Below are 111,810 nucleotides of genomic sequence, written 5' to 3' on the forward strand. Positions count from 1 at the left end.
GGTATTAAACAGCAGATTGTATTTAAAGCAGGAAATTGAAGATGTACTCTATGATGCAAAATTTAAGATACCCGAATTGACTCGGCCAAATTTTAACAAGCTACTTGATGAGTCGTTCAGTGAAAAAGGATGGCAATCTCAGCCGACCGTATTCAGTGATACGGCTGACCCATCTGCCAAAATGGATTTTTTAAAGGACAGGGTAGGTATAGAAGTTGAGTTCGGGCACTCCTCCTTTTTGGGGATTGATCTGCTTAAATTTCAGGTTGCATCTTATTCTGGCTTAGACAAAATTGATGTTGCTGTTTACATTGTCACGACTCGTTCTTTTCAGAAGAGAATGAAGAATGAAGTAAACTTAAAATGGGACGGTAGCCTTAATTTTGAAAAGGTCATTAGATATCTTCCGCATTTTAAAAGTGCAATTCAGGTGCCGATATATGTGATCGGTATCGATATGTAGCCTCAACACTAGCGATTATTACCTTTAAAACTCTTTTGCTACGGCTCCGTATAAAAAGCCCGGACGGCTGGCACCGCCCGGGCTTTTCTTTTTTTCAATACCAACTCTTAAGCGAGCTTACTCCACGATCTCCATGTCGAAGACCAGGGTCTGGCCGGCCAGGGGGTGGTTGGCGTCCACGGTGACCGCCTCGTCGCTCATGCCGGTCACGCGGACCATGACCTCGCCGCCGGGAGTGACCGCCTTGAACATGTCGCCCAGCTTGACCTCGGGCGGGAAATGCTCTTTGGGCACCTCCTGCACCGCCTCGGCGTGGTGCTCGCCGTAGCCGTCTTCCGGAGCCACGGTCACGGTCTTCTTGTCGCCCACTTCCATGCCGATCACCGCGTTGGACACGCCCGGGATGAGCTGGTCGCTGCCCGCCTCGAACTCCAGGGGCTCCTTGCCTTCGCTGCTGTCCACGGCGGTGCCGTCTTCCAGTTTGGCGGTGTAATGCATCCGTACCTTGTCGCCGGCGCTTATGGCCATGGCTTGCCTGCTCCTTATATCCCGGATAAGTCGTTGGCGAGCCCGCTCGGCTCCAGGATCAAAAACGGCGGGACCGTAATGGATTGGGGCAACCCTATCAACTATGCTCCCACAAAACCACCCCCCAACCAAATTATGGGCCGTTGGTTTGACCCGCGCGGGGCCGTGTCCTACCATGGCCGGAACGACCCGGCGAGGGAGGCATCTTGATGGATCGGCGTTTGTTGCGGACAACCGGCCTTTGCGGCCTGGGCGTGGCGGCCCTTATTGCGATGCTGTTCTGGCTGGTGGACCGGCCGGTGGATCTGGCCTGCCGCGATTTGGCCGGGGGCGGGCTGCACCAGGCGGCCACCTATCTGAGCCTGCTGGCGGACCACGATTTTTTCAATGTGTGGCTGTTCTGCGGCTTGGTGCTGGGCGGGGTCCTGGCCCTGGGGCGCGGGCTCACGCCCGGGGTGCGCGGCCTGCTCTACGTGTGCCTGGCCGTGGCGGCAACCATGCTCATCGGCGAGACCCTTAAGTGGTTCTTCGGCCGCCATAGGCCGGTGATGCTCTTCGAAAAGGGGCTCTACGGCTTTTCCTGGTTCGCGACCAAGGGCTGGGGGCATTCCTTCCCCTCGGGGCACAACTTTCGCATCTTCGCGGCTCTGACCGCCCTGGGCATGCTCTGGCCCAAGGCGCGTTGGCCGTTGCTCACCCTGGCCGTCCTGGTGGGCGTCTCGCGGGTCATCGTGACCCGGCATTATCCCAGCGACATCGTGGCCGGGGCATTCCTGGGCATCGTGGGCGCGGTGTGGGCCTGGCGCATAGGCCAGGCCTGGTGGGCCGGGCAACAGGCCGGGGAGTAAGGCCAGCCCCTTCCAGATCAGCGCGGTGCGGCCAGGGTGGTGTCCAGCCAGTCCAGGATGCGCTGGTTGGACACGGCCACGGCCCCCATCTGGCAGTGGGGGGTGGCGTCTTGTGCGGCGGTGAACTCCATCAGGGTCTTGGGGCAGGTCATGGCCTCGTAAAGGCGCTTCTGATCGTCATAGGACATGAAGTGATCGCCGTGGCTGGCGATGACCAGGCTGGTGGCGCGGATGCGCGCGGCCTGGGCCGGGGTGAGCTGGTAACGGGCAAACTGCTCCATGAACTCCAGGGGCGTTTTAACCCCCATGACAAACATGCCATTGCCCGCCAGCCAACGCCAGCCGATGGACTGGGCCATGCGCTCACGCATGATGCGGTTGGCGATGGCCGGATCGGAGCGCATCTGCTTCCATTGCTCGGCACTGGGACGCCGGCCGGCCATCATGTCCATGACCCCGGGGTTGGCCACCAGGGCGGCCAGACGGGGCTCATAGGCCGCGGCCCGGGCCACCAGGTAGCCGCCCATGGACAGGCCCATGAGGGCCAGGCGCCGGGGGTCCACCTCCGGCCGCGCCAGGGCCCAGTCCACCACCGGGGTCACCACCTTTTCCCAGTCCGGCCGGAAGGCCAGGCCCTGGGCCCGGATCACGCCGCCCTGGCCCGGCCCCTCGAAGATGAGCACGTTGTATCCCCGGGGCAGGGCGAAGAAGGCCGCCTCGAAGTAGAGCTCTTCGCCGGTGCCGTCAAAGCCGGTCTGCACGATCAGGGTCTTGCGGGGCTTGCCCGAGGCATCGGGCCGCAGGAAGTAGCCGGGCAGGGTGGTGTGCTCATAGGGGATGGCCACCACCTCCACCGGGTGGTCCATGAGCTTGGCCGCCTGGCGAAAGGTGTCGCGGCCCAGGCGCCAGGAAGTGCGGATGCGCGGGTCCTGGGGATGGTCGTGTAAAAAGAAGTCCGCCGGGCGGTAGTAGGCGCTGGCCCGGAGCAGGGCCTCGCGGGCCGAGACCCGGTGGCCCGAGGCCAGGCTGGCCAGGCCCAAGGCGCGGGTGCGCTGGGCCAGGTCGAACCAGGCCTGGTACCAGGAGTCGCCGTCCCCGGGCTGGATGCGCCGGGCCGCGGCCAGGGCCTCGTTCAAGTCCGCGCCGCCGGACAGGGCATAGCCCAGCACGCGGCGCAGCTCAAAGTCATAGGTCTGGTCGCTGAACACCACCGGGGCCGGGGTGGCGGTCCGGGGCGGGGCGGCTTGGGCCGTGGCGGCGGCCAGGCAGAGGCACAGGCACAAGGCCAGGCGCAGGCATAAGGGCATGAGGCTACTCCGGGTTGATGCTGCCCGGAATTATCTCACGTCGCCAGGGGCCGGTCAAAAGGGGCTATTTCTGGCAGCTGGGGCAGAAATGGGTGGAGCGGCCGGCCACCACGATGCGCTCGATGGGCGCGCCGCAGTTGGGGCAGGGCTGGCCGCCCCGCTTGTACACCCTATGTGCGTGCTGAAAGGTGCCGGGCCGTCCATGGGCGTCCACGAAGTTGCTCACCGAGGAGCCGCCCCGGGCCAGGGCCTCCTTCAGGATAATTTGCAGATGCTCGTGCAGATGGCAGAGCTGCTCGTCGCTCAGGTCGCAGGGGCGCGACAGGGGGTGCAGCCCGGCCCGGTGCAGAGACTCGTCCGCGTAGATGTTGCCCACCCCGGCCAGGACGCGCTGGTCCAGAAGCAGGCTCTTGAGCTTGCCGCCCCGGCCGCCCAGGCGCTCCAGGAACACCGCCTGCTCCATGCCCAGGGCGTCGGGGCCCATGTTGGCCAGGGGGCCGGCCAGGAGCGATTCGCGGTCCGGGCACCAGGCCATGAAGCCGAACTGGCGGGGGTCGCGGAAGTAGAGGTTGGGGCCCTCGTCCTCGAAGCTCACCGTGACGTGCACGTGCTTGACCGGCGGCTTGGCCTCGGCCAGGATCACCTGCCCGGTCATGCCCAGATGGATGGCCCAGACTCCGTAGTTGTCCATGCGAAGCATGAGCAGTTTGCCGTGGCGCTCCAGGCCGGTGATGCGGTGCCCCCGGATGCCGGCGGAGAGCTCCTTGGGGGTGGGGCGCACCAGCTTGGGCAGGCCCACCCGGAGGGTCTTGGGGGTGCGCTCCAGCAGGCCGGGGGCCAGGGTGCGGCGAACGCTTTCTACTTCAGGTAGTTCAGGCATGAAATAGTAATAATTCCCTTTGGGGCGCTTGGCAAGGGCTATCCTTGCGAAATATGGCCGCCAACCCCATTATTTTGTGGTTGACTATAATTACCTAACTATATAGAGTGGTTCCATAGGCTGGTGGGCCAGCGCAATGCATATTTTTTCAACCGGGAGCCCGTTTCGTGCCCAATTACGAAAAAATGAAGGAGGCTTGTCCCAACCTCAAGGCCAATTTGTCTGAATGTACGTGCTCTTACAGCGCGTGCGACAAGACGGGCCTTTGCTGTCAGTGCGTGGCCTATCATCGCCGTATGCGCCAGATACCGGGTTGTTTCTTCACCCCCGATGGAGAGCGCAGCTACGACCGGTCCTATGCCAAATTCCGCAGCGATTGCTGCTGAGTCCGCGGCCGTGCCCGGCCGTATCCCCCCCCAATCCCGTCACGGGTTGCAGGACGCGGTTGACCTGTTGGCCAACCTGACCGAGGCGTCCACGGTGGCCCTGTTCCTGCGCGACCCCGGGGGCGAGCGCCTCCATGCCGCGGCCTGGCACACCCTGGCCCGCTCCTTCCGCTCCGACGACCCGGTGGAGGTAGGCGAGGGTCTGGTGGGCTGGGTGGCCAAGCACAAGCGGCCGGTGGACGTGGACCGCTACCAGCAGAGCTCCAGCGCCACGGGGCTCTACTATGACGACGAGGGCATTCGGGCCTTTTTGGGCGTGCCGGTGGGTGACTGGGGGGTTCTGGTGGTGGACACCAAGAACCGCCAGGTCTTCGGCGAACGCGAAAAGAAGATCATCCGGGACTTCGGGGTGTTCATGGGTCAGATGGTGGCCCAGCAGGAGACCTGCGCCCGGGAGGCGCTCTACGGACGCATCCTGGATTTGCTCTATGACATTGAAAACGCCTCGCTGAGCTTCGCGGGCCGCCGCCAGCTCTACGACGAGGTGCTGGACGCGGGACGCCGCTTCACCGGTCTGGCCATGGGCTTTTTGTGCCTATTGCATCCGGGCCGCAAGCAGTTCTGGGTGGAGGCGGTGCAGGGCCCCAGCGTGGCGACCCTCAGGGGCCGCTCCTTCCCGGTGAGCCAGGGCCTGGTGGGCTGGATCATGCGCGAGGCGCGGCCTTTGTCGCACCTGCGGATGCGCCCCGGCCAGGGCAAGAGCTACCTCATCGCGCCCGACGAGCCGTTGAGGGGGTACAATGCCTTCTTGGGGGTGCCGCTTTTGGCCTGGCGCAGGCTGGTGGGGGTGTGGGCCTTTGCCGGGCAGACCGAGCGTATAATCGACGAAGAAGAGGAGAGGGCGCTGCAGCTAGCGGGCCACCGGGTGGCCGCCACCTTGGAACATTACCGGCTGGCGTCCTTTTAGAAGATAGCCCCGGCCCCTCCGGGGCGGGCGGAAAAAAGGCAGGTACGCATTGCTTAGTAAACTTTTGGGGTTGTTCGCCAAGGATTTGGCCATGGACCTGGGCACGGCCAACACCTTGATCTTTATCAAGGGCCAGGGCGTGGTGCTCAACGAGCCATCGGTGGTGGCGCTCAAGCGCGACACCGGCAAGCCCCTGGCCGTGGGCCACGAGGCCAAGCAGTACCTGGGGCGCACCAACCCCTCCATCATCGCGGCCCGCCCCCTCAAGGACGGAGTGATCGCGGACTTCGACATGACCCGCATCATGATCCGCGAGTTCATCCTCAAGGTGAAGTCGGCCACCGGGTTCATGAAGCCGCGCATGCTCATCGGGGTGCCCAGCGGGGTGACCCAGGTGGAGAAGCGGGCGGTGATCGAGAGCGCGGAACAGGCCGGGGCGCGCGACATCTACCTCATTGAGGAGCCCATGGCCGCAGCCATCGGGGCCGGGCTGCCCATCGACCTGCCCCAAGGCTGCATGGTGGTGGACATCGGCGGCGGCACCACCGAGGTGGCGGTGATCAGCCTTTACTCCACCGCCTACGCCGAATCGGTGCGCGTGGCCGGCGATGAGGCCAACGAATCCATCATTCGTTACGTTCAGAAGAAATATCAGGTCCAGATTGGCGAAAACACCGCCGAGCAGGTAAAGATATCTATCGGATCGGCTTTTCCCTTGGCCCAGCCCTTGTCCATGGAGGTCAGCGGCAAGGACCTGGTGGAAGGCATTCCGCGCACCATAACCCTGAGCGACGAGGAGGTGCGCGAGGCCATGGCCGAGCCGGTGGAGGTCATCCTGGAGAGCGTCAAGCGAGCCTTTGAAAAGACGCCTCCGGAGCTGGCCGCCGACGTGGCCGACCAGGGCATCATGCTTGCCGGCGGCGGGGCCCTCATCAGGGGCCTGGACGATTTGATCCGGCACGAGATGAAGCTCAAGGTCAACGTGGCCGAAGATCCCTTGACTTGTGTGGCAATGGGTGCTGGAATCGCCCTGCACAACGTGAAAGAGTATCGGCGGGTTTTCATCAACTGATTCGGCGAGGACTGATTTGGCCCGACTCCTGATCCTGGAGGAACTGGAAGATCGCATTGATTGTTTCGGTGAGTTCGACCGCGACGATCACGTCTGCCTGGCCCACTGCGGTCTAAGCTTCGAGTGCGCCGCCGCTAGAGAGAGATACCAGGCCTTGCAGCGGCACGACGAGTCCCTGGAGAACCTGGGCTGCCCGCATAGCGCCTAGTCCCGGCCTCGGGGCCGGCGCGGCGACAGCCCGGCTTCCCTGAGGACCGCCTCCTTGCCCCGCCCGCTGGGACGCGGGCGCGGCAAGGGCACCACATTCCTCCCCACATCATCGCGCACCCAGGAAGCCCGCTGCTTGCGGCGGCGCACCACCAGGCCCACGCCCGCGATCAGGGCGATGAGCCCCCAGAGCACCCCCCCGGCGGTGAGTGCCGAGATCCAGGAAAAACGCGAGCCCATGTCCTCGCGGAACTTGTCTTCCAGCCCGGCCAGGCTGTGGCCCGTGGCCCGTTGCAGGGCGGCGGTGAGCGGCCGCCCCTGAGAGAGCGAGCGCACCACCTCGCGCAAGGCCTTGTCGCCGTATTGGTTGAGCAGCCAGCCCACCAGGTAGTAGCTCTGGGCATAGGCCAAGGAGGCGCGCTCGGCCGAGGGCGGGAAGCGGTGGCTGATCTCGGCCAGGGGCAATAGGCCCTGGCCCAGCACCGCCTGGGTCATGGCCGCGGCCAGCTCCCAGCCACCCTCGCCCGAGAGCTGCATGGCCAGGCCTTCCTCCAGCCACAGGGGAGCGGGACGGCCCCTTAGGCCCGAGGCCAGGTAGAGGTGGGCCATCTCGTGCAGGAGCACCTCGCGGAAACCCAAGGCGGTGGCCAGTTGGCCGGGTGAGCGCAGGAGGATGAAGTTTCGGCGGGGGACGGCCAGGCCCGCGGCCCAGTTGGGGCCGCCCAACTCGGCCGCCCGGCGGGCGAAGGCCTTGCGGGTGGGGGCCACCTCGATGGTCAGCTCGCTGGGCGCGGCCCCGGTCCAGGCGGCCAAACGGGGGGCGGCGGCAACGGCCTCGGCGCGCACATGGGCGGCCAGCTCGGGGGAAGGGGCGATGACCGTAATTTCGGGCGCGGCGGCCCAGACGGGCAGGGCCAGCAGCAGGAAAACCAGCGCCAGCAGATAGCGCCTCACAAGCCCAGGCGCTCCTTGAGCTCGGCCTCGCTGAGCCCGCTGACCTCCACCCGCTTGCTGCGCGAGCGCTCCCCGGCCACCACGGCCACCTTGCCCTTGGCCAGGCCCAGGGTCTTGGCCAAAAGCTTGACCAGGGCCCGGTTGGCCGCGCCCTCCACCGGCGGGGCGGTGAGGCGCACCTTAAGGGCGCCGGCCTCCACTCCGGCCAGCTCGTTGCGCGAGGCGCGGGGGGCCACCTTGACAGCGAGGCTCAGGCCGCCGGCGGTTTTGCTGATCAACGGCACGGGAGAATCAGGAAGAGGGGCTCCGAAGGATCTTGATCTTGTCCTCCAGCTCGGCCAGGTCGCGGTCGCGGTCGGTCTCCACCTCCAGAAGCTTGAGGTGGGCCTCGACCAGGGAGCGCAAACGGACCTCGAACTGGGCCCGCTGGCGTTTGAGCTCGGAGATGTCGTCGTGTATCTGGGCCAGGCGGTTGTGAGCCTGGTTGAGGATCTTCTCGGCCTGAAGCTCGGCCTCGGCCACGATGAACTTGGCCTCCTTTTCGGAGTTGGCCTTCATATCCTCGGCGAGCTGGCGGGTCTGGGCCAGGTTGTCCTCCAGGGTCTTCTCGCGGACGCGGTAATCCTTGAGCTCCTCGCTGACATCGCTCAGCTTGCGGCTGGTGTCGTCGACTTCCCGGTGCAGGCCGTCGATGTAGTCGGCCAGCTTGTTGACAAAGTTCTCCACCTCGGTGGCGTCGTAGCCACGGAAGCGGCGGGGAAACTCTTTGTCTCTAAGGTCCTGGACGTCCATATAGGCACCTGCCTTGTGGGGTCACATAAGAACAACCACTGATTCTAATTACCGGGAACTGCGGGAAAAGTCAAGTGTTATTCAAGCTCTAACCCTATAGCTCTCCTTGGGAAACCAGCTCGGCCAGCATCAGATCGCGCATGCGGAACTTCTGTATCTTGCCCAGGGGGGTCATGGGAAAGCTCTCCACGAAACGAACCCAGGCGGGCAGGTGGTTGTCCGGCAGCTTGGCGCGCAGATGGGCGATGACCGCCTCCTGGTCCAGCTCGGCGGCGCGCTCCAGTTTGATCCAAACCGCCACCTCCTCGCCCAACTCGGGGTGGGGCACCCCAAAGGCCTGAACCGTGTTCACCGCCGGATGGGCGAAGAGCACCTCCTCGATGCGGGCCGGGAACACGATGCGTCCGGCCTTGCGGATCACCTCTTTGAGGCGGCCCGAGATGCTCAGATAGCCCTGGGCGTCCAGGCTGCCCAGGTCGCCGGTGTGCAGCCAGCCGTCCTGGTCCACGGCCTGGGCGGTCTCGGCGGGCATGTCGAAGTAGCCCAGCATCACGTAGCCCCGGGTGCATATCTCGCCCACCTCGCCGGCCGGGAGGCTATCGCCGCTCACCGGGTCCACGATCTTGACCTCCGCGCCGGGCACCGCGCGGCCCACGGTGGATACGCGCAGCTCCAGGGGGTCGTCAGGGCGGCTGGTGGATATCCATGAGCTGGCCTCGGTCTGGCCGTAGCCGATGAGGATGTCCTTGACCCCCATCTCGTTCGCCACCCGGTGCATCACCTCGATGGGGCACTGGGCCCCGCCCATGATGCCGGTGCGCAGCCCGCCGCCGGTGGCGGCCTGATAGGCCGGGTCGTCCAGCATGGCGATGAAAGAGGTGGGCGGGCCGTACAGGGCGGTGCATTTTTCGGCCACCACCGCCTGGAGGGTGGCCCCCGGTTCGGGCAGGCGGGAGGGGAAGACCAAAGTGGCCCGCTGGATGATGCCCGCCAGGGCGATGCAGATGCAGCCGAACATGTGGCACAGGGGCACGGACACGGCCAAACGGTCGGCGCTGGTCAGGGCCTGGTTACGCCCCCCGGCCAGGGAGGTCATGATCAGGCCGTGATGAGGGCTCAGCACTCCCTTGGGGCGGCCGGTGGTGCCAGAGGTGTAGAGCAGGGTGGCCGCGTCTTCGGGCCGCACCGCGCCCATGCGCGCGAAAAGCTCCGCGTCGGGCACCGCGCGGCCTCGCTCCAGGGCCTCATTCCAGGCGAGGGCCCCGGCCGGGGCCTCGCCGCCCAGGACGATTACCCGCTTGAGCTCGGGAAGCTGGGCGCAGGACAGGCCATCCGGGGCGGGTTGCAACACCTCCGGGCAGAGCGAGGCCAGGGCGTCCAGGTATTCGCGGCCCGCCAGGCCCGGCACCAGCACCAGGGCGGCGCAGCGGGACTGGCCCAGCTGGTAGGCCAGCTCCTCGGCCCCGAAGCCGGTGTCCACGCTGGAGAGCACCACCCCGGCCTTGGCCGCGCCGTACATGACCATGAGCCACTCCGGCTGGTTGGGGGCCCACAGGGCCAGGCGCTGACCGGGCAGCAGGCCCAGGGCGATGAAGGCCTTGGCCAGGCCGTCGCTGATGCGGTCGAAGTCGCCGTAGGTATGGCGGGCCCCGCTGGGCAGGTCCACCAGGGCCTCGTGGTCCCCCTGGCTGGCGGCCACCTGCTTGAGCACCCCTCCCAAGGTCAAGCTGACCTCAGCGGCCATATCTCCCCCTTTTCAGCTTCAGCGCATGATCAATCCCGCCACATCTTCTTGAGGTCGCGGGCCATCTCCTCCGGGCTCAGGAAGCAAACCGTCTCGTCGTGCAGCTTCTCGAAGTAGTTGATCTCGTCGATGCCCATGGGCGGAATCTGCACCCGGCTGACCAGGCGCAGCATCAGCGGCAGGCCGGCCCCGGGCTTGAGCGAGGTGTGCAGGGCCATGTTGTGCGAGTTCACGCCCTTGGCCTGGAAGTACTTGAGCACCCGGCAGATGCCCCGGGCCACGCCCTCCACCTGCTTTGGCGTGAAGTCCATGAGCCCCTTGCCGCCGGGCGACAGGGCCATTAGATCATAGATGGCCCGGGGCGCGAAAGGCGTGAGCCAGGCCAGGGGACCCACCTTGCCCACCCAGCGTTCCTTGTTGGCCTGCTCGGTCTCCACATAGGCGGCCATCATGTCCTGGCCGTGGCGCTTGGCAAAGCTCCGCGCCTTCTTCAGGAGCATCTCCTCGAAGTGGGTGGCCCGGGTGGAGGATACGATCTGGAAGTGGGGGTGAATCTGGCCCCCGCCCGCGGGCATCATGTAGTTCCAGTTCACCGAGCCGTAGGAATCCTCCGGGGCCAGGCGGGCAAAGGCCTCCCGGGCCAGGAGCAGGCCGTCGGCGATCTGGGACACCGTGAACTGCTTGGGCAGGACGTGATGCTTTTTGGTCAGGCGGATGACGTAGGTGTGGGCTCCGTAGGGGAAGGCGTTGGGGAAGCACACCGCCTCGCCCCGGGTGAGGAAGCCCTCGGGCACCACCTCGGGCAAAAAGCGCGCGCCCATCTTCTCCAGGTTGCCCGGGCAGAAGGGGCACACCCGGCCCTGGTCCCGCTCCAAAAACAGGGAGTGGTCCAGCTTGCCCAGGGACTTGAAACGGAAGGAGAGGATGCGGCTGCGGTAGCCGGTGAGCGGGTCGAAGCGCAGGTCGACCGACACCTCGGTGGGCTTGAAATCGTCAAAGGGGCTCAGGAATGCGGTCTTGCGGGGCTTACTGACGAACTTGAAGGACATGAGCTTGCTCCTGGTTGAGGCGCTATCCCAATGCCCGGCGCACCAGCTCCAAAAGCTGGCTGGGCCTAAAGGGCTTGGCCAGGCGGGGGTAGCCGAAATCTTCGATCTCCTGCATCAGCCCGTTCTGGATGGAGCGGGTGCCGAAGAAGCCGGAGATGAAGATCACCTTAAGGCCGGGGTCGCGCTCCCTAAGGGTGCGCACCATCTCCACCCCGTCCATTATGGGCATGAGTATGTCGCTGATCACCAGCTCGGGCCGGAAGGTGAGGTGGGTGCGCAGCCCGGCCAGGCCGTCGGGCGCGGTGGCCACGTGGTAGCCTTCCAGGGCCAACAGATCGGCCAGGTTCTGAGCCAGGCCCTCCTCGTCCTCCACCACCATGACGCGCGGGTGGCCGGTGCGGGGCCGGGCGGCGCTTTTGAGAAAATCGCACAGCTCGCGGTCGCTGGTCATATCCAACCGCTCCTTGACGGCGTTGAGGCGGCGCTGGCCTTCCTCGGCGGCCTGTTTGTTCTGCTGGTGCAGGTCCGGGTGATAGACCTTGGAGAGCAGGCGGTAGGAGGAGCGCACGTAGCGCGCCGCCGCCTCGGGCCCCAGCTCCTCGGTGATTTGCAGGGCCTTGTCCAGCACGCCCAGATATTTCAGGTCCACCTCGAGCTGAGTCATGACAGCCGGTCCATGGCTAGGAACAAAAAGTAGGCAATGGAGATGAAGCCGTTGACCGTGAAAAAGGCCATGGGGATGTTGGCCTGTTTTATGGCCACCAGGGTCTGCTCCACCACCAGGGCCAGGCACACGATGAGCGCCCCGGCCAGATACCAGGGGCCCAGATCGAACAGGGGCCACAGGAGCAGGAAGCCCAGCCCGGCCAGGGCGTGCATGGCCCGGCTTACCCATAGGGCGTTTTTCAGGCCCAGGTGGGCGGGCAAAGACTTGAGCGCGTGCTCGCGGTCAAAGGCGATGTCCTGGCAGGCGTAGATCACGTCGAAGCCGGCCACCCACAGGGTGACCGCCCCGGCCAGCAGCAGGGCCCGCCAGTCCCAGGCGCCGGTCACCGCGATCCAGGCGCCCAGGGGGGCCAGGGCCGTGGCCACGCCCAGCCAGAGGTGGCACAGCCAGGTGTAGCGCTTGGTGAAGCTGTAGCCCAGCACCCAGGCCAGGGCCACGGGCGAGAGCTTGAGGCACAGCGGGTTGAGCATCCACGCGGCCAGGACCAACAGGCCGCAGGCCAGGGCCAGCCAGGCCCAGGCCAGGGCGATGCTCACCTTGCCGGTGACCAGGGGGCGTCCGGCGGTGCGCGGGTTCAGGGCGTCCCAGCGGCGGTCGGCGATGCGGTTCATGATCATGGCCGCGCTGCGGGCGGCCACCAGGGCCACCACCACCCAGAACACCACGCCAAAAGTGACCGGCCGCACCGAGGCGGCCAGCACCAGGGCGCTGAGGGCAAAGGGGAACAGGAATACGGTGTGGCTGAATTTGACCAGCTCGCCGAAGTCCCGGAGCCGTGCGCCCAAAGCCGAGGCGGGCATCATTTCTCCGGGGGCAACAGGCCCCAGCCCTGGAGCTGCTTGAGCGCCGCCTGCTGCACCGAGGGGGTCATCTCGATGCGGTCTGGCCAGGGGCGGGTGAAGCCCTCGCCGGGCAGCTTCTTGGTGCCGTCGATGCCCATCTTGGAGTGCAGGAAAGGCAGCTGGGCCGCATGGTCCAGGGCGTCGGCCGGGCCCCGGGTGAAGAGCACGTCGCGCTGGGGGTCGATGTGGTTGAGCGCCTCCCACCAGGCGCGCTGCGGATCCTGCACATCCACGTCGCCGTCCACTACCACGATGAGCTTGGCGAACATCATCTGCCCTTGTCCCCACAGGGCGTTCATCACCTTGTAGGCCTGGCCGGGGTGCTTCTTGTCGATGGCCACGAACACCAGGTTGTGGAACACCCCTTCGGCGGGCATGTGATAGTCCACCACCTCGGGCAGCACCGTCTGGATGAGCGGCAGGAACAGGCGCTCGGTGGCCATGCCCAGGTAGTAGTCCTCCATGGGCGGGATGCCCACGATGGTGGTGGGATAGAGGAAGTCCTTGCGATGGGTGATGGTGGTGATGTGGAACACCGGGTATTCGTCGGCCAGGGAGTAATAGCCGGTGTGGTCGCCGAAGGGGCCTTCGGTGCGCAGCGCCTCGGCCGGGTCCACGTAGCCTTCCAGGATCACCTCGGCCTGGGCCGGGACCATGAGATCGCTGGTCTGGGCCTTGACCACCTCCAGGGGGCGGCGCATCAAGAAGCCCGTAAACATGTACTCGGGCAGGTTTTCGGGCAGGGGCGCGCAGGCCGCGTAGGTGGAGGCCGGCGGCCCGCCGATGGCCACGGCCACGGGCAATTTTTGCCCCAGCTCCCGAGCCCGGTCATAGTGAGCCGCGCCGCCCTTGTGGCGGTGCCAGTGCATGCCCGTGGTGTGCGCGTCGAAGCGCTGGAGGCGGTACATGCCCACGTTGTGCTTGCCGGTGTCGGGATCGGCGGTGATGACCTGGGGCAGGGTGATGAAGGGCCCGGCGTCGTCGGGCCAGCAGGTGAGGATGGGCAACAGATCCAGGCTGGCGTCTTCGCCGCTGAGCACCACCTCCTGGCAGGGGGCCTCCTTCACTTGCTTGGGCGCGAAGGCCTTGAGCTCCTTGAGCTTGGGCAACACGCTCATCAGCTTGGCCACCAGGCCGCCTTGGGGCAGCTCCAGCTCCAACAGGCCCCGTAGGCGCGAGGCGATCTCTTCCAGGTCCTCCACCCCCAGGGCCAGGGCCATGCGGCGGCGCGAGCCGAAGAGGTTGATGCCCAGGGGGCAAGAGGCGTCCTTGACCTTTTCAAAAAGCAGGGCCGGTCCCGTGGCCTTCATCACCGGGTCGGCCAGGGCGGTGACCTCCAGGTAGGGGTCCACTTCCTCGCTGATGCGTTTGAGCTCGCCCCGCTTTTCCAGGTCGTCCAGGAACTGCCGCATGTTGTTGGGCGCCTGCATGGCCGCCTCCCGCCTGAGTGTAAGTGCAATATAGCCCAGGGGGCGGGCCTAGGCAAACCTGGCAGGCTTGGCCAGACGGCGAGTCAGCCCAATCTTCGGCGGATCTCGCTGGCCTCGATATATAGCCGAATAAAGCAATAGCCGTCATCGCGAGGCGCGGCGGCTAAATCTGTTGGTTCTGATGAAGCTGCTTAGCTTAAAAGTGAAGAATAGGCCAGCCGCGCTCTTTAGCTTTGACGCGCAAGCCGTGGTCCGGGTTGACCGCGTGGGGGTGGCCCACCATGGAGAGCAGGGGGTAGTCCGAGTGGTGGTCGCCGTAGGCATAGGAGCTTTTCAGGTCGATGCCGTGGGTGCGGCACAGCTCGCGCACCAGGCGGGCCTTTTCCTGGCCATAGGGGCGCTGCCCGTCCAGCTCGCCGGAGAACATGCCTCCCTTGACCTCCAGCCTGGCGGCCAAGGCCAGGTCCGCGTCCAGCTCCTCTTTCAACTGGTCGGCCAGGGGCTCCAAGGTGCCGGACAAGAGCACCACCAAATGGCCCTGGGCCCTATGGTTGGCCACCTGGCGGCGGCCCTGGTCGCTGATGCGGGGCATGATCTCGTCGCGGAAGCACTCGGCGGCCAGGCGCTCCAACTCGCCGGGGTCCTTGCCCTGGAGATGGGCCTTGTTTTGGGCCGGGTGGTCGTGGCCCAGGCCCTTGGCCCAGTAGATCAGATAGCGGGCCAGGTCCGGGGCGCGCAGATAACGCCGCCGGATGAGAAAAGGCACGAACACCTTTTCCATGGAGGTGGGCACCACCAGAGTGCGGTCCACGTCGAATATGGCGGCGGGCTGACCCATCAAGCCGCGTCCTACTCCTTGGGAGAGGGCGGGGACTGCTCCATGATGCCGCGAATATCCAGCAGCACCGGAACGCCCCGCACGATGCAAAGGAACACGGACAAATATACCAGAATGGGAGTAAGCCAGAAGAACAAAGACATTTGGCTCACCGCCTCGGGACCCAGGGCGGTGAGCGCCTGGCACAGGGCGAGGCCGCCGAAGGCCAGGCCCTTGGCCAGGCCGTAGAACCCGCGCATGAAGCGCCCGGCCACCAGGAATTTGCCCAGGGGCGAGCTCATCATGCCGAAGGCGCTGTAGCCCTTGACCAGGGCGAACTCCCGGAGGCCGTCCACCAGGAAGCTGCGGATGATGAACACCAGGCCCACCCACAGGGGCACCGCGCCCAGGTGCACGAACACGATCCACAGGACGTTTTCCACCACCCGGTCCACCGCGATGTCCAAGACGCTGCCCAGGTCGGTGACCTCGTCCTTGAAGCGGGCCACGTAGCCGTCCAGCCAGTCCATGAGGTAGAGCACGGGCAGCAGGAACAGGGCCATAAAGGAGGGCGTGGCCCCGGGCAAATAGAGCAGGATCACCACCAGGATGAGCAGGGGCAGGCGCAGCAGGGTGATCAGGTTGGCCGTGGACATCATCAAGGGCATTAGAACGCCGCTTCCGTGGCAAAGAGGGGGTACGAGTTTAAGGAGAGTCTAGGGCGGGGCGCTCCGGCTGTCAACGAGGCGCGCGGGCCTAATCCCCCACCAGATGGTCCAGGAAGTGATCGCCGAAATACCACTGCACCAGGCACAGGGCCATTACCGCGAGGTTGACCAGGCCGTGGAACAGGGACAGGCCTTTGGCTCCGCCTGGGTGGCGCTCCAAATAGAGCCCCAGGATGAGGCCGAGCAGGGCCAGGATGATGACCACCACCCCCAGCCAGGCGTGGACCCCGGACACCAGCCAGCCGTGGAACATCCAGCGGACCATGATCATGCCGCCCAGGGAACCCAGGATGATGCCCACCAGGGACGCCTTGCCCAGCAGCATGTGGCGCTTGCGCGAAAAAGGCACTTGCTGGCCCAGGTGCAACGAGCGCAGGCGTTTAAGGCCCAGCCAGGCGGCGTAGAGCCCCACCAGGGTGAAGCACACCTGCCAGGCGGGGTGGAAGTATATGAAATTCATGGGGTTCATATGCGTGTCCTAGGGAAAGTGGTGCACCATAATGTAGTCGTTGTCCGCCAGCACCGAGTGGCAGCGGATGCAGTGGTTCAGCTTGCCCGAGGCCAGCACCTCGCCGTCCGAGGCGTAGCGGGCCCAGAACCAGTCCCCGGCCTTGGGGTTGTAGCCCTTGGCCTTGTACATCACCACCAGTCCCTTGAGCTTGCCCGCCGCGCTTTCCACCGTCTTGACCTCGATGGTGCCGTGGGCCACCGGTGGCTTGCTCGAATCCAGGCCCGCCTGGTTCACGAACACCCGGTTCAGGGGGCCGTGGGGCGAGCGGGCCCGCTGCACGCCCTGGTAATCGGACCAGGAACCCCAGGTGGTGTAGGGCGAGGCCTTGGTGATGTGCAGCCACAGGGCCTTGGCCTCGGGCGGGGGCGCTGAGGGTTCGCCGCCGGCGGCCAGGGCCATGCCCAGCAGGAGCGCCCCGGCCAACAGGCCCATGAGCATGATTTTCAAAGCCATCTCGCCAGCCTCCTTGCGGACCCAAAGGGCCGATGCCTAGTTCCCAGAATGCATTAGCCCGGCCGGGGCGGTCAAGGCCGCCCAAGTGCTTGGGCCGCTCGGCCGGTATGTGTACAATAAATTAGAAAGCCGAATGATCCCGGCCTAACCGCCCAACCCGCAAGGAGAGTTGTCATGTCCAAGAGGAAATACATGGTTCATGCCGAGTGCCCCGCCTGCGCCTGCGGCGACGTCAGCTTCCTGGGCCCGGAAAAGCTCCGCGAGAAGTTCATCGGCGACGAGGCCGAGATCGAGATCACCTGCCCGGCCTGCGGCCACAAGCACAAGAGCAAGGTGGAGGAGGTCAAGGAAGAGGAGTAAGCCTCTTGGCCCCGCTCGGCGGGCCGCGCCCCGGCCCGCCGCCTATCTGATCCCCACGCCTCAGCAAAGCGAGCGCTCATGGCCAACCGCCTGGCCCAGGAAAAAAGCCCCTATCTTTTGCAGCACGCGGACAACCCGGTTCACTGGCAGCCCTGGGACGAGGCCGCCCTGGCCCAGGCCAAGGCCGAGGACAAACCGATCTTCCTGTCCATCGGCTACGCCACCTGCCACTGGTGCCATGTCATGGCCCACGAGTCCTTCGAGGACCCCGAGGTGGCCGCGCTGCTCAACCGCGACTACGTGGCCATCAAGGTGGACCGCGAGGAGCGGCCCGACCTGGACGGGGTGTACATGGCCGTGTGCCAGACCCTCACCGGCCGGGGGGGCTGGCCGCTGAGCGTGTGGCTCACCCCGGAGGGCAAGCCTTTCTACGCGGGCACCTACTTCCCCAAGACCACCCGCCAGGGCATGCCCGGCTTCATCCAGGTATTGCAGGAGCTCTCGCGCCGCTGGAAGAGCCCGGAGCGGGCCAAGATGCTAGGCGCCTCCGAGCAGATCATCGCGGCGCTCAAGGGCCAGGCCGGAGCCGCGCCCGGCGAGCTGGGCGAGGCCACCCTGGCCCAGGCGGCCGAGGGCCTGGGCTCCATCTACGACCCCAAGCACGGCGGCTTCGGCAACGCGCCCAAGTTCCCCAGCCCGCACCACCTAACCTTCCTGTTGCGTTGGCACCAGCGCTCACCCGGCGGCAAGGCGCTGAGCATGGTGCAGACCACCCTGGACCACATGTGGCGGGGCGGCATCTTCGACCAGGTGGGCCTGGGCTTCCACCGCTACTCCGTGGACGCCCAGTGGCTGGTGCCCCATTTCGAGAAGATGCTCTACGACCAGGCGCTCATGGCCATGGCCTTGTGCGAGGCCCACCAGCTCACCGGCGAGGAAGGCTTCGCCACCGCGGCCCGCGAGGTGTTCGCCTATGTGCTGCGCGATATGACCTCGCCCGAGGGGGGCTTCTTTTCGGCCGAGGACGCGGACAGCGAGGGCGAGGAAGGCCTGTTCTACGTGTGGACCCCCGAGCAGGTGCGCCAGGCCGTCGGCCCCGAGCTGGGCGGTCTGTTCTGCCGGGCCTACAACGTGACCGAAGGCGGCAACTTTGAGCACGGCCTGTCCATACCGCACCTGACCCGTTCCCTGGAGGAGCTGGCCGAGGCCGAGGGCCTGGCCCCCGGCGAGCTGGCCGCCAAGCTGGACCAGGCGCGGGAGCTGCTCTTCCAGGTGCGCGAGAAGCGGGTCCACCCGCTCAAGGACGACAAGGTCATCACCTCGTGGAACGGCCTGATGATCGCGGCCCTGGCCCTGGGCGCGCGGGCCCTGAACGAGCCGCGCTATCTGGAGGCGGCCGAGCGCGCGGCGGAGTTCATCGAGGCCGAGCTGCGCGATGAAAACGGCCGCCTGGCCCGGCGCTGGCGGGAGGGCCACCTCACCGGACAGGGATATCTGGACGACTACGCCTTTTATCTCTGGGGGCTCATCGAGCTTCACCAGAGCGGGCTAAAGACCCGCCATTTGGAGCGGGCCCTGGAGCTGTCCGACCTGACCCACCGCCTGTTCGAGGACGCGGAGCAGGGCGGCTATTTCTACACCCCCGAGGGCGGCGAGGAACTGATCTTCCGCGACAAGGAGATCTACGACGGCGCGCTGCCCTCGGGCAACTCGGCCATGGCCTACAACCTGCTGCGCCTGGGCCGCCTGGTGGGCTCGGTGGAGCTGGAGCAGCGGGCCGAGGGCATATTTGCGGCCTTCGCCGGGATGGTGTCCCGCCAGCCCCTGGCCTACACCCACCTGATGAACGCCCTGGACTTTTCCCTGAGCCCGGGCCAGGAAGTGGTGGTGGTGGGCAAGCGCGGCGATGCGGCCACCGAGGCGCTCATCGCCAAGGCAGTGGGCGGCTTCGCGCCCCATCGGGTGGTGCTGTTCAAGGACGCCGGGGCCGAGGGGGCGCGGGTGGGGGCTTTGGCTCCCTATGCCCTGGAAATGGAGCAGGTGGGCACCGGAGCCACGGCCTTTGTCTGCACCGGCCACGCCTGCCAGAGCCCGGTCAACGACCCGGCTGACATGGTTTTGGATTAAAGAGTATGGCCAGACCCCGCAAACCCCGTTCCTGCGGCTGCACCTTTTGCGGCTCGGCCTATCACCCGGCCGGGGTGCCGGTGCACAGCATCGAACAGATCAGCCTGTTCCCCGACGAGCTGGAGGCGCTCCGGCTCTGCGACATGGAGGGCCTGACCCAGCAGGAGGCGGGCAAGCGCATGGGCATCAGCCGGGGCACGGTGCAGCGCCTGGTCAAGGAGGCTAGGGCCAAGGTGGCCCGCGCCCTGGTGGAGGGCGCGGCCTTGGTCTTCACCCAGCAGGACAGCGAGTTCCCGCAAATCAAAAGCTAATGCGTTTACGCCCCTAGGCTTCGGCCTTGAGAGGGCGCACCAGCAGGATCAGCCCGGCCGAGGCCAGCATGAAGCCGCCCAGATAGCCGAACACCAGGCCGAAGTCTCCCCCGCTCAAATCCAGCAGATGCCCGGCCAGCCAGGGGCCCAGGGCCCCGGCCACGAAGCCGTAGGCGGTGAACACCAGTCCGAAGATCGCCCCGAAGTGCTCCAGCCCGAAGCAGTCGGCGGTCAGGGGCACGCTGACCGAGAACAGGGTGCCAAAGGCGAAGCCGATCACCGCGGCCAATCCGGCCCAGACGGGCAGTCCGCTGAACTGGTTCAAGAGGAAAAAAGCGATCCCGGCCGCCAAAAAGGTCGCGGCCATGGTCAGGTTGCGCCCCAGGTGGTCCGACACCCAGCCGCTGAGCAGACGGCTGAAGCCGTTGGTCAGATTGAAGCAGGTCAGAATGATCACCGCGCCGGCCAGGTCCAGGCCTCGGGAAAGGCCGAAGGTGGTGGACAGGGTGATCATGGCGATGCCCGCCGCCCCGCCCAAGGCCCAGGTGAGCCAAAGGGCCCAGAAAGACATGCTGCGCACCGCCTGCCCCACTCCGGGGGAAGGCCCGGTCCCGCCGGGGCCGCTAGCCGGGAGAGGCGCGGCGGGGAAGCGCAGCAGGGGAGCCAGGGCCAGCCCTCCGGCCAACACCACCCCGGCCACGGCCAGGCATAGCCGGGCCGAACCGGCCTCGGCCAGGGCCCAGGTGAACAGGGGGGCGGTCACCGCGCCGCCCAGGCCGAAGACCATGCTCACCAGCCCGGCGGCCAAGCCCTTGTTGGCCGCGAACCAGCGCTGGGCCACCGACAAGGCGGGAATGATCACGCAGCCGCCGTACATGCCGTTGGCCAGGGCCCAGATATATACCTCGGTCATGCCCTGGGCCCAGATCAGCAGGAGGTTGGACCCCGCGCCCAGGAGCGAGCCCAGGACCACCACCCGGCCGGGGCCCCAGCGCTCCTGCCAGCGCCCGGCCAGATAGGTGATCAAGGCCACCCCGGCCAGCATGAAAAAGATGATCTGGCCTATCTGGGCCCGGCTGGCCCCAAAGGCCTCCTGCCAATGGGAGGCCATGACCCCGGGAAAGCCGAAGGCCAGGGCCCCGGGCATGAAGATGGCCAGGCAGCTGGCCACCAGGGAGCGGTATTTGGTCTCGCGCTTGATCAGGCTCTCCCCGCCGGGCCCGCGCGGCCCGGGCGTTTTTTAGCGGCCCAGCGCCTCCCGGAACAACTTGAGCATGGCCGCCGCCTGGGGATGGGCGAACAGCGGCGAGGAAGCCAGGGGCGCGGCCAGCTTCTGGAAGGAAGCCCGGTCCGGCTTGTCGCACAGGTTCATGCCCGCCTTTGTCAGGTCCGCCAGATAGCCGGCCACCCGGCTGCGGTTGTCGTCACGCTGCCAGGCCGCCGCCTGGCTCATGCACCGGGCCACCAGCTTGCGGTCCGCCTCGGGCAGGCCGCGGAACCAGGCCGGGTTGGCCGCGCAGATGTGAGCCGAGTAAACATGGCGGGTCAGGCTGAGATACTTCTGCACCTTGTCCAGGCGATAGTTCCATATCACGCTCAGCGGATTCTCCTGGCCGTCCACCTTGCCCGAGGCCAACAGGCCGGTGATGGGCCAGGGGTGGGGCACGGCCACCGCGCCCAGGGCGTTCCACAGGGCGGTCTGGGCCTCGGACTCCATCACCCGGATGCGCAGGCCCTTCAGGTCGGCCGCGCTCTTCACGGCCCGCTTGTTGTTGGTCAGGTTGCGGAAGCCGTTCTCCGCGAAGGCCAGGCCCTGGAAGCCCACGGCGTCCAGGGAGGCCAGGAACTTCTTGCCCGCCGGACCCTGCAACACCTGGTCTACCTGGGCGAAGTTTTCGAACAGGAAGGGATACTCCACCGCCCGCACCTGGGGGGCCATCTGGTCGAAGGGCCCGGTGGTGACCACGCAGAGCTCCAGGCCGCCGGCCTTGAGCTGTTGGAGGATCTGGGTCTCGTCGCCCATGGCCCCGGAGTGGAAGTAGCGCACCTGGAAGCGGCCGGGCGCGGCCTGCTCCAGCAGGGCCATGAACTTTTCGGCGCAGAGGTTCTGGGCCGAGCCGGGCTTGGTAACCACGGCCAGGCGCAGGGGCGCGGCCAGGGCGGCCCCGGCAAACAGCGTTAGGCACAGGGCCAGCATAGCGGTGATGATCTTGCTTTTCATGTTCAATGCCTCCCTAGGGTGGGGAATCATATTACGCCGGGAGGCGGCGGGACAGGAAGGGGGTTCCCGGAAAATTCACCCCGGCGGGGCGGGCTAGGAGGCGGCGCCGGCCACGGTGAGGGCGCCGGGCAATATCTCCACGCTGAAGGGGGAGCCGGTCACCGGCTCGCCGTCGGCCCACAGCTCCATGGGCCGGTCGAAGCTCAGCTCGATCTTGCTGGAGCGCAAGAAGCTGACCTCGGCCACGCGCCCGTGCTTGCCCGGCAGGGCCAGGGGCAGCACGGCCATTACCTTGAGCAGGCTCAGCGGGGTGACCAGGCAGATGTCCAAGAGGCCGTCGTCGGGCACGGCGTGGGGGGTCACCCGGATGTTGTTGCCGTAGGAGGGGGTGTTGCCCAGGGCCACCAGGAACAGGGGGCCGTGGTATTCGCCGTCGTCCCACACCACCGTCGCCTGGGGCGGCTGGTAGCGGGTGATCATCCGCATCACCGCGTAGAGGTAGGCCGGGGTGCCCCACAGGGGGGCCTTCATGGTGTCCACGTAGCGGCTCACCACCGCGTCGAAGCCCACCGCGCCCACGGTGCAATACACCCGGCCATTGACCCGGGCCAGGTCCACCGTCCGGCGGCCGCCTCCGGCCAAGGCTTTCACCAGCCCCTCGGGGTCGCGGCCTACGCCCAGCGCCCGGCAGAAGTCGTTGCAGCGCCCGCAGGGCAGGGGGGCCAGGGCCGCATCGCTGTGGGCCAGGGCCTGGGCCGCCTCGTGCATGGTCCCGTCGCCGCCCACCACGATCACCGTTTCCACGCCGCGCTCCACCGCCTGGCGGGCCAGATCCTCGGCATGGCCCCGCCCCCGGGTGCCCAGCATTTCGGGCTCCAGCCCGGCCTGGGCCAGGGCCTGTTGCAGGCGCGCGGTGGCGCGGCCCGCCTTGCCTCGCCCCGCCTGGGGGTTGTGGATCAGGCACATGGATGCGGCGTTGGGTGCGGTCAAGGCTCCGGGCTCCCGTGTTCCGCCCGGGACGGGCCGGGTGGGCAGTGGACGGCAAAAGCGAGAACCGATGCTAGCAGACCGGTAAAAAATTGACAAGAAGGGGACGCGATCTCGCAAAGAGGTTGCAACCTAGAAGTCCCATGGGGCAAGATGGCGTGACAGATGTGGAAGCCCGGCTCTCAAACCGGGTAAAATCATCCCGTAAAACAGCAGCTGAGGATTTTGGTCGGCCTGCCCAGCCCCGGCGCAGGGCGGCATGCGGCTTTCGCCCTTTAGTTTGCTCAACCACGTGGGCCCCCTTTTCAAGCGGCATGACCGCCGGAAGGTTTATGCAGACCCAAAACCGTGCCCCGGAACTCCAGAAACTGATCGAACACATCAGGGAGCTCTTCCTGCCCCAGCCGCCTTCGGAAGAGGAGATCGTGGAGGTTATCGGGCAGTACGATCCCAAGGCCGTCCAGCAGGCCATCGCCGCCATTCAGGCTAACCGGATCAGCCAGTTCCAGGTATTCAAGAGTATCGTCAAGTACTTCGCGCTCTAATCATTTGTCGGGTTTCAAGGCCGGGGCCCTAAAAACCAATAAGATATACTTGTGGAATAGGCTATTTTTTAGGTAGGCTCATGCAAACCCGTGCCCGCGCATGAGGAAGCCATGAGCATCACCTGTCAGCATCATCCCGCGAAAAACCTGATCATTTTCACTCTGCAAGGCGAACCGGATATGGTGGAAATCTTGGAGGCCTATCGCTACGCCAAGGAGCAGTTCGGCCTGACCAAGCACACCATCTGGAATGCTCGCGAGGCCTCCCTGGCCCGGCTGGAAGAATATGACCTGGAAAAGCTCAACGAGTTGCTGGCCCTGATCCAGGGCGCGGACCCGGTGCGGGTGGGGGGGCGCTCGGCCCTGCTGGTGGGCAATGAGCAAGACTCGGCCATGATTCGGAGGTTTGCCAGCCGCAACTGGCGGCTGCCCCAAAAGCGCAAGGTGGTCCGCACCATCGAAGAGGCATATGCCTGGGTGGAAAAGGGCGAGTAGGTGAGTCGGTGCCCAAAAAACGAAAGCGGCCCGTTTGGGCCGCTTGTCTCTTTCTGGGGTGGGGTGGCTAGTGGGACTTGAACCCACGGCCTCCAGGGCCACAACCTGGCGCTCTAACCAAACTGAGCTATAGCCACCACATTTCCCCGCCCGGCCTGGGCCGGTCGGAGTAGGTGCGATTTATAACAGAGCGCCCGCTCCCTGGCAAGTGTTTTCGCGGGGCCCCCATGCCCGGCCTGGCCGAGGTTTTTACAGCCTGGCCGGTAACTTGACACTCCGCGCCCCCTTCAATAGGATTAGTTGCAAACATGGGCGGAGCCTGGGCGCGCCGCCTCTGCCCCAGTCGTGCCGCCGAGCCTGGAGAGTGCCAGTTTGCAACTCATAGACATCTTTAAGAACCGAACCCGCCACCCCTTCCGGCCGCGGGCTTCCGATGTCATCCAGCGGGTCTTCGCCGACTTCCGCGATTATCAGGCCGAGGGCGACAACCTGATCCTGGGCGAGGGCCATTTGGCCGACAAGCGCATCCTGGTGGTGGCCCAGCAAAAGCCCAAGCCCGAGAAGTTCCGCTCGGCCAAGGACGTGGGCAAGCTCAACTGGGGGATGCTCAACGCGGACGAGCACTCCCAGGTGCTGGGCCTGTTGCGTAAGCTCACCGACACCGGCCCCCACGAGGACGCGGTGCTCCTGTCCATCGTGGACACCTACGGCGCGGACATCTCCATGTACTCCGCCCGGCGCTTGCAGGCGTTCTTCATCGCCCATCTGATCCGGGCCTACCTCAACGTGCCCATCCGCACCATCAGCCTGGTCTTGGGCGAGGGCGGCTCGGGCGGGGCCCTGGCCCTACAGGTGGCCGACCGCCGCGCGGCGGTGGAAGACGCCATGTACGCCACCGCGCCCCCGGAGTCGGTGGCCGCCATCATCTTCCGCGACCCGGCCCGCATCGACGAGGCCTTGCAGGTATCCAAGTCCACGGCCAAGCACCTGAAGCACTTCAACGTGGTGGACACCCTGGTGCCTCAGACCAAGAGCGTGATGGACGCCGACGGCCTGGCCGACCACATTCAGGGCTATCTGGAGCGCACCATCAAGGACCTGATGCGCCGCCGCCTGGACAAGCTCATGGATAAGCGGCTGGAGACCGCCGACGAGCTGGGGGTGATCGACCGGGGCAAGTTCTTCGAGATCAAGCGCTTCATCGAGCGGCCCCTCAAGCAGTTCTACAAGCCGCCCGCCCAGCTCAAGATCATCTCCGACCCCAGCGGGGCCACCATCCACCTGGAAGATAACTACGGCGACGGCACGGTGATCGAGCCGGGCCAGCCCCTGGTGCGCTGCGGCCAGGAGACCGAGGGCGCGGCCGGGGACGGCTGTGGAGCCCTCATCCCCCTGGAGGACTACCTCAAGAACTTCCAGACCTGTCCCCAGTGCGGCAAGCGCCATGTGCTTGACGCGGCGGGCTGGATAAGCGCCCTGGCCGATCCGGGCAGCTTCCATGAGCTGTTCCGAAACTTGAACGTCTCGGACCTCCTTCCTCAGGAGGATCTGCACGACTATTACCGCGAGTTCCTCAAGAAGCAGAAGACGCGCTCCTCGTTCAACGAGTCCCTGGTCACAGCCCACGCCACCATCTACGGCTACCCGGCCGTATTGGCCTTGAGCGACTTCGCCTTTGCCGGCGGCTCCATGGGCGTGGTCTTCGGCGAGAAGTTCCGCCTGGCCGTGGAGTACAGTCTGCGCAAGAAGTGGCCCCTGGTCAGCGTGTGCTGCTCGGGCGGCGCCCGGCTCTACGAGGGCATCGTGGCCCTGATGCAGATGTACAAGACCGTGGCCGCGGTGGAGCGCCTCAAGCGGGCGGGGGTGCCCTTCATCTCCATCCTGGCCGACCCCTCCACCGGCGGGGCCATCGCCTCCTACGCCGCCCTGGGCGATGTGTGCCTGGCCGAACCCGGGGCCCTGGTCATCTTCACCGGCCCCCGGGTGATGAAGGCGCGGGGCTTCGAGGTGGAGCCGGAGATGGTGCTCTCGGACAGCCTGGTGAACTCCTCGGGCGACACCCTGCGCCAAGACGATTACTACGGCGACATTCGCGGCATCCAGGAAGTGGTGCCCCGGGGCGAGATGCGCCGGGCGGTGTCGCGCTATCTGGAGTATTACGCGCGCATCCGGGCGGGCGAGCCCAAGAAAAAAGGCATGAAGGTCTACCGCCGCCGCCAGCGTGGGCAGATGGAAAGCGGAGAATAGGCGTCATGGCCGGCCCGGAGGACAACCGCCCCACCGACCCCAACGACAACCAGCTCTTTCGCTGGGCCGAGGATCTCCCGCCCCAGGCCTGGGACGACCTGGCGGCCCGGCCCCCGGCCCAGGCGGCCGAGGCCACCGGAGCGTCCTGGGACGGCGAGGCCTTTGTCATCCCTTTCTTTGGCCGGGCCTACCGGGTGGAGCCAGGGGCGCGGCGCATCAGCCTGCTTGACGACCCCGAGCGCCGCCTGTCCTACCAGGTCGCCCTGGTCATCCTGAGCACCCTGGCCAAGAGCCTGGGGGTGCCCCCGGCCGGGCGCATGATCACCCCCCACGAGCTTCCCGGTGGGGCCATGTTCTTCCAGGGGCCGCACGCCATCAACAAGGCCCCCCTGGAGGAGCGCTTCGGCGCGGACCCGGAGCTGCTGCGTTTGGCCGCCGCGCCCCTGAAGCCAACTCCCTGCGAGGGCGGCGACGTGGGCCTGATGCTGCCAGGCCTGCCCATGATCCCCCTGTACGTGCTGCTCTGGGGCGGGGACGAGGAGTTCGAGGCCCGCGCGGTGGTCGGGCTGGACGCCCACGCCCACCATCACCTGGCCCTGGACGGGGTCTGGGCCCTGACCAACCTGCTGGTGAGCCGGCTTACCAAATGAGCGGCCAATCCTCGCAAGGCACCGGCGCCTGCGGCCTGAACTGCCTGGTGTGCGGGCTCATGCGCGAAGGCAAGTGCAGCCCCTGCGGCGCGGGCACCGAGGCCCAGGCCCAGGCCAAGCTGGCTGCCCAGCTCCGGCTCATGGGCTCGGTGTGCCCCATCTTGCAATGCGCCGTGGCCAAGAAGATCGACTATTGCTCCGCCTCTTGCGAGGTCTACCCCTGCCGCCACTTCATGTCCGGGCCCTATCCGCTCAGCTCGGCTTATCTGGAGATGCAGGTGCGCCGCAGAGGCCAGAACAAGCCCAACGCACCGGCCGCCCCGCCGCGCGGGGGCCATGACAAGGGGACCCTGCACTAGCCATGGCTTGGCAGGGCACCGCGCCTGTGCTAAGTTTGCCGCCAGCCGATCATAAGTGCCCTCGTAGCTCAGCAGGATAGAGCAACGGCCTCCTAAGCCGTAGGCCGCCCGTTCGATTCGGGCCGGGGGCACCAACTTCTTTTCCTATCACCGCCCCTATGCCCGCAGAAAGGCGCTGATGTGTGCCATCAGCTCCCGGGGCTTTTCCTCGATTACCAGGTGCCCCGAGCCAGGGATGATCTCGAGAAGCGAGTCCGGTATGGCCTCGTGCAGCTGTTGCCCCTTGGCCTGGGGTATCCAGGCGTCCTCCGCGCCCCACAAGATCAACACCGGCATTTTGATTCGAGAATAGAGCGGCTCCACCTCATCGGTGTAGGCCTGGTCGGCCTGGGCGATCTGGCGGTAAAAGGCCGTCCTTCCCTCCTCGCCAAGCCAGGGCTGCACTGTTCTTTCCAGCACAGCCTGATCCAGGGGCTGAAAGGCGGCGGTTTGCACATAAGCGCGGACCACCGCCTCATGGATGTAGTCCGGCAGGCCGGCAAAGGCCGCCTCGTGCTGACGGACATGCAGGAAAAAGGGCGAACCCCAGGGCGCCAGGGCCACCGGATCGATGAGCACCATCTTGGCAAAGCCGCGTTGGTTCAAAAGGTGGGTTCTGAGTAAAGTGGCCCCGCCAAAGTCGTGGCCGACCGCAAGGGGGCTTTCCAATTGCCAGTGGTCCAACAGGCGGCATAGCACCTGATTCTGCACCCCCAAGGACACATCGCCGGGCCCTCGGTCCGATTGCCCGTATCCCAGGAGGTCGTAGTAATAGACCGTGAAATCCGCGGACAGAAGCTTGATCAGGTGACGGAGGTTAAAGGAAGACCAGGGGGTGCCGTGCACCATTACCAGAGGCGGGCCTTGGCCGGTTATGTCGTAACGCACCCTGCGCTCTTGAAACAGAATCTCCCGCGAAAGCAACCATTGCTCCATATGCCGCCTCAACTTGGCCCCCGCGCGTGTCCTTGTCGATGGGGGAAAGGGTAAACCGCGCCACTATATTTTAGATTATGCGGCAACCGAGGTTTTCTGTGGAGGTTGCGCCGCATGGGCGCGATCTCTCTTGCTCTGGGCGGGTGAGGGCAGGGCGGGCGTCTGCCCTAGGCCACTAGGGCTTGGGCGAGAGGCCGGGGAAGCCCAGCATGTCAAAGGTGTTCTCGCCCCAGAAGCCCTGGATGATCTCGCGCACCGAGATGAGTATGTGCCGCTTGGTCAGGCGGGCCACGCTTTGTTCGTCGCGGGCGTCGATGGCGTCGATGATCTCCTCCATCTCGCAGAAGAAGCTCTGGGGCTCGATCTCGCGGTGGATGGATAGCCAGAAGCGCAGATAATGGGTGAGCAGGCGCTCCAGGAGCACGGCGAGCTGGTGGTTGTTGGCCGCCTTGAATATCTCCTGGTGAACCTGGGAGTCGATCTCCACCATCTTTTGCTTGGCCGTGCCCGGCTTGCACTCCTTGAAGGTCTTTTTCATGGCGATGAGGCGCTCCACCTGCTGGCGGGACATGCGCTTGCAGGCCCATACGTTGGCCTGCATCTCCAAGACCAGGCGGATGTCGGTCAGCTCGCGCAGGCGGTCCAGGCTCAGCGGGGTTACCAGGAACGAGCTGCCCTGGCGCACCACCCAGTCCTCGGCTTGCAGGAGAATGAGCGCCTCCTTGACCGGGGTGCGGCTCACCTTGAACTCCTGGGCGATATGGCTCACGCTGATCACGCTCTCCGGCTCCAGGTCCAGCCAGATGATGCGCTTTTTCAGCTCCTCGTAGAGCTTTTCGTATTCCTTGGCCATGACCCCTCCCTCGATCTTCCGGGCCTCAAGCCTGCCTCGGCCGGCCCCCGCCTCCAACGTGATCTCTATTGCACGCCGTGGATATCAATAGTTGATCACAATTGCATCCCAATTTAATCTAACTCGTCGCAAAAGGCAAGAATATACCTGGCCGGCCCGTATATGGAGGCCACCGGGTTTTGAGCAAAATAATACCCTTATGAAAACAGGGAGATTGGTTAGCAAGGTATGCGCCCGGCGTAATAGATAGCGAAAAATAACGATGTTTCAATTATGTAAGGCCATTTTACGCTGTCAAAGTAAAATCATGGAAAAACGTACTAAGAGCCGTACGATTTGGCTTGACACTTTAAATTAAATTGAATTATGTATGTATCCATGTTTGATTAAGCCGTGATCAATCGGTGCTCAGACGGGGGCCGTGGCGGTTCACCCCGCGAGATAAAGGCTCCCGGCGCGCATATGAAGCCGATTTGTCTGGCCAAACGCGCATGGAACGGCTATGGATGCCGAGTAGTGAGTCACCACCGGGGGGGCGGCGAGGGAGCACCCCGCCGCCCTTTCGCGGACAAGGGCTCTCAACCGATTTGACCCAAACCGTGTGCACAGCCTATTTCATTGTGGAGGTTTAGTATGAGGCTATCGCTCAAGTCGTTCACCGTTTTGGCCGCCGCGGCCGTCTTCGCCTTGTCGGCTACGGTCGCCACCGCCGCCAAGCCCAAGGAAGTGTCCCTGGTGTCCTGGGGCGTGGGCTCCATGTTCTATTCCATGAGCTCCGCCGTGGCTAACGCGGTCAAGCAGAAGAGCGGCATCAAGACCAATATCATTCCTTCCAGCAACGACACCGGCCGCATGCTGCCGGTGAAGACCGGCGAGGCCCAGATGTTCATCGCGGCGGCCTCCACCGGCTGGCTGGGCACCCGCGGCGCGGGCATGTTCTCTAACCCGCAGTGGGGCCCCCAGAAGCTGCGCATCGCCTGGCGGGGCGGCGCCTACTACACCGCCTTCTGGAGCCGGGGCGATTCCGGCCTGAGCAACCTGACCCAGGTCAAGGGCATGCGCGTGGCCCAGGTGCCCGGCTCGCCCACCCTCAACTGGCTGCTCCAGGGCGCCGTGGCCTTCGGCGGCTACGACATGGCCCAGGTCAAGACGGTCAACATGTCCGGTTACGGCCCGGCCTGCAAGGCGGTGATCCAGGGCTCGCTGGACCTGTTCGTGAGCAGCACCACCAGCGGCTACGTGCGTGAGTGCGCGGCCAAGCCCGGCGGCATCGCCTGGATGAACCTGGACCCCAACGACAAGGCCGCCTGGCAGCGCCTGTGGGGCTTCGCTCCCTGGGCCGGCTACGGCACCCCCAAGGTCTACGCGGGCATGGACAAGGGCGTGAAGCCCTTCACCGCGCTCAAGTACGCCGCCTTCTTCTGGAGCTACGACAACATCGACGAGGAGACGGTCTACCAGTACGCCAAGGGCATCTGGGAGAGCTACGACCTGTACAAGGACAAGCACCCCCGCCTGGCCGACTGGAGCCACAAGTCCGCCGCGGACCTGAACACCCTCATCTTCCCCTTCCACCCCGGCCTGATCAAGCTGCTCAAGGAAAAGGGCGTGTGGACCCCCGAGCATGAGAAGTTCCAGCAGACCCAGCTGAAGAACGAGGCCGCTCGCCTGGTCCTGTGGAAAGAGGCCACCGCCAAGGCCGACAAGAAGGGCGTCAAGGTCGGCAGCCCCGAGTTCGGCAAGCTGTGGAAGGAAATGCTCCTCGCCGCGAACCTGTACCGTTAAAACCATCCCCGGGGCGGCGGGCGCTTGGTCCGCCGCCCCGGACCGAACTGTTCACCCCGGCCCCAGTATGCTTCGGGAGACGTGATGTCCACTGAGCTTGCCGCCTCCATGGTCCCCAAATACCGGCCCCTGAAGGGCCTGGTCCGGGCATACATGCTTTTTGCCTCGGTCTTGGCCATGGCCTCGGCCATTTTTTACAATTTTTACTTCAGCATCGACGGCTGGACCTTCCCCAGCAACGGATACCTCTATTTCCTGCTGGCGTTGTACCTGCCCCTGGTCTATTTGCTGTTCCCGCCGGTGAAGACCGCCAAGGCCGTGGCCCGGGTGCCTTGGTACGACTATCTTATCTCTCTGGCCATCCTGGTCTCGGGCATGTATTGCTTTGCCAACGCCATGGAGATGCGCACCATGGGCTGGGAGATCCTGGCCCCCTGGCCGGCCAAGATCGCCTGCCTGATCATCCTGCTCTCGGTGCTGGAGGCGGCCCGGCGGGCCAGCGGCATGGCCTTTTTCATCGTGATCATCTTCTTCGCCTCCTATGCCCTCTACGCCAACTACATGCCCTCGTTCCTGCACGGCAAGGGCTACGGCTTCTGGCGAGTGGTCACCTTCCACGTCATGGGCCCCGAGAGCATCATCGGCATCCCCATGCGCACCACCGGCTCCATCCTCATCGGGTACATGATCTTCGCCGTGGCCCTGATGCACACCGGAGCGGGCAACTTCTTCCTGGACATCGCCCAGAGCATGTTGGGCACGGTGCGCGGCGGGGCGGCCAAGGTGAGCATCCTCTCCAGCGCCTTGATGGGCTCCATCAGCGGCTCGGTGATCTCCAACGTGCTCTCCACCGGCTCCTTCACCATCCCGGCCATGAAGCGCTCGGGCTACCCCGCCTACTTTGCCGGCGCGGTGGAGGCCTGCGCCTCGGCCGGCGGCACCATGATGCCCCCGGTCATGGGAGCCACCGCCTTCGTCATGGCCGAGATGCTGCAAGTGCCCTACCTGACCATCATCATGGCGGCGATCATCCCCTCGATCCTCTACTTCTCCTGCCTCTTGTTCCAGGCCGACGCCTACGCCGCCCTGCACGGCATCAGGGGGCAGGCCAAGAGCGAGTGTCCGCCCTTCTGGTCGGTGATGAAAACCGGCTGGCAGTATCTGCTGGCCATCTTCATCCTCATCTACATGGTGGTGGCCATGTCCATGGAGGCCCAGGCCGCCTGGGTGGCCACCGCGGTGTTGATCGCGGTCTCCAGCTTCCGCAAGGAGACCCGCCTGAACTGGACCAAGTTCCTGGACTTCATCGAAGGCACCGCTAAGTTCATGGCCGAGATCACCGCGATCCTGGCCGCCTGCGGCCTCATCGTGGGAGCCATGGTCTTCACCGGCGTGGCCACCTCCTTCGCCTCGGAGGTGGTGTCCTTTGCTGGCGACAACGCCTTTTTGATTCTGGTGCTGGGCGCCTTCTCCAGCTTCATCCTGGGCATGGGCATGTCCATCACCGCCTGCTACATCTTCCTGGCCATCGTCATGGCCCCGGCCCTGATCAACATGGGCTTCGAGCCTCTGGCGGTGCATTTGTTCGTGCTCTACTGGGGCATGGCTTCCTACATCACCCCGCCGGTGGCCATGGGCGCCTTTGCCGCGGCCACGGTGGCCGGCTCCAGCCCCATGAAGACCGCCTTGCAGGCCATGCGCCTGGGGGTGGCCAAGTATTTGCTGCCCTTCTTCTTCGTGCTCAACCCCGCCCTGATCTGGAAAGGTCCCTGGCACGAGGTCCTGCTCTCGTTCCTCTCCTGCCTGGTGGGAGTGGCCTGCCTCGGCGGGGCCCTGGAGGGCTATTTGTTCGGGCTGGGCCGGGTCAACTACCTGGTCAGGGTCTTCGTCTTCGCGGGCGGCGTCATGCTGGGCGTGCCCTCCATCAAGACCGACCTCTTCGGCATCGCCCTGTTGGGCATGGGCCTGGTGCTTTGGTACTTCTTCGATAAAAACCGCAAGGCCCCGCTGAACCCGGGGACCGCCGGCGGCCGGGCCTAGGCCCGGGGCCAAGATTGGATAGTCCCATGGACCAAATGAACAAGAAAGAGCGCGTGCTGGCCACGGTGGCTGGCCAAGAGGTGGACCGGGCCCCGGCCTGCTACTTCAACCACATGGCCCACACCGAGCGCTCCCCCGAGGCCATCACCGGCCGTATGCTCACTGAGTACTGGCTCTATGACTGGGATTTCATCAAGCTCATGGCCCGGCCTTCCTATTACGGCGAGGCCTGGGGCGCGGACTACACCTGGAACCCGGCCGATCCCAATGGGATGCCCATGCTCACCGAACCTTTCCTCAAGACCCCGGCCGACCTGGCCAAGCTGCCGCCCCTGGCGGGGGACTTCGGCCCCTTTGCCGAGCAGCTCAAGGCGGTTCAGTGGGTCAAGGAGGGGCTCAAGGACGAGGCCTTCTTCGTGATGAGCCTGTTCAACCCCCTTAGCATCGCCAACCGCATGATGGGCGCGGTATTCGGCAACCCGGACGAGGCCAAGCCCATGAAGGACATGATCGCCCAGGATCCCGACGCGGTGCATAAGGGGCTGGCCACCATCACCGACACCCTGGTGGACTTCACCCGCCACATCATCCGGAACGGGGCCCACGGGGTGTTCATGACCAGCACGGTGTGGACCTACGACTTCTTTGACGAGGAGTCCTACGAGGAGTTCGGCAAGCAATACGACCTCAAGGTGTACGAGGCCGCCCGCGAGGAGGGCGCGGTCTTGAACGTGCAGCACGTATGCCGCGACAACATCATGCTCAAGGTCTTCGCCGACTACCCGGTGGAGGTGATCTCCTACGAGTCCACCAACCCGCGCAACCCCAGCCTGAGCGAGGCGCGGGGCGTGGTCAAGCAGGCCCTGTGGGGCGGGCTGGACCAGCGCCAGGTGCTGCCCGAGGGCACCCCGGAGGACGTGGCCGCCCAGGTGCGCCAGTGCCTGGACGAGACCCAGGGCAAGGGCATCATCGTGGGGCCCGGCTGCACGGCCAACCGCCACGTGCCCGAGGAGAACCTGAGGGCGGTGGTCCCGGCCATCCAGGCCTGGTTCGCCTGATCCCCGGCCCGGCGGGCCCGCGCCCGCCTGCTCGTACATGCCCCTCGCGGCCCGGCCCACGCCGGGACGCCACGCCCCGGCCTTGGCCGGCCGGGGAGGGGACTGCCTGGTGTTTGGGAGTTAGCAAAAAATGGCTTACACCATTAAAGATGTTCTGCGCTTGGAAGTGGCCCCGGCCTTGGGCTGCACCGAGCCGGTGGCCGTGGCCTTGGGCGCGGCGGCGGCAGCTTCGCTGTTGCCCGGCGGCGAGGTCGAGTCCATCGAGGTTTCCCTGGACCCCAATGTCTATAAAAACGGCCTGGCCATCTCCATTCCGGGCTCCAACGGCGCCACCGGCCTGGACACCGCCGCCGCCTTGGGCGCCCTGGCGGGTAACCCCCACATGGGCCTGGAGGTGCTGGCCCCGGTGAGCGAGCCCGACCTGGAGCGGGTGCAGAAGTTCCTGGAAGAGAAGCGGGTCAAGCTCAAGGTGCTGGACCCCGGCGGCCTGCGCATCGAGACCACGGTGCGCGCGGACGGCCACGAGGCCCGTTCGCTCATCACCCACCTGCACGACAACATCGTGGGCCTGTGGCTGGATGACGAAAAGCTGGAAAACCACGCCCTGCTTTCGCCCCAGGGCGTGGGCGGGGTCAGCCCCATGGCCGAGTTGGAGGACTGGCTGCGCGGCCAGAGCTTGGAGCAGCTCCTGGCCCTGGTGGAGGGCTTGGACCAGGAGGACCTGGATTTCCTCAAGCAGGGCATGGAGCACAACCTGCGCCTGGCCAACTACGGGCTCAAGCACGGCCCCGGCTTGGCCATCGGGCGCACCCTGGAGCGCATCGTGCGCCAGGGGCTCTTGAAGCGAGACATGGCCCTGGCCGCCCGCATTCTTACCTCGGCCGCGGCCGACGCGCGCATGGCCGGCATCAAGCTGCCCGCCATGTCCTCGGCGGGCAGCGGCAACCACGGCCTCACCGCCATCCTGCCCCTGGTGGCGGTCAAGGAGTTCATCAACTGCGATGAGCGCACCTTGTTGGAGGCCATGGGCTTCAGCCACGTGATCACCGCCTACATCAAGGCCTTCACCGGCCGCCTCTCGGCGGTGTGCGGCTGCTCGGTGGCCGCCGGGGCCGGGGCCACCAGCGCGGTCACCTACATGCTCGGCGGCCAGACCAAGCACATCGCCGCGGCCATCAAGATACTCACCGGCGACCTGGCCGGGGTGATCTGCGACGGGGCCAAGACCGGCTGCGCCATCAAGCTGGCCACCGCCGCCGGCTCGGCGGTGCAGGCGGCCCTGTTCTCTTTGCACGGCGTGGAAGTGGACCCCATCCAGGGCATCATGGGCCTCACCATGGAAAAGACCTCCGAGAACCTGGGCGCGCTGAGCACCCAGGGCATGGTGGAGACCGACCGCACCATCCTCAAGATCATCATGGACAAGCACTTCTCGTTGGAAGAGTAGGGCTCGGGCGGCTCCTCTTGGGGCCGCCCACCCTCGCACCAAGGCATTGACCCGGACGGTCAGTTCGGGATACCATTTGATTTAATTAGAAAAACTAATTTGCATCCTATCGGGGGCGCCTCCAAGGGGGGCTGGCCGCCCAGCCGTGGCGCACCCGGCCACAAAGGTCCGTGATTGTGACCGTGAGGGGCACCCATGCCCCGAGGGGGTGATCATGGAAAAGGAAGCAAAGAGGTGTCTGGAGGCGGGGACGATCCAGCACAGGAACGTTCCCGACGCCTGGCAAACCAAGACCCAGGAGTTGGTGGGCCTGCCTTTCCCCTGGCCTTGGTTGTTTATCGCCGCCATTTTATTCGGGGTTGCCTTGGCTCTGGCCTATCAGGAGCCGATCAACGAAAAGCTCATTCGCCTTTATGGCATCCTGTGCATACTCATCGCCGGGCTGGCCAACGCGGTGGTGTTCTTCGAGATGCTGGTGGACGAGGCGGCGGACACCTGGCCCAGCCTCCTGGAAGAGAAAAAGGAGGTGGCCAACGCCTGGATTTCGCTTTGGTACGATCGGATGTTCTGGTCCTCCAAAAACATCTGGTGCGCCCTGGCAATGATGCTGCTCCTGGCCCGTTCCAACTACGCCACGGTCGAATCCTTTCACCTGGAGCACCTGAGCACCATCATTTACACTTACCTGCTGCTCTTCATAATGAGCTTCATGTCCGGCTCCACCCTGTGGGTCATGCTGTGCATCGCGCGCATGTTCTGGTCTCTGGGCAGGGCCGTGAGGATAAGACCTTCCATTTTCGATACCCGCACCAGCGTATTGCGAGCGGCCTCCTCGGTCATGTTCAAGGTATCCCTGGTGGGCGCGGGCCTGTACTTGTTGGGGCTGTCCATTATCTATTTCTGCAAGACCCAGCTTGATGGCCACCAGCTTTTTCTGTTGGTGTTCTTCGGGATTTTCATCCTGGGCTACTTCATCGTGCCGCAACGCAACATCCACAAGGCGCTGGTGGAGATCAAGCGCTCCCACCTCAGCAAGCTGGTGGTTCAGATAGAGCGCTACTTTACGGCAGTCACCGAAGACCCCACCAAGGAGAACATAGACAAGCTCCACGACTTGTTCGGGGTGCAGGCAGTGCTCAACAGCAAGACCGTTTTCCCCTCGGGCCTGGCAGAGTTGCTTAGCCTCATAGGCTCCATATTCATCCCGCTTCTGGCCTTGCTTTATGAAGTCATGTCCAAGCAGGGAGGGGTTTTCAAATGAATGGCCAGAGAGCGTCCCTAGGCTGCGGCCTTTGGCCTTGCGGTTGGCGCTGTTTGGGGCTATGATTCCTCCTGTATACAGAAGGCCACGCTCACGCGGCGGAGAGACATGATTCACTTGCGGGGACAATTTGCACTTAGCAGCGCCAACCAGGGCGCGGCGTCCCGCTGTGCCTCGTATCTCTATTATTATTATTACGCCCCCGTCACCCGGACGGTGAGCAAGCGTGGAGCGCCCCAGGCCTAGCACCTGAACCAATACCAGGCACCACAGCCCACCGTCCCCCGGACGGTGGGTTTTTTATTTTGGGCCAATTACGGCCCGGCCCCAAACGGCCAAGGAAAAGGAAGCAACCAATGATCATCCAATTGAAGGCAAGCGCGAGAAGCGGCGGACTGGAAAAACTGGTCTCCCAACTGGCCGGGGACGGGGTTCCCCGGGAGCGGCTGGACATCTTCTCCGGCGACACCTACACCTTGGTGGGCATCAAGGGGGACGCCAGCAAGCTGAACCTGGACAAGTACCAGGCCCTGGACTACGTGCTCACCGTGCACCGCATCTCCGACCCCTTCAAGGAGCTGAGCCGCCAGTTCCACCCGGACGACACCGTGGTGGAGCTAAGGAACGGGCATCGGGTGGGCAAGGACCTGAGCATCATCGCCGGGCCCTGCGCCATCGAGAGCCGGGAGCAGCTTTTCCGCACCGCCGAGCTGGTGGCCGCCGCCGGGGCCAACATCCTCAGGGGCGGGGCCTTCAAGCCGCGCACCATTCACCGCAGCTTTCAGGGCCTGGGCGAGGAGGGGCTCAAGCTCCTGGCCGAGGCGCGCGAGGCGGTCGGCCTGCCCGTGGTCTCGGAGATCATGGACGCCCGCGACATCCCCCTGTTCCTGAAGTACGACATCGACATCTGGCAGGTGGGGGCGCGCAACTGCCTGAACTACACCTTCCTGGACGCCCTGAGCCAGGTGCCCCATCCCAAGCCGGTGCTGCTCAAGCGGGGCGACCACGTGTCCGTCAACGAGTTGTTGGGCGCCGCGCTTCGGCTCTACGAGGGCAACCAGGAGGTGATTCTTTGCGAGCGCGGCGACAAGACCGCCGACCGGGTGCACCGCAACGTGCTCAACCTGAACAACGTCTCCTACCTCAAGCACCACTACCATTTGCCGGTGATCGTGGACCCCAGCCACGGCACCGGGGTGCGTGAGCTGGTGGTGGACCTGGGCATGGCCGGGCTGGCCGCCGGGGCCGACGGCCTGATTGTGGAGGTGCATCACCAGCCGGAAAAGGCCCTGTGCGACGGAGCCCAGAGCCTGAACCAGGAGTTCGGGGACATGGTGCCCCTGGCCTCCACCATCTGGCAAGCGCGGGCCGCCCTGGGCGCGAGCCAGGCCGCCCAGTGCGCCGCCCTGGGCTCGGCCGCCGCCTGCTGCGCCTGAGGCCGCCAGCCCTTCTTGGGCCGCGTCCCGGCCGGGTCCTCGTGGGCCCGGCCGGGCTTCCTTGCCTATATGCCTTGCCTCCCGCCGGGCTTTGCCCTGAGAATGTAAGCAGGGTCCGGCAAGTTACTTGAACAACCAACCGGAGGATTATCGCGTGATGAAAACATCGCGTGGCGTGCTGTCTTCTCTTTGGGGCCGCGGGCGGCTGGTGTTGCCGCTCTTGGCCGCGTCCCTGCTCTTGGTGCTGGCCTGCGCCCCCGCCTACCTGGACCCGGGCCCCAACCCGGCCAAGGTGACGGTCAAGGTGCAGGCCAAGTCCACCGCCGAGGTGCGCTCCGCCCGGCGCTACGACTCCACCCCCACCTGGTTCTGGGGGCTCTACGCGGAGCAGGCGAGCGGCGGCCGCATGCCTTATCCGCCCCTGGGCGGAGGGATGCAGCCCAACCAGGTGGCCAAGGAATTGAACCAGGAGGTCACCTTCCTGCTGCCCCCGGGCAAGCAACGGGTGCTCCTGCGCCTGGAGGCCGATATGGAAGTGCCCGACTCCGAGGGCTCCAAGATCGTGGCCGTGGCTGCTTTCGAGGAAACCTTGAACCTGGACCTGAAGCCCGGGCAGAGTCTGCGCCTGGAACGCCGCTTCGGCTATTAGAGCGCGCCGGCGCGCGGCGGGGTCACGGTAGAGCAATGAAATCAGAGCCGCCCCATTGGGGGCGCACCCGTGGTACAACAACAACACCTGGCCGGAGAAACCAAAACCTGCCCTGATCGCCCGGTAGGGTCCAGGCGGGACATTTGCAACCGGGGTCCGCCTCCGGTCTTTTCGCCGAAAAGCCAGGTCATCACATGCCCCCAGCCCTGCTCGCAGATCCCAACCAGGCGCTGCGCCTCAAGCGCAACCTCTATGCCCTGGCCGCCGGCGCGGTGTACACCCTGCTGTGCTGGGTGCTCTGGAAGTGGAACTTCTTTCGGGCCACCCCCAATGAGTTCTTCCTGCTCTTCGGCAGCTTCTGGCTGGTCAATATCTGTTGGCCCATCATGATCATCAGCGGCTTCAACCTCCGCTTCCGGGACCCCAGCCTAACCTTGGGCCAGATCGCCTGGGCCACCATCACGGTGATGGTTTCGCTGTACTTCGTCTATCAGCTGCGCATGGCGGTTTTGATGTACTACCTGCTGGTGATGATCTTCGGCGCCTTCCACCTGCGGCTGTCCGGCTTCCTGTCCATCAGCGGCATGGCCATCCTGGGCTACGGCCTGGTGATCTTTTTCCTCAACCGCAACCACAGCGAGATCCTCAACCTCCGGGTGGAGTACGTGCAGTGGTTGACCTTCTCGGTGGTCCTGAGCTGCTTTTCCCTGATGGGGACCAGCCTCAGCGCCCTGCGCCGCCGCTACCTTAGGCAAAACCGCCAATTGGGCGGGGCCTTGGAGCGCATCCGGGAGCTGGCCATAACCGACGAGCTCACCGGGGTGTGGAACCGCCGCCGGGGAATGCAGGCCCTGGACGGGCACCTGGCCTTGGCCCAGCGCGGGGGGTACGAATTCGCGGTGTGCTATATGGACCTGGACCACTTCAAGAAGGTCAACGACCGCTACGGCCACCATGCCGGCGATGTGGTGTTGCAGGCCGCGGCCAAGGCCATGGCCGGGGAGCTTCGGGAGGTGGACAACTTCTCCCGCTTCGGCGGGGAGGAGTTCGTGGCCGTGCTGGTGCAGGCCGGCCAGGACCGGGCCCTGATGGTGGCCGAGCGCCTGCGCCGCCGGGTGCGCGGCCTGGACTTCAGCCTGGTGGCCCCGGGCCTCAGGGTCACGGTGAGCGTCGGCGTGGCCGCTTACCAGCCCGGCGAGTCGGTGGACCAGCTCCTGCGCCGGGCCGACCAGGCCCACTACCAGGCCAAGACCCTGGGCCGCGATCAGGTGGTCGCCGCCCCTCCCAGCGCCTGACGTTTCCCTAATCTCCCGTCCGATTCCTCCTTTTTTTGGCCAACTATTGTTTATCCTTAAACGTTGTGGCAATCTACATGGTCGGAGGGGCCACACATCGTTTTATCGGACAGGAGGTTGGCGCCCATGCCGCTCAAAGGGATGTTTTCAGGCCTGGCCGCGCTGGCGGCCCTGTGCCTGCTTGCCGGCCTGGGGCCGGCCTGGGCCCAGGCGCCCGGCGACCAGGCCATCAGGGACTACATCAAGGCCCACCCCGAAGTGATTCTGGAGGCCCTGTCCCACGACAAGGAAGCCCTCTACGACATGGTGCTGGACGGCCGCGACATCAAGCAGCGCCGCACCTGGCGGGCCAACATCAAGACCAGCCTGGCCAAGCCCCTCAAGCCCAAGCTGGAGCCGGACCGCCCCCGCCGGGGCGAGCCCAAGGCCCCCATCCTGGTGGTGGAGTACAGCGACTTCCTCTGCCCCTCCTGCGCCCGGGGCGCCCGGATCGTGGAGCAGCTTCTGCGGAAGGACCCCGACAAATTCCAGCTCATCCTCAAGCACATGCCCTCGGGCGACCTCTCGCGCCAGCTGGCCCTGTATTTCGAGGCCATCGGCCGCCAGGACCCGGGCAAGGCTTGGCAGTTCTACACCCAGGTGTTCAACCATCAGCACGAAATATCCAAAAAGGGCCTCAAAGCGGCCCTGGAGATTGTGAACAAACTGAACCTGGACCAGGCCCGCCTGGCCCGCGATTTGGCCGACCCTGCCCTGGCCAAGCGCATCAAGGAAGATTCGGCCGAGGGGCGCGCCTTCAACCTGGGCGGCACCCCCGCCTTCGTGGCGGCCGGGGTGGCCTTGCGCGGCCCGGCTCCGGTGGAGGCTTTCGAGGACGTGTGGTACATCAGCCGGGGGCAGCAACCACCGCCTTTGTCCAAGTGAGAATCCTTGGCCGATTGGGAAGACAGATCGCAACCTAGGCAGTGAGGCTTAATTTGGGGCATAAGCTGGCCAAGGCGCTTTGGTGGGCCTGTGCACTGGTGTGCCTGGCCGCGCCGGCCTTGGCCGCAGAGCCGCCCCGGCCCATGCTGCCCGGCGGTGGCACGAGCAAGGCCATGGACATGAGCCTGCCCGAGGCGGTGTTCCTGGCGGTCCGGGGCAATACGGACATCAAGAACGCCTATTTGGACCGCGTGGTGCAGAAGTTCAACCTGGAGGTGGCAGAGCACAAGTTCAAGCCCGACGTCACCTTCGACGCCAATGTGCAACGCACCGGCTCGGACTTCGACGAAAACCAGCAGGGGTTCGAGGACTCCAGCGACAGCAACGATACTCAGGTCAACGCCTCGGCCACGGTTAGCCAGCGGATCCCCACCGGAGCCCAGTTCACCTTCTCCTGGCAGTTCAACAAGACCACCGGCGACACCAGCGGCAGCTGGGACAGCTCCGACGACTCCATCGCCAACACCTGGAGCTTACAAGCCCAGCAGCCCCTGCTCAGGGGCGGGGGCTACGACGTGAACATGGCCTCGGTGCGCCAGGCCCGCATTGCCGAGCAGCAGAACATCCTGGGCCTCAAGGGCACCCTGATCAGCACCATCACCACGGCCATCTACAATTACCGCGCCTACCTGGAGTCGGCCGAGCAGGTCAAGATCGCCCTGCGCTCGCTCAAACGGGCCTACCAGCTCCTGAAGGAGAACAAGGCGCTCATCGCGGCCGGCCGCATGGCCAAGAGCGACCTGGTGCAGTCCCAGTCCAACCTGGCCAACCAACGCATCGCCTATCAGCAGGCGCTCAACTCCCTGCAGCAGAACCGTCTGGAGCTGCTCAGGGTGCTCAACATGAACAAAAACACCAAGGTGCTGCCCACCGAGGGCTTCAATCTGCCCCAGGACCTGCCCAGCATGGATCAGGCCCTGGCCCTGGCCTATGCCAACCAGCCGGCCTATTTGCAAGCCAAGCTGATGCTGGACAACAGCAAGCAGGACATGATCCTGGCCAAGAACAACATGCTCTGGGACCTCAACCTGATGGTCAACTACAGCGGCACGGTCAACGATTCCGACCAGAGCGGGCACACCAACGAGTCCAACTGGAGCGCTGGGCTCTATCTCAGCGTGCCGGTGTACGGCCAGCCCCGCCTGAGCCGCCAGCAACAGCTGCTTTCGGCCCGCTCCAACCTGTTCAAGGCCAAAAACAGCCTGAAGCAGGCGGAGGAAAACCTCCTGATCAACGTGGACAACGGGCTCAGGGACCTGAACATCAAGAAGGAGCAGGTCAAGCTCTCCCAGGAGGCGCTGGCCCTGTCCCAGCAGCAATTGACCAATGAACAGGAAAAGCTGCGCTACGGGCGTTCCTCCAACTTCCAGGTGGTAACTTACCAGCTGGACCTGGCAAACTCCGAGTTGACCCTGCTCAGCGCCAAGGTGGAATACCTCAACAGCCTGGTGGCCCTGGACCAGACTCTGGGCACCACCCTGAACACCTGGCGCATCGCCTTCAAGACCCAGCGCAAGGCATCCGAAAAGAAAGTGTGGGAAAAATGAGCCCCCGGGACCGTGAGGAGTCGATTAGGCATGGCTGATCCCGCGCCCAGTTGCGTTGACCTGGTGCAGGATCTGCCCCAGGCGGTCCTGGGCCTGGGGCCCGGGGGAGTGGTGGAGCACATCAACCCCAATGCCGGCGCCCTGCTGGGAGTGGAGCCCTCTCAGGCGCGCGGGGTCGAGTTCGCCCAGGTTTTCGCCGACCGCCTGGCCCGCGGCGAGGAGCTGTTCAAGACCATAGCCTCGGCCCAGGCCAAGGGCACCTCCCTGGACGGCCTGGTGGTGCCCCTGGAAGGCGGCGGCGAGCCCCGCCAGGTGGCGCTGCACACCAAGCCCATGGCCGGCGGGGGGCTGGCGGTGATGCTCCAGGACGTGACCCGCCAGGAAGACGCCCGCCAGGCCCAGCAAAAGCAGCGCGAGCAGATCGCGGGCCTGGCCCTTCGGGCCGAGCAGGAGATCAAGAGCCTGGCCCAGACCCTCAAGCGCTCCAAGCGCATGCGCCTGTGGGCCGCCCTGGCGGTAATTTTGCTGTTCACCGGGGTGGGATTTTACGTCTGGACCCGCACCCACCTGGTCAGCGACGTGGAGCGCGACCTGGGCGGCGCCAATACCGCCCAGGCCCAGAGCGGCCTCTACACCGTGCGGGAGCGGCCGCTGAGCTCCTCCATCAGCCTCTCGGGCAGCATCCAGCCCTTTGAGACCATTAACCTGCTCAGCCCCTTTGCCGGGCGCGTTTTGGAGCGCAGCTTCGAGTACGGCCAAAAGGTGAAAAAGGGCGCCCCGCTGATCAAGCTGGACACCACGGAACTGGAGCTCAAGCTGCGCGACGCCCGGGTGGCGGCCATCAAGGCCCAGGAGAACTACTCCAAGCTCACTGACTGGAAAAACAGCGACACCGTGCTCCAGGCCAGGCGCTCCCTGAACAAGGCGGAGAACGACCTGGAGGTGACCGAGCAGAAACTCCAGGAGTCGCGGATGCTGTTCAAGCGGGGCATCATCCCCTTGGACGAGTACCGCTCCCTCAAGGAGCAGGTGAAGAACCAGAAGATCAGCCTGGACACCCTCAAGGACCAACTCAAGGCGGCCATCGACAAGGGCAGCAAGAAGAACCTGGTGGTGGCCCGCCTGCAAAAGGAGAACGCCGAGGCCAAGCTGGCCCAGCTCCAGGACCAGATAAGCAAGAGCCGCATCACCGCCCCGGTGGTGGGGGTGATGATCAAGCCCACCGGCGACCAGGCGGGCAAGCACACCAAGGCGTTGGAGGTGGGCTATCAGGTGACTCGGGGGCAGGTGCTGGCCGCCCTGGGCAATCTGGAGCGCCTCTCGGTGTCCACCCAGGTGGGCGAGCTCAACGTGGCCAAGCTCAAGACCGGCCAGAAGGTGCTCATCTCCAGCTACGCCTTCCCCGGCCTGTCCCTGCGGGGGCGCATCGAGGGGGTGAGCTCCCAGGCCAGCCTGGGCACCGGCGACGGGCCGCCCACCTTCACGGTCAAGATAGTCACCGACACGCTGGACCAGGCCGAGCAAGGCAAGCTGCGCCTGGGCATGAGCGCGGACTTGCAGGTGGAGATATTCGCCAAGCCCAAGGCCCTGGTGGTGCCCATCAACGCGGTGCATCCCGGCTCCAAGGGCGGTAACGCGGTCACCAAGGCCACGCCTGACGGCAAAAAAACGGAGACCCCGGTGAAGACCGGCGTCACCACCCCGGACATGGTGGAGATAACCTCGGGGCTCAAGCCCGGCGACAAGGTGGTCATCCCCTCGGGCACGGCGGGGAACTAAAGATTGTCCGAGACGCTGATCAAGCTCCAGGGCATCACCAAGACCTACCACATCGGCGACATGGCCGTGGAGGTGCTCAAGGGGGTGGACCTGGAGGTGGGGGCTGGTGAGCTTTTGGCCATCATGGGCGAGAGCGGCGGCGGCAAGTCCACCCTGATGAACATCATCGGCTTTTTGGACAGCCCCAGCGGCGGTGACTATCATTTCGAGGACCAGGACGCCAGCCACCTGGGCGACAATCAGCTGGCCCACATCCGCAACCAAAAGATCGGTTTCGTGTTCCAGCAGTTCAACCTGCTGCCCCGGCTCACCGCCCTGGATAACGTGTGTCTGCCCTTGGTCTATCGGGGCCAGGACCGCGCCCAGCGCCAGAAGAGCGCCCGCGAGGTGCTGGACCGGGTGGGCATGGGCGACCGCATGAACCACCGCCCGCCCGAGCTTTCCGGCGGCCAGCAGCAGCGGGTGGCCATCGCCCGCGCCCTGGCCGGGCGCCCCTCGCTCATCCTGGCCGACGAGCCCACCGGCGCCCTGGACTCCCAGGTGAGCCAGGAGATCATGGACATCTTCCTCAAGCTGAACCGCGACGAGCACATCACCACGGTGATGGTCACCCACGACCCCCGGGTGGGCCAGCAGTGCCGCCGCACGGTGCGCATGGCCGACGGCCGCCTGGCCGAGGTGTAAGCGCCATGATGCCCTTCAGCGAAATCGTCCGCGAGGCCCTGAACAGCCAGGCCGCGGCCAAGCAGCGCACCATCCTGGCGCTCATCGGCATCGTCATCGGCATCGGCTCGGTGATCGCCTTGGTAACGGTGGGCCAGATGGTGCAGCTCACCTCCTTGCAGCAGTTTCAGCAGATGGGCACCAACATCGTCACCGTGCAAAAGGGCTGGGGCGATAAACAGGGCGGGGGAGGGGGCGCTAAGGCTCAGAGCCAGCAGAACATGAGCTGGGCCGACGCCAAGGACCTGGCGCGCAACGTCCAGGGCCTGGAGGTGGTGGCCCCCTACACCAGCACCTGGGGCCAGCCCCTGTTCGCCGACCATCCCCTGGACATGCCGGTGTTGGGCGTGACCAGCGCCTTCGCGGACATCAACAAGCTCAAGCTCCGCAAGGGCCGCTTTGTCAGCAACCTTGACGGCTACGCCTTTTTCGGGGTGCTGGGCGCGGCGGCGGCGGACAAGCTGGCCAAGCTGGGCATCGCGGACCCGGTGGGCCAGACGGTGTTTTTCAAGAAGCGCGGCTTCAAGATCATCGGCGTGCTGGAGCGCGCGGCCGAGGGCGGCATGAGGCCCTATGAGATCAACCCGGGTATGATGATCCCGGTGCACACCAGCTTCCTTTTCAAGAAGGCGCGCAACGTCAATGAGATCATGGCCCGCCTGGCCCCCCAGGCCGAGCGCCACGGGGTGATCGCGGCGGTGAAGCGCTTTTTCGAGCAGCGCCACCAGGGAATGCTCATCCAGGTGCGCTCCGCCGAGCAGCTCATCGCGGAGATGGCCAAGCAGAGCCAGCTGTTCACCCTGCTCTTGGGGGCTATCGGCAGCATATCGCTATTGGTGGGGGGCATCGGGGTGATGAACGTGATGCTGGTGGCGGTCACCGAGCGGCGCAAGGAGATCGGCATCCGCCGGGCTTTGGGCGCGGAGCAGATTGACATCCAGGCCCAGTTCCTGGTGGAGTCGGTGATCCTCTGCCTGGCCGGAGGGCTCATAGGCATCGCCCTGGGGGTTGGCACGGCCTACGTGCTTTCCAAGATCAACAGTTGGATCTTCTTTGTCTCCGGCTGGGGCCTGGCCCTGGGGGTGGGAGTCTCCAGCGCCATCGGGGTGTTCTTCGGCTACTTCCCGGCTCGCCAGGCCAGCCGGCTCAACCCCATCCTGGCCCTGCGCGACGAATAGCCCTTCTGGACTAAGCCGCCCGGCAGACCTACAATTGGTACAGGCCTCGCCCCGGAGGGGGAGGCCTATACCCCCGCCACAGGAGAGAGGCATGTCCCAACCGTCCGCCCCCATAGGCCACCCGAGCCCGCGCGCGGGCGGCGGTTTTTAGGGCGGGCGGATGCAAGGCTCTTTGCGGCGCTACTGGTTGGCTCTGGCCGGGCTGGCGGTGTTCGTGGTGATCAACGCCGCCACCCTGCACGGAGGGCATCCGGCGGGCGGCGACTTCGCGCAGTACATCATCCACGCCAAAAACCTGCTCAGCGGCCAGCCCTATGACGCGGGCATCTTCCTGCCCCAGGTCCACTTCCACAACTACCCCCCCGGCTACCCGCTCATGCTGGCCCCGCTTTTGGCCTGGGGCGGGCTGAACCTGGTGCTGTTCAAGAGCCTGAACCTGATCTTCTGGCCCCTGGCCTGCGCCGCCCTGGCGGCCATCGCCCGCCGCCGCCTGGGCTCGCCCACGGACATCTACTTCTTCCTGTTCCTGCTGTTCGTGCCTTGGTTCTTCCTGTTCAAGCAGGATGTGCTCTCGGACGTGCCTTTCACCTGCGTGGCCTCAGTGGCCCTGTGGGCCTTTTTGCGCTGGCAGGACGAGGGCCCCCGCCGGGCGGGGTGGCTTAGCCTGTTCCTGGCTTGCCTGTTCGTCTCGCTGCTCCTGCGTTCGGCCGGGGTGGCCCTGGTGGGCGCGGCCTTGTTGGTCATGGTTTTTCAGCGCCGAGCCTGGGGCGCGGCGGGGCTCACCATCGCCGCCGCCGTGGCCGCGGTGCTGGTGCAGAAGCTCATGGCTGCGGGCACCGGCGGCTACCTGAGCATGCTCTTGAACAACCCGGCCTACTGGCTGGACACCGTGGTGCGGGGCTTGCCCGCCAAGGTGGCCAAGGCGGTGGCCTTCTTCATTCCGGTCTACCGCAGCGGATGGCCCCTGCTGGCCGCGCTGGAGGCCCTGGCGGTCCTGCCCCTCATTGCCGTGTCCGCCTGGGGATGGCTCAGGCGTCGCCGCCGCGCGGGCGGCTGGGACGTGCTGGACGCCTATTTGGTGCTCTATTTGCTGATGATCCTGGCATGGCCTTTTGTGGAGGGCCCGCGCTTTTACGCTCCGGCCATCGGCATCCTGGTCATCTACTTCCTGGAGGGCCTGAGCGAGTTCGCCGCCGGACGCGCCAAGCCCGGCGGGCGCTCCCCGGCCTATTGGGTGAACCTGGCGCTAATGGCCGGCCTGGCCCTGAACCTGGGCAACACGGCCTTATTGTGGAATTACCAGGACGACGTGGTGCTGCGCCCGGCGGACCGCGAGCTTTACGCCTGGGTGCGCGAACACGCCCTCCCCGGCGAGACCTACCTTTTCTCCGAGCCCCGGGTCATGGCCCTGTTCACCGGCAAGGTGGGGGACAAGTATTATTGGAACCAGCCCCTGGGGCCGCAGGAGGAACGCATGGCCGCGCGCGGGGTGCGCTGGCTGATCCTGCACCGGCCCGAGGCGGCGCGCGCCTCGGCGCGCAAGCAGTACGCCTGGATTTTTCTGGGCGGGGGCAAGAAGCAGCCCGGCCTGGCCCAGGCCGAGGCCGACCCCCAACTTAGGCCGGTGTGGCAAAATCGGGGCTACAAAATCTTCGCACTAAAAGGCAGGGACAAGGCGGACGAGCGATGAACCCGTTAAAAGTGGAACGGCTGCATTTGATCATGGGGGTGCATTGCAACGTACGTTGCGTGATGTGCTACCAGACCAGCTTTTCGCGCGACCTGGCCATGCCCGCCGAGATCTATCGCGAGCATTTGCAGCCGCTTTATTCCCACGTGAAGACCGTGAAGCTGCAAGGCGGCGAGCCCACGGTCATGCGCAACTGCAAGGAGTTCTGCCTTCTGGCCCGGGACTTCCCCCAACTCAAAGTGGCGGTTACCACCAACGGCATCAACCTGAACCGCTTCTGGCTGGCTACCCTGGTCAACCAGGGCCGCTACGTGAACATCTCCCTGAACGCGGCCCACGAGGAGTCTTATGGCCGCGTGGTCAAGTACGGCGATTTCCACAAGGTGGTGAACAACATCTCCCGCCTGGTGGAGGCCAACCAGGGCGGCGAACTGGGCGTGGCCATGTCCATGATCATCATCCCGGCCAACGTGAAGGACATTGCCGACTTTCTACGCCTGGGGATCAGCCTGGGAGTGGGGGAGATCAATTTCGGCTTTGACCCCCTGTTGTCCTTCCGCCACCTGCCGCCCAAGGAAGAGCTGCACCCCATCCTGGAGCGGGCCTTCGACCTCCTGGCCGAAAGCGGGGTGCGCTCCGAGGGGCTGGAGGTCTACGCCCGGCGGGTGGGCTACGACCCGGGCCCCGAGGCTCTGGCCAAGGTCCCGGCCCACTGCTCCCTGCCATTCAACAACGTGGTGGTGGATGAAAAGGGCGAGGTGCGCCTGTGCTGCAACACCTGGGTCAGCGTGGGCAACACCTATGAGCAGGGCATCGCGGAGATCCTGGACGGGCCCAAGGCGCGGCGCTTCCGGAAGATGATTAAGAAGGGCAACTACCGCTGGTGCGACCCCAAGTGCCCGGACAATCCCCACCCCCACCGCCTGGCCACGGCCCACAAGTATCTGCACCAGGCCCGCAAGGACCCCAAGGAGTTCGCGGGCAAGGTTAAGGCCAAGCTGGGCAAGCTCGGCAAGGTCTAGTTGTCAGGGAAGGCTCAGGCTTGGGCCAGGGCCGAGGTGAGCACCTCGCGCAGGCGCTCCTGATCCTCGCCGGTGCACACCGCCACCCGCAAGTGGCGCTCGTTGCAGCCCACGAAGGACGAGGCGTCGCGCAGCAGCACCCCCTGCTGGGCCGTGGCCGCGGCCACCTGGGCCGCCGTGGGGCCGCCTGCCGGGAGGCGGCACAGGATGTAGTTCACCACGCTGGGCAGGGTCTCCAGGCCCAGCTGGTGCAGCATGGCCGTCTGCTCCACCCGCCAGTCGTCCACCGCTAGCCGAGTCTTTTCCGCATAGTCCTTTTGGCCCACGCAGAACACTCCCGCCGCCTGGGCCAGGGTGTTCACCGACCAGGGCTGCCCCAGGGGCGCGAAGTCGGCCAGGGTCTCGGCGTGGGCCAGGGCGTAGCCCAGGCGCAGCCCGGCGATGCAGAAGAACTTGGTGAGCGAGCGCAGCACCAGCAGGCGCTTGTGCTCGGCGATGGCCTTGGGGGCCCAGGCGCGGGCCTCCTCGGGCGCGAAGTCGATGAAGGCCTCGTCCACCACCAGCCAGATGCGCCGCTGCTCGCACTTGGCGGCCAGGGTGTCCAAAAACTCCGGGCTGACCAGGGTGCCGGCCGGAGTGGTGGGGTTGGACAGGATCACCGCCATGGGCTCCAAGTCCCACAGCTTGTCCAGGAGTTCCTCGTTGGGCGCGTAGCCCTGGGACTCGTAGGTGTGCAGATAGTGGAAGTGGCGGCCGGCCACGGCCAGGGAGCGGGCCATCTCGCCGAAGGCCGGGGCGAACAGGGCGATGTTGCTCAGGTCCAAGGCCCGGGCGATCATGCGGATCAGGGCGGTGGAGCCGTTGCCCGGCAGGATGCAGGAGGCGGGCACCCCGAGCTGCTCGCCCAGGGTCTCGCGCAGTTCGTAGGCCATGCGGTCCGGGTAGTGGCAGATCAGCTTCATGGCCTCGGCCACCACCTCACCCAGCCCCGCCGGTGGGCCCAGGGGGTTCAGGGAGGCCGAAAGGTCCAGCAGTTCGCTGACCGGCCGCTCCAAATGGCGCGACCATCCCCACACGTCGCCGCCGTGCACCGCGTCCCCGCCGAATACGGCCAGGGCCTTCTCCTGCTTTTCTTCCAGATCCTTGTCCAGCAAAACGTCCTCGCGGGCTTATGAAAAAGACACCGGCCGGCGCCCGGGGGAGCCGGCCGGAATTATGATCGGCCAGTCGCGGCGGGGCCCTAGTTGCAGACCTCGCGCTCCACTTCCTTGTACTTCTTGCCGTCCTTGAAGTAGCTCTCCTTGACCGTGGTGCACTTGCCCTTGGTGCTCACCGGGGTGGAAACCACCTTCTCGTTGCCGCGCTGGTAGCTCACCGGCTGCTTATGCTGAGCGGCCTGGCTGGAGGCGGTGCGCGCGATGTGGGTGATGGCCCCACCGGCGATGGCGCCCAGAGCGCCGCCGATCACGCCGCCCTGCCAGGGGTTGCCCGCGATCAGAGCACCGGCCACGGCGCCGGTGGCCGCGCCCACGCCCGCGCCTTCATAATCGGCCTTGTCCAAGGATTGGCAGCCCAGGCCCAGCAAGCTGAGGGAAAGAACCAGGCAAACTGCAAGGCAAAGGCCTTTTTTGGTCATTTCGTGCTCTCCTTTGATAACAACTTCCATCAACGGACCTCGGTACTTAGGGCAATTATTACATGCCCGCCAAGACAATGCCATCCAATTACCGGGACTCGCCGTCCGGTTCCGAAGAGCGCGGGCGAAAATCCTCCTTGGCCAGTCCGTGGCGGTTCATCTTGAGATACAGCGTCTTGGGGTTCACCCCGGCGGCTTGGGCGGTGCTGTTTATGCGGCCCCGGTGGCGCTCCAGCTGGGCCCGCAGGTAGCCGCGCTCGCAGGCGGCCAAATAGTCGTTCAGGGATTGCTCCGGGTCCGGGGCCGCGGCCTGGGAGGGCGTGGCCGGGGGGCGCGAGGAGCGGGCGTTGAGCGGGGAGGAGGTGGCCAGCTCCAGGCGGTCGATCACCTCGCTGTTGGCCAGGATCACCGCCCGCTCCACCGCGTGCTCCATCTCGCGCACGTTGCCCGGCCAGGGGTGGCCCATGAGCTGGCCCTTGGCCCCGTGGGCAAAATCCAATACCGGCTTGTCGTACTTGGCCGCGAAGCGCTCCCGGAAGTACTCGGCCAGGGGCAGGATGTCCTTGCGCCGCTCCCTGAGGGGCGGCACGTGCAGCTCGATCACGTGCAGGCGGTAGAACAGGTCCTCGCGGAAGGTGCCTTCCTTCACCGCCTGTCCCAGGTCGCGGTTGGTGGCCGCGATCACCCGCACGTCGGCGCTGAGCTTCTGGTTGCCGCCCACCCGCTCGAAGCTGAACTCCTGAAGGAAGCGAAGCATCTTGGCCTGCATCTCCAGGGGCATCTCGCCCACCTCGTCCAGGAGCAGGGTGCCCTTGGCCGCCGCCTCCACCCGGCCGATCTTGCGGGCCACCGCTCCGGTGAAGGAGCCGCGCTCGTGGCCGAACAGCTCGCTCTCGATGAGGGTGGCCGGGATGGCCGCGCAGTTGATCTCCACGTAGGGGCCCTCCCGCCGGGGAGAGCTGTTGTGGATGGCCTGGGCCACCAGCCCCTTGCCGGTGCCGGTTTCGCCCGAGAGGAGCACCGTGGCGTCGGTGGCGGCCACGGTCTCGGCCAGGCGGCACACCTCGCGCATCCGCTCGTCGTGGGCCACGATGCCTTCCAGGGTGCTGGGAGGCCCGGCCTTGAGGCCGTCGATCTCCTGGTGGAGCTTGCTGCGCTCCATGCTGCGGGCCAGGACGTGCCTGAGCTCGCCGATGCTGAAAGGCTTGCGCACGTAGTCGGCCACCCCCAGACGCATGGCGGACATGGTGGCTTCCACCTCGGAGAAGGTGCTCATGAGCACGTAGTGCACCTTGGGGTGGCGTGACTTGACCTGGGAAACCAGGTCGGGCAGCTCCATGCCGGCGAGGCGGGCGTTGCTCAGGAGCATGTCGAAGCGCTTGCGCTCCATGACCGGCAGGGCCTCCTCGGCCCGCTCGATGAGGGTCAGCTCGTACTCGTTGCGCAGTCCTTCGTAGATGTGCTCCAGGGTGCTCCAGTCGTCGTCCAGCACCAGCAGGGTGGGCCGGCGGGAGTTGCCGCTGGATTTGGCGGAGCGCGAACGGGGGGTCATGACAAAATCATCCTGTGCTGCGTGTTTAGGGGCAGACCACGCCATTATGCCGCGAAAGGCCGCGCCTTGGCCAGGGTCTTGGGCCTTGCCTGGCCCTGAGAGGCGGCTATAATTAAAGACCCACAGACTTCAGGAGGATAGCATGAACTGCCAGCAATGCGGCGCGGCCATGGAGCCGGACGAGGCGCGGGAATTCGACGGCAAGGATATCTGCGAGGACTGCTACATCGACGCCCTGACCCCGGCCAAGAGCTGCGATCCCTGGGCCACCTACACCGCCAGCCGCCTGGAGACCCAGGAGCTGAGCCCCGGCCAGGAGGCGATCCTGGCCTGCATCGACAAGACCGGCGAGGCCACCTTTGAGGAGCTGTTGGCCTACACCGGCCTGGACGAAAAGAACCTGACCCGCGAGTTCGCGGCCCTGCACCACATGAAGCTGGCCGGCGCCGCCCAGCGGCCGGGCAACCAAAAGGTCTTCGTGCGCATGGTCAAGGAGTAGCCCGCCATGGACCCACAGGCCCGGGCCCTGGCTTCCATCGCGGTCTTGGTGGGGGTCATCATACTGGCCATGCTGTTGCGCCGCTGGGGGGTGGTGGCCCGGGAGCAAGGCAAGCTTTTCGCCTCCCTGGTCACCGATGTAACCCTGCCCGCCCTCATCTTCACCTCCCTGGCCCGGCAAAGCCTCTCCTGGGGCGAGGCCGCCCTGGCCGGCAGCATGGTCCTGGCGGAGATGCTCTGCCTGGCCCTGGCCTGGGTTTTGGCCCGGGCCTGGCGCCTGAGTCCGCCCCGCCAGGGGGCCTTTATGCTCACCGCCGCCTTCGGCTCCTCGGCCCTGCTGGGCTACGCTCTGATCAACCAGGTGTTCCCGGGAGATGCCGCCGCCTTGGCCGAGGCGGTGCTAATTTCCGAGGTGGGGGTGGGGCCGGCCCTGTTCACGGTGGGGGTGATGGTGGCCATCTACTATGGCCGGGCCTCGGTGAGCGGCCGGGAGCGCCTGAGCGCGGCCTTGGGATATTTTCGCTCGCCCATTTTTTGGGCCATGACCACGGGCCTGGTCTGCTCGGGCCTGCCCATCCCCTGGGACAACCCGCTGCTGGCGGCCCTGACTCAGGGCCTTCATGTTTTGGGCCGAGCCAACACCTTCCTGGTGGCCCTGGTGGTGGGGGTGGTGCTGGAGTTCAAGGATTACCGCGCCATCCTGGGTCTGGCCGCCGCGGTATGCGTGCTCAAGCTGATCCTCAAGCCGGTGCTGGTGTGGTTGCCCAGTCTGGCCATGGACCTGCCTGCCTGGCAGGTGCAGGTGCTGGTGCTGGAGGGAGCCATGCCTTCGGCATTGCTCACGGTGGCCTTGTCGGCCAAGTACGGCTGCGACGCGGGCCTGGCCTCGCGTCTGGTGTTCGCCACCACCTTGGCCGGGGCAGTGACGATGTTGATCATGTTCCGGCTGTTGGGGTGAGGCGTAAAAAAATTAAGTAAGAAGAAGAGGGCGGGAAAGTAAAAAGAACCGGAAAGGAAAGAGGGTTGGGTAGGAAGAAACAAGGAGGGCCCAGCCCTGGGGACAGCCCGTCGCGGCGGTGCCTCCGGCCGGACCAAGCCTAAATCGCCCCGCCCAACCGACGCCGCCCCCTGGTCGCCCAGCCTCCGGGAGGGCTCTCACGCCCGGCGCCATCAGGCCCGCCAAGCCGCCTTTCTTTTTTTTACCGACCTCTTTGTTCTTAATTCTTCTGCCTTGGAAAGCGCGCCCTAGATCCGCTTGATCTTGTCCTTGATGTCGAACTCCATCTCGGCCAAGGGCCGCCGGCGCAAACGGTGGGGCAGGGCCAAGAGCGCGGCCTTGTCCACGTCGCTGACCAGCACCGTGTCGCGGCCCTCCAAAGCGGCAAGGGTGATGGCGCATTTCAAGAGCGTCAGGTCGCCCCGGTGGCCGTCGGTGCCCAGGCCCAGACTCACCGCCACCACCCGGGAGAGCACATCGTCGCCCGCCTGCACCTTGGGCAGCCGCTCGCGCGCGGCCGCGATGCCAGCGCTCAGCTCGCGCCCCGCCTCCTGCCACGAGGCGGCAAAGGCGCTTGGATCGGCCTCCCAGGCCAGCTGGCGGGTGATGACCTCTCGCCGGAGGGCCGGGTCGGCCAGGCCGCGCACCTGCACGCACAAGCCGAAGCGGTCGGTGAGCTGGGGCCTGAGCTCGCCCTCCTCGGGGTTCATGGTGCCCACCAGGGTGAAGGCTGCCGGGTGGGACATGCTCACCGACTCGCGCTCCACGGTGTTGACCCCCATGGCCGCCGCGTCCAGGAGCACGTCCACCAGGTGGTCGTCCAAAAGGTTCACCTCGTCCACGTAGAGAATTTGGCGGTTGGCCGCGGCCAGGATGCCCGGCGAGAAGCGGGCCTCGCCCGTGGCCAGGGCGGCCTCCAGGTCAAGGGTGCCCAGCAGGCGGTCCTCGGTGGCCCCCACGGGCAGCTCCACCACGCGCACCCGGCGCTGTTCCACGGGCAGGGTCTCGCCGGCCGCGATGCGGGCCAGGCAGGCGGGGCAGGGCGCGGCCGGGTCGCAGGAATAGGGGCAGTCGGCCACCGTGGGCTGGGCGGGCAGCAGCTCGGCCAGGGCGCGCACGGCGGTGGATTTGGCCGTGCCCTTCTCGCCCCGGATGAGCACCCCGCCCACGCGAGGGTTGACCACGTTGACCATGAGGGCCAGCTTCATGTCCTGTTGGCCCACGATGGCCGCGAAGGGGTAGGCCGGCGCTTGCAGCGATTCGGGAGGCATGTTTTCGTCCGATCAGTTAATCAGCACGAAGCCGTAGCGGTTCGGCTCCTGGTCTTCGCTAAGTAATACCTGGATGGGCAGGCCCGCCTCGCGGGCGGTGCGGAACACATCGATGCCCATGGCCTGGTCGCAGGGGCGCACCTTTTCCGGGGCCACGCACTCCTTGCCCTCGCTCACCGCGCAGACCTTGCACCAGTTGCAGGTGCGCACCCCAAAGGCCATGTAGTGCCCGTCCCGGAAGGCCGCCGCTTCCACCCCCAGCACCGCCTTGCTCAGGCGGTGGGCGTCCGGCCCGCCCAGGAGCAGGATGTGCGCATAGCGGCCCACCATGTCCTGGAACTCCTCTTGGCTAACTCCCCGGTCGCCGCACTTGATGCCGCGCGTGAAGTAGTCGTAGCAGCCCCAGCGGCATTTGAGCCGCGCGCGGGGATCGAAATATATCTGGTCCGGGCTCAGCGGTTTGGCCACCGTGGCACCCAACTCGCGGGCCAGGTCGAGGTACTTGTCCATGACCGTCCTCACTCCCAGTGCTTGTGCACCAAGTCCAGCACGCCCTCGGCGGTGAGTTTCCTGAGGGACACGCAGGCCGCGCCCAGGTATTCGGCCAGGGCGCGGCAAAGATTTATCTCGTGATGATGCCCGGTGTCGGTGTCCACCACCACGAAGCGGGCCCGGAAGGCCGCGTGCAGGCGGCGGGCCAGATTGAGCACCTCGCGGTCCGCGTAGCCGCCGTCGCCCCAGCCGTCGCCCCAACCGCCGCCCTTGTTGCCCGCCACCCGAGGATCATAGTCCTCCGGCTGGCTGGCGGCCAGGGGCACGTTGGGCCGCCCATCGGTGAGGATGATCACCAACGGGGTGAGCTTGGGGTCCGCGGCCAGCTCGCGCTCCAGGGCCGCGCCCACCCCTACCAGGCCCGCGGCCAGGGGCGTCTTGCCGCCGGTGGGCAGCTCGGCCAGCATACGCCGGGCCACCTCCACGCTGCTGGTGGGTGGCAAAAGCTCGCGCGCGCTCGTGCCCCCAAAGGCCACCAGCCCCACCCGGTCGCGCTTCTGGTAGGCCTCGGTGAGGAGCCCCAGCACGGCGGCCTTGGTGGTCTTCATGCGCGCGGCCGCGTTCATGGAGCCCGAGGCGTCCACGCAGAACAGCAGCAAGCGCCCCCGCCGCGCGGCGCGCACCTTTTCGCGGATGTCGGGCTCGGCCACCACCAGGGCCGGCCCGCCGGGAGTGCGCCGCGCCTTTTGGTGAGGGGCGGCGGCCCGGAAGGTGGCGTCCAGGGCCAGGCCGCGCCCCAAGCGCTGGGACGAGGCCCGGATGTAGCGGCCGCGCTCGCCGGCCACTTCCCGCGCGCTGCGGCGTCCGGCCTGGGTTCGGCTGGTGGCCTCGCGGGCCGGCAGGCGGGTGGCCACGGGCAGCACCGCGCCGGGGGTGAGCACCCGCAAAGAGCGCTCCTGGCCGGGGCGGTCGCCCGCCTCCAGGGCCGGACCGTCCTCTTCGCTGGCCCGGCGGGGGGGCGCTTCCTCAGGGGCCTGGCCGCTCTCCAGCAGGCGGGGCAGGGGAGTTTGGGCCGGGGCGGCCTGGGTGCGGCGGTGGGGCAGGGCCAGGTCCGCCGCTTGGTAAACTATCTCCGGGCTCACGCTCTTAGCCCCTTGCCAGGCGGCCAGGGCTCGCGCGGCCCGGGCCGTGGCCAGTTCGCCGCGCTGCCCCTGGCTGCCCGCATTGGCGGCCAGCTCGGCGGCCAGGGCGCGCTCGGCCTCCCCCAGCTCCACCCGGGGCAGGCGCTCGCGGGCGGCGATCAAGCGCCGCCGCAGGGCGTCCTGTTCGCTTTGCCACTCTTGCGCGAAGCCCAGCGGATCGGCCTCCCAGGCCAGGCGGCGCTTGAGAACCTCCACGCGCAGGGCCGGGTCCTGCTCCCCCCGCACCCGCACGCACAGGCCGAAGCGATCGGCCAGCTGCGGGCCCAGGGGGCCTTCCTCGGGGTTGTAGGAAGCCACCAGGGCGAAGCGGGCCGCGTGGGCCAGGCTCAGGCCCTCGCGCTCCAAACGGGCCACTCCGCTCACCGCCGCGTCCAACACCAAATGGGTCAGGTGGGGTGGCAGCAGGTTGACCTCGTCCACGTAGAGCACGCCCTGGTCGGCCCGGGCCAGGAGGCCCTCGCGCGCGGCCAGGCGGCCTTCCTTAACGGCCGCGCCCAGATCCAGGCCCCCGGCCAGACGGTCTTCGGTGGCTCCCAGGGGCAGCTCCACGAACGGGGTGGGGCGGCCGTCGGGCAGGGGCGGCAGCAGAGAGGCCAGGCCCCGCGCGGCGGTGGATTTGGCCGTGCCCTTTTCGCCCCTGAGCAGCACTCCGCCCAATCCCAGGTCAACCCCCAACAGCAACAGGGCCAGCTTCAAGCGTGCTTGCCCCGCTATGGCGGCAAAGGGATAGACCAAAGGCCGGGGAGCCTCGATTTCATTGGCGCAATGCGGCAAGACCAACTCCAAGAGTACGATGCCAAAGTATAAAAGCCGGATCTGGGAGTGTAAAGGCGTAGGGGTGATTGACTACTAAACACCATCCAACCGTGGTTTTAATCATATATAAAAACGATAGCAATGCATAGCAATAACCGATTTGACCCCGCGCCACTGGAAATTGCATGATGTTCCAGTAATCCATGCGGTGTCCAGCATTTAGGCTGACCCACCGACATGGTGCGAGGGGTAACTTCCATACATTTTTTCCTAGGCCCGCAGACCACCCGCCCTGCGGCAAGAGGAGGGCGGTTACGTATGTGGTTAACAGCGAGGGTGTAATCCACCTTTCGCTAGCGCTGTTTTCTCGGCTCAGAAGGGCCGGGGGGCAAGGAGGAACAAGGAATGGATTTGAAGGCAGAAGTCCTGGAGAAAATCGAGGCGAGGGGGGTGAGCCGGCGCGACTTCATTAAGTACGCCACGGTTGTCACCTCGGTTCTGGGCTTGGCCCCGAGCATGGTGCCCAAGGTGGCGGAAGCCATGGCGGTGAAACAACGCCCCACGGTGATCTGGCTGCACTTTGCCGAGTGCACCGGGTGCTCCGAGGCGTTCATCCGCACCACCTATCCTTGGATTGACCAGATCGTTCTCGACGTGCTCAACGTGGCCTACCATGAGACCATCATGGCGCCTTCGGGCCACAACGCCGAAAAGTCGCTGCACGACGCCATGAAGAAGTACGACGGCAAGTACATCCTGGTGTGCGAGGGTGGCATCCCCACCAAGAACAACGGCGTCTACGGCAAGGTGGGCGGCAAGACCATGCTCTCCATCGCCAAGGAGGCGACCAAGCATGCCCTGGCCACCATCTGCGTGGGCAACTGCGCCTGCTTCGGCGGGGTGCAGGCCGCCGCGCCCAACCCCACCAAGGCCATGAGCGTGAGCAAGGCCACCGGCGTGAAGACCGTGAACATCGCCGGCTGCCCGCCCAACGCGGTGAATATGGTGGCCACGGTGGTCCACTTCCTGCTCCTGGGCAAGCTGCCCGCCCTGGATGACAACGGCCGTCCCCTGTTCGCCTACGGCTACAGCATCCATGAGAAGTGCCCCCGCCGTTCCCACTACGAGAACAGCGAGTTCGTCAAGAAGTTCGGCGACGCCGGCGCCATCAAGGGCTACTGCCTGGCCGAGATGGGCTGCAAGGGACCCAACACCTATAACAACTGCCCCATCGTTAAGTTCAACGACGGCACCAACTGGCCCATCGGCGCGGGCGCTCCCTGCATCGGGTGCTCCGAGCCCAACTTCTGGGACACCCAGTCCCCCTTCTACGAGCCGATCTAAAGCGGGCCTAGGAAGGAATAGGATTTAGATAATATCGCTCCATGAAGGAGGACTTAGGAGATGGCTAAATACACCATCGATCCCATTACCCGCATCGAGGGGCACCTGCGCATCGATGTGGAGATCGAGGGCGGCAAGGTAACCAACGCCTGGAGCTCGGCGCAGCTCTTCCGCGGCTTGGAGATCATTCTCCAGGGGCGCGACCCCCGGGACGCACCCTGGATCACCCAGCGCGCCTGCGGCGTGTGCACCGAGGTGCACGCCATGGCCTCCATCCGCGCCTTGGACGACGCGGCGCGGGTCAAGATTCCGCCCCTGGCGCGCATCGCCCGTAACCTGGTGCACGGCTCCCAGTTCGTGCACGACCATATGGTGCACTTCTACGTACTTTCCGCCCTGGACTGGGTGGACGTGGTCAGCGCCCTCAAGGCCGACCCCAAGAAGACCGCCGACCTGGCCAACGCCCTGGGCGACTACCCGGGTAGCGGTGTGGCCGACTTCAAGGCGGTCAAGGAAAAGCTGGCCACCTTCGTGGCTTCCGGCCAGCTTGGGCCCTTTGCCAACGGCTACTGGGGCCACAAGGACTACCGTCTGCCCCCCGAGGCCAACCTCATGGCCGTGGCCCACTACCTGACCTTGCTGCGCTTGCAGGTGAAGGCCGCGCGCATGATGGCCCTGTTCGGCGGCAAGAACCCCCACATCCAGACCTACGTCACCGGCGGCGTTACCTGCGTGAAGGACCTGCTGAACGTGGACCGCCTGGCCGAGTTCCTGTACTACCTCAAGGAAATGCAGGCGTTCATCGACAACGTCTACATCCCCGACGTGCTGGCCGTGGCCAGCTTCTACAAGGACTGGGGCGCCCGCAACATCGGCGGTTGCACCAACTTCCTGGCCTACGGCAACTTCCCGCAGAACTCCGGGCGCTTCAAGGATGAGAAGATGTTCCTGCCCGGCGGCGTGATCATGGACCGCAAGCTGGGCGCCATCAAGGGCGTGGACCCGGACCTGATCACCGAGGAAGTGACCCGGGCCTGGTACAAGAACGGCCCGGCCCTGAACCCGGCCAAGGGCGTCACCCAGCCCCTGGAAGACGCCAGGTTCGACTACGACGGCAAGTACTCCTGGTTCAAGGCCCCGCGCTACGAGGGCAAGCCCATGGAAGTGGGCCCCTTGGCCCAGGTGCTGGCCGCCTACGCCCACGGCCACAAGCCCACGGCGGCCCTGGTGACCGCGGTGCTCAAGCACCTGAACGTGCCGGCCAACGCCCTGTTCAGCACCCTGGGGCGCACCGCCGCCCGGGCCATCGAGACCAAGGTCATCGCCGACGAGATGGCCACCTGGGTCACCGAGGCCATCGGCCTGATCAAGCAGGGCAAGATCGAAACCGCGGCCGAGTGGAGCTGGCCCGGCGAGAGCATGGGCTACGGCCTCATCGACGTGCCCCGCGGCGCCCTGGGCCACTGGATCCACCAGGACAAGGACAACAAGATCGCCAACTACCAGTTGGTGGTGCCCTCCACCTGGAACCTGGGACCGCGCGACGCCAAGGGCCAGGTGGGCCCGGTGGAGGAGGCGCTCATCGGCACCCCCATCGCCGATCCCAAGGCTCCCTTGGAGATCATCCGCACCGTGCACTCCTTCGACCCCTGCATCGCCTGCGGCGTCCACGTCATCGACCCGGACTCCAACGAGGTGCGCAAGTTCAAGGTCTGCTAGGTACAACCCGACCCTAACCGGCGGGGCGGCGGGTTTTCTCGCCGCCCCGCCGCCTTGCTGCTATACTTCCAGGTGGATATGAACCATACGGCGACGCCAAATATCCTGGTGCTGGGGGTGGGCAACGTGCTGCTCACCGACGAGGGCGTGGGGGTGCGGGTCCTGCACGAGCTGGCCGCGCGCTATGACTTCCCGCCCAACGTGAAGCTGGTGGACGGCGGTGTCTTGGGCCTCTCGCTCACCGGAACCATGATGGAGGCCGATCAGGTCATCGTCATCGACGCGGTGCGCGGCGACGACGAGCCGGGCACCATCTACCGCTTCGGGTGGGACGCACGGCCCGAGCACATCCAGTACAAGGACAGCCTGCACCAGATCGACCTCATGGAGACCATGGCCTTGTTGCCCCTGCTGGGCGACCCGCCCGTGGTCACGGTCATCGGGGTGGAGTTCGGCGACATCGACAACTACGGCCTGGAGCTGACCCCCCAGGTGGAAAAAGCGGTGGAGCCCCTGATGACCCATGTGCTGGCCGAGCTGGAGAGCCTGGGCTCGCCCGGCACCCCCTTGGAAACGCCCCGCGAGGTGACCAATGTGTTTGGCCATACCGGCTAAGATAATCGAGTTGGCGAACGACATGGCCACCGTGGAGGTGGGCGGGGTCAAGCGCACCGTGTCCTGTCTAATGGTGCCCGATCTTCAGCTCGGCGATTACGTGATCACCCACGCCGGCTTCGCCCTGCACAAGGTGGAAGAGGCCGACGCCCTGGCGTCCATAAAACTTTTGCGCGACCTAACCAGCATGGTGCCCCCCGAGGGCCCGGGAGAATAGACATGAGCGAGAGCGCCCGCAAGGAGAAAGTCTGCCAGGAAGAGGATTGCCGGGAGCAGTGGCAGGAGCTTCCCCTGGAGATGCGCGAGGGCTGCGGCGACTTCCTGTATTGCCCCTTCTGCGCCAATGAGATGGTCACCCGCTGCTCGGGCTGCGGCGAGACCCTGCACGACACGGGCTTCAAGTTCTGCCCCTATTGCGGCAGCCAGTTCGAAGGCTAGAAGCAGCCTTAAGAAAACAGCCTAACATCTTTTAATTGTTGGTCGCGTTGGCGAGGCGCGCCAGGGGACAGCTACTCCCTGAGCGCGTCCACCGGCGTCAGGCCCGCCGCCCGGCGAGCCGGGGCCAGGCCGAAGGCCAGGCTGATGGCCAGGGCCAGGCCCGCCGCTCCCAGGGCCGCCTGCCAGGGCAGGACGAACTCCAGAGGGCCGAAGGCCCTGACCGCCCAGGAGGCGAACAGGCCCAACAGGGCCCCGCCGCCGCCGCCGGCCAAACCCAACACCAGGGCTTCGGCCATGAACTGCATGAGGATGTCCCGCCGCCGGGCACCCACCGCCCGGCGCAGGCCGATCTCGGCGGTGCGCTCCTTCACCGCGATGAGCATTACCGCCATGATGCCCACCCCGGCCACCAGCAGGCTCACCGCAGCCACGCCGGTGATGGTGGAGGAGAAGATGCGGTTGGACTCCTCCCGCCGCTGTATGGTCTCCAACTGGGTGTAGATGCGGAAGTCGTCGGGCTGGCCTTGCTTGAGCTTGTGCCGTTGGCGCAGCAGGATGGCGGCATCACTGGCCAGGTCTGGCATGGCCGCCTGGTTCTCGGCCCGCACCACCAGCAAGCCTACGTTGCGCGTCCCGGCCAGCAGGCGCGACTGGGCCGTCTTGAGCGGCAGGTAGAGGCGCTCGTCCAGGTCGTTGCCGTTGGCGTCCACTCCCTTGGACTTGAGTTCGCCCACGATGAGGAAAGGCTGCTTCTTCACTTCTATGGTGCGGCCCACCAGGGACTCATCCCCTGCCAAATGGTCGCGCAGGGTGGGGCCGATCACCGCCACCCTGCGGTTGGTGCGTTCTTCCCGCTCCGTGAAAAGGCGCCCCTGAGTCAGCTCGTGGTTTTCCAGAGCAAAGATATCGGGCCGCGAAGCCAGCATCAGGGCGTCGGTGGTGCCTTCGGGCCCGGACATGCGCATCAGGCGCATTTCCAGGGGAACCGCGATCTCGGCCCCCTCCAAACGGGACAGGGCCTCCGCGTCGGCCGGTTCCAGGGCGACCATGTCCGAGGTGGTGCGGGCCCTGAGCCCGCTGGCGGAGCGCTTGGCCGAGCGGATGGTGATGATATTGGTGCCCATGGCGGTGAGGCGCTCCAGCACCTGGTTGCGGGTGCCGTTGCCCACCGCCACCATGACCACCACCGCGGCCACCCCCACCAGCAGGCCTCCGGCGGCCAGACAGGCCCGTAAACGGTGTTCTTTTATGCCGCTCCAGGCGGCGGCCAGCAGACGGCCCAGGCGGGAGGAGATCATCTGAGAGCCTCCACCGGGCGCATGGCCGCGGCCTTGCGGGCCGGAGCCAGGCCGAAGATCAGGCCCACCGCCGCGCTGAAGCCCAGGGCCCACAAAAAGCCCATGGGGCTGAAGGCGGTGTAAATGTCTAAAAGGGTGGTGGCCAGGTAAGAGAGCAGGATGCCCAGGCCCAGGCCGCAGAGCCCGCCGGCCGCGGACACCATGAGCGATTCCATGAGCACCTGGTACATGATGTCGCGCCGCCGGGCCCCCACCGCCCGGCGCACCCCGATCTCATAGGAGCGCTCGCTCACCGCCACCAGCATGATGTTCATGATAACCACCCCGGAGACGAACAGGCTCACCGCGCTGATAAAGGTGAGCATGGCCACCAGGGAGCGGCTCTGGCGGGTCCAGAAGCGCATCAGCTCTTCCGGGGTGATGATTAAAAAGTCGTCAGGCACCCCCTCGGCCAGCTTGTGGCGGCTACGCAGCACCTCGGTGACCTCGGCGGTGATCTCCGCCGACCGGTTGGGGTCGGTCATGATAACCCGCATGCCGTTGAGCTTGTCGTCCCGGGCCAGGCGCTTGATGGCGGTGCTCAAGGGCAACAGCACCATGTCGTCGCGGTCGCGGTGGCCCATGGCTCCCTTTGATTCCAGCACACCCACCACGGTGAAGGGGGTGCGGCCGATGCGGATGCGTTGGCCCACGGCGTTGGTCCGGCCGAACAACTCCCGGGCCACGGTGGTGCCCAGCACCGCCACTCGGTCGTAAACGGCGGAGTCCGAGGAGTTGACAAAGCGGCCATGCAGGGTGGCCCAATTGCGGGACGCGGCCCAGTTTGGGGGAACCCCCCGCACCGGAGTGTTGGTGTGACGGCCCCCGGCGCTTACTTGAGTGCGGGCCACGGTCTTGTGGGGCACCACCCCTTCCACCCCGTCCAGACGGGCCAGGGCTTCGGCGTCCTCCGGAGTCAGGGTCATGGTGCGCTTCATGCCGTGGCGCACGCCCAGCTTGCCCCCGCCGCCGGAGATGTAAAAGGCGTTGGCGCCAAAGCCCATGGAGGCCATGGTGCCGCTCACTTTGGCCTGGGCGCCCTGGCCGATTTCGTGAATAACCGTGAGCGAAGCGATGCCGATGACCAGGCCGATCATCATCAAGGCGGCATAGGAGCGGAAGGCCCACAAGGAGCCCAGGGCCGCCTTGAGCAGCCGGTAGGGCAGGATCAATCCGCCCCTCCCACCACCAGGTCGATCTGCTCCAGGGCCTGGACCGGTTTCTCCACCAATGTGTCCGAGGCCACCTTGCCGTAGATAAGGCGCACCAGGCGGCGGCACATGTTGCCCACCGCGTTGTCATGGGTCACCAGCACGATGGTGCGCCCCTCCTGGTTGAGCCCCTGCAACAAGGACATGATCTCCAGGGAGGAGCGCTGGTCCAGGTTGCCGGTGGGCTCGTCGGCGAAGATCACCTCCGGGTCGTTGACCAAGGCCCGGGCCACGGCCACCCGCTGGCACTCGCCGCCGCTCATCTCGCCGGGGCGGTGGGTCAGGCGGTGGCCCAGCCCCACCCGCTCCAGGGCCTTGCTGGCGCGCTGCTCGGCGTCCTTGGGGTAGGAGCCCGCGTAGGTGAAGGGCAAGAGCACGTTGTCCAGGGCCGTGGCCTTGGGCAGCAGATGAAAGGCCTGGAACACGAAGCCCAGCTTGGCGTTGCGCAAGCGGGCCAGCTCGTCGTCGCTCAGGTCGGCCACCTCCAAGCTGTCCAGGAGATAGGAGCCGCCGCTGGGGCGGTCCAGCAGGCCCAGAATGTGCAGCAGGGTGGACTTGCCCGAGCCCGAGGGGCCCATGATGCCCAGGAACTCGCCCGGCTTCACGTGCAGGTCAATGCCCAGGAGCACCTTGGTGTCCATCTTGCCGCGGTGGTAGGTCTTGATGATTTTCTTTAGGCGTATCAAGGGCCCGCCTCAGTGCTTGGATTTGGGAGCACTGGGCATGGCGGTCCCCTTGGGCAGGATTACGGTCTGGCCCGGCTGGAGCCCCTCCATCACCTGGACCATCACGTTTTCGCTCCAGCCCAACTTGACCGGGGTGGGCTTCACCTGGCCGTCCTGCTGCAGGTAGACCAGGGTGGCGCCTTTCTTGCGGCGCACCGCCTTGAGCGGCACCAGGGGCACATCCTTGCGCACCCCGCTGATGATGCTCACCGTGGCGGTCATCTCCGGCTTGAGCAGGCCTTGGTACTCGCCCATGATCTTTATAGTGACCGGGTAGTACACCACGTCGTCCACGATCTTGGCCGAGGGTTGCACCGACTCCACCTTGCCCATGAACTTGCGGTGGGGATAGGCATCCACCGTGAAAAAGGCAAATTGCCCCACCTTCACTTTGCCGATGTCTGTCTCGTCCACGAAGTCGTCCACCTGCAAACGGCTCAGGTCCACGATGTTGATGAAGGTGGGCGAGCTGAGGCTGGCGGCCACGGTCTCGCCCTCCTGGGTGCTCACGCTGGAGACCACTCCGTCGATGGGCGCGCGCACCGTGGCATAGTCCAGGCTGACCTGGGCGGTGACCACCCGGGCCTTGGCCGCGTTGAGCTCGGCCTGGGCCACCTTGAGGTCCTGCTCGAAGCCGTGCTTGACCTGGATGGCCTTGGCCTTGGCCGCGGTAAGGCGGGCCTCGGCCACGGCGCGGCGCTCGCGGGCCTGGTCCAGAGCGTCCTGGGCCACCAGGTCGGTGGAGCGCATCTTCTCCTGACGCTTGAAGCTGAGGTTGGCCAAATCGGCGGTGGCCTTGGCCTCGGTAAGCTCGGCCTGGGCGCGGGCCACTTCGCGGGGGCCGGTGGTCTGGATGCGCACCAGCTTGGCCTTGGTCGCGTTGAGCTCGGCGCCGGCCTGGTTGAGCTTGGCCTGGAGGTCCTCATGCTCCAACACGGCCACCACCTGGCCGGCCTTGACCTCCTGACCGATGCTGACCAAGAGCTTTTCCACCCGGCCGCTGACCCGGGCGCCCACCTTGACCTCGGCCCCCACCTGGGGCTTGACCGTGCCGGTGGAGACCACCAGGCGGCGGATGGTGCCCTGCTTCACCTGGAAGGGCTGTCCTTTAATCTGGGCTTCGGGGGTGGCTTGGGGCCACCATTGCCAGACCCCCACCGCCAGAGCTGCCACTACTAACAACGCCACTAGCCACTTGATGTTTCGCGCCTTGCCCAAGAACAACTCCAGCGACAGGGAGGATGAATGCTGCTATCTTAGTACATCATGCGAATGGGTGCTACAGCGGCGGCTCTGGAGAAGATGCACGCCAAGCTTTTGGCCAAGGCGGTGGACGGCGCCCTGGCCGCCATCGCCCAGAGCCGGGTCATGGAGCGCGAGGAGGCGCTGGCCCTGGCCCGGCGGGTGCGCCGCCTGGCCGAGAGGCTCTTTCCAGAAAAGTTGGAGACCTTCGACCTTATCTACCGGCCCCGGCTGGAGCGTGCGATCCGGGAACGCTTCCCGGGCCACTAGGCGGCACGGTCACCTGGGCAGGGGTGATCAGGTACATCAGGAGCACCATTCCCACCACCGACAAGACCAACACCCCCGCCGCCAGGGGGGGGGACATCTCGGCCGCGTCCCGCAGGCCGGCGAACAGCAGGAACAATACGTAGAAGGCCAGGATCACGGTCAGGGGCATGCTTATGCTCAGGGGCAGGAAAGGGGCCAGGGTGGTGACCACCCAGATGCCGGAGGCATAGGCGTATATGCGCAGGAACCCGCTGAGGGGGTAGGGGTTGCGCATGATGTGGTGGCCCACCACGTAGAAGAAAACCGCGAAGATCAGAACCTTCAACAGGTTCTGCACCAGGCCGTGGGCCACGGGGGCCACGGGCAGGCCCTGGATGAGCACCGCCGCCACCAGGGTGCCCGCCCAGGTGGTCAGGTGCACCAGGAGCAGAAAGGCGATGGGGCTGGCCAGGTCGCCCCGGTTGCCCATTTGCCTGAAAAATTGCCTGGGTTTGAGGGCCGCGGCCATGGCCACCGCCAGGAAATTGGACGGCTGGCGCCAGTCGAAATCCTTGATCATCTGGACCACGGAACCCTCCCGGAAAAGTTAGCCGCTTGGGGCACGCTAAGCCATGGGCCCCGTTGTGTCAAGAAGGGGAGCCGCCGCCCCGGGCGGAGGTGGGCAAGTTGTTGGTTTGACCAGCGCCACGGTGATATATTACTAAGTGTACGGCGCTGGGTCCGCGCTGCTGGTGAGGAGGAATTCAGCTTGAAGTTTCGCCTGATTCCGGCGTTACTGCTGGTGATGTTATGGTCAGGCTTGACGGCGTGCCCCGCCGGGGCCTTTCCCTTTTCCAGCAGCAGTCTGGTAGAGAGCGACGTCAAGTACCAGGCGGTGCGGTTCGACGACTTCTCGGACGAGCCCTTCATCCGCGGCCTAGGCTGGGACCTCTACATCGACCTCGATGAATTCCCCCTGATCACCGCCGAGCTGGTTCGCGACGAGGCCTGGCTGAAGCTGGTCAAGTTCGAGCGCGACACCAGCACCATCCTGCCGGTGCTTTCGGCCCAGCTGTTCCTGACCTACCGCGACATAAGCATCAAGCAGGTGCAGCGCATCCGGGAAGCGGTCTATCAGAAGATGAGCCGCATCTCTCCCCACAAGCTGCCCGACCCCGGCATCCCGGTGCTCTTGCGCCTAATGTTCCCCGGCCAGGCCAAGGGAGACGTGATCGGCCTGCTGGAGAAGGAGGCCCGGCGGCGGGGCATAAACCGCAACCAGTACGGCAACCTGCTGTCCTGGCTGTTCGAGGAGGAGGGCCTGTTCTCGGGCAACGAGTGGGACTGGGAGAACTTCCTGCCCCGTCTGCTCTCGGTGGTGGCCCTGGTGGTGGCGGGCCTGTTCCTCATCGAGTTCCTGCGCTTTTTGGCCAACCTGGGAATGCGCGCCGTGGGCAACATGGACAAGCGCAAGCGCTGATCCCCAAAAGCGAAAGGGGCGGCCCCAGCTGGGACATCCCCTTTTCCCGAATTCAGGCCCCGCTACTTCTCGTAGTGGTCCTCCGCCAGGTAGGGGTTCACCTTGCCGCACTTGTTGCAGAGGTAGTAGTTCTGCTTGTGCAGGGCGTCTTCCAGTTTTTCCATGGGGGTCTGGGCGTACTCCGGGGCCAGGATCTCGTTGTCGCAGCCCTCGGTTTTGCACTTTACGTAAATGGCCATCAGCCCGCTCCGGCTATTGGTTTTATGGGGGCGCCCGCTTGGGCGGCGATAACACCTGCCTATGGTTGTTTGGCAAGCGGCCCTCTGTCAAGCAAAAAGCCTCATTGCCACGGGAATCAAGCAGTTGCCCCCGATAGCCGAGCTTGACAAGGCCCGGTCCGCGCAATATTATTCATAGTTCGACTTTGAGCGGAGCCCGCGCCCGAGAGGCCGGGATAACCAGTTGAATTGCCGGGAAAACACCCGGCGGATTGTTTGCAAACCACTCCACGGGACCCATGCCCCAGACCAGCCGCCCATACCCTGGCTCAGCCTCCGACCCGGCAGCCTACGATTATAGCCTGCCGCCGGAGATGATCGCCCAAAGCCCGGCCCGCCGCCGGGTCATGGCCCGGCTGATGAGCCTGCCCCGGGACGGCGGCGCGGTGGGCCACCACAAGGTGGCCGCGCTGACCAAGCTTCTCAGGCCCGGCGACCTCTTGGTGCTCAACGACACCCAGGTGGTTCCCGCCCGCCTGAGCGCCATGAAGCCCACCGGCGGCAAGGTGGAGTTACTGCTCCTTTCGCCGGCCCAGCCCCAGCGCCGGGAGGCGGACGGCCGCGAGCTGCACCAGTGCCTGATGCGCTCCCATAGGCCCATCAAGGAAGGGGCGCGCCTGATCCTGCCCGGCGAGCCCGAGATGGAGCTGAGGGTTCTGGGCAAGGGCGAGCGGGGCAAGACCCTGGTGGAGTTCCCGGCCCCGGCCCTGGCTCTGGCCGCCGGGCGGGGGGCCACGCCCCTGCCGCCTTACATCAAGCGGCCCGATGGGCCGGACTCCCAGGACCAGGGCCGCTACCAGACCGTTTATGCCGCTCATCCCGGAGCGGTGGCCGCGCCCACCGCCGGCCTGCACCTGAGCCAGGCTCTCTTGGCCGCGCTGGCCCGCCGGGGCATCGAGCACACCCGCCTGACCCTGCACGTGGGCTACGGCACCTTTGCCGAGCCCGACCCGGCCGACCTGGCTGCGGGGCGTCTGCACGCCGAGTGGGTGCGGGTGCCCGAAGAGGCCAGCCAAGCCGTGGCCGCGGCCAAAAAGCGCGGAGGGCGGGTCATCGCCGTGGGCACCACCAGCCTCCGGGCCTTGGAGTTCAAGGCCGGGCCGGGAGGCGTGCCCCAGGCCGGGGAGGGCTGGTGCGAGCTTCTGATCGCGCCGGGGCACCAGTTCCGCGCGGCCGACGGCATCATCACCAATTTCCATTTGCCCCGCACCACCTTGCTCATGCTGGTGGCCGCCCTGGCCGGGCGCGAGAGGCTGCTGGCCGCCTATGCCGAGGCCATGGAGCGGGGCTACCGCTTCTACAGCTACGGCGACGCCATGCTGGTGGTGTGAGATGGGCCGCCTGAGCGTCGACATAAGCGCCCGCGACGGCAAGGCCCGCACGGGGGTGTTGACTACCCGCAAAGGGCCGGTGCGCTTGCCCGCCTTCATGCCCGTGGGCACCCAGGGCACGGTCAAGGGGCTCTTGCCCGAAGAAGTCTCGGCCCTGGGCGCGGACATGATCCTGGGCAACACCTATCATCTGATGATCCGGCCCGGGGTGGAGACAGTGCGCGCCCTGGGCGGGCTGCACGGCTTCATGGACTGGCCCGGCCCCATCCTCACCGACAGCGGCGGGTTTCAGGTGTTTTCCCTGAGCGGCCTGTGCAACCTGGACGAGGAGGGGGTGAGCTTCCGCTCCCATCTGGACGGCGCCCTGCTGCGCCTGACCCCGGAGACGGTGGTCGAGGCCCAGGAGGGCCTGGGCTCGGACCTGATGATGATGCTCGACGAGTGTCCCCCGCCGGGATCGCCCCGGGAATACCTGGAGAAATCCCTGGCCCGCGACGCCCGATGGGCGGCCCGCGCCCTGTCCGCGCGCAGCGAAAAGGGTGGGGCCCTGCTGGGCATTGTGCAGGGTGGGGTGTATAGTGACCTGCGAAGCATGTCCGTGGAGTTGCTCTGCTCCCTGGACCTGGATGGCTACGCCCTGGGCGGCCTGAGCGTGGGCGAGCCCAAGGAACGGATGATGGAGGTAATCGAGCAGACCGTGCCCCAACTACCGGCAGACAAACCGGTGTACCTCATGGGAGTGGGGGAGCCCGCGGACCTGGTGCGCTGCGCCGGGCTGGGGGTGGACCTGTTCGACTGCGTGTTGCCTACCCGCATGGCGCGCAACGGCACCCTGCTAACCGCGCGGGGTCGCCTGAACCTGAAGAACAGCCGCTTCAAGGACGACCCGGCCCCCATAGAGGAGGGCTGCGAGTGCCTCGCCTGCCGGCGTTTCAGCCGGGGTTATTTGCGGCACCTGTTCAATGCGCGCGAGTTGTTGGCTTATCGCTTGAATACCATCCACAATCTGCACTACATTCTGAATCTGATGGCCGGCCTGAGGAAGGCCATCGCTGAAAACAGATACCAAAGCTATGCCCGCGAGATTCTGGCGGGGCTGGAGCCCTCCGGCCAGGCGCGGGCAGCCTTAACCTAGGGAGGAAACGATGTTCGACCTTTTCAACACCGGGGTAGCCTGGGCGATGTCCGCTGGCGGCAAATCTGGCGGCGGCGAAAGCGCCGGCGGACTGGGCGGCCTGCTCTCCGGCCCCATCCCCATGCTGGTTCTGATGTTCGTGATCTTCTACTTCCTGCTCATCCGTCCCCAGCAGAAGAAGGCCAAGGCCCACAAGGAGTTGTTGGCCAACCTGCGCAAGGGCGACAAGGTGCTGACCAACGGCGGCATCTACGGGCGCATCACCGGCCTGGACGACACCACCCTGACCATCGAGATCGCTCCCCAGGTGCGCATCAAGGTCAGCCGGGGGCACGTGGCCGGCGTGGCCGGCGGCGATACTCCTCCGCCCCAGCCGCCCAAGAAGTAGCGGTCAGTCCACAGTTCCCTTTCCCCGCGCCGGCGCCCGCCGGGCGCGGGGGGTTCATGCGTTAGGAGCGGACCTTGCCTAAGAACTTCGCCATGAAAGCCACCCTGGTGGGGGTGGTCATCATCCTGGCCTTGTTGTATTTGGTGCCCACCCTGGGCGGCAAGCTGCCCAGTTGGTGGACCAACTACCTGCCCGCCGACAAGATCCACCTGGGGCTCGACCTCCAGGGCGGCATGCACCTCATCCTCGAGGTGGAGACCGCCAAGGCGGTGGAAGCCGCGGTGGAACGGACCAGCCAGGAGCTGGTGCGCAGGATGCACGAGGATAAAATCCGCGCCATCCGGCCCCAGACCGAGCCGGGCAACAAGATCGCCATCACCTTGCTGCACGAAAACGACCGGGCCAAGTTGGAAGACCTGATCAAGCAGAGCTACCCGGACTACAAGGTGGCTTCGGCCCGCACCCTGAGCGACGGCAAGATCGCCATGACTCTCCAGCTCAGCGCCGCGGCGATCAAGCACATCGCCGAGCAGGCCTCCACCCAGGCCCTGGAGACGATCCGCAACCGCGTGGACCAGTTCGGTGTTAGCGAGCCGGAGATTCTGCCACAGGCCGACGGGCGCATCCTGATCCAGCTCCCGGGCATCAAGGACCCCCAGCGCGCGGTGGCCCTCATCGGCAAGACCGCTCAGCTGGAGTTCAAGCTGGTGGACGAATCGGCCAACCCGGCCACGGTGACCAAGGCCACCCTGCCGCCGGGCGACGAGCTGTTGTACGTCTACCGCCGCGACCGGGCCACCGGCCGCACCAGCAAGGACCCCATCGTGGTGCACCGCCGCGTGGCCATGACCGGGGCCAACATCACCGACGCGCGAGTGCAGATCGACTCGCAATACAACGAGCCCTACGTGTCCATCTCCTTTGACAGCCGCGGGGCCCGCCAGTTCGCCGACGTGACCAGCCGCAACGTGAAGAAGCGCCTGGCCATCGTCCTGGACGGCAAGGTGCAGTCCGCTCCGGTGATTCAAGAAGCCATCACCGGCGGCGAGGCGCGCATCACCGGCGACTTCTCCATGGAAGAGGCCCGCGACCTGGCGGTGGTGCTGCGCTCCGGCGCCCTGCCGGCTCCGGTCAGGATCCTCGAGGAAAGGACCGTGGGCCCCAGCCTGGGCCGCGACTCCATCAACCAGGGCATCACCTCCATGGCGGTGGGCTTCCTGCTGGTGGTGTTGTTCATCCTGATCTACTACCGCCTTGGCGGGGTGGTGGCCGACCTGGCCCTGTTGCTCAACCTGGTGCTGATCACCGCCGCCCTGGCCGCTTTCCAGGCCACCCTGACCCTGCCGGGCATCGCGGGCATCATCCTCACCATCGGCATGGCGGTGGACGCCAACGTGCTGATCTTCGAGAGGGTGCGCGAGGAGCTCAGGATGGGCAAGACGCCTTTCGCGGCGGTGGAAGCCGGTTACGGCAAGGCGACGCTCACCATTCTGGACGCCAACATAACCACCCTGATCGCCGCCCTGGTGCTGTTCCAGTTCGGGACCGGGCCCATCAGGGGCTTCGCGGTCACCTTGTCCATAGGTATCGCCAGCTCCCTGTTCACGGCCATTACCTTCACCCGGCTGTTGTTCGACCTTTATCTGCACCAGTTCAGGCCCAAGAAACTCCTGATCTAGGTTTGCCCAACCCGGAGCACCCATGGAATTCATTAAACCGGACGTAAATATCAATTTCGTTGGGCAGCGCTTCAAGGCGTTCATCCTCAGCGGCCTGCTGATCCTGGCCACGGTGGTGAGCCTGTTTGCCCACGGCGGCCCCAACCTGGGCATCGACTTCGCCGGCGGCATTCTGGTGCAGGTGCGTTTCACCGAGAGCACCGACGCGGCGGCCATCAAGAAGGCGCTGGCGCCCCTGGGCATGAACCAGGCCATGGTGCAGAGCTTCGGCGGAGAGGGGCGCAAGGAGTTCCTCATCCGCGACGAGAACCAGGGGCTCAAGCTGCAAGGCCTCTCGGACCGGGTGCGCCAGACCCTGGCCAAGACCTACGGCGAAGGCAAGGTGGAGGTGCGCCGGGTGGAGATGGTGGGCCCCAAGGTGGGGGCCGACCTGCGTGAGAAGGCCTTGCTGGCCATTTTCTACGCCATCCTCTTGATCGTGGTGTACATCTCCGGCCGCTTCGAGCAGAAGTGGGGCCTGGCCGCGGTAATGGCCGCGGTGCTGGTGGGCGCCACCCTGCTGGTGGAGGCGCTCATCGGGGCCGCGGGAGGCAGCCAAGGCGGCGGAACGGTTCTGCTGATCTTAACCGCCTTGATCGTCACGGTGGCGTTGTGCTGGCTTCTGAAGCTGCGCTACGCCTTGGGAGCCATCGTGGCCCTGATCCACGACGTGCTCATCACCGTGGGCGTGTTCAGCTTGCTGGACAAGGAATTCACCCTGGCCACGGTGGCTGCCCTGCTGACCATCATCGGTTACTCGCTCAACGACACCATCATCGTCTACGACCGCATCCGCGAGAACCTGAAGCGGCCGGGCAAGCTGGAGCTGGGCGAGATCATCAACGCCTCGGTGAACCAGACCCTGAGCCGCACCATCCTCACCTCGGGCACCACCCTGGTGGTGCTGTTGAGCCTCTACGTGCTCGGCGGCGGGGTGATCCAGGACTTTGCCCTGGCCCTGTTGATAGGCGTGGTGGTGGGAACCTATTCCTCCATCTTCGTGGCCAGCCCCATCCTGCTGCTGCTGCCCGAGGGCGACACGGTGTTCACCCGCCGCCGCCCCCGGCCCGCGGCCCAGCCGAGGCCCGAGCCGGTGGTGGAGGCCGCCTCGCCGGCCGTGCCGGTGAGCGCGGCCAAGCAGGCCAGCGCCCGCAAGCGCAAGGGCAAGAAATCCGGCAAGAAGCGCCGCAAGCGCTAGCCGGGTAACCGAGAGCGGGGCGCCGCCGCCCCGCCGGGAGGAAGCCCGCCGGATTGGGGCTTGATACACAGGCGCGAGCCAGCTAACGTGGTAGGTCATGGGCCGGATCATTACCATTGCCAATCAGAAGGGCGGGGTGGGCAAGACCACCACGGCGGTCAACCTGGCCGCCAGCCTGGCCGTGGCCGGCCAGCCCGTCCTGCTGGTGGACTGCGACCCCCAGGGCAACGCCACCAGCGGCCTGGGCGTGGAGATCGAGCCCGACGGCAAGACCCTGTATCACGTGATGATCGGCCAGGCCACCGCCGAGCAGGCGGTGCGCTCCACCGACCTGGAGCACCTGCACCTGCTGGGCTCGGACGTGAACCTCTTCGGGGCCGAGGTGGAGCTGGCCGGACGGCCCGGCCGCGAGCGCCTCTTGGGTGAGGCCCTGGCCCCCCTGGCCCACCGCTACCGCTTCATCTTGCTGGACTGCCCGCCTTCCCTGGGGCTACTCACCCTCAACGCGCTCACCGCCTGCCAGGGGGTTCTGGTCCCCTTGCAGACCGAGTATTACGCCCTGGAGGGGCTGACCCAGCTTTTGCACACCATCGCCCGGGTGCGGCGCACCCTCAACCCGTCCATGCGCCTGGAGGGCATCCTCCTGACCATGTTCGACGGCCGCAACAACCTCTCCCATCAGGTGACCGAGGACGTGCGGGGGCATTTCAAGGACATGGTCTACGAGACGGTGGTGCCGCGCAATGTGCGCCTTTCCGAAGCGCCCAGCCACGGCCTGCCGGCGCTGTTGTACGACCCCCGCTGCGCCGGGGCCCAGAGTTATCAGCAACTGGCCGATGAGGTCATAGCCGGTCCGCGCGGCAGCGGCGCTCCGGCCGAGGGCAGGGCGGCATGAGCGAGAATTTCGAGGAAAAGAAAAAGCCCCAACGCCGCAAGGCCCCGGCCCTGGGGCGCGGCCTGGCCGCTCTTTTGGGCGATGACGATTACCCCGACGGCGGGCTGGCCAACGAGCCGGGGCCCGGCGAGCGGGTGGTGGAGCTGCCCCTGGAGCGCCTGGAGCCCAACCCCTATCAGCCGCGCCGCCTGTTCGACAAGGACGCCCTCGAGGCCCTGTCCGACTCCATCGCCGAGCACGGCGTACTCCAGCCCCTGGTGGTCCGGCCGGTGGACGGCGGCTACCAGGTCATCGCCGGCGAGCGCCGCCTGCGCGCCAGCCAGATGGCCGGGCTCCTTGCGGTGCCGGTGGTGGTGCGCCGGGCCACGGACCAACAGGCGCTTCTGTTGGCCCTGTTGGAAAACCTCCAGCGCGAGGATCTGAACCCCCTGGAAGAGGCCCACGCCTACCGCCGCCTGACCGCCGAGTTCGAGCTGAGCCAGGAGGACATCGCCTCTGGCGTGGGGCGCGACCGCTCCACCGTGGCCAACAGCCTGCGTCTGTTGAAGCTGCCGCCCGAGCTGCAAAAGGACCTGGCCACCGGCCTGATGAGCGCCGGCCACGCCCGGGCCCTGCTCTCGCTGGGCAACGAGCAGGCCATGCGCATAGCCCGCGACGAGATCGTGGCCAAAGGCCTGTCGGTGCGCGCGGCCGAGGCGCTGGTCAAGAAGATGAGCGCCGCTCCGGCCCCGCCCAAGCCGCCCACCCAGGAAGAGGTGCACTTGGGCAGCCTGGCCGAGGACCTGCGCTACCGCCTGGGCGCGCCGGTGGAGATAAAGCGCAAGGGCAAGAAGGGCTCCATCACCATCCGCTTCTCCTCCAACAAGGAACTGGAACGCCTGCTGGAAATGCTTTCCTCCTAGTTCCATGCGCCTGGTAATCGACGGCTACAACCTCATCCACACCATTCCCGAGCTGGCCTTTGCCTCGGATCAAGGCCAGGGGCGCGAGGCGCTCATCGAGGCCCTGCGGCTCTACCGCAAACGGCGGCCCCACAAGATAAGCGTGATTTTCGACGGCGGCCTGGAGCCCGGTGGCACGGCCACCCGGGCGGCCGGGGTGCCGGTGAAGTTCTCCGGGGCCGAGCGCTCGGCCGACGACGTCATCGCGGCCATGGCCGCCCAGGAGGGCAACGGGCTAACCGTGGTGACCAGCGACCGCGAGCTGGCCGGGCGCTGCCGGGTGCACGGCGCGGTGGTGCTCTCGTCCGAGGAGTTCGGCGACCGCCTGCTGGAGGTGGCCCTGGGCGGTGCGGGCCTGGGCGTGGAAGAGGACGAGGGCTGGGACTTCAGCACCAAAAAGAAGGGGCCCGCCAAGCGCCTGCCCAAGGGGCAGCGCAAGAAGGCCCGCAGAAAGGGAAGACTGTAAAGCAGGCAGGGCCGTAAATGAAAATAGCGAGAGTTTTATGGTTAAAATGATAGAAGAAAGTTCTCAGCTGATATCCTGCAGCAGCCAAAAACAAATGTTGAGAAGGGTGGGGACGGATGGATCGCAAATCAAACCTGCTGCCACCAGTGGAGTCGACGAACGAGGACGAGCGCTTCGCCAAAGAGGCTATAGAAGCGCATGAGCGGTGGGAGCGGGAGCGTCAAGCTGTGGAGCAGGCACATTATGAAGAGATGCGACCAATCAAAGAGCATCTCGAAAAGGCACGCCAACTTGTAATCGAGAGCGGCGTCGGTGAGGCAGCCTGCTCTATCCTCCGGATAATGTGGCACTGGCCATCGAAGTCGGAGCGCGACGATTGGCAGACACCGATTCCGGTCGATGGGCTTGACGGTGGCCAAATACCTAGACGCGAGCACGGTGCTCTGGGGGGCAAGTCGCTGGGCTGGACTTGGGACGGAGATACATACCAGATGGCGTTGGAGATCCGCAAAAATTACACAGACGACGACTTTGAGACGGGCGATCTACGTATGTGGGTGGCCGATGCAATGGTGATGCACCTAGACGTCTCTCTGCAGCTCTCGGATGGATATGATAGTTGGCGTGTGTTTGGTGTTAGCGCGTTCAAAGCGGGACCCTGGATGGCTCAGCTCAATGAATTAGCCGGGCGTCTTCGAGTAGCGGAAGGGCAGGGGCTGAGGGATTACGAAAAAGAATTTTATGGCGAAAAAGCCAAGAAGATTGACCTAGACTAGTAACCGTTTCGCCAAATCAATCGCGTTTTGTTTTTCCCTACTTTTTCAAGACATCTTAAAAAAGATCGTTTTTTATGGATGGGCGCGTCGCGTAAGACTAGCGCTTCCTGTATGGCCGCCTAGCGCCAGCCGTGCTCCTGCCCAGCTCTCAGACGGACGATATTCTCCCGATGCTTGTAAATGATCATCAGGCTCATGAGGCTGGCCGCTGCCATGTAGGCCACCGGCGCGCCGAAGAGCCACAGCCAGAACACCGAGCTGACCCCGCCCACCATGGAGCCCAGGGACATGTGGCGGCTGATCAGGGCCACCGCGATGAGGGCCAGGCCCGAGGCTAGGGCCGCCCAGGGGGCCAGGCCCAACAGGGCGCCCAAAAAGGTGGCCACGCCCTTGCCGCCCTTGAAACGCAGATAGATGGGCCAGCAATGGCCCACAAAGGCGGCCACGCCCACGGCCGCGGCCCAGGCCGGGGTGAGCATGTCCACCGCCAGGGCGGTGGGCACCGCGCCCTTGGCCACGTCCAGGGCCAGGGTGATGATCCCGGCGGCCTTGCCCGCCTGGCGCGAGACGTTGGTGGCCCCGATGTTGCCCGAGCCGCCCCGCCGGGGGTCCACCCCGCCGAACAGCCGGGCCACCAGGAGCCCGAAGGGGATCGCGCCCAAAAGGTAGCCGCCCAACACCAAGCCTAGCCCGCCGCTGGTCATTTGTTTTTTTCCCCAACCTCGACGCGCATGGACAACTCCCCTTTGGCAGGCTTGCTAGCAGATGTAGCTCAGTGTATTCTCATTTAATCAAGGAGGCAACCTTGCGCATCTGCGTTATCGACGGACAGGGCGGCGGAATCGGCAGCGTGATCATCCGCCGCCTGAAAGATGAATTCGGCGAGCAGGTCCAGGTTTTGGCCTTGGGCAGCAACGCCATAGCCACCGCTCAGATGATGAAGGCCGGCGCCAACCGGGGCGCCACCGGCGAAAACGCCATCATCTGGAGCATCCAAGACGCCGACGTGATCATCGGCCCCATAAGCATCGTGCTGGCCAACGCCATGATGGGCGAGATCACCCCCAAGGTGGCCGCGGAGGTGGCGTCCTGCAAGGCCAAGAAATTCCTTTTGCCCCTCACCCAGGAAAACGTGGAAGTGGCCAGCGTCATACGCGAACCTCTGCCCCATCAGGTGGATCACATCGTGGGGGTCCGCCTCAAGGAGATGATTTCCAATGTGTGAAGCAACCGCCTATATTCTGAACAATGCCGGCGAGGAAGAGCTGTATCTGTCCGACGTGGACCTGATCGAGCCCACCGACGACGGCAAGCTCCGGCTGGTTTCCATCTACGGCGAACAGAAGACCCTGGCCGGCCGCATAAAGTCCATGTCCCTGGTCAACCACCGGGTGGTGCTGGCCGCGGACTAGACTCCGCCGCGACAATTCGACAAGGGAGGAACCATGGCCGACCAAGCCGCCATCGACAAAGTGGTGGAGGGCCTGCACTGGCTGGGTCACGACAGCTTTCGCCTGGACACCAGCCAGGGCGCCATCTACTTCGACCCCTATGAGATAAAAGAGGGGCCCGAGGCCGCCCTGATTCTGGTGAGCCACGACCACTTCGACCACTGCGTGCCCGAGGACATCGCCAAGATCCAGGGCGAGAACACGGTGATCCTCACCGAGTCCGACAGCGCGGGCAAGCTCACCGGCAAGGTGAAATCCCTGGTGCCGGGCCAGGAAGTGAAGCTGGGCAAGATCAAGGTCAACACCGTGCCCGCCTACAACCTGGACAAGGAGTTCCATCCCCGGGGCAAGGAGTGGCTGGGCTTCATCGTCACGGTGGACGGGGTGAAGATCTACCACGCCGGGGACACCGACTACATCCCGGAGATGGACCACCTGCTGGTGGACGTGGCCTTGTTGCCGGTGAGCGGCACCTACGTGATGACCGCCGACGAGGCGGTGCGCGCGGCTCAGGCCATCGGCCCCAAGCTGGCCATCCCCATGCACTACGGGGCCATCGTGGGCGACGAGAACGACGCCCAGAAGTTCGCCAAGGCCCTGGAGGGCCTGATGCAGGTGCGTATCCTGCCCAAGGAAGAGTAGGCCCTTGATCGCCGGCTGCCTGGCCGCACATCCCAGGCACTTCGGTTTGGCGCGCCCATGAGCTGGTTTTGGCTGGCTGTGGGCGCGGCCTTTTTTCTGGCCACCTCCGACTTCCTGCTCAAGCGCAACTTCTCCGACCTGCCGGTGGGCCAGATGATCCTGGTGCGCCTCTCGGGCCTGCTGCCCGCCGGGCTGGCCCTGCTCTTGCTGGCCCCCATCCCGCCCATCAAGCCCCAGTTCTACTGGTCCGTGGCCCTGGCCCTGCCCGCCGAGATTTTGGCCTTGTATCTCTACAACCGGGCCATCCAGGCCTCGCCCCTGGCCCTGAGCCTGCCGTTCTTGTCCTTTACGCCGCTATTCGTGGCGGTGATCGGCTTCCTGGTGCTGGGCGAGTCCCTGGACGGCTGGGGCCTGGGGGGCATCGTCTTGGTGGTGATCGGGGCCTACACCCTGAACCTGCACACCATCGGCCAAGGCGGCTGGAGCCAGCCAATTCGGGCCATCTTCCGGGAAAAGGGCTCCTGGATGATCCTGCTTACCAGCCTGCTCTATGCCTACACCCTGACCATGTGCAAGAACGCCATGTTGGGATCGAGCCCCTGGTTCATGGCCGGGGTGTACCCCTCGGTGCTGGCGATCCTGGTGGTAGCGGGCATGGGCGTGGCCGGCAGACTGGGCTGGGACTGGCTGAGGCGGCCTTGGGGCGTGGCCGGCGTGGGCCTGAGCACCGTGGCCATGGTTATCTGCCACTACTGGGCCCTGTCCATGGCCCCGGCCGCCTACATGATCGCGGTAAAGCGCCTTAGCATTCTCATGGCCGTGGCCTATGGCGGGGTGTTCCTCAAGGAGGCGCGCCTGGGCCAGCATCTCTTGGCCGGTGGGCTCATGGTGGGCGGGGCGGTGGTCATACTTTTGTGGGGTTGAGCGGGGGAGGGCGAAGAAGCAAAAGAAGAAGAGGCGGGTAAAGGAAGAGGGGGAGAGCCGTCAGAGGGAAGCGTTTGGTGCGGCCATCCCGTCCACATCAGGTCCGGCCGCCGCTAGACACCGATCATCATGCCCGGTGAGAGCCTTCCGTCCCTGCGGCTCGGCATAACGACATCAAGGCACCAGCTTCCCAACTGCCCCCCATGCTTTTTTTTAAAACCTCTTCTTGTCAAATTTGCTCCCTCCCGGCTGCACCGGTGCCAGCGCGGCGGCACAAGAAGCGCGCCAGCAGGTTGGGGCTCGGGGGATTTCTTGCCGCCTCGTGGGGCGAGGCGGCCCCGACAGGCAAGCTGTCGGGGGCAACAGGAGCGGGTGTTATGGTTTCTGCCGCCCGCGTCCGGTCAGACCCGCGCTGGCCTCAGGCCAGCTTCGCTCCGCTTAGTACCGCCATCAGACGCCGATCACACCGCCGCCCGGTGACACCCCGCTCCCGCGTCACTAAATCGCTGCCGCCCAAACCGCCCGCCCCAGCGCTTTCCCTTTATTCTTCACCTTCCAAACTTCTTGTTCTTTACCTGCCCATGGACGCACCCCTCCCCGCAGCCCCACAGCCGCCATGCCTATTCCTGACTTTTTGTTTTTTGCTCGGGCCCGGCCTAGGCCGACTCGCCCTTTAGGATCTTGCTCAGCTTGCTCATGGAAGTGCCCGGCCCCATGGCGATGAGGGTGTCGCCAACCTCCACCACCGTATCGGCGGGCGGGTTGAAGCGCATGGACCCGTCGGGCTTTTTCACGGCCAGGACGATCAGGTCCAGCTTCTGGCGGATGCCCGAGTCCTTGAGGCTCACCCCGGCCAGGGAGGCCTGGGGCCCCACGGTCAGCTCCTCCATGCGCAGGGGCTGCTCTGTGGTGCTGTGGAAGGTCAGGTCGATGAAATCGGCCACCGAGGGGCGCAGCACGGTCTGGGCCATGCGCCGCGCGCCGATGAAGTAGGGGCTCACCACCTTGTCGGCCCCGGCGTGCTTGAGCTTGCGCTCGCTGCCCGGCTCGGTGGCCCGCGCGATGATGAACAGGTCGGGCCGCATGTCCTTGGCGGTGAGCACGATGTACACGTTGTCCGCGTCGGAGCTCACCGTGGCGATGAGGCCCTTGGCCCGCTCCACCCCCGCGGCCAACAGACTCTCGTCCTCGGTGGCCGAGCCCAGCACGTAGTTGATGCCCTCGGCCTCCAGGCGGCGAGTGACCTCATCCTTGTCGTCGATCACCACCACCTCGCGGCCCGATTCCTTGATCATCTCGGTGACCAGGGCGCCGATGCGCCCGTAGCCGCAGACGATGTAATGATCTTTTATGGAGCGGATGGCGCGTTCCAAGCTTCGCCTCCCCATGACCTGCCTGAGCTTGCCCTCCACCACGAACTGGGCGAAGGCGGTGAGCAGGTAAAAGATGGTGCCCACGCCGGTGAGCATGAGAATCATGGTGAAGATACGGCCCTGGGTGCCCAGAGGGTGCACCTCGCCGAAGCCCACCGTGGTCACGGTGATCACGGTCATGTAAATGGCTTCCAGCCAGGTGTAGTTCTCCAGGAAGCGGTAGCCCAGGGTGCCCATGACGATCACCCCGACGCCGCCGGCGATGCCCAGCCATATTTTGGAGAACCCACTCGCCCGTTTGGGCGGGGCGGAGGAGGAGATGGGCAAGGCGGCTACCGCAACACCGGCTTGACGGCCAGCGGCTCGGAGCCGATCACCTCGGCGGTAAACTGGAGCCCCTCCTTGGGCAGGTTGGCGGCCACGATCATGAAAGGCAGGGACTCGCCCGGCGCGGCCACGTAGGGCCGTCCGTCCAGGCCCAGGTCGCTGGCCAGGCGGCGCTCGATCACCCCCAGGCTCATGAACTTGAGCTCCGCCGGGGTGAACACGCTGCCCGCGTAGGAGCTGGCCCGCTTGACCACCTTGCCCGTGGCGTTGCGCAGGGTGCCCTGCACCAGTACCGAGCGCAGGGGACGGTTGTGGTTGTTGGCCACCTTGCCCTGGATCACGAAGATCTTGCCCGCGGTCTCGTTGTCTTGCAGGAAGCTTTTCACCTCCACCAGGCTCAGGCGCGGCACCCGGGCCATGGTGCTGCCCGCATTGGCGGGCAGGCCGTCGCCACGGCCGATGAGCGAGGACATGCCAGGCCAGGCGGCCACCTGGTCCACCACCTCATGGCCCACGCCCAGGCGGGCCATCACCACCACCGTGCCCAGGGCGGTTATGGCGGCCAGGAGCACGATGCCGATGAGCCAGAACACCAGTTTGAACAAGGGGCCCCGGGGCGGGCGCTCCGCCTCCACCGGGCGCTCCTCCAGGCCGAAGTCGGCCCGCTCCCGGGCCAGGCCCGCGTCCGCGCTCTTTACCTGGGTGAGGTCCAGAGCGCCCAGCCGGGGCGGCCCGTGGGTCGGATCGGGCTGGGGCGGGGTCCAGTCGGGAGCCTGCTCCTCCACCGCTTCCTCCGCCTCGATGCGCACCTCGCCGGGGTCCATCTCCAGGGTCTCGGCTTCAAAGGCGGCTTCGGATTGAGCCTCGCCGCTCTCGGGTTCCCCGGCCTCGGGCGCGGGTTGGCGCGGGGCGTCCTCGCCCATGCCCGGAGCCTCCGCAAGGGCCTCGGCCGGGGGCTCGGGCTCTTCGGAGGGCTGCTCGGCCTCGGCGGGCTCTTCCTGGGCGGGCGGGGCATCCTGGTCCGGCGGGAACACCTGGAACACCTCGCCGCAGATGCCGCAGCGCACCCATGCGCCTTCGGACGGAATCTTGGTCTCGTCCAGCTTGAAGTCGGTACCGCAGGTGTGGCAATGAACCATCATAAGCGTATCAATCGAGATTGCAGTCAGTTATCTCATATATGCCCGGCAAGAAACGATAGCGTTCGTCGTAGTCCAGGCCATAACCCACCAAGAAGCCGCCGGGCACGTGGAAGCCCACGTAATCGGCGTCGAACTCCACCTCGCGCCGCTCGGCCTTGTCCACCAGCACGCAGAACCTGACCGAACTGGGGCCCAGGGACATGAGGTACTCCTTGAGCCAGGACAGGGTCAGCCCGGTGTCCACGATGTCCTCCACCACCAGGACCGGCCGCCCTTCCAGGGATATGCCGGGCGGGGTGGTCATCTCCACCCTGCCGCTGGAGGTGTCCGAGGAGCCGTAGGAGGACAGGCGCACGAAGTCGATCTCCAGAGGCAGGTCCAGGCGGCGCACCAGGTCGCTCATGAAGATGAAGCAGCCCTTGAGCACCCCCACCACCACGGGCTCGGTGTCCGCGTAGTCCTCGGCCACCTGGGCGGCGATGGCCTGCACCCGGCGCTGGATGACATCTGGTGAGAATACGAGCTTGATGGGCGTTTGTCCGGCCAAGTGCCGCTCTCCCGCGTCCCGGACGAGCGGCCTACAGCCAAACGCCCGGTTTCAGTAGTTTTTACATTAACAAGGCTAGACCAGTCCCGCTAAGGCTGTCAAACACAAAACCCCACGGTGGGCCTGGGCCGGGGCGTAAAAAAGGGGCCGCCCGGCTGGGCGGCCCCTTGGCTGATCGCGTCAGGCCCTAGAAGCGGCGCTCGCGGCCGGTCACTTTGGGCTTGAACAGGTTCTTGAGGCCCTGGAAGGCCATCTTGCGGCGCAGGATGCCCAACTGGTCTTGCAGGGGGATCTCGCGGGGGCAGACGTCCTCGCAGGCCAACAGGCCCATGCAGCCGAACACGCCCTGGTCGTTGCCCACCACCTCGAAGTATTCGGAGTTGGTGCGCTGGTCGCGCGGGTCCATGATGAAGCGCGCGATACGGTTCAGGGCAAAGGCACCCACGAAGTCAGGGCGCATGTTGGCCGTGCCGCAGGAAGCCACGCAGCAGCCGCACTCGATGCAACGCTCCAACTCGAAGATGGCGTTGGCCAGGTCGTTCTCCATGCGTTCCTCGATGGCCTGGGCATCGAAGTCCTGGTCGTTGTGGATCCAGGACTCGATCTTGGTGTTGGTCTCGCGGAACCAGGTGCCCGTGTCCACCGACAGGTCGCCCACCAGCTTGAACACCGGCAGGGGCATGAGGGTGATCTCGGTGGGCAGCTCGGAGGTCAGGGTCTTGCAGGCCAGGCCCGGCCGCCCGTTGATGATCATGCCGCAGGAGCCGCAGATGGCCATGCGGCAGGCGAAGTCGAAGATCAAGGACGGGTCCTGCTCTTCGCGGATCTTGTTGAGCGCGATAAACAGGGTGAGGCTGGGGGTCTCCTCAAGGGTGAAGGTGTCGGTATGAGGAACCGAGTTGGGGTCCTCGGGGTTGAAACGGAATATGTTGAATTTAAGCGTCCTGCTCATGGCTAGTCCTCTTTCGGCGCGTCCATGGGAATGATCTCGGTCTTGCCATAGCCGCGGTCACCCGGCGGCAGGTACATGACCTGGGTGGACGGCTCGTACTTGAGCTCGGGCAAGTCCGCCTCCAGGTCGGTCCAGTAGGCCAGGGTGCGGTTGAGCCAGTCACGGTCGTTGCGCGCGGGGTAGTCGTCGCGGGCATGACAGCCGCGGCTCTCGGTGCGCATCTGGGCGCCGTAGGCCACGCAGATGGCCAGGCGCACCATGCCCGGCATCTTGAGCGCCAGGGCCAGCTCGGGGTTGGCCCCGATGCCGTTGGACTTGAGCCCGATCTTCAAAGCCTTGGCGTAGATCTCGCGCAGGGTGTCCACCGCGGCTTGCAGATCGTCGCCGTTGCGGAAGATGCCCACCTTGTCCATCATGACCTGCTGCATGGCGTCCTTGATGGCGTAGACGTTCTCATTGCCGTCCGCGCCGCGCACCAGGCGCTCGATGCGCTCGGCGTCGGCCGCCAGGGCCTGGGTGGCCAGCTCGGTCTTGAAGGTGACTTCGGCTCCCTTGAGGAACTCGGCCACCTTGATGCCCACGTGGCGGCCGGCCACGATGGTCTCGGCCAGGGAGTTGCCGCCCAGGCGGTTGAAGCCGTGCATGTCCCAGCAGGAGCTCTCGCCGGCCGAGAACAGGCCCTTGAGCCCGTAGGCCGCGCCGTCGCTGTTGGTGCGCACCCCGCCCATGGAGTAGTGCTGGGCCGGGCGCACCGGGATGAGCTGGGTGATGGGGTTGACCCCCAGGAAGTGGCGGCAGAGGTCGTATACCTCGCGCAGCTTGGTGGTGATGTGCTTCTCGCCCAGGTGGCGGATGTCCAGCCAGAGATGGTCGCCGTAGGGGGAGGGCACGCCCTTGCCCTGGGCGATGTGATACATCATCCAGCGGCTAACCACGTCGCGGGAGGCGAGCTCGGCCTTGGCCGGCTCGTACTTGTCCATGAAGCGCTTCTCGTCCACGTCCAACAAGGTGCCGCCGTCGCCCCGGCAACCCTCGGTCACCAGGATGTTGGTGGGCACCACGCCGGTAGGATGGAACTGCACCGCCTCGGGGTTGCCGAAGGGCACCAGGCCGGTGTCCAGGGCGATGATGTGGCCGCCGCCCTCGTTGATCACCGTGTTGGTGGTCTCGGAGTAGAGCCGGCCGTAGCCGCCGGTGGCGATGAGGGTGGCCTTGGCCAGGTAGACCCGGAGCTTGCCGGTCTTCAGGTCGCGGGCCACGCAGCCCATGCAGTTTTCGCCGTCGTGGATCAGGCTGATCGCCTCCACCCGGTCGTGCACGTGCACGCCCAAGGAGGTGATCTTATTGTCCAGGGTGTAGAGCAGGGTGTGGCCGGTGCCGTCGGCGGTGTAGCAGGTGCGCCATTTGGCGGTGCCGCCGAAGGCGCGGGCGGTGATCAGGCCGTGCTTCTCTTTCTTCTCCTCGGCCTCGAACTCCTCGCCGCCCTTCCAGTACTTGGCCTTGCCGGCCACCACGCGGTTCCAAGGCATGCCCCAGTGGGCCGCCTCGCGCACCGCGATGGGCGCGGTGTCGGCGAAGATGCGGGCGCATTCCTGGTCGCAGCCCCAGTCCGAGCCCTTCACCGTGTCGGCGAAGTGCACGTCCGGGCTGTCGCCCTCGCCCATGGCGCAGTTGCCCAGCGCCGCCTGCATGCCGCCCTCGGCCGCGCAGGAGTGGGAGCGCCGGGCGGGCACCAGGCTCAGGAGGATGGCGTCGAACCCGGCCGCGGCGGCCTCGATGGCCACGCGCTCGCCGGCCAGTCCGGCGCCCACGCAGAGAAGATCAGTGTAGAAAGTTTCGTGTTCCATGGTGTCTCCTCCCTAATTGCCCGCAATCGGCAGGGTCCACAGCCGAATGATGGTGATCAAGCCGATGAGGATAAACACCCCGGTCCAGATGTTCTCGAACCGGTGGAAGCCCTTGCGGGTGGCCCGCTTGATGAAGCCCCACTTCACCGCGATGCGGTAGAAGCCGATGCCCACGTGCAGCTCCACGCAGGGCAGCAGGATCAGGTAGAACACGCCCCAGAAGCCGCCCTGCACCCGCATGGCGCTCTTGGCCGCGGTGATGGGCAGGTTGGTCAGAACGGTCCAGATGTGGATGGAGCCCATGATCAGGATGATCATGGCGGTGACCGCCTGGACGACCCACAGCCAGGTGTCGGTGTGGTGCAGCATCCGGGCGTGGCGCCAGATGACGCCCTGGGCGTCGCTGGTGTAGGGGATCTTGCGGGCGGCCAGGATGAAGTGAATGATCATGGTGGCGCCGATGAGGGGCCCGCCCACCTGGGCCATGTAGGTGGCCTCGAAGAAATGGGCGATGGTGTTCATCACGTTGGCGCCCAGGTTCACGCTGGCCACCAGGACCATGTGGCTCCACATGAACAGGATCAGGCCGGCCCCGGTGAGCATCTGGATCCAATCCAGATAGGCGCTCGCCCGGCTGGGGGGTTTGACGAATATAGCGGTGTCTACGCTACTACTCATGATTGCTCTTGCCTCGCTTGATGTCCCGCTGCCCGGGGCAGCGGCGGTTATGGATTAGGAGCGCGCGTAAGTCAGGCGTCCCTGCTCATACAGGTCGCCGCCGTGCACGTCGTTGACTACGAAAAGGGGCATGTCTTCAACCACCAGGCGGCGCACCGCCTCGGGGCCCAGTTCGGGGTAGGCGATGACCTCGGCCTCCTTGATGCAGCGGGCCATGAGCGCGCCCGCCCCGCCGATGGCGGCCAAATACACCGCCTTGTGCTCCATCATGGCCTTTTTGACCTCGGTGTTGCGCTTGCCCTTGCCGATCATGGCCTTGAGCCCCTGCTTTATCAGGGTGGGGGCGTAGGCGTCCATGCGGTAGCTGGTGGTGGGGCCGGCCGCGCCGATGACCCGGCCGGGAGGGGCCGGGGAGGGGCCCACGTAGAAGATCATGGCGCCTTCCAGGGGGAAGGGCGGCTCCTGGCCCGCGGCCAGGGCATCCACGATGCGCTTGTGGGCCGCGTCGCGGCCGGTGTAGATGGTGCCGCTGACCAGCACCTTGTCGCCCGCGGCCAGGGAGCTCACGTCCTCGTCGGTGAGCGGCGGATTCAGCTTGATGAGCTCGCTCATAGCACGGCCTCCTTGTGGCGCGCGGCGTGACACTGGATGTTCACCGCCACCGGCAGGCTGGCGATGTGACAGGGCGCGATGTCCACAAAGACCTTGAGGCAGGTGGTGGCCCCGCCCAGGCCGGCCGGGCCGATGCCCAGGGTGTTCACGTCCTCCAGCAGCACCTGCTCCAGCTCGGCGGCCTCGGGGTCGGGGTTCACCGAATCCAGCTCGCGCAAAAGGGTGCGCTTGGCGCGCATGGCCGCGGTGTCGAAGGTGCCGCCCACGGCCACCCCCAGGATGATGGGGGGGCAGGGGTTGGGGCCGGCGGCCTCCACGGTCTCCATGACCGCTTTCTTTACGCCGGCCAGGCCCACCGCCGGGGTGAGCAAAAACACCTTGGACATGTTCTCGCTGCCCCCGCCCTTGGGCACCACCCACAGGTGCACCTTGTCGCCGGGCACGATGCGGGTGTGCACGATGGCCGGGGTGTTGTCGCCGGTGTTGGCCCGGGTGAAGGGGTGACAGGAACTCTTGCGAAGATAGTTTTCCTCATAGCCGCGCCGGACGCCGTCGTTCACCGCTTCGGTGAGGTCGCCCCCCACCAGGTGAACGTCCTGTCCGACATCCACGAAGATCACGGCCAGGCCGCAGTCTTGGCAGATGGGCATCTTCTCCGCGGCGGCTATGTCCGCGTTTTCCAAAAGGCGGCCCAGGACCTCCCGGCCCACCGCCGACGGCTCGTCGGTCTGGGCCCGGGTGAACGCCTGGCGCACGTCCTCGGGTAGGTATAGGTTGGCCTCGCCGCAAAGGCGGGCCACGGCGTCGGCAACTGCCGACACCTCAACGGTGCGTGGACTTGCCAATTTATTCTCCCGTTTTTCTGGCGGACGGGGCCCGCAGATTTCTGGCGGACAGGGCCCGCAAAACCTCAATTGCACTACAATTAGTATCTATCCGCCCCTCCAGTGTCAACCCCGTGCCCGAGCTTGTGAGCAAAATTCATTCAGGGGACGCCGGAGGGCGGCAACAGCTTAGAATCGATCGTATAATCGGCGCAAGAAAGCGGGGGGGAATCCGAGGTAAAAGGCTCCCACCACCAGCGAGTTCAGCCCGGTGGTGGCGATGGCCCCGCGGCGCTGCCAGCGCCGGGCCGAGGTGATGACCGGGGCCGGGGAAAGCGCCACCCGGCCCAGGGGCCGCAGGCGGCGGATCATCTCGCAGTCTTCCATGATGGGCAGCTCCGGGAAACCGCCCGCCCACCGGAACACGCGGCGGGTGAGGAACAGGCCCTGGTCGCCGTAGGGCATGCCCGCCAGGCGGCAGCGGGCGGCCACGCTCAGCTCGATGAACCTGAGCCCGGCCGGGCGGTGGTCCAGGCGAAAGCGAAAGGCCCCGGCCGCCACTCCGGGCAGGCCCAGGACGCGGCGCACCTCGTGTTGCCAGCCGGGCGGCAGAATGCTGTCCGCGTGCAGGAACAACAGTATCTCGCCGCCGGCCGCGATCGCCCCGGCGTTCATCTGGGCGGCCCGTCCCTTGGCCGCGCGGATCACCCGCGCCCCGGCCGCGCGGGCCCGCTGGGCCGTGTCGTCGCGGCTGCCCCCGTCCACCACCAAGACCTCCGCTCCCGGCGCGCTCCGGGCCGAGGCCACCGCCGCGCCCACGGCGTCCTGCTCATTCCAGGCCGGGATGATTACGCTTATGCCCCCGGCGAGGGGGCCGGGGTTTGGGAGTGCGCGGAGCGTGGGAATCTCCTCGATTGCCGGGCGGCGGCTCAGGAGCCTCGGGTCTCTTCGCCCAGCATCACCGGCTGGATGGTGTTGTGCAGGCCCACCTGGAAGCCGAAGAGCACCGGGTGCTCTCCCTTGAGATGCTCCAGATAAGCCAGCCACAAGCTGGCCAGCCTGGTCAGGGCCTTGCCCGCGTCCGAGGCCAGGTGCGCCGCAGCGCTATCGGGCAGGGCGTCCACCGGCCCCCGGAAGTGGGTCTCTTCGATGAGATGGAACAGGGCCAGCAGGCAGCGGTACAGGCTTTCGAATTCCAGCATCAGCGGGTTGCGGGTCATGGAGATGATGTCGCTCTCCCGGTCGGCCAGCATGTCCAACAGGTTGGCCAGCTCCTCGCGGTCAGGCCGCATCTCCAGCTTTAGGTGGGCCACATCCCGGCGGGCGTGGCGGAAGTGGCTCGCCTTCCAGCTCTTGTCCACCAGCAGGCCTTCCTCCAGTTCCTCGCGGTTCTCCACCAGGGTGAGCATGTTGAGCATGATGTCCAGGCCCATCTGGCGGAAGAAGATGCCCAAAAACATGTTCAGCCGCTTGCGGCGCTCGATCTTTTCGCGGGCCTGAATAAGTTCGTCCAGGATCAGGCCCAGGACCAGGGCGTGGATGGGCAGGAACGAAAGGTGCAGGTAGAAGTACTTGGAGATGTAGGTCAGATCGCCGGTGATGCCCCACCAGCCCAGGTAGAAGATGGCCGAGATGGCCAGCAGGCCCAAGGCGATGGTGCCCCTGTTGAAAAACTTCTTGTCCATCGCCATATAAGGCAAGGCTGCGCTCCTTGAAGGGCCGGGCCGCGCGGGGCGTTCCGGAAAATAATTCTCGATTGCTCCATGCTAACCCAAACGGCCCCCCGCGCCAAGGGGCCCCTGGCCGCCCGGCCCAGCCAAGGCTTGGGCAAGGAGGCCGGGGTCATATAGAATGTGCCCATGACCAAGGGAGGCGCCGTGCTTTTGGAAGTGTGCGAAATATTCCTCAGCCTGCAAGGCGAGTCCAGCTTCATGGGCCTGCCCTGCGTGTTCGTGCGCCTGTCCGGCTGCCCCCTAAGCTGCGCCTGGTGCGATACCGCCTATGCCAAGGCCCCGGGCGAGATGATGCCCCTGCCCGAGATCGCGGAAAAGGTGGGCCAGTACGGCGTGGGTCTGGTGGAGCTCACCGGCGGCGAGCCCCTGGTGCAGCTGGCCGCCCCAGAGCTCATGGCCATGCTCAGCGCCGAGGGCTACACCGTACTCTTGGAAACCAGCGGGGCGATCAGCATCGCCCCGGTGCCCGAAGCGGTGCATCTGATCATGGACCTAAAGTGCCCCTCGTCGGGCATGCACGAAAAAATGCACTGGCCCAACCTGGACATGCTTCGGGAGCACCACCAGGTCAAGTTCGTGCTGGCCGACCGCGCGGACTACGAATACGCCAAGGGGCTCATGGAGCGTTACCACCTCCCCGAGCGGGCCCAGGTGCTGCTCTCCTGCGTGCACGGCGCGGTGGAACCGGCCCATGTGGCCGAGTGGATGCTGGCCGACCGCCTGGAGGCGCGCTTCCAGCTGCCCCTGCACAAGCAGCTGTGGCCGGGCCGCGATCGCGGGGTCTAGGAGAAAGAGAAAAGATAAAGAGAGAAGAGGTTGGGAATAGGGGGCGGGGGAGGGGGCCCTGCTCATGCGCGGCGGCGGGGTGTCGGTGGGGCGTCCGACTGGAACCGGCCCTGACGCCTCCTTAACGGCGCACCAGCTATAACGCGGGCCCCACGTGACCCCGCCTCTACAGCGGGCCCGCCGGGATTAGCCCGGCGCATAGCATTGCACCGAGCCTTCTTCCCTTCCTAACAACTCTTTTCTTTCCCTGCCCCACAAGCAAGCGCCCCGCCGTTTTCCGGCGAGGCGCTGTTCTTATATAGATGTTCGCGGCTACTTCTTCTGGCGCAGCTCCAGCCAGTCGTGCATCTGCTGCACCGTATTGCCCAGCTCCCAGCGCCCCTGGTCGAACACCCCCATGTCCGCGCCCATCATGGCCGAGGCGAAGCGGGTGGAGTTGGCGTAGAAGAGCCATTGCTGGGTCCACACCCGCTCGATGTATTCGTCGAACGGGCTCTGCCCCTGGGCCAGGCCCTTGGCCAGGCCCTGGTCCCAGGCGGCCAGCATCAGGCGCGTGGCGGCCAGGACCATGGCGTCCGCGTCCTTGGTGCTCTGCTCCAGGCGGGCGAACTGCCCCTGCACCCAGCCCTTGGAGTGACAGGCGCCGCACACCTTGGCCATGCGCGCCTTGCGCTCGGCCTGCTCGCCCGGCCCGATGAGGAACTTGGCCGCCGGCTGCCCGCTCAGGGTGGTGGCCAGGCTCAGGCCGTCGGCGTTTTTTATCTTCCAGGTCTCGGGCTCCTTGGGCATGGGGTGGGAGGAGATCAGCCCCAGCAGGCGCACCCAGATGCGGTCGGTCATCTGGTGGCTGCGCGCGGCTATCTGGTTGCCCGCCGCGTCCACCAGCAGGCTGGCGTGGCAGGCGGCGCAGGTGGGCGCGGTGAAGTCCTTGCCCGGCGTCCAGGGCACCTTGGCCATGTCCCACTGCTTGTGCATGGCGTAGAAGATGTTGCCGTGCTTGGAGACCTGATAGACCTTGTACACCGGCACGTCCGGCCCCTTATGGCACTCGGAGCAGGTGTAGGGCGAGCGGGCCATCTCTATGGCGAACTGGTGCCGGGTGTGGCAGGCGCTGCACGAGCCCAGGCTGTTGTCCGGGTTCTTGCGCCCCACCCCCCGGTTGGGCCAACCGCTCAGCTTGGGGAAGCTCATCTCGCCGAAGTTGGGGTCATCGCGCTTTACCATGCCCAGCACCTTCACTTCGGTGCCGTGGCAATAGAGACAGGACTCGGCCTCCGTGGCCGGGTGGGGCTGGGCCGTGGCCACCTTGATCCCGGTCACGCTCATCACCCCGTTCACCTGGTTGGCCAGGTTCATGTACACCGGGTTGTTGAGCAGGTTGCCCCGGGCGTGGGCCATGAGATTTTTGTTGTATTGCTGCTCTTCAATGGGGTGGCAGGTGGCGCAGTCCTTGGGCGAGACCACCACGTGCACCTTGGCGTCGCCGTGGTCAAAGGTGTCGGCGTGGGTCTTGGGGTTCAGGGTGTGGCACTCGGCGCAGCCCACAGCCACGTTCATCAGCGCGGCCGGGACCTTCTTGGCCGACACCCGCCGGGCCGCCTCTGGCTCCTTGAGGGCCTGGGCCACCGTCTTTTGGGCCATGCGCCCCCGCCGCCAGTCGGCCACGATGGCCGGGGTGGCGTCGGCGTGGCAGTCCAGGCAGGCCTGGGTGGCCTCGCTGATGGGGGCGTCGGCCCCCAGGGCCGGGACGGCCAGGAAAGAGGCGAGGCACAGGCAGGCCAGCAAACAGAACAGGGGACGCATGGCGGCTCCTAGGGGGCTAGATGGTCAGCCAGATGGGCGGGGTGAATACCCGGGCGGCCAGCTCGTTGTCCAGCATGAGGATGGTGCCGGGGTTGTCCGCCGCGTGCTTCATCTTGCCCACCATGTCCGCGGCCGAGGACTCCTCCTCCACCTGCTCGTCGATGAACCACTTCAAGAAGCTCACCGTGGCGTGGTCCTTGATCTCCATGGCCAGGTCCATGAGCCCGTTGATCAGGCCGGTCACCTTGGCCTCGTGGGCGGCCACGGCCGAGAACACGGCCAGGGGGCTGTCCCACTCGGTGGGCGGGCCGTCGATGGCGCTCAAGGTCACCCGGCCGCCGCGCTCGTTCACGTACTTGTAGAACTTGAAAACGTGGGTCCACTCCTCCTGGGACTGCACCCGCATCCAGTGGGACATGCCCGGCAGCTGCTGAGCGTCGAACCAGGTGGCCATGGACATGTACAGATAGGCCGAGTAGATCTCAGCGTTGATCTGGCCGTTGATGGCGGCCTCCATTTTTTGGTCGAGCATAACCGGCTCCCGGATGGTGGTTGATTGGGCGGGGCGCTCCCCCAAAGGAGAACGCTTATCTAAAAACTACCTATTTCGCCTGTCCGGCACAAGCGGAGATAATTCACAAAAAACCCGCCGCCCCGGCGAAGCGGGACGGCGGGCGGTCGCTTGCGGTTTGCTGGGCCCTAGTTGATGGTCACCGTGGCCTTCATGGCCCGCTTGGGGTTCTTCTCGGCCGCCTTGAGTATCTCGTCCACCTTGGCCTGGGGCAGCCAGTGCACCTTGCCGTCGGCCAGGTCGTAGAGGGCGCCCTTCACCAACACCTTCTTGGCCGCCGCCATCTCGCGGGTGGCCGCGCTGTTCACGAACAAGTCGCTAATGGCCTGGTACACGTTCTGCTCGATGGCAAAGGGCACCACCTCCGCTCCCTTAGCCTGGGGGTGGGCCTTCATGGCCGCGGCCACCGCCGGGAAGATGGGCTTGACCAGGGGCGGGATGTTGCTTTCCAGGGTCATTTTCTGGCCCTGGGAGGCGGCGGTCACTGCGGCCACCGCGCCGCAGCGGGTGTGGCCCAGGACCACCAGCACCGGGGTGTACACGTGGGCCAGGCCGTACTCGATGGTGCCGATCTCATCGGTCTGGGCCACGTTGCCCGCCACGCGGATCACGAACAGGTCCATGATGCCCGCGTCGAAGATCATCTCCACCGGCACCCGCGAGTCCGAGCAGCTCAGGATGGTGGCGTAGGCGTGCTCGCCCTGGTTGCCAACGTTGGCCAGCTGGATTCGGGCCGCGTCCTGGTGCTTGCGCAGGGGCTTGCCGTCGATGAAGCGCGCGTTGCCGTCCTTGAGCATTTGCAGGGCTTTTTCCGGCGAGGGTTTGACGTACTTGCCAGCGGCCAGGGCCGGGGACAGGCAGGTCAAGCCGAACAGGGCGCTCAGTGCCAAGACGGCCCAAGTCTTTTTAGGCATTTCCAAATTCCTTTATGTATAGCGGGCCTCGCCGCTGGGTGGGGTTGCCCCGGTGCCGAACCGGCTGGGGCCTATACTTAATTGTAAGCCCTCGCTCCGGCCGAAGTACGCATGAATCATAAAAAAACCCGCCGCCCCGGGGTGCGGGGCGGCGGGTGAATGGGCTGGTTTCAGCGGGGGCCGCTTACTTGGCCAAGAGCTCCTTCTTGCACTTGGCCAGGGCCTCGTCTTCGGCCTTGACCTGCTCCAGGGTCTTGGGCTCCATGGCCGCGGGCCGGGGAGCCACCCCGTGCTTGATCTTAACGAACTCGGTGCCGGTCTGGTCGTAGATGGCCGCGGTCATCACGTCGAACTTGTCGGTGTCGGGGATATCGGCCACGCGGGCCTTGGCCGCTTCCATCTCCGGCTCCAGGATGTCGGCCGGGCGGGCGTCAAAGGGCTCCTTGCCATACTTGTAGCCCTTGAGAATCTTGGCCCGCAGCTCGGGGTCCACCTTAGTGGGGGTCTTGCCGTAGAGGCCGTAGGCCAGGCCCTTGGTCTCGTTGGTCACCATCTTGTACTTGCCGAACAACACGTTCAACACCGCCTGCACGCCCACGATCTGGCTGGTGGGGGTGACCAGGGGAGGGGTGCCCAGCTCGTGGCGGGTGTTGGCCACTTCCGCGTACACCTCGTCCAGGCGGTCCAGGGCGTTGGCGTCCCTGAGCTGGCTTTGCAGGTTGGAGATCATGCCGCCGGGCACCTGGTGCACCAGCACGTTGGTGTCGATGGGGGCCATCTTGTTGGGCATCCAGTAGTCGCGGTACTTGGGCGCCACCTTCTCCAGCTCCTGGGCCGCCTTGAGCAGCAGGTCCAGGTTCAGGCCGGGATCGCGCGGGGTGCCTTCCAGGGCCACCATGATCGGCTCCACCGCCGGGTGGCTGGTGCGCAGGGCAAAGGGCGCGATGCAGGTGTCGATGATGTCCACGCCCGCCTCGGCCGCCTTGAGCATGGCCATGCAGGCCATGCCGCTGGTGTAGTGGCTGTGCAGGTGGATGGGGGTCTTGGTGGCCTTCTTGAGGGCGCTGACCAGCTTGAAGGCGTCGTAGGGCGCGATGATGCCGGCCATGTCCTTGATGCAGATGCTGTCCGCGCCCATGTCGTCGAGCTGCCTGGCCTTGTCCAGGTAATACTCCAGGTTGAACACCGGACCGCCCATCTTGCGCTCGGTCAGAGTGTAGCAGATGGTGCCCTGGAAGTGCTCGCCGTTGGCCTTGACGCGCTCCACCACCGTCTCGAAGTTGCGGTAGTCATTGAGCGCGTCGAACACGCGGAACACGTTGATGCCCGCCTCGCAGGACAGGTCCACGAATTCGCGGGCCACGTCGTCGGCGTAGTTGCGGTAGCCCACCAGGTTCTGGCCCCGGAGCAGCATGGAGAAGGGGGTCTTGGGGGCATACTTGCGCAGGGTGCGGGGGCGCTCCCAGGGGTCCTCGCCCAAGAAGCGGCTCATGGCGTCGAAGGTGGCCCCGCCCCATACCTCCATGGCCCAGAACCCGGCGTCGTCCATCAGCTCGATGGCCGGAATCATGTCCTCGGTGCGCATCCGGGTCGCGAACAGGCTCTGGGTGCCGTCGCGCAGGGTGAGGTCCTGAACCTTCAGCGGTGTGGGGTTGCCGCCCCAATCAAAATCCTGCGTCATGCTTATCCCCTCCTTTTTGCCCCGGCGGCAAGCCGGAGATCTAAATTGCATTGCTTGATTTATTGCCCGGAGAGCCGGACTCGCTCGATCCGTTTCTGCCGGATGGAACTCTTAACTTTAAAGGCGACCCGGGGTTCAGTCAAGAGACGCCCGAATGGCGGCCCTCTTGTTAATGCCGCTGCGCGGTGCTATGGTTTATTCGCCCCTATCAACCGGATGAGGGGTTTTATTTTTTTTCAAGGGATGGCAATGGCCAAGGCACCCGCGAAAAACGGCGGCAAGACCCGCCGGCCGGGCGAGATGGTAAAGCGCCTGCTGGGGCGTTTCGGGCCCGAGGACCGCGTGCTAATCGTGATCGCGGCCGACCCCGACGCCCTGGCCTCGGCCCTGGCCTTCAAGCGCCTGTTGTGGCGTAAAGCGGCCAACGTGACCATTGCCAACGTGAACACCATCACCCGGCCCGACAACCTGGCCATGGTGCGCCTGCTCTCCATCCCCCTGGTGTCCTTGTCGGAGGTGGACCCCGCCGCCTTCAGCAAGAAGGTGATGCTCGACAGCCAGCCTCACCACCACGAGGCCTTCAAGGAGCTCAAACTGGACGTGATCATCGATCACCATCCCTTGGGCGACGCCTCCAGCGCGGCGGGCTTCGTGGACATACGCCCCCGCTACGGGGCCACCTCCAGCATGATGACCGAGTATCTCCGGGGCGCGCGCATCAAGCCCTCCAGCCGCCTGGCCACCGCGCTCACCTACGGCATCAAGACCGACACTGCCAGCTTTGGCCGCCCCTCCCTCTTGGAGGACGTGCAGGCCTTCCAATATCTGTTCCCCAAGTCCAACGGCTCGGTGCTGCGCAAGATCGAGTTCAGCGAGATGCGCCTGAAGGACCTGGCCCTGTTGCACCTGGCCCTGGACCGCTTCGTGGTGCGCAAGCACTCCATGTACGTGCACCTGGGCGACGTATCCTCGCCGGACAACCTGGTGCAGATCGCCGACTTCTTCCTTCGGGTGGACTCGGTGGACACCTGCGCGGTGAGCGGGGTGCACCAGGACAAGCTGGTGGTGATCATGCGCAGCGCGGCCTACCGCACCAACGTGGGCACCATCGCCGAGGCGGCCTTTGGCGACGTGGGCCCGGCCGGCGGCCACAAGGCCATGGCCCGGGCCGAGATACCCATCGCGGCGATCAGGAAATCGTGCAAGGAAGCCACCGACGAGTCCATGGCCCGCTTTGTCATGCGCCGCCTGGCCAAGGCGGCCAACCCTAAGAAAAAAGACTAGGCCCCGCGTCCCCTCTACAAATAAACCTCTTTAACCGAACGGTTAGTTGGTAAAGTTAAAGTTAATTATAGGTGGCTGGGTGCCTTCCCAGCCCTGCCTCTGAACCCGGCCGGGCGGCGAGCCCGGTGGTATAATCCACATCACCGGAGCGCGCTCATGCCGCGCTAATCGCAACCCTTGGCAACGGGTCGACATGCTCCGCATCATCACAAGTATGCTCGGGGTGCTGGGGCTCAGCGTGATCATCACCGAGTCGCTAAACCACTTCCATCTTTTCGGCTTTCCCCTGAAGATTCCCTACCTGGCCGTTCCCGGCTTGCTCATCTACCTCTGGTACGAGTTCAGCGAGAACATCCTGCCCGGATGGATGGAGCGGCGGCCCGGGTCCGTGCCCAAACTGGCCCGGATGATCCAGGCCAACCGGATCGTCATCTTTCTTTTGTTCATCGGCTTGGCGGTGCTCCTGCCCCTGCTCTGGTGGGGGGTGATAAGGAAAATGGCCGCCATGGCCAACCAGGGTAAGGTGGTCTATTAGTCCCCTAAATGCGTAAGCGCCGCCCGCCCGGAGGCGAAAGCGGCGCTCGTGGCACGAATATGTGTGTTGGGCCCTAGAACTCGATCAGGGCGCTGCCCCAGGTGAGCCCGCCGCCGAAAACGGTGATCACCGCCCGGTCGCCGGGTTTGATGCGGCCGCTGGACACGGCCTCGGCCAGGGCGATGGCGCTGGAGGCCGAGGAAATGTTGCCGTAGCGGTCCACCGTGATCACGAAGCGCTCGAAGTCCACGTCCAAACGCTTGGCCACGGCCTGGAGCATACGCAGGTTGGCCTGGTGGGGGATGAAGTGGTCCACGTCGTCCAGGGTCAGGCCGTGGCGCTCCAGCATGATGGTCGCCGACTCGGCGAAGTACTTCACCGCCACCCGCACCGAGGCCGAGGCCTCGATCATCTTCAGGGTGTGCAGCTTGGCGTCCACTGATTCGTAGGTAATGGGCGTGGTCTTGGAACCGCCGCCGGGCATGAGCAGGTTCTGACCGTTGGCCCCGTCGGTGCCCAGGTAGGTGTCCACCAGGCGGGGCCTGGCCGTGTCGTCGGCCGCGGTGAGCACCGCCGCGCCGGCCCCGTCGCCCCACAGGATGCAGTTGGAGCGGTCGGTCCAGTCCTGCACCCGGCTCATGACCTCGCTGGCCACCACCAAAACCGTCTTGGCCATGCCGCACTGAATGTAGCGGGAGGCCACGTCCAGGCCAAAGACAAATCCGCTGCACGCGGCGGTCACGTCGAAGCTGATCGCCTGGGGCGCGTCCATCTTGGCCTGTAGCCAGTTGGCCGCCGAGGGGCAGTGGGTGTCCGGGGTGATGGTGGCCATGATGATGTAGTCCAGGTCCGCGTCGCTCACCCCGGCCATCTCCATGGCCTGGCGGGCGGCGGGCAGGGCCAGGTCGCTGGCCGCCTGGTCAGGGGCGGCCACGCGGCGCTCGCTCACGCCGGTGCGCTTCACGATCCAGTCGTGGGTGGTGTCCAGGGTCTGTTCAAGGTCGTAGTTGGTCAGAACTTTTTCGGGCAGATAACAACCGGTGCCCGCGAGACGGATGGGGACCATCGGACTCTCCGCGACTGTGCGCCAGCGGGCCGCGCTCCCCGCTTTTGGGGAGCGCGGCCCGTTGTAGGTTTATGGATTACTTCTTTTTCTTGGCGGCCTTCTTCTTGGCCGGGGCCTTCTTCTTCTTGGGGGCCTCGTGGGCCAGGGCGGCCTGAGCGGCGGCCAGGCGGGCGATGGGCACCCGGTAAGGCGAGCAGCTCACGTAGTCCAGACCCACCCGGTGGCAGAAGTCCACGCTTTCGGGGTCGCCGCCGTGCTCACCGCAGATGCCGCACTTCATGCCGGGACGGGTGGAACGGCCCTTCTCGACACCCATGGCCACCAGCTGGCCCACGCCCTCTTCGTCGATGGTGACGAAGGGATCCTTGGGCAGGATGTCCTCGGCCACGTAGGAGGCCAGAAGGGCGCCCGTGTCGTCGCGCGACATGCCGAAGGTGGTCTGGGTCAGGTCGTTGGTGCCGAAGGAGAAGAACTGGGCCTCCTCGGCGATCTGGTCGGCGGTCAGAGAGGCGCGGGGCAGCTCAATCATGGTGCCCACCATGTAGTTGATCTTCACGCCCTGCTTGCCCATGACCTCCTTGGCCACGTCTTCCACGATGGCGCGCTGCAGCTTCAGCTCGTTCACATGACCCACCAGGGGGATCATGATCTCGGGCAGGACGCGCTTGCCTTCGCGGGCCACCTGGCAAGCGGCCTCGAAGATGGCCCGGGCCTGCATCTCGGTGATCTCGGGGTAGCTGATGCCCAGGCGGCAGCCGCGGGTGCCCAGCATGGGGTTGAACTCGGCCAGCGAGGCGATCTTCTGCTTGAGCTGGGCGGGCTTCACGCCCATTTCCTTGGCCAGCTCGTTGATCTCCTTGGTGTCCTTGATGTCGGGCAGGAACTCATGCAGGGGCGGGTCCAGGGTGCGGATGGTCACGGGCAGGCCGGCCATGGCCCGGAAGATGCCCACGAAGTCCTCGCGCTGCATGGGGAGGATCTTGCCCAGGGCCTTCTTGCGGCCCTCCAAGTCCTCGGACAGGATCATCTGGCGCACCGCGCTGATGCGCTCGCCCTCGAAGAACATGTGCTCGGTGCGGCACAGACCGATGCCCTGGGCGCCGAAGGCGCGGGCCACGCCCGCGTCGTGCGGGGTGTCGGCGTTGGTGCGGACCTTGAGCACCCGGATCTCGTCGGCCCACTTCATGAAGGTGCCGAAATCACCGGTCAGCTTGGGCTCCACCTTGGCCACCTGGCCCTTGTAGACCTCGCCCTTGGTGCCGTCCATGGAGATCCATTCGCCTTCCTTGATCACCACTTTACCGGCGGTGAAGCGGCTCTTCTTGTAGTCGACGCTGATCTCGGAGACGCCGGCCACGCAGCACTTGCCCATGCCGCGGGCGACCACCGCCGCGTGGCTGGTCATACCGCCGCGGCTGGTCAGGATGCCCTCGGCCACGTTCATGCCGCGGATGTCGTCCGGGCTGGTCTCCACGCGAACCAGGATGACCTTCTTGCCCTCGTTGGCCCATTCCTCGGCCTCTTCGGCGGAGAAGACCACCTGGCCCACGGCGGCGCCGGGGCTGGCGGGCAGACCCTTGGCGATCTTGGTCTTGGCGGCCTTGGGGTCCAGGGTGGGGTGCAGAAGCTGGTCGAGCTGCTCGGGGCTCACCCGCTGCACGGCCTCGGCCTTGGAGATGCGGCGCTCCTTGACCATGTCCACCGCGATCTTCACGGCGGCGGCCGCCGTGCGCTTGCCGGTGCGGGTCTGGAGCATCCAGAGCTTGCCTTGCTGGATGGTGAACTCGATGTCCTGCATATCGCGGTAGTGCTTCTCAAGCTTGTTGCGGATGCCGGCCAACTGCTTGTAAAGCTTGGGCATCTCGTCCTCAAGGGTGTTCATGCCCTTGGGGACCTTCTTGGCCCGGTTGATGGGCTGCGGGGTGCGGATGCCCGCCACCACGTCCTCGCCCTGGGCGTTGGTCAGGTACTCGCCGTAGAAGTAGTTCTCGCCGGTGGCGGGGTCGCGGGTGAAGGCCACGCCGGTGGCGGAGTCGTCACCCATGTTGCCGAAGACCATGGCCTGCACGTTGACCGCGGTGCCCCAGCTCTCGGGGATGCCGTGAATCTGGCGGTAGCTGATGGCCCGGGGGATGTTCCAGGACTCGAACACCGCGCTGATGCCGCCCCAGAGCTGATCCATGGGCTCCTCGGGGAAGGGCACGCCCAGGCGCTTCTTGATCAGGGCCTTGAACTCGCCCACCAGCTCCTTCAAGTCCTCGGCGGTGAGGTCGATGTCCAGGGTGATGCCCCGCTTCTTCTTCTTCTTGTCCAGGATCTCCTCAAAGGGATCGTGATCCTTCTCGGTCGCCGGACGCACGCCCATGACCACGTCGCCGTACATGTTGACGAAGCGGCGATAGGCGTCGTAGGCGAAACGCTCGTTGCCGGTCTTCTCGATCAGGCCCTGGATGGTGGTGTCGTTCAGGCCGATATTGAGCACGGTGTCCATCATGCCGGGCATGGACACGCGGGCGCCGGAGCGCACCGAAACCAGCAGGGGGTTCTTGGCGTCGCCGAACTTGGCGCCCATGGACTTTTCGACTTTTTTGAGAGCGGCGGCCACGTCCTTCTTGAGGCCCAGGGGATATTTCTGGCCCTTGTCATAGAAGTAGGTGCACACCTCGGTGGTGATGGTGAAGCCGGCAGGGACCGGAATGCCCAGATTGGTCATCTCGGCAATGTTGGCGCCTTTGCCGCCGAGCAGATTTTTCATGTCGGCTGAACCGTCGGCTTTGCCATCTCCGAAGAAGTAAACGTATTGTTTCTTTGCCACGGTAGTCCTCCTAGGACACTAATAACACTAAAAGAAAGCCCACAGGGCCCGGCGAGGCCCTTTGAGAATTACGCCGGTTGCGGGCGGCTACAGACACAAGATCGTTGCATAATAACACAGGCCCCAGGACCCCCACCAGGGAGCCGGGGATTAGTTCTCCAAGTGCGGTTCCAACAGCGGCGCGACCCAGGAGGGCAGGGGCTTCACCCTGCCGGTTTGGTCCACGCAGCCGTGCACCGTGAAGCCGGACACCAGCAAGGTTTCCTCGGCACCTTCTTGGTCCGCCTTGCCCAATATCCGGTAATCGAAGCGCAGGGAGGCCCGCTTGATCCAAGCCACCTCGGCTTCGACAAAAATTAGCTGATCATAAATTGCCGAGTGGTGATAACGCAAGTGGGCTTCGGTGACCGCCAGGTGCAAACCCTCGGCGGCCAGATCGGTGTAGGGGCGCCCGGTGGAGCGCATCAGCTCGGCGCGGCCCAGCTCGAAAAAACGCAGATAATTGCCGTAGTACACCACGTTCATGGCGTCCACGTCGCCGAATAGGGGCCGCGCGGCCACGCGGTGCATTAGAAGCCCTCCACCAGCCGTTCCACCAAGCGGTGAGCCTGGCTCTCCAGCTCGCCCCGGGCCGCGTCGGCCTCGTTGTAGGCCTGGCCGGCGGCGCGGAGATTCTCGGAATCGTAGAGCACGTAGGGCACCGCCTGGGTGCCGTGGGTGCGGGTGGCCAGCGGGGTGTAGTGGTCCGTGGCCAGGAGCACCCGGTGCGGGCCCATCTCGGCGATACCCGCCATGAGCGGGCCCACCACCTGGGCGTCGAAGGCCTCGATGGCCTCCATCTTCTGCTCCAGCTTGCCGCCGTGGCTGGCCTCGTCCGGGGCCTCCACGTGCACGTAGGCTAGATCGCCGTTGACCAGGCCCTTGAGCGCGGCCTCGACCTTGCCGGCGTAATTGGTGTCCAGCCAGCCGGTGGCCCCGGGCACCTCCACCACGCTCAGCCCGGCCAAAACGCCCAGGCCCTTGATAAGGTCCACCGCGCTGATAACCACCCCGCCCAGGCCGAAACGCTGGCCATAGGTGGGGAAGCTGGGCTTGGTGCCCTGGCCCCACAGCCAGATGCTGTTGGCCGGCACCAGCCCCTGGGCCGCGCGCTCGGCGTTGGCCGGGTGGCTCTCCAGGATGGGCCAGGAGGCGCGGGTCAGCTCGGTGACCAGCTCCAGGCCGCCGGTGCCGCCCAGCACGTCGTCCACCGACTGGCCGGAGCGGTCGTGGGGGGGCACCGTGGCCGCGCCCAGGGGGCCGTCCTGCCACACCAGCAGGTGGCGGTAGCTCACGCCGGGGTGGAAGGTAAGGCCCTCGCGGCCCAGCTCGCGCTGCAAGGACTCGATGAGCCGGGCGGCGGTGGCGCTGTCGATGTGCCCGGCCGAATACTCGGCCATCACGATTTGCCCGCCTTGCCGTTCCAGGTTAACCAGGTTGCAGCGGAAGGCGATCTCGCCCGGCCCCAGGTCCACGCCCATGGCCGCCGCCTCGATGGGCGAGCGGCCGGTGTGGTACACCGCCGGGTCATAGCCCAGCAGGGACATGTTGGCCGTGTCGCTGCCCGGCTCCTTGCCGGTGGGGATGGTCTGGGCCCGGCCCAGGAGCCCCTGGGCGGCCAGGCGGTCCATGTTGGGTGTGTGGGCCGCCTGTAAAGGCGTGCGGCCCTCCAGCGCGGCCAGGGGCTCGTCGCCCATGCCGTCGCCCACCAGGATCAGATACTTCATATGCCTTGTCCGTGCCCGGCTCAGGCCACCCGGATAACCACGGTGGGCTCGGCGATGACCGGCAGGGCGTCGATCTGTTTGAGGGCGCGGCGCAGGGAGGCCTCGCGGGCGTGATGGGTGAGCATCACGATGGGCACCGCTCCCTGGTCCTGGCGGCCCTTTTGGGTCACTTTCTCGATGCTGATGCCGTACTCGCCCAGCTCGCGGGCGATGGCCGCCAGCACGCCGGGTTGGTCCTTGGCCGCGAAGCGGCAGTAGTACTGGGTCTCCACCTCGTCCAGGGGAGCCAGCTCCAGGCGGCGGCCTCCGTCGGCCACGGTGCCCAGGGGCGGCACCCGGCCGGGCACCCCGGCCACGATGTCGCGGGCCAGCTCCAGCACGTCGCCCACCACCGCCGAGGCGGTGGGGCGGCGGCCGGCCCCCTTGCCGTACAAGAGCACCGGGCCCACCCAGTCGCCGTCGATGTGCAGGGCGTTGAACACCCCGTCCACCGAGGCCAGGGGATGGTCATAAGGCACCAGGGCCGGGTGCACCCGCGCCTCCACCTGCTCGTTTTGGTTATTGAGCACCGCCAGGAGTTTGATCTTGAAGCCGAACTCCCCGGCGTACTCGATGTCCAGAGGGGTGATGTGGGTGATGCCCTCGGTGGGCACCGCCTCCAGGCGGGGCTGGGCCCCGGTCACCAGGGCGGCCACGATGGCCAGCTTGTGGGCGGTGTCGGTGCCCTCGATGTCAAAGGTGGGGTCCGCCTCGGCATAGCCCTTGGCCTGAGCCTCGGCCAGCACCTTGTCGAATGGCTCCCCGGCCGCGGTCATGCGGCTGAGGATGAAGTTGCAGGTGCCGTTCAGGATGCCCAGGCAGGAGTTGACGTGGTTGGCCGCCAGGCTGTCGCGTAGCGGCCGCACCAGGGGGATGCCCCCGCCCACCGAGGCCTCGAAGGATATGCCCACGCCATGGCGCCGCGCCGCTTGGAACAGCTCCACCCCGTGGTTGGCCAAAAGGGCCTTGTTGGCCGTGGCCACGGCCTTGCCGTGGTTCAGGGCGGCCAGCACCAGGCCGCGGGCCGGCTCCAGGCCGCCGATGGTCTCCACCACCAGGTCGATGGTGGGGTCTTCCACCACCTGCCAGGCGTCGTCCACGAACACCGAATCGTCCAGGCCCAGCTCCCGGGCCCGGGCGGGCTCCAGGTCCGCCGCCTTGGCCAAGACCAGCTCGGCCCCCAAATAGGCCGAGAGCCGGTCTTTTTTGTCCAGGAGCAGACGGGCCACGCCGCCGCCCACGATGCCCAGGCCCAGCAGGCCCACTCTTACGCTATTACGGGCCATTGCAAGCCTCACTCGCTAGCCTGGAAGAACCTCCGCAGCCCCCTGATGGCCTGGTTGATGCGCTGCTCGTTCTCCACCAGGGCGAAACGCACGAAGTCGTCGCCATACTCGCCGAAGCCCAGGCCCGGGCTAACCGCCACCTTGGCCTCGCGGATGAGCATCTTGGCGAACTCCACCGAGCCCATGTGGGCCCAGCGCGGAGGAATCTTGGCCCAGAGGAACATGGTGGCCAGGGGGTTGTCCACCTCCCAGCCGATGCGGTTCAGGCCCGAAACCAGGGCGTCGCGGCGCACCTTGTAGGTGTCCACGATCTCCTGGACGCAGCTCTGGTCCTCGTTCAGGGCGATGATGCCCGCGATCTGGATGGGCTGGAACACGCCATAGTCCAGATAGCTCTTGATGCGGGTCAGGGCCTGGATCATCTCCGGGTTGCCCACGCAATACCCCAGGCGCCAGCCGGCCATGGAATAGGACTTGGACATGCTGAACAGCTCCACCGCGATGTCCTTGGCACCCGGCACCTGGAGGATGCTGGGAGCCTCGTAGCCGTCGAAGGTCAGGTCGGCGTAGGCGAAGTCATGCACAATCCAGATCTCGTGCTTCCGGCAGAAATCCACGATTTTCTGCATGAACTCCATGTCCACCACCATGCCGGTGGGGTTCTGGGGGAAGCTGATGATCAGCATCTTGGGCTGGGGCCAGGTCTGCCGGAAGGCGGTGAGCAGGTCGTCGAAAAAGTCCCGCCCGGGCAGCAGGGGCACCGAGCGCAGGTCGCCGCCGGCGATCACCACGCTGTAGGGATGGATCGGGTAGGTGGGGCTGGGCACCAGCACCACGTCGCCGGGGCTGATGGTGGCCAGCACCAGGTGGCTCAGGCCCTCCTTGGCGCCGATGGTGGCCACGGCCTCGGTGTCGGGGTCGAGTTCCACGCCGTAACGGCGCGCGTACCAGTGACAAATAGCATGGCGCAGCTTGGTGATGCCCTTGGAAGCCGAGTAGCGGTGGTTGGTGCCCTTACGGGCCGCTTCCACCAATTTCTCCACTACGTGCGGGGGAGTGGACAAATCGGGGTTGCCCATTCCCAGGTCGATGATGTCCTCGCCGCGATGGCGGGCCTCCATTTTGAGCTCGTTGACCACCGCGAACACGTAGGGCGGCAGCCGCTTCATACGCCGGAACTCTTGCATGTCCAGTTCCCAGTTGAAAGGGTGATTAAATTGTCACCGGAGGGGCTAACTAGCGTTAACTTCCGTTGAATCACGAAATTTATCCCAGGGTATGCCCTGTGTCAAGATGGCCCGGAGGCTGGAAAATTCCTTTTGGGCCCGGCGAGGTGGGATTTCAAAATTGGCACTTGACCTATCTCGCATCACAATCCTAACATAACAAATTCTCAATAACCTTGCCCGCCGCCATCGTTTATGCCGGAGCCCGCCCTTTCCAGGCTGGATTTATGGCTAAATTGAATATCGTAAGCAGCCAAAATAAATACTTTTTATCTGGACCAGCCACGGCCGGGGATGAGCCGGACCCAACTCTGGCGCCCCCCTGGCCGGAGCCGAGCCTGTCCGAAAGGCTGGAGTGCGAGGGGGCCAAGGGAGTGGGCCGGCCGCCGGGCCGCCTTTTGGTGGTGGACGCCGATCCCGAATCCCGGGCGGTGATGACCCGGCTGTTGGGGGCCCAGGGACACGCGGTGCGCACCGCGGCCAACGGGGTGGAGGCCCTGCGCCTGCTGGACCGCCACCCCGAGGTGGAGTTGGTCCTCAGCGACCTGGACACCCCGGTGCTGGACGGCCTGGGCCTGTTGCGCGTGTTGGAGACCCGGGGCGAGCTGCGGCGGCACCCGGTGGTGATCATCAGCTCGGTGGACGACATGCCCCGGGTGGTGAGCTGCCTCTCCTCCGGGGCCATGGACTTTGTGCGCAAGCCCTTTTATCCCGAGGAAATGGTGCTCAGGGTGCGCAACGCGCTAAACCTGAACCGCAGCCTGCTCAACCTCACCTCCCTGGCTCACCGCGACTCTCTCACCGGGCTCTACAACCAACGCCTGTTCATGGAAACCCTGGCGCGGGAGCTTTCCCGTTCCCAGCGCAGCGGGCATCCGGTGGGCCTGTTGTTCGCGGACCTGGACCGCTTCAAGCGGGTCAACGACATGTACGGCCACCTGGTGGGCGACGAGGTGCTCAAGGAGTTCGCCCGCCGCGCCCGGCAGACCGCGCGGTCCAGCGACTTCGTGGCCCGCTATGGCGGCGAGGAGTTCACCATCATGGCCCCGGACGCCGACCCCGAGGGGCTCTGGTATCTGGCCGAGCGCCTGCGCCAGGCCACCATGGAGCCCTTCACCACCTCCAAGGGCGAGGTGCGCATTACGGTGAGCGTCGGCGGCGCGGTCCACGACCCCCACCGGTCCGGCGAGCCGGATCACAAACAACTTTTGGCCTTGTCCGACGCGGCCCTGTACAGGGCCAAGAAGGCGGGGCGCAACCGGGTGGTAATCGAGGGGCTGGAATGAGCGGAGTCCAAGGCCGCCCCGGGCCTGCCCTCGGGGTGCGAGCGGAGCATTGACCAAACTACTCTGGATAGCCCTGGCCGGTTCCCTGGGAACCCTGGCCCGCTACGGGCTGGGCGGGCTCATGCAGCGCCTGCTGCCCTGGCCCTTCCCCTGGGGCACCCTCACCGTGAACCTGGTGGGGAGCTTTCTCTTTGGGCTGGTGTGGGCCCTGGCCGCCGAGCGCAGCATCATCAGCGCCGAGGCGCGCATCATCGTGCTGGGCGGCTTCATGGGCGCCTTCACCACCTTCTCCACCTTCATGTTCGAAACCGGCGAGCTTCTGCGCGACTCGCAGTACATGTTGGCCGCGGGCAACCTGGTGCTGCAAAACGTGGCCGGCATTATCGCCGTGTTCGCGGGCTGGGCCCTGGCCCGCGCCCTCTAACGCCTGGGAGGCAAGGATCATGACGCTGCCCGAGGAAGCCAAGCTGCTCAGGATATTCGTGGGCGAAAGCGACAAGCACGGCGGCAAGCTGTTGTATCAACTCATCGTGGAAAAGGCGCGCGAGGACGGCCTGGCCGGGGCCACGGCCTATCGCTGCATGTTGGGCTTCGGGGCCAACAGCCGCATCCACAGCGACAAGATCCTGCGCCTAAGCGAGGACCTGCCCGTGGTGGTGGAGATCGTGGACAGCGAGGAGAAGATCAACGCCTTCCTCCCCTGGCTGGACGGGGTCATCGCCGAGGGCCTGGTCACTCTGGAAAAGGCCCAGGTTATCCACTACCGCCACAACCAGAAGACCGCTCCGGCCTAGCCGCCGCCCCCCGCCGGGCACACAAACCTTGCGCCTCGCCGGGGGCCGGGGGTATGGTCTGAAAAGGCGTGCTCCAGGGCCCTCAAGGCCCTGCTTTCCATATCCCCATCCTGCGAGGAGCCCAGCGGTGAGCCTCAATGTAGTTATCATCGGCGCGGTGGCCGCCGGTCCCAAGGCCGGCTGCCGCATCAAGCGCCTCATGCCTTCCTCCTCGGTCATAATGCTGGACCGGGACTCCATTATTTCCTACGGCGGCTGCGGCATCCCCTTCTACGTGTCGGGCGACGTGGCCGAGCTAAAGGGCCTTACTTCCACCAGCTTCCACATGGAGCGCAATCCCGCCTTTTTCGCCGGGGCCAAGGGCATCGACGTGCGTCCCTCCACCGAGGCGCTGAGCATCGATCGCGCGGCCAAGACGGTGCGGGTCAAGGAGCTGGCCTCGGGCGAAGAGAGAGATCTCCCCTACGACAAGCTGGTCATCGCCACGGGCAGCGAGCCTTTCGTGCCGCCCATCCCCGGGGCCGACCTGGCCGGGGTCACTCCGGTGGCCAACTTGCACCAGGCCCAGGCCATCAAGAACTCGGTGAGCCGCGGCGAGGTGGGCAGCGCGGCCATCATCGGGGCCGGGGCCACCGGCCTGGAGATGGCCGAGGCCCTGGCCGACCTCTGGGGCGTGGAGGTGCATGTCTTTGAGATGGCCCCCCAGATTTTGCCCGGCCTGGCCGACCAGGAAATGGCCCGCATGATGGAATGCCATCTGGCCGCCCAGGAAGGGGTGCATCTGCACCTGGGGGCCAAGGTGGAGGCCATCGAGGGCGACGAGGAAGGCCACGTCAAGGCAATCAGGGCCGACGGCCAGACCTTCGAGGTGGAGCAGGTGATACTGGCCACCGGGGTGCGGCCCAACGCGGCCCTGGCCCAGGCGGCCGGCTTGGAGCTGGCTGAAAACGGCGGCATCCAGGTCAATGAATTCATGCAGACCAGCGACCCGGACGTGTACGCGGGCGGCGACTGCGTGAGCGTCACCAACCTGGTCTCCGGCCAGCCCATCTACCTGCCCGCCGGCTCCCTGGCCAACCGCCAGGGCCGGGTCATCGCCAGCAACGTGTGCGGCGGCGCGGCCAAGTTCCCCGGCGCGGCGGGCTCCTGGTGCATCAAGCTCTTCGGCCTGTCCCTGGCCCGCACTGGGCTCAACCAGGCCGCAGCCGAGGCCCTGGGCCTGGAGTGTGTGGCTCCCCTGGTGGTGCAGGCCGACCGGGCCCACTTCCACCCGGACAACAAGCTCATGTATCTCAAGCTGGTGGTGGAGAAGGGCACCCGCCGGGTGCTGGGCCTCACCGCCCTGGGCGAGAACGGCGACGCGGTGGTGGGCCGGGTCAACGCGGTGGCCGGGCTGCTGGCCCATGGCGCGCTGCTGGATGAAGTCAGCAACCTGGAGCTGGCCTACAGCCCGCCCCTGGGCGCGGCGGTGGATGTCTTGAACGCGGCGGCCAACACCTGCGAGAACATGCTGGACGGCCATCTGCGGCCCATGGGCCCCGAGGAGTTCAGCCGCCGCCTGGCCGAGGGCCTCGGCGGCAACACGGTTTTCCTGGACATGCGGGCCATGGACAATGCCAAGCCCTATCTGGAGTGCCTGGCGCCCCAGTGGTGTCACCTGCCCCAGGAGACCCTGCGCGATCATTTGGACGAGGTGCCCCGCGACAAGGACGTGGTCCTGGTGTGCAACTCCGGGGTGCGCTCCTACGAGGCCCAGGCCATGCTCAACGACGCGGGCATAACCAACACCTACAACCTCTCGGGCGGGGTGGCGGCGGTCAAGAAATGGGGCGAGCCCATTTTGCCCGAGGAGGGCGACAAATGAGCAAGTTCAAGATTCATCCCATCGTGGTGGGCCTCAACGCCACGGACCAGGGGATCATGACCTATCTGCGGGGCTACGGCCAGGCCATCCACATCCCCATCTACGTCTTTTATCTGGAAGGCGGCGACCACAAGATCCTCGTCGACACCGGCCTGGAGGACTTCATGATCCCCGAGGGGCTGGAGGATCAACTGGGCCTCAAGGCCGAGTATTTCGAGGACGGCCTGGCCCGCCTGGGCCTGAAGCCCGAGGACATCGACATCATCATCCACACCCATCTGCACAACGACCACTGCGAGAACGACGCCCTGTGCGACAAGGCCAAGCTCTACGTGCAGAAGGACGAGCTGGATTTCATGAACGACCCCCACACTCTGGACCACCGCTACGATCCCGAGTATTTGGAGGGGCGCGAGGTGGTGGCCCTGGAGGGCGAGGCCGAGATCGTGCCCGGGGTCAAGGTGGTCCCCACCCCAGGGCACACCCCCGGCGGCCAATCGGTGGTGGTGGATACGCAGGATAGCGGCAAGGTGCTGATCACCGGCTTTTGCTGCAACGAGAAAAACTTCCCCAGCGCGGGGCCGGCGGTGTGCCCGGGAGTGCACACCGACGCGCTCGCCGCCTGGGACACGGTCAACCGGGTCAAGGCCATGGCCGAGGCCGGGGAGATCGATCTCATCGTGCCCTGCCACGCCCTGTGGCCGGGACAGCAAGGCGTCATCGCCTGATCGGAAAGGCCAGTGCCGGAAGACAAAGGGCAAAAACACCAGGACGCGACAACCCGCCTCGGTTCGGTAAAGTTCGAGGTGCACGGCTCCGAGGTCCTGGAGAAGCAAGTCAAGCAAAGCGGCAACTCGGGCCGCATCTACCTGCCGCCCAACTGGGTGGGCAAGCGGGTGAAGATCATCCGCCTGGACTAGCGGAAACATCAAAATGAAAAACGAACTGATCGTGGTGGGCGCGGGCCCGGGCGGCTACGTGGCCGCGCTCAAGGCCGCCTCCCTGGGGGCTAAAGTAACCCTGATCGAGCAGGCCTCGGTGGGCGGCACCTGCCTGCACTGGGGATGCATCCCCACCAAGGCCCTGCGCGCCAGCGCCATGGCCCTGGACCAGGCGCGGCGTTTGGAAGAGTACGGCCTGGTGCCCGGCGGCGAGCCCACCTTGGACCTGGGCGCGGTCATGGCCCGCAAGGACAAGGTGGTGGCCACCCAGACCACGGGTCTGGAAAAGCTCCTGGCCTCCTGGGGCGTGGAGCTGGTCTACGGCAAGGCCCGCCTGCTGGGCCCCAACCGGGTGGAGGTCTCCTCGGACGAGGGGACCACGGCCCTGGACTGCGAGCGCCTGATCCTGGCCCCCGGCTCCCAACCGGCGGACCTGCCCGGCCTGGAGCGCGACGGGACCTTGGTGCTCAACTCGGACGACGCCCTGCATCTGGGCGAGATTCCCGAGTCCCTGATCATCGTGGGCGGCGGGGTGGTGGGCTGCGAGCTGGCCTTCATCCTTAGCACCTTTGGTTGCCAAGTCACCGTGGTGGAGGCCCTGGACCGACTGCTGCCCATTCCTTCCCTGGATGCCGAGATATCCAAGCTGCTCCTCAGGGAAATGAAGAAGCGCAAGATCGCGGTGCACACCAACAAGGTGGTCTCTCGCCTGGAGCGCGGCCCGGAGGGCGTAACCGCCGTGCTGGAGCCGCCGCCCTGGCTGGAGCCTCCGGCAAAGCCGGTGAAGCCGGTGGAGCTCAAGGCCGCCAAGGTGCTGGTCTCGGTGGGCCGCCGCCCGGCCGGGGAGGGCCTGGGCCTGGCCGAGGCGGGTCTGTCCCTGGACAAGGGCGCGGTGCGGGTCGACGCCGAGCTGGCCGCCGCGCCGGGGGTCTATGCGGTGGGCGACGTGCTGGGCGCTTCGCGGCCGCTGCTGGCCCACATGGCCTCGGCCGAGGCCAAGGTGGCCGCGGCCAACGCCCTGGGAAGCTCCGAGGCAATGGACTATTCGGTGGTCCCGGCCGTGGCCTTCACCGCGCCCGAGATCGCCTGGGTGGGGCTCAGCCTGGAGCAGGCCCAAGCGCAAGGGTTCGAGGCCGAGGCCGCTTCCTTCCTGCCGCGCGGGCTGGGCATGGCCCAGGCCCTAGGCGAGCTGGCCGGGGTAATACGCCTGGTCTACGACAAGCCCAGCGGCAAGCTCCTGGGGGCCCATCTCATGGGGGCCCATGCCGGGGAGATGGTGCACGAGTGCGCCTTGGCCCTCAAGCTGGGGGCCACGGCGGCCGACATCGCCCACACCATCCACGCCCACCCCACCATGAGCGAGGCCCTGGCCGAAGCCGCCGAGGGCGCGCTGGGCGCCTGCCTGCACATGCCCCCGCCCAAGTAGGACGGCTAGCCAAAAAAAAACGAGGCCGCCGGAGAGAAGCTCTCTCCGGCGGCCGC

At 65.8% G+C, this 111,810-nt stretch carries 113 protein-coding genes and 2 tRNA genes (1 of these 115 cut by a window edge); 61 read left to right on the plus strand and 54 right to left on the minus strand.

What is annotated here, in order from left to right; genetic code table 11:
• Positions 1-463: the 3' portion of a hypothetical protein gene (locus KQH53_16660; protein ID MCB2228314.1), read on the plus strand. 44 nt of this gene lie to the left of the window's left edge; 463 of the gene's 507 nt are visible here — the last part of the coding sequence; its start codon lies beyond the left edge, outside the window; its stop codon occupies positions 461-463.
• A 117-nt stretch (positions 464-580) separates the two neighbouring features.
• Here the strand turns inward: KQH53_16660 and KQH53_16665 are convergent, their stop codons facing one another.
• Positions 581-991 (minus strand): peptidylprolyl isomerase, encoded by a 411-nt coding sequence (locus KQH53_16665; GenBank protein MCB2228315.1) that lies wholly within the window; start codon positions 989-991, stop codon positions 581-583.
• A 221-nt stretch (positions 992-1,212) separates the two neighbouring features.
• Between KQH53_16665 and KQH53_16670 the strand changes: the two genes are divergently transcribed.
• Positions 1,213-1,839: a phosphatase PAP2 family protein gene (locus tag KQH53_16670; protein ID MCB2228316.1), complete on the plus strand. Its 627-nt coding sequence runs from the start codon at positions 1,213-1,215 to the stop codon at positions 1,837-1,839.
• A 17-nt stretch (positions 1,840-1,856) separates the two neighbouring features.
• Here KQH53_16670 and KQH53_16675 read toward each other — a convergent pair whose 3' ends face one another.
• Both KQH53_16675 and mutM read right to left on the minus strand, forming a co-directional pair.
• A complete protein-coding gene (locus tag KQH53_16675; GenBank protein MCB2228317.1) occupies positions 1,857-3,146 on the minus strand; it encodes an alpha/beta fold hydrolase in 1,290 nt (429 codons plus the stop codon).
• Between the two features lie 64 nt (positions 3,147-3,210).
• Entirely contained in the window at positions 3,211-4,026 is an 816-nt protein-coding gene (gene mutM / locus KQH53_16680; GenBank protein ID MCB2228318.1) for a bifunctional DNA-formamidopyrimidine glycosylase/DNA-(apurinic or apyrimidinic site) lyase, read from the minus strand.
• 396 nt (positions 4,027-4,422) lie between these two features.
• Between mutM and KQH53_16685 the strand changes: the two genes are divergently transcribed.
• The 3 genes from KQH53_16685 to KQH53_16695 are packed head-to-tail and all read left to right on the plus strand — an operon-like array spanning position 4,423 to position 6,659.
• Complete coding sequence (locus KQH53_16685) at positions 4,423-5,379, plus strand: GAF domain-containing protein (protein MCB2228319.1); 957 nt, start codon at positions 4,423-4,425, stop codon at positions 5,377-5,379.
• Positions 5,380-5,428: 49 nt separating this feature from the next.
• Complete coding sequence (locus KQH53_16690; GenBank protein MCB2228320.1) at positions 5,429-6,451, plus strand: rod shape-determining protein; 1,023 nt, start codon at positions 5,429-5,431, stop codon at positions 6,449-6,451.
• Between the two features lie 16 nt (positions 6,452-6,467).
• Positions 6,468-6,659: a hypothetical protein gene (locus tag KQH53_16695; GenBank protein ID MCB2228321.1), complete on the plus strand. Its 192-nt coding sequence runs from the start codon at positions 6,468-6,470 to the stop codon at positions 6,657-6,659.
• Here the strand turns inward: KQH53_16695 and KQH53_16700 are convergent.
• The 12 genes from KQH53_16700 to KQH53_16755 all read right to left on the minus strand — a co-directional run bounded on the left by KQH53_16700 (position 6,656) and on the right by KQH53_16755 (position 16,705).
• Complete coding sequence (locus KQH53_16700; GenBank protein MCB2228322.1) at positions 6,656-7,612, minus strand: hypothetical protein; 957 nt, start codon at positions 7,610-7,612, stop codon at positions 6,656-6,658. The genes KQH53_16695 and KQH53_16700 overlap by 4 nt on opposite strands.
• The gene (locus tag KQH53_16705; GenBank protein ID MCB2228323.1) at positions 7,609-7,896 is read right to left on the minus strand and encodes a YggU family protein; all 288 of its coding nucleotides are present in this window, start codon (positions 7,894-7,896) and stop codon (positions 7,609-7,611) included. Before KQH53_16705 ends, KQH53_16700 begins: the two co-directional genes overlap by 4 nt.
• Positions 7,897-7,903: 7 nt before the next feature.
• Positions 7,904-8,404, minus strand: coding sequence for a DivIVA domain-containing protein (locus KQH53_16710; GenBank protein ID MCB2228324.1), 501 nt, complete (start codon positions 8,402-8,404; stop codon positions 7,904-7,906).
• A 94-nt stretch (positions 8,405-8,498) separates the two neighbouring features.
• The gene (locus KQH53_16715; GenBank protein MCB2228325.1) at positions 8,499-10,148 is read right to left on the minus strand and encodes an AMP-binding protein; all 1,650 of its coding nucleotides are present in this window, start codon (positions 10,146-10,148) and stop codon (positions 8,499-8,501) included.
• 29 nt (positions 10,149-10,177) lie between these two features.
• Complete coding sequence (locus KQH53_16720) at positions 10,178-11,197, minus strand: hypothetical protein (protein ID MCB2228326.1); 1,020 nt, start codon at positions 11,195-11,197, stop codon at positions 10,178-10,180.
• A 22-nt stretch (positions 11,198-11,219) separates the two neighbouring features.
• Positions 11,220-11,861: a response regulator gene (locus KQH53_16725; GenBank protein MCB2228327.1), complete on the minus strand. Its 642-nt coding sequence runs from the start codon at positions 11,859-11,861 to the stop codon at positions 11,220-11,222.
• Positions 11,858-12,724 carry a putative 4-hydroxybenzoate polyprenyltransferase gene (gene ubiA / locus KQH53_16730; protein ID MCB2228328.1) on the minus strand — a complete coding sequence of 289 codons (867 nt, stop codon included), beginning with the start codon at positions 12,722-12,724 and terminating at the stop codon, positions 11,858-11,860. The genes KQH53_16725 and ubiA overlap by 4 nt, the downstream gene beginning before the upstream one ends.
• Entirely contained in the window at positions 12,724-14,196 is a 1,473-nt protein-coding gene (locus KQH53_16735; protein MCB2228329.1) for a menaquinone biosynthesis decarboxylase, read from the minus strand. Before KQH53_16735 ends, ubiA begins: the two co-directional genes overlap by 1 nt.
• A 196-nt stretch (positions 14,197-14,392) precedes the next feature.
• Positions 14,393-15,034, minus strand: a complete 642-nt coding sequence (locus KQH53_16740; protein MCB2228330.1) for an HAD-IB family hydrolase — start codon at positions 15,032-15,034, stop codon at positions 14,393-14,395.
• 11 nt (positions 15,035-15,045) lie between these two features.
• The gene (locus KQH53_16745) at positions 15,046-15,681 is read right to left on the minus strand and encodes a CDP-alcohol phosphatidyltransferase family protein (GenBank protein ID MCB2228331.1); all 636 of its coding nucleotides are present in this window, start codon (positions 15,679-15,681) and stop codon (positions 15,046-15,048) included.
• A gap of 88 nt (positions 15,682-15,769) precedes the next feature.
• A complete protein-coding gene (locus KQH53_16750; protein MCB2228332.1) occupies positions 15,770-16,210 on the minus strand; it encodes a hypothetical protein in 441 nt (146 codons plus the stop codon).
• Between the two features lie 9 nt (positions 16,211-16,219).
• A complete protein-coding gene (locus KQH53_16755; GenBank protein ID MCB2228333.1) occupies positions 16,220-16,705 on the minus strand; it encodes a cytochrome P460 family protein in 486 nt (161 codons plus the stop codon).
• A 174-nt stretch (positions 16,706-16,879) separates the two neighbouring features.
• Between KQH53_16755 and KQH53_16760 the strand changes: the two genes are divergently transcribed.
• The 3 genes from KQH53_16760 (at position 16,880) to KQH53_16770 (ending at position 19,503) form a co-directional block, all read left to right on the plus strand.
• The gene (locus KQH53_16760) at positions 16,880-17,065 is read left to right on the plus strand and encodes a hypothetical protein (GenBank protein ID MCB2228334.1); all 186 of its coding nucleotides are present in this window, start codon (positions 16,880-16,882) and stop codon (positions 17,063-17,065) included.
• 78 nt (positions 17,066-17,143) lie between these two features.
• On the plus strand, positions 17,144-19,192 hold the full coding sequence (locus tag KQH53_16765) for a thioredoxin domain-containing protein (GenBank protein ID MCB2228335.1): 2,049 nt from the start codon (positions 17,144-17,146) through the stop codon (positions 19,190-19,192).
• A 5-nt stretch (positions 19,193-19,197) separates the two neighbouring features.
• Positions 19,198-19,503 carry a DUF134 domain-containing protein gene (locus tag KQH53_16770; GenBank protein ID MCB2228336.1) on the plus strand — a complete coding sequence of 102 codons (306 nt, stop codon included), beginning with the start codon at positions 19,198-19,200 and terminating at the stop codon, positions 19,501-19,503.
• Positions 19,504-19,516: 13 nt separating this feature from the next.
• On the opposite strand, the gene KQH53_16775 is transcribed toward KQH53_16770, so the two are convergent.
• The 3 genes from KQH53_16775 to KQH53_16785 form a co-directional block, all read right to left on the minus strand.
• Positions 19,517-20,674, minus strand: a complete 1,158-nt coding sequence (locus KQH53_16775; protein ID MCB2228337.1) for an MFS transporter — start codon at positions 20,672-20,674, stop codon at positions 19,517-19,519.
• Between the two features lie 69 nt (positions 20,675-20,743).
• Complete coding sequence (locus tag KQH53_16780; GenBank protein ID MCB2228338.1) at positions 20,744-21,724, minus strand: DctP family TRAP transporter solute-binding subunit; 981 nt, start codon at positions 21,722-21,724, stop codon at positions 20,744-20,746.
• 93 nt (positions 21,725-21,817) lie between these two features.
• Positions 21,818-22,714, minus strand: coding sequence for a diacylglycerol kinase family lipid kinase (locus KQH53_16785; protein ID MCB2228339.1), 897 nt, complete (start codon positions 22,712-22,714; stop codon positions 21,818-21,820).
• A 329-nt stretch (positions 22,715-23,043) separates the two neighbouring features.
• Between KQH53_16785 and KQH53_16790 the strand changes: the two genes are divergently transcribed.
• Positions 23,044-23,256, plus strand: a complete 213-nt coding sequence (locus tag KQH53_16790; protein MCB2228340.1) for a hypothetical protein — start codon at positions 23,044-23,046, stop codon at positions 23,254-23,256.
• Between the two features lie 111 nt (positions 23,257-23,367).
• Positions 23,368-23,751: a hypothetical protein gene (locus tag KQH53_16795; GenBank protein ID MCB2228341.1), complete on the plus strand. Its 384-nt coding sequence runs from the start codon at positions 23,368-23,370 to the stop codon at positions 23,749-23,751.
• 59 nt (positions 23,752-23,810) lie between these two features.
• Here KQH53_16795 and KQH53_16800 read toward each other — a convergent pair.
• Positions 23,811-23,888: transfer RNA gene (locus tag KQH53_16800), tRNA-His, on the minus strand.
• Positions 23,889-24,123: 235 nt separating this feature from the next.
• Here KQH53_16800 and KQH53_16805 point away from each other — a divergent pair.
• From KQH53_16805 to KQH53_16820, 4 genes are all read left to right on the plus strand, one after another.
• Complete coding sequence (locus tag KQH53_16805; protein ID MCB2228342.1) at positions 24,124-25,998, plus strand: acetyl-CoA carboxylase carboxyl transferase subunit alpha/beta; 1,875 nt, start codon at positions 24,124-24,126, stop codon at positions 25,996-25,998.
• Positions 25,999-26,003: 5 nt separating this feature from the next.
• The gene (locus KQH53_16810) at positions 26,004-26,648 is read left to right on the plus strand and encodes a DUF3786 domain-containing protein (GenBank protein MCB2228343.1); all 645 of its coding nucleotides are present in this window, start codon (positions 26,004-26,006) and stop codon (positions 26,646-26,648) included.
• On the plus strand, positions 26,645-27,007 hold the full coding sequence (locus KQH53_16815; protein ID MCB2228344.1) for a DUF3795 domain-containing protein: 363 nt from the start codon (positions 26,645-26,647) through the stop codon (positions 27,005-27,007). The genes KQH53_16810 and KQH53_16815 overlap by 4 nt, the downstream gene beginning before the upstream one ends.
• 57 nt (positions 27,008-27,064) lie before the next feature.
• Positions 27,065-27,141, plus strand: a tRNA-Arg gene (locus tag KQH53_16820).
• 22 nt (positions 27,142-27,163) lie between these two features.
• Here the strand turns inward: KQH53_16820 and KQH53_16825 are convergent.
• Together KQH53_16825 and KQH53_16830 are read right to left on the minus strand one after the other, a co-directional pair.
• Entirely contained in the window at positions 27,164-27,982 is an 819-nt protein-coding gene (locus KQH53_16825; GenBank protein ID MCB2228345.1) for an alpha/beta hydrolase, read from the minus strand.
• Positions 27,983-28,157: 175 nt separating this feature from the next.
• Positions 28,158-28,835: a GntR family transcriptional regulator gene (locus tag KQH53_16830; protein MCB2228346.1), complete on the minus strand. Its 678-nt coding sequence runs from the start codon at positions 28,833-28,835 to the stop codon at positions 28,158-28,160.
• 633 nt (positions 28,836-29,468) lie between these two features.
• Between KQH53_16830 and KQH53_16835 the strand changes: the two genes are divergently transcribed.
• From KQH53_16835 to KQH53_16905, 15 genes are all read left to right on the plus strand, one after another.
• On the plus strand, positions 29,469-30,620 hold the full coding sequence (locus KQH53_16835) for a TAXI family TRAP transporter solute-binding subunit (GenBank protein MCB2228347.1): 1,152 nt from the start codon (positions 29,469-29,471) through the stop codon (positions 30,618-30,620).
• Between the two features lie 84 nt (positions 30,621-30,704).
• Positions 30,705-32,660, plus strand: a complete 1,956-nt coding sequence (locus tag KQH53_16840; protein MCB2228348.1) for a TRAP transporter fused permease subunit — start codon at positions 30,705-30,707, stop codon at positions 32,658-32,660.
• Between the two features lie 26 nt (positions 32,661-32,686).
• Positions 32,687-33,718 (plus strand): hypothetical protein, encoded by a 1,032-nt coding sequence (locus tag KQH53_16845; GenBank protein ID MCB2228349.1) that lies wholly within the window; start codon positions 32,687-32,689, stop codon positions 33,716-33,718.
• A 130-nt stretch (positions 33,719-33,848) separates the two neighbouring features.
• Entirely contained in the window at positions 33,849-35,165 is a 1,317-nt protein-coding gene (locus KQH53_16850; GenBank protein ID MCB2228350.1) for an L-serine ammonia-lyase, iron-sulfur-dependent, subunit alpha, read from the plus strand.
• Positions 35,166-35,379: 214 nt separating this feature from the next.
• Positions 35,380-36,426 (plus strand): hypothetical protein, encoded by a 1,047-nt coding sequence (locus KQH53_16855; GenBank protein MCB2228351.1) that lies wholly within the window; start codon positions 35,380-35,382, stop codon positions 36,424-36,426.
• 356 nt (positions 36,427-36,782) lie between these two features.
• Positions 36,783-37,862, plus strand: a complete 1,080-nt coding sequence (aroF, locus tag KQH53_16860; GenBank protein MCB2228352.1) for a 3-deoxy-7-phosphoheptulonate synthase — start codon at positions 36,783-36,785, stop codon at positions 37,860-37,862.
• Between the two features lie 157 nt (positions 37,863-38,019).
• Complete coding sequence (locus KQH53_16865; GenBank protein MCB2228353.1) at positions 38,020-38,511, plus strand: hypothetical protein; 492 nt, start codon at positions 38,020-38,022, stop codon at positions 38,509-38,511.
• A 194-nt stretch (positions 38,512-38,705) separates the two neighbouring features.
• The gene (locus KQH53_16870; protein ID MCB2228354.1) at positions 38,706-39,806 is read left to right on the plus strand and encodes a GGDEF domain-containing protein; all 1,101 of its coding nucleotides are present in this window, start codon (positions 38,706-38,708) and stop codon (positions 39,804-39,806) included.
• Positions 39,807-39,932: 126 nt separating this feature from the next.
• Complete coding sequence (locus KQH53_16875; protein ID MCB2228355.1) at positions 39,933-40,730, plus strand: thioredoxin domain-containing protein; 798 nt, start codon at positions 39,933-39,935, stop codon at positions 40,728-40,730.
• A 53-nt stretch (positions 40,731-40,783) separates the two neighbouring features.
• Positions 40,784-42,337: a TolC family protein gene (locus KQH53_16880; GenBank protein ID MCB2228356.1), complete on the plus strand. Its 1,554-nt coding sequence runs from the start codon at positions 40,784-40,786 to the stop codon at positions 42,335-42,337.
• A gap of 30 nt (positions 42,338-42,367) precedes the next feature.
• Complete coding sequence (locus KQH53_16885) at positions 42,368-44,116, plus strand: HlyD family efflux transporter periplasmic adaptor subunit (GenBank protein MCB2228357.1); 1,749 nt, start codon at positions 42,368-42,370, stop codon at positions 44,114-44,116.
• 60 nt (positions 44,117-44,176) lie between these two features.
• Positions 44,177-44,800: an ABC transporter ATP-binding protein gene (locus tag KQH53_16890; GenBank protein ID MCB2228358.1), complete on the plus strand. Its 624-nt coding sequence runs from the start codon at positions 44,177-44,179 to the stop codon at positions 44,798-44,800.
• A 5-nt stretch (positions 44,801-44,805) separates the two neighbouring features.
• Positions 44,806-46,017, plus strand: coding sequence for an ABC transporter permease (locus tag KQH53_16895; protein MCB2228359.1), 1,212 nt, complete (start codon positions 44,806-44,808; stop codon positions 46,015-46,017).
• A 160-nt stretch (positions 46,018-46,177) separates the two neighbouring features.
• A complete protein-coding gene (locus KQH53_16900) occupies positions 46,178-47,707 on the plus strand; it encodes a hypothetical protein (GenBank protein MCB2228360.1) in 1,530 nt (509 codons plus the stop codon).
• A complete protein-coding gene (locus KQH53_16905; GenBank protein ID MCB2228361.1) occupies positions 47,704-48,729 on the plus strand; it encodes a radical SAM protein in 1,026 nt (341 codons plus the stop codon). The genes KQH53_16900 and KQH53_16905 overlap by 4 nt, the downstream gene beginning before the upstream one ends.
• Before the next feature lie 14 nt (positions 48,730-48,743).
• Here KQH53_16905 and KQH53_16910 read toward each other — a convergent pair whose 3' ends face one another.
• The 3 genes from KQH53_16910 to KQH53_16920 form a co-directional block, all read right to left on the minus strand.
• Positions 48,744-49,883 carry an aminotransferase class I/II-fold pyridoxal phosphate-dependent enzyme gene (locus KQH53_16910; GenBank protein ID MCB2228362.1) on the minus strand — a complete coding sequence of 380 codons (1,140 nt, stop codon included), beginning with the start codon at positions 49,881-49,883 and terminating at the stop codon, positions 48,744-48,746.
• An 86-nt stretch (positions 49,884-49,969) separates the two neighbouring features.
• Positions 49,970-50,365, minus strand: a complete 396-nt coding sequence (locus tag KQH53_16915) for a glycine zipper 2TM domain-containing protein (protein MCB2228363.1) — start codon at positions 50,363-50,365, stop codon at positions 49,970-49,972.
• Positions 50,366-50,453: 88 nt separating this feature from the next.
• Entirely contained in the window at positions 50,454-51,917 is a 1,464-nt protein-coding gene (locus tag KQH53_16920; protein MCB2228364.1) for a sigma-54 dependent transcriptional regulator, read from the minus strand.
• 142 nt (positions 51,918-52,059) lie between these two features.
• Here KQH53_16920 and KQH53_16925 point away from each other — a divergent pair, with 142 nt between their 5' ends.
• Together KQH53_16925 and KQH53_16930 are read left to right on the plus strand one after the other, a co-directional pair.
• The gene (locus KQH53_16925; GenBank protein ID MCB2228365.1) at positions 52,060-52,416 is read left to right on the plus strand and encodes a hypothetical protein; all 357 of its coding nucleotides are present in this window, start codon (positions 52,060-52,062) and stop codon (positions 52,414-52,416) included.
• Positions 52,417-52,422: 6 nt separating this feature from the next.
• Positions 52,423-53,373, plus strand: coding sequence for an AEC family transporter (locus KQH53_16930; GenBank protein MCB2228366.1), 951 nt, complete (start codon positions 52,423-52,425; stop codon positions 53,371-53,373).
• A gap of 287 nt (positions 53,374-53,660) precedes the next feature.
• Here KQH53_16930 and KQH53_16935 read toward each other — a convergent pair whose 3' ends face one another.
• From KQH53_16935 to KQH53_16945, 3 genes are read right to left on the minus strand one after another with little or no spacing between them, the layout of a single operon-like run.
• Positions 53,661-54,683, minus strand: coding sequence for an AAA family ATPase (locus KQH53_16935; protein MCB2228367.1), 1,023 nt, complete (start codon positions 54,681-54,683; stop codon positions 53,661-53,663).
• A 12-nt stretch (positions 54,684-54,695) separates the two neighbouring features.
• Positions 54,696-55,193 carry a DUF2284 domain-containing protein gene (locus KQH53_16940; protein MCB2228368.1) on the minus strand — a complete coding sequence of 166 codons (498 nt, stop codon included), beginning with the start codon at positions 55,191-55,193 and terminating at the stop codon, positions 54,696-54,698.
• An 8-nt stretch (positions 55,194-55,201) separates the two neighbouring features.
• On the minus strand, positions 55,202-57,151 hold the full coding sequence (locus KQH53_16945) for a VWA domain-containing protein (protein MCB2228369.1): 1,950 nt from the start codon (positions 57,149-57,151) through the stop codon (positions 55,202-55,204).
• 387 nt (positions 57,152-57,538) lie between these two features.
• Here KQH53_16945 and KQH53_16950 point away from each other — a divergent pair, with 387 nt between their 5' ends.
• The 5 genes from KQH53_16950 to KQH53_16970 all read left to right on the plus strand — a co-directional run bounded on the left by KQH53_16950 (position 57,539) and on the right by KQH53_16970 (position 61,249).
• Entirely contained in the window at positions 57,539-58,477 is a 939-nt protein-coding gene (locus KQH53_16950; protein MCB2228370.1) for a hydrogenase small subunit, read from the plus strand.
• A 60-nt stretch (positions 58,478-58,537) separates the two neighbouring features.
• Complete coding sequence (locus KQH53_16955) at positions 58,538-60,196, plus strand: nickel-dependent hydrogenase large subunit (protein ID MCB2228371.1); 1,659 nt, start codon at positions 58,538-58,540, stop codon at positions 60,194-60,196.
• Positions 60,197-60,274: 78 nt separating this feature from the next.
• A complete protein-coding gene (locus KQH53_16960) occupies positions 60,275-60,811 on the plus strand; it encodes a HyaD/HybD family hydrogenase maturation endopeptidase (protein ID MCB2228372.1) in 537 nt (178 codons plus the stop codon).
• Positions 60,789-61,028 carry a HypC/HybG/HupF family hydrogenase formation chaperone gene (locus KQH53_16965; protein ID MCB2228373.1) on the plus strand — a complete coding sequence of 80 codons (240 nt, stop codon included), beginning with the start codon at positions 60,789-60,791 and terminating at the stop codon, positions 61,026-61,028. The genes KQH53_16960 and KQH53_16965 overlap by 23 nt, the downstream gene beginning before the upstream one ends.
• Before the next feature lie 2 nt (positions 61,029-61,030).
• Positions 61,031-61,249: a hypothetical protein gene (locus KQH53_16970; GenBank protein MCB2228374.1), complete on the plus strand. Its 219-nt coding sequence runs from the start codon at positions 61,031-61,033 to the stop codon at positions 61,247-61,249.
• 71 nt (positions 61,250-61,320) lie between these two features.
• On the opposite strand, the gene KQH53_16975 is transcribed toward KQH53_16970, so the two are convergent.
• The 4 genes from KQH53_16975 to KQH53_16990 are packed head-to-tail and all read right to left on the minus strand — an operon-like array spanning position 61,321 to position 65,740.
• Positions 61,321-62,547: an ABC transporter permease gene (locus KQH53_16975; protein MCB2228375.1), complete on the minus strand. Its 1,227-nt coding sequence runs from the start codon at positions 62,545-62,547 to the stop codon at positions 61,321-61,323.
• Positions 62,544-63,758, minus strand: coding sequence for an ABC transporter permease (locus KQH53_16980; protein MCB2228376.1), 1,215 nt, complete (start codon positions 63,756-63,758; stop codon positions 62,544-62,546). The genes KQH53_16975 and KQH53_16980 overlap by 4 nt, the downstream gene beginning before the upstream one ends.
• A complete protein-coding gene (locus KQH53_16985) occupies positions 63,755-64,483 on the minus strand; it encodes an ABC transporter ATP-binding protein (protein ID MCB2228377.1) in 729 nt (242 codons plus the stop codon). Before KQH53_16985 ends, KQH53_16980 begins: the two co-directional genes overlap by 4 nt.
• A 9-nt stretch (positions 64,484-64,492) precedes the next feature.
• Positions 64,493-65,740 carry an efflux RND transporter periplasmic adaptor subunit gene (locus KQH53_16990; GenBank protein MCB2228378.1) on the minus strand — a complete coding sequence of 416 codons (1,248 nt, stop codon included), beginning with the start codon at positions 65,738-65,740 and terminating at the stop codon, positions 64,493-64,495.
• An 84-nt stretch (positions 65,741-65,824) separates the two neighbouring features.
• On the opposite strand from KQH53_16990, the gene KQH53_16995 reads away from it, so the two are divergent.
• Positions 65,825-66,034 (plus strand): hypothetical protein, encoded by a 210-nt coding sequence (locus tag KQH53_16995; protein MCB2228379.1) that lies wholly within the window; start codon positions 65,825-65,827, stop codon positions 66,032-66,034.
• On the opposite strand, the gene KQH53_17000 is transcribed toward KQH53_16995, so the two are convergent.
• Entirely contained in the window at positions 65,979-66,602 is a 624-nt protein-coding gene (locus KQH53_17000) for a hypothetical protein (protein ID MCB2228380.1), read from the minus strand. The genes KQH53_16995 and KQH53_17000 overlap by 56 nt on opposite strands.
• A gap of 180 nt (positions 66,603-66,782) precedes the next feature.
• Between KQH53_17000 and KQH53_17005 the strand changes: the two genes are divergently transcribed.
• Positions 66,783-67,493 carry a hypothetical protein gene (locus KQH53_17005; GenBank protein ID MCB2228381.1) on the plus strand — a complete coding sequence of 237 codons (711 nt, stop codon included), beginning with the start codon at positions 66,783-66,785 and terminating at the stop codon, positions 67,491-67,493.
• A gap of 62 nt (positions 67,494-67,555) precedes the next feature.
• On the opposite strand, the gene KQH53_17010 is transcribed toward KQH53_17005, so the two are convergent.
• Positions 67,556-67,732, minus strand: coding sequence for a hypothetical protein (locus KQH53_17010; GenBank protein MCB2228382.1), 177 nt, complete (start codon positions 67,730-67,732; stop codon positions 67,556-67,558).
• 353 nt (positions 67,733-68,085) lie between these two features.
• On the opposite strand from KQH53_17010, the gene queA reads away from it, so the two are divergent.
• The 9 genes from queA to KQH53_17055 all read left to right on the plus strand — a co-directional run bounded on the left by queA (position 68,086) and on the right by KQH53_17055 (position 76,619).
• Positions 68,086-69,102 (plus strand): tRNA preQ1(34) S-adenosylmethionine ribosyltransferase-isomerase QueA, encoded by a 1,017-nt coding sequence (queA, locus tag KQH53_17015; protein MCB2228383.1) that lies wholly within the window; start codon positions 68,086-68,088, stop codon positions 69,100-69,102.
• Between the two features lies 1 nt (position 69,103).
• The gene (gene tgt / locus KQH53_17020) at positions 69,104-70,237 is read left to right on the plus strand and encodes a tRNA guanosine(34) transglycosylase Tgt (GenBank protein ID MCB2228384.1); all 1,134 of its coding nucleotides are present in this window, start codon (positions 69,104-69,106) and stop codon (positions 70,235-70,237) included.
• Positions 70,238-70,283: 46 nt separating this feature from the next.
• On the plus strand, positions 70,284-70,625 hold the full coding sequence (yajC, locus tag KQH53_17025) for a preprotein translocase subunit YajC (protein MCB2228385.1): 342 nt from the start codon (positions 70,284-70,286) through the stop codon (positions 70,623-70,625).
• Positions 70,626-70,699: 74 nt separating this feature from the next.
• Positions 70,700-72,304, plus strand: coding sequence for a protein translocase subunit SecD (gene secD, locus KQH53_17030; protein MCB2228386.1), 1,605 nt, complete (start codon positions 70,700-70,702; stop codon positions 72,302-72,304).
• Positions 72,305-72,326: 22 nt separating this feature from the next.
• Positions 72,327-73,541 carry a protein translocase subunit SecF gene (secF, locus tag KQH53_17035; GenBank protein MCB2228387.1) on the plus strand — a complete coding sequence of 405 codons (1,215 nt, stop codon included), beginning with the start codon at positions 72,327-72,329 and terminating at the stop codon, positions 73,539-73,541.
• 97 nt (positions 73,542-73,638) lie between these two features.
• Positions 73,639-74,436, plus strand: coding sequence for an AAA family ATPase (locus tag KQH53_17040; protein MCB2228388.1), 798 nt, complete (start codon positions 73,639-73,641; stop codon positions 74,434-74,436).
• Positions 74,433-75,338, plus strand: a complete 906-nt coding sequence (locus KQH53_17045; protein ID MCB2228389.1) for a ParB/RepB/Spo0J family partition protein — start codon at positions 74,433-74,435, stop codon at positions 75,336-75,338. Before KQH53_17040 ends, KQH53_17045 begins: the two co-directional genes overlap by 4 nt.
• Before the next feature lie 4 nt (positions 75,339-75,342).
• Entirely contained in the window at positions 75,343-75,843 is a 501-nt protein-coding gene (locus KQH53_17050) for an NYN domain-containing protein (protein ID MCB2228390.1), read from the plus strand.
• A gap of 116 nt (positions 75,844-75,959) precedes the next feature.
• Complete coding sequence (locus KQH53_17055; protein MCB2228391.1) at positions 75,960-76,619, plus strand: hypothetical protein; 660 nt, start codon at positions 75,960-75,962, stop codon at positions 76,617-76,619.
• A 119-nt stretch (positions 76,620-76,738) separates the two neighbouring features.
• Here KQH53_17055 and plsY read toward each other — a convergent pair whose 3' ends face one another.
• Positions 76,739-77,323, minus strand: coding sequence for a glycerol-3-phosphate 1-O-acyltransferase PlsY (gene plsY, locus KQH53_17060; GenBank protein MCB2228392.1), 585 nt, complete (start codon positions 77,321-77,323; stop codon positions 76,739-76,741).
• A 101-nt stretch (positions 77,324-77,424) separates the two neighbouring features.
• On the opposite strand from plsY, the gene KQH53_17065 reads away from it, so the two are divergent.
• From KQH53_17065 to KQH53_17080, 4 genes are read left to right on the plus strand one after another with little or no spacing between them, the layout of a single operon-like run.
• Complete coding sequence (locus KQH53_17065) at positions 77,425-77,844, plus strand: DUF3842 family protein (GenBank protein ID MCB2228393.1); 420 nt, start codon at positions 77,425-77,427, stop codon at positions 77,842-77,844.
• Positions 77,837-78,031 (plus strand): CooT family nickel-binding protein, encoded by a 195-nt coding sequence (locus KQH53_17070; protein MCB2228394.1) that lies wholly within the window; start codon positions 77,837-77,839, stop codon positions 78,029-78,031. Before KQH53_17065 ends, KQH53_17070 begins: the two co-directional genes overlap by 8 nt.
• 33 nt (positions 78,032-78,064) lie before the next feature.
• Entirely contained in the window at positions 78,065-78,712 is a 648-nt protein-coding gene (locus KQH53_17075) for an MBL fold metallo-hydrolase (protein ID MCB2228395.1), read from the plus strand.
• Positions 78,713-78,769: 57 nt separating this feature from the next.
• On the plus strand, positions 78,770-79,636 hold the full coding sequence (locus KQH53_17080; GenBank protein MCB2228396.1) for a DMT family transporter: 867 nt from the start codon (positions 78,770-78,772) through the stop codon (positions 79,634-79,636).
• Between the two features lie 656 nt (positions 79,637-80,292).
• Here KQH53_17080 and KQH53_17085 read toward each other — a convergent pair.
• From KQH53_17085 to KQH53_17130, 10 genes are all read right to left on the minus strand, one after another.
• Positions 80,293-81,246, minus strand: coding sequence for a potassium channel protein (locus KQH53_17085; protein MCB2228397.1), 954 nt, complete (start codon positions 81,244-81,246; stop codon positions 80,293-80,295).
• 95 nt (positions 81,247-81,341) lie between these two features.
• Positions 81,342-82,478, minus strand: a complete 1,137-nt coding sequence (locus KQH53_17090; GenBank protein MCB2228398.1) for a zinc-ribbon domain-containing protein — start codon at positions 82,476-82,478, stop codon at positions 81,342-81,344.
• A 7-nt stretch (positions 82,479-82,485) separates the two neighbouring features.
• Complete coding sequence (gene hpt, locus KQH53_17095) at positions 82,486-83,025, minus strand: hypoxanthine phosphoribosyltransferase (protein ID MCB2228399.1); 540 nt, start codon at positions 83,023-83,025, stop codon at positions 82,486-82,488.
• 187 nt (positions 83,026-83,212) lie between these two features.
• The gene (locus KQH53_17100; GenBank protein MCB2228400.1) at positions 83,213-83,977 is read right to left on the minus strand and encodes a fumarate reductase iron-sulfur subunit; all 765 of its coding nucleotides are present in this window, start codon (positions 83,975-83,977) and stop codon (positions 83,213-83,215) included.
• 2 nt (positions 83,978-83,979) lie between these two features.
• Positions 83,980-85,824 (minus strand): fumarate reductase flavoprotein subunit, encoded by a 1,845-nt coding sequence (locus KQH53_17105; protein ID MCB2228401.1) that lies wholly within the window; start codon positions 85,822-85,824, stop codon positions 83,980-83,982.
• A 12-nt stretch (positions 85,825-85,836) separates the two neighbouring features.
• On the minus strand, positions 85,837-86,502 hold the full coding sequence (locus tag KQH53_17110) for a hypothetical protein (protein MCB2228402.1): 666 nt from the start codon (positions 86,500-86,502) through the stop codon (positions 85,837-85,839).
• 54 nt (positions 86,503-86,556) lie between these two features.
• On the minus strand, positions 86,557-87,114 hold the full coding sequence (locus tag KQH53_17115; protein ID MCB2228403.1) for a Fe-S-containing hydro-lyase: 558 nt from the start codon (positions 87,112-87,114) through the stop codon (positions 86,557-86,559).
• Complete coding sequence (locus tag KQH53_17120; protein MCB2228404.1) at positions 87,111-87,959, minus strand: fumarate hydratase; 849 nt, start codon at positions 87,957-87,959, stop codon at positions 87,111-87,113. Before KQH53_17120 ends, KQH53_17115 begins: the two co-directional genes overlap by 4 nt.
• A gap of 168 nt (positions 87,960-88,127) precedes the next feature.
• A complete protein-coding gene (locus tag KQH53_17125; protein ID MCB2228405.1) occupies positions 88,128-88,757 on the minus strand; it encodes a TIGR04283 family arsenosugar biosynthesis glycosyltransferase in 630 nt (209 codons plus the stop codon).
• Between the two features lie 110 nt (positions 88,758-88,867).
• Positions 88,868-89,638 (minus strand): hypothetical protein, encoded by a 771-nt coding sequence (locus tag KQH53_17130; protein MCB2228406.1) that lies wholly within the window; start codon positions 89,636-89,638, stop codon positions 88,868-88,870.
• Between the two features lie 159 nt (positions 89,639-89,797).
• On the opposite strand from KQH53_17130, the gene KQH53_17135 reads away from it, so the two are divergent.
• The gene (locus tag KQH53_17135; GenBank protein ID MCB2228407.1) at positions 89,798-90,457 is read left to right on the plus strand and encodes a radical SAM protein; all 660 of its coding nucleotides are present in this window, start codon (positions 89,798-89,800) and stop codon (positions 90,455-90,457) included.
• Between the two features lie 312 nt (positions 90,458-90,769).
• On the opposite strand, the gene KQH53_17140 is transcribed toward KQH53_17135, so the two are convergent.
• The 4 genes from KQH53_17140 to KQH53_17155 all read right to left on the minus strand — a co-directional run bounded on the left by KQH53_17140 (position 90,770) and on the right by KQH53_17155 (position 95,426).
• Positions 90,770-92,260: a hydroxylamine oxidase gene (locus tag KQH53_17140; GenBank protein ID MCB2228408.1), complete on the minus strand. Its 1,491-nt coding sequence runs from the start codon at positions 92,258-92,260 to the stop codon at positions 90,770-90,772.
• A gap of 16 nt (positions 92,261-92,276) precedes the next feature.
• Positions 92,277-92,792: a ferritin gene (locus KQH53_17145; GenBank protein MCB2228409.1), complete on the minus strand. Its 516-nt coding sequence runs from the start codon at positions 92,790-92,792 to the stop codon at positions 92,277-92,279.
• A gap of 167 nt (positions 92,793-92,959) precedes the next feature.
• Positions 92,960-93,745 carry a carbonic anhydrase gene (locus KQH53_17150; protein ID MCB2228410.1) on the minus strand — a complete coding sequence of 262 codons (786 nt, stop codon included), beginning with the start codon at positions 93,743-93,745 and terminating at the stop codon, positions 92,960-92,962.
• A gap of 184 nt (positions 93,746-93,929) precedes the next feature.
• Positions 93,930-95,426, minus strand: coding sequence for a pyruvate carboxylase subunit B (locus tag KQH53_17155; GenBank protein ID MCB2228411.1), 1,497 nt, complete (start codon positions 95,424-95,426; stop codon positions 93,930-93,932).
• A 249-nt stretch (positions 95,427-95,675) separates the two neighbouring features.
• Between KQH53_17155 and KQH53_17160 the strand changes: the two genes are divergently transcribed.
• Positions 95,676-96,710, plus strand: a complete 1,035-nt coding sequence (locus KQH53_17160) for a DHH family phosphoesterase (GenBank protein ID MCB2228412.1) — start codon at positions 95,676-95,678, stop codon at positions 96,708-96,710.
• A gap of 193 nt (positions 96,711-96,903) precedes the next feature.
• Positions 96,904-97,245 carry a hypothetical protein gene (locus KQH53_17165; protein ID MCB2228413.1) on the plus strand — a complete coding sequence of 114 codons (342 nt, stop codon included), beginning with the start codon at positions 96,904-96,906 and terminating at the stop codon, positions 97,243-97,245.
• Positions 97,246-97,318: 73 nt separating this feature from the next.
• Here KQH53_17165 and KQH53_17170 read toward each other — a convergent pair whose 3' ends face one another.
• The 6 genes from KQH53_17170 to alaC form a co-directional block, all read right to left on the minus strand.
• The gene (locus KQH53_17170) at positions 97,319-98,311 is read right to left on the minus strand and encodes a ketoacyl-ACP synthase III (protein MCB2228414.1); all 993 of its coding nucleotides are present in this window, start codon (positions 98,309-98,311) and stop codon (positions 97,319-97,321) included.
• 76 nt (positions 98,312-98,387) lie between these two features.
• On the minus strand, positions 98,388-101,126 hold the full coding sequence (gene ppdK, locus KQH53_17175) for a pyruvate, phosphate dikinase (GenBank protein ID MCB2228415.1): 2,739 nt from the start codon (positions 101,124-101,126) through the stop codon (positions 98,388-98,390).
• A gap of 150 nt (positions 101,127-101,276) precedes the next feature.
• A complete protein-coding gene (locus tag KQH53_17180) occupies positions 101,277-101,696 on the minus strand; it encodes an acyl-CoA thioesterase (GenBank protein ID MCB2228416.1) in 420 nt (139 codons plus the stop codon).
• The gene (locus KQH53_17185; GenBank protein ID MCB2228417.1) at positions 101,696-102,892 is read right to left on the minus strand and encodes a cofactor-independent phosphoglycerate mutase; all 1,197 of its coding nucleotides are present in this window, start codon (positions 102,890-102,892) and stop codon (positions 101,696-101,698) included. The genes KQH53_17180 and KQH53_17185 overlap by 1 nt, the downstream gene beginning before the upstream one ends.
• A gap of 20 nt (positions 102,893-102,912) precedes the next feature.
• On the minus strand, positions 102,913-104,217 hold the full coding sequence (locus KQH53_17190; GenBank protein ID MCB2228418.1) for a homoserine dehydrogenase: 1,305 nt from the start codon (positions 104,215-104,217) through the stop codon (positions 102,913-102,915).
• An 8-nt stretch (positions 104,218-104,225) separates the two neighbouring features.
• Positions 104,226-105,404, minus strand: a complete 1,179-nt coding sequence (gene alaC, locus KQH53_17195) for an alanine transaminase (protein MCB2228419.1) — start codon at positions 105,402-105,404, stop codon at positions 104,226-104,228.
• A gap of 266 nt (positions 105,405-105,670) precedes the next feature.
• Here alaC and KQH53_17200 point away from each other — a divergent pair, with 266 nt between their 5' ends.
• The 7 genes from KQH53_17200 to lpdA all read left to right on the plus strand — a co-directional run bounded on the left by KQH53_17200 (position 105,671) and on the right by lpdA (position 111,754).
• Positions 105,671-106,729, plus strand: coding sequence for a diguanylate cyclase (locus tag KQH53_17200; protein ID MCB2228420.1), 1,059 nt, complete (start codon positions 105,671-105,673; stop codon positions 106,727-106,729).
• A 49-nt stretch (positions 106,730-106,778) separates the two neighbouring features.
• Positions 106,779-107,153: a fluoride efflux transporter CrcB gene (gene crcB / locus KQH53_17205; GenBank protein ID MCB2228421.1), complete on the plus strand. Its 375-nt coding sequence runs from the start codon at positions 106,779-106,781 to the stop codon at positions 107,151-107,153.
• 19 nt (positions 107,154-107,172) lie between these two features.
• On the plus strand, positions 107,173-107,523 hold the full coding sequence (locus KQH53_17210; GenBank protein ID MCB2228422.1) for a DUF190 domain-containing protein: 351 nt from the start codon (positions 107,173-107,175) through the stop codon (positions 107,521-107,523).
• Between the two features lie 127 nt (positions 107,524-107,650).
• On the plus strand, positions 107,651-109,387 hold the full coding sequence (locus tag KQH53_17215; GenBank protein MCB2228423.1) for an FAD-dependent oxidoreductase: 1,737 nt from the start codon (positions 107,651-107,653) through the stop codon (positions 109,385-109,387).
• Positions 109,384-110,115 (plus strand): N-acyl homoserine lactonase family protein, encoded by a 732-nt coding sequence (locus tag KQH53_17220; protein ID MCB2228424.1) that lies wholly within the window; start codon positions 109,384-109,386, stop codon positions 110,113-110,115. The genes KQH53_17215 and KQH53_17220 overlap by 4 nt, the downstream gene beginning before the upstream one ends.
• A gap of 12 nt (positions 110,116-110,127) precedes the next feature.
• Entirely contained in the window at positions 110,128-110,307 is a 180-nt protein-coding gene (locus KQH53_17225; GenBank protein ID MCB2228425.1) for a DUF2080 family transposase-associated protein, read from the plus strand.
• A 13-nt stretch (positions 110,308-110,320) separates the two neighbouring features.
• Positions 110,321-111,754 carry a dihydrolipoyl dehydrogenase gene (gene lpdA, locus KQH53_17230; GenBank protein MCB2228426.1) on the plus strand — a complete coding sequence of 478 codons (1,434 nt, stop codon included), beginning with the start codon at positions 110,321-110,323 and terminating at the stop codon, positions 111,752-111,754.
• The last annotated feature ends 56 nt before the right edge of the window (positions 111,755-111,810 follow it).

It is taken from the genome of Desulfarculaceae bacterium (genome assembly GCA_020444545.1).
Taxonomy (GTDB): domain Bacteria; phylum Desulfobacterota; class Desulfarculia; order Desulfarculales; family Desulfarculaceae; genus Desulfoferula.

Coding starts and splice junctions, on each gene's coding strand:
- KQH53_17045 (MCB2228389.1), top strand. CDS start 74,433: ATGAGCGAGAATTTCGAGGAAAAGAAAAAGCCCCAACGCCGCAAGGCC.
- KQH53_16940 (MCB2228368.1), bottom strand. CDS start 55,193: ATGGACAAGTACCTCGACCTGGCCCGCGAGTTGGGTGCCACGGTGGCC.
- KQH53_16895 (MCB2228359.1), top strand. CDS start 44,806: ATGATGCCCTTCAGCGAAATCGTCCGCGAGGCCCTGAACAGCCAGGCC.
- secF (MCB2228387.1), top strand. CDS start 72,327: ATGGAATTCATTAAACCGGACGTAAATATCAATTTCGTTGGGCAGCGC.
- KQH53_16845 (MCB2228349.1), top strand. CDS start 32,687: ATGGACCAAATGAACAAGAAAGAGCGCGTGCTGGCCACGGTGGCTGGC.
- KQH53_17070 (MCB2228394.1), top strand. CDS start 77,837: ATGTGTGAAGCAACCGCCTATATTCTGAACAATGCCGGCGAGGAAGAG.
- KQH53_16780 (MCB2228338.1), bottom strand. CDS start 21,724: ATGAAAAGCAAGATCATCACCGCTATGCTGGCCCTGTGCCTAACGCTG.
- KQH53_16965 (MCB2228373.1), top strand. CDS start 60,789: ATGTGTTTGGCCATACCGGCTAAGATAATCGAGTTGGCGAACGACATG.
- KQH53_16675 (MCB2228317.1), bottom strand. CDS start 3,146: ATGCCCTTATGCCTGCGCCTGGCCTTGTGCCTGTGCCTCTGCCTGGCC.
- KQH53_17210 (MCB2228422.1), top strand. CDS start 107,173: ATGACGCTGCCCGAGGAAGCCAAGCTGCTCAGGATATTCGTGGGCGAA.
- KQH53_17145 (MCB2228409.1), bottom strand. CDS start 92,792: ATGCTCGACCAAAAAATGGAGGCCGCCATCAACGGCCAGATCAACGCT.
- KQH53_16790 (MCB2228340.1), top strand. CDS start 23,044: ATGCAGACCCAAAACCGTGCCCCGGAACTCCAGAAACTGATCGAACAC.
- KQH53_17050 (MCB2228390.1), top strand. CDS start 75,343: ATGCGCCTGGTAATCGACGGCTACAACCTCATCCACACCATTCCCGAG.
- ubiA (MCB2228328.1), bottom strand. CDS start 12,724: ATGCCCGCCTCGGCTTTGGGCGCACGGCTCCGGGACTTCGGCGAGCTG.
- plsY (MCB2228392.1), bottom strand. CDS start 77,323: ATGACCAGCGGCGGGCTAGGCTTGGTGTTGGGCGGCTACCTTTTGGGC.
- KQH53_16850 (MCB2228350.1), top strand. CDS start 33,849: ATGGCTTACACCATTAAAGATGTTCTGCGCTTGGAAGTGGCCCCGGCC.
- KQH53_16885 (MCB2228357.1), top strand. CDS start 42,368: ATGGCTGATCCCGCGCCCAGTTGCGTTGACCTGGTGCAGGATCTGCCC.
- KQH53_16875 (MCB2228355.1), top strand. CDS start 39,933: ATGCCGCTCAAAGGGATGTTTTCAGGCCTGGCCGCGCTGGCGGCCCTG.
- KQH53_17075 (MCB2228395.1), top strand. CDS start 78,065: ATGGCCGACCAAGCCGCCATCGACAAAGTGGTGGAGGGCCTGCACTGG.
- KQH53_16720 (MCB2228326.1), bottom strand. CDS start 11,197: ATGTCCTTCAAGTTCGTCAGTAAGCCCCGCAAGACCGCATTCCTGAGC.
- KQH53_16710 (MCB2228324.1), bottom strand. CDS start 8,404: ATGGACGTCCAGGACCTTAGAGACAAAGAGTTTCCCCGCCGCTTCCGT.
- KQH53_17220 (MCB2228424.1), top strand. CDS start 109,384: ATGAGCAAGTTCAAGATTCATCCCATCGTGGTGGGCCTCAACGCCACG.
- KQH53_17150 (MCB2228410.1), bottom strand. CDS start 93,745: ATGCCTAAAAAGACTTGGGCCGTCTTGGCACTGAGCGCCCTGTTCGGC.
- KQH53_16840 (MCB2228348.1), top strand. CDS start 30,705: ATGTCCACTGAGCTTGCCGCCTCCATGGTCCCCAAATACCGGCCCCTG.
- KQH53_17110 (MCB2228402.1), bottom strand. CDS start 86,502: ATGAGTAGTAGCGTAGACACCGCTATATTCGTCAAACCCCCCAGCCGG.
- KQH53_16995 (MCB2228379.1), top strand. CDS start 65,825: ATGCACGCCAAGCTTTTGGCCAAGGCGGTGGACGGCGCCCTGGCCGCC.
- KQH53_16835 (MCB2228347.1), top strand. CDS start 29,469: ATGAGGCTATCGCTCAAGTCGTTCACCGTTTTGGCCGCCGCGGCCGTC.
- KQH53_16815 (MCB2228344.1), top strand. CDS start 26,645: ATGAGCGGCCAATCCTCGCAAGGCACCGGCGCCTGCGGCCTGAACTGC.
- KQH53_16830 (MCB2228346.1), bottom strand. CDS start 28,835: ATGGCCAAGGAATACGAAAAGCTCTACGAGGAGCTGAAAAAGCGCATC.
- KQH53_17105 (MCB2228401.1), bottom strand. CDS start 85,824: ATGGAACACGAAACTTTCTACACTGATCTTCTCTGCGTGGGCGCCGGA.
- KQH53_17055 (MCB2228391.1), top strand. CDS start 75,960: ATGGATCGCAAATCAAACCTGCTGCCACCAGTGGAGTCGACGAACGAG.
- KQH53_16905 (MCB2228361.1), top strand. CDS start 47,704: ATGAACCCGTTAAAAGTGGAACGGCTGCATTTGATCATGGGGGTGCAT.
- KQH53_16795 (MCB2228341.1), top strand. CDS start 23,368: ATGAGCATCACCTGTCAGCATCATCCCGCGAAAAACCTGATCATTTTC.
- KQH53_17135 (MCB2228407.1), top strand. CDS start 89,798: ATGACCAAGGGAGGCGCCGTGCTTTTGGAAGTGTGCGAAATATTCCTC.
- KQH53_17190 (MCB2228418.1), bottom strand. CDS start 104,217: ATGGCCCGTAATAGCGTAAGAGTGGGCCTGCTGGGCCTGGGCATCGTG.
- KQH53_16855 (MCB2228351.1), top strand. CDS start 35,380: ATGGAAAAGGAAGCAAAGAGGTGTCTGGAGGCGGGGACGATCCAGCAC.
- KQH53_17115 (MCB2228403.1), bottom strand. CDS start 87,114: ATGAGCGAGCTCATCAAGCTGAATCCGCCGCTCACCGACGAGGACGTG.
- KQH53_16935 (MCB2228367.1), bottom strand. CDS start 54,683: ATGCCTCCCGAATCGCTGCAAGCGCCGGCCTACCCCTTCGCGGCCATC.
- KQH53_17010 (MCB2228382.1), bottom strand. CDS start 67,732: ATGGCCATTTACGTAAAGTGCAAAACCGAGGGCTGCGACAACGAGATC.
- queA (MCB2228383.1), top strand. CDS start 68,086: ATGATCGCCCAAAGCCCGGCCCGCCGCCGGGTCATGGCCCGGCTGATG.
- KQH53_16900 (MCB2228360.1), top strand. CDS start 46,178: ATGCAAGGCTCTTTGCGGCGCTACTGGTTGGCTCTGGCCGGGCTGGCG.
- KQH53_17140 (MCB2228408.1), bottom strand. CDS start 92,260: ATGCGTCCCCTGTTCTGTTTGCTGGCCTGCCTGTGCCTCGCCTCTTTC.
- lpdA (MCB2228426.1), top strand. CDS start 110,321: ATGAAAAACGAACTGATCGTGGTGGGCGCGGGCCCGGGCGGCTACGTG.
- mutM (MCB2228318.1), bottom strand. CDS start 4,026: ATGCCTGAACTACCTGAAGTAGAAAGCGTTCGCCGCACCCTGGCCCCC.
- KQH53_16765 (MCB2228335.1), top strand. CDS start 17,144: ATGGCCAACCGCCTGGCCCAGGAAAAAAGCCCCTATCTTTTGCAGCAC.
- KQH53_17085 (MCB2228397.1), bottom strand. CDS start 81,246: ATGGGCACCCTGGGCTACCGCTTCCTGGAGAACTACACCTGGCTGGAA.
- KQH53_16930 (MCB2228366.1), top strand. CDS start 52,423: ATGGACCCACAGGCCCGGGCCCTGGCTTCCATCGCGGTCTTGGTGGGG.
- KQH53_16770 (MCB2228336.1), top strand. CDS start 19,198: ATGGCCAGACCCCGCAAACCCCGTTCCTGCGGCTGCACCTTTTGCGGC.
- KQH53_16715 (MCB2228325.1), bottom strand. CDS start 10,148: ATGGCCGCTGAGGTCAGCTTGACCTTGGGAGGGGTGCTCAAGCAGGTG.
- KQH53_17185 (MCB2228417.1), bottom strand. CDS start 102,892: ATGAAGTATCTGATCCTGGTGGGCGACGGCATGGGCGACGAGCCCCTG.
- KQH53_17180 (MCB2228416.1), bottom strand. CDS start 101,696: ATGCACCGCGTGGCCGCGCGGCCCCTATTCGGCGACGTGGACGCCATG.
- KQH53_16825 (MCB2228345.1), bottom strand. CDS start 27,982: ATGGAGCAATGGTTGCTTTCGCGGGAGATTCTGTTTCAAGAGCGCAGG.
- KQH53_17200 (MCB2228420.1), top strand. CDS start 105,671: ATGGCTAAATTGAATATCGTAAGCAGCCAAAATAAATACTTTTTATCT.
- KQH53_16955 (MCB2228371.1), top strand. CDS start 58,538: ATGGCTAAATACACCATCGATCCCATTACCCGCATCGAGGGGCACCTG.
- KQH53_16755 (MCB2228333.1), bottom strand. CDS start 16,705: ATGGCTTTGAAAATCATGCTCATGGGCCTGTTGGCCGGGGCGCTCCTG.
- KQH53_16970 (MCB2228374.1), top strand. CDS start 61,031: ATGAGCGAGAGCGCCCGCAAGGAGAAAGTCTGCCAGGAAGAGGATTGC.
- KQH53_16665 (MCB2228315.1), bottom strand. CDS start 991: ATGGCCATAAGCGCCGGCGACAAGGTACGGATGCATTACACCGCCAAA.
- KQH53_16975 (MCB2228375.1), bottom strand. CDS start 62,547: ATGATCTCCTCCCGCCTGGGCCGTCTGCTGGCCGCCGCCTGGAGCGGC.
- KQH53_16740 (MCB2228330.1), bottom strand. CDS start 15,034: ATGGGTCAGCCCGCCGCCATATTCGACGTGGACCGCACTCTGGTGGTG.
- aroF (MCB2228352.1), top strand. CDS start 36,783: ATGATCATCCAATTGAAGGCAAGCGCGAGAAGCGGCGGACTGGAAAAA.
- KQH53_16920 (MCB2228364.1), bottom strand. CDS start 51,917: ATGACCCCCCGTTCGCGCTCCGCCAAATCCAGCGGCAACTCCCGCCGG.
- KQH53_16870 (MCB2228354.1), top strand. CDS start 38,706: ATGCCCCCAGCCCTGCTCGCAGATCCCAACCAGGCGCTGCGCCTCAAG.
- KQH53_16865 (MCB2228353.1), top strand. CDS start 38,020: ATGAAAACATCGCGTGGCGTGCTGTCTTCTCTTTGGGGCCGCGGGCGG.
- KQH53_17100 (MCB2228400.1), bottom strand. CDS start 83,977: ATGAGCAGGACGCTTAAATTCAACATATTCCGTTTCAACCCCGAGGAC.
- KQH53_16915 (MCB2228363.1), bottom strand. CDS start 50,365: ATGACCAAAAAAGGCCTTTGCCTTGCAGTTTGCCTGGTTCTTTCCCTC.
- KQH53_16760 (MCB2228334.1), top strand. CDS start 16,880: ATGTCCAAGAGGAAATACATGGTTCATGCCGAGTGCCCCGCCTGCGCC.
- alaC (MCB2228419.1), bottom strand. CDS start 105,404: ATGCAAGAGTTCCGGCGTATGAAGCGGCTGCCGCCCTACGTGTTCGCG.
- KQH53_17080 (MCB2228396.1), top strand. CDS start 78,770: ATGAGCTGGTTTTGGCTGGCTGTGGGCGCGGCCTTTTTTCTGGCCACC.
- KQH53_17165 (MCB2228413.1), top strand. CDS start 96,904: ATGCTCCGCATCATCACAAGTATGCTCGGGGTGCTGGGGCTCAGCGTG.
- KQH53_17090 (MCB2228398.1), bottom strand. CDS start 82,478: ATGATGGTTCATTGCCACACCTGCGGTACCGACTTCAAGCTGGACGAG.
- KQH53_16735 (MCB2228329.1), bottom strand. CDS start 14,196: ATGCAGGCGCCCAACAACATGCGGCAGTTCCTGGACGACCTGGAAAAG.
- KQH53_16960 (MCB2228372.1), top strand. CDS start 60,275: ATGAACCATACGGCGACGCCAAATATCCTGGTGCTGGGGGTGGGCAAC.
- KQH53_16890 (MCB2228358.1), top strand. CDS start 44,177: ATGGCCGTGGAGGTGCTCAAGGGGGTGGACCTGGAGGTGGGGGCTGGT.
- KQH53_16810 (MCB2228343.1), top strand. CDS start 26,004: ATGGCCGGCCCGGAGGACAACCGCCCCACCGACCCCAACGACAACCAG.
- KQH53_17160 (MCB2228412.1), top strand. CDS start 95,676: ATGGCCAAGGCACCCGCGAAAAACGGCGGCAAGACCCGCCGGCCGGGC.
- tgt (MCB2228384.1), top strand. CDS start 69,104: ATGGGCCGCCTGAGCGTCGACATAAGCGCCCGCGACGGCAAGGCCCGC.
- KQH53_16745 (MCB2228331.1), bottom strand. CDS start 15,681: ATGCCCTTGATGATGTCCACGGCCAACCTGATCACCCTGCTGCGCCTG.
- KQH53_16725 (MCB2228327.1), bottom strand. CDS start 11,861: ATGACTCAGCTCGAGGTGGACCTGAAATATCTGGGCGTGCTGGACAAG.
- yajC (MCB2228385.1), top strand. CDS start 70,284: ATGTCCGCTGGCGGCAAATCTGGCGGCGGCGAAAGCGCCGGCGGACTG.
- KQH53_16750 (MCB2228332.1), bottom strand. CDS start 16,210: ATGAACCCCATGAATTTCATATACTTCCACCCCGCCTGGCAGGTGTGC.
- KQH53_17155 (MCB2228411.1), bottom strand. CDS start 95,426: ATGACGCAGGATTTTGATTGGGGCGGCAACCCCACACCGCTGAAGGTT.
- KQH53_17170 (MCB2228414.1), bottom strand. CDS start 98,311: ATGGTCCCCATCCGTCTCGCGGGCACCGGTTGTTATCTGCCCGAAAAA.
- KQH53_16925 (MCB2228365.1), top strand. CDS start 52,060: ATGAACTGCCAGCAATGCGGCGCGGCCATGGAGCCGGACGAGGCGCGG.
- KQH53_17040 (MCB2228388.1), top strand. CDS start 73,639: ATGGGCCGGATCATTACCATTGCCAATCAGAAGGGCGGGGTGGGCAAG.
- KQH53_16950 (MCB2228370.1), top strand. CDS start 57,539: ATGGATTTGAAGGCAGAAGTCCTGGAGAAAATCGAGGCGAGGGGGGTG.